The sequence below is a fragment of the Microvirga sp. CF3062 genome (assembly GCF_036314045.1).
Taxonomy (GTDB): domain Bacteria; phylum Pseudomonadota; class Alphaproteobacteria; order Rhizobiales; family Beijerinckiaceae; genus Microvirga.
This window is the reverse complement of the sequence record NZ_JAYGGN010000006.1, coordinates 227,957-343,299: the sequence shown is the minus strand read 5'-3', so window position 1 is coordinate 343,299 and position 115,343 is coordinate 227,957. Positions and strand designations below refer to the sequence as shown.

Below are 115,343 nucleotides of genomic sequence, written 5' to 3'. Positions count from 1 at the left end.
GTCGATATCGCCCGCATGATTGATCACGACGCGGCCGTGGAGCTGTGGGACCGCTATCGTCGCGGCGAGAGCAACGTGTTCACCCGCCGGCTTTACACCCTGCAGGGTCAGCAGACCTTCGACGAGATCCGCCGCAAGTACGGCCGTGACGAGGAGTTCCGGCAAACGGTCGACCGTTACGTGGAAGAGTTCGAGCGCCTGCTCGCCGAGGTCTCCCGTGACGACCGCGACTCCATGCTGACGAAGACCTACCTCACCTCGGAGACTGGCAAGGTCTACACCATGCTGGCCCATGCGAGCGGCCGGTTCGACTGAGCGGGTTCAAGTTCTCGCTGAACATGAAAAACGCGGCCTCTGGGCCGCGTTTTTCGTTGATAAAGAGGCCCTTATAGGGGTTGTCATTCCCGGCCAGAGCGTCAGCACAGGGGAAGGAATCCATAGCACCGAGCGTGTCAGTGGATCCCCTTCCCGGTCCTGTGGACCGCCGGGGACGACACCTCCTCCGTCATGGCCGGGCTTGTCCCGGCCAACCCGATTGTGAGAAGCGCCCACGCCTTTCTGAAACGAGATCACCGGCACAAGGCCGATGATGACGACGGAATGGTCGGTATTCGGTTGAATGGCCCTTAAGCCGGCGCGCGTGGCTCGTCCGTCGCGGCAGTATTTGGATCTTCGCGACGCGGCAGCTGGCTGCCGCTGACCCAGCGCACGATGTCGAGCATGACGACGGAGAGCGCCTCGTCGAGGGCGCGGGCCGCGTTCGGGGCATCGACGGCGCTGGCGGGAACGCTGGCACGGAAGATCCGGCCATTAACGATGCGGCCGTCCCGGTCGCTGACGATCTTCACGGAAATCTCGGCGACCGCCTGGTTATCGGGGGTTGCGATCTCGAAGCGCCGCAGCTCGGACACGAGCTGGACGTCCGCCACTGCGCCGCTGCTTGGGCGCGAGACCCCCCGCAACTGCGAGGAGTTCTCGAAGGTGTTGATGAGGCGCGTCTGGATCAGACGGGGCAGGTTGTCGGCCCACTGCCCTCCTCCGATGAACGACACGGAGCCGCTCGCATCCTTCACCAGGATCTGCTGGGTCGCGAGCTGCTGGAGGGCCGCAGGCTCGTTGACCAGAACCTGAACGCCGGAAGCCCCCCGGATCCGGGACGCAGGAGCGGACAGGTCATAGGTCGCAGGCGCAGGCCCCAATGAGCAGGCGCCTGTCAGGGCAGCCAGCAGCGCCACCGGAGCAAGGCGCCGGAGCATGCAGGCTCGTGCAGTCAGGGGAGTTAACACGGAGGATCCACGCATACTGGTTACTTAACGGCGTCCATTGTACTCAGGGAGGTTCGAACGGCCACCGAAAAGAAACTGCTGTGGATTACGTTCGATGCTGCGCACCGCGCGGCTGATATCGCCAAGGGTTCTGCGGCCTTCCACGGCAAGAGCCTCGTATTCCCGCAGGCCCGAGTCCGTGAAGCGGCCCACACCGGACAGCACCCCCTGGATGCCTTCGGTGCGCTGGTTGAGATCGTCGGCCAATTCCCGCACGGAGACGGCGGCAGCACGGATCTCATCGAAGGCGCCCTTGCCGGCCTCACCGGATGCCGAGCCCAGGAACTTCTCCGCCCCTGCCAGGACACCGTCGATGCGGTCCGCCGACTTGTTCAGCTTCTCGGTGATCGAGCGTGCCTCCTGGATCGCCTTGTCCACATCGGGGCTGCGGCGGCTCAGGGTCTGAGTAAATGTGTCGATATTGTCGACGGTACGCCCCACCTTGGCCGGGTCGACTGCCTGGGCCAGTTCCGCGATCTCACTAACAGCCCTGTCCAGCTTGGGCGCGGTGACATTGAGAGACGCGATCAGGCTCGCGGCATCCCGGAGGGCATTGTTGATGGTCTCGCGGTTTTCGCCGAGAGCCCTGGTGAAGTTGTCCGTATTCTCGACGATCCGGGAGACGCGCTGTCCATCGATGGAGCTCGCCACCTCCTCGACCTTGTCCACGGTACGGCCGACCTTGGCCGGATCGATGGCCTTGGCGATGTTCGAAATGTCGCCCACCGCGCTATCGAGCTTCGGGGCGGTCTCGTTGAGGCGAGCGACGAGGTTGTCGGCGTTGCGCAGGGTGTTCTCGACAGCCTGACGGCTTTCGCCCAGGGCCTGGGTGAAGCCTTCCACGTTCTCGACGATGCGGGTCACGCGCTGCGGATCCACCGCCCGCACGACCGTGTCCACGTTGGTGGCGAGCGTCTCGAGCTTCTCGGCCAGAGGCCCGACCTTCTCGGCCGCCTGCCCCACCTGGGCCAGGAAGCGGTCGATGCCCTCCGCGTTCTCGCCCAGCGCCTGGGAGAAACGCTCCACGTTCTGGATCGTCCGGCTGATAGCGCCCTCGTTGTCGGTCACGACGCGGCCCACCCGCTCCAGCACGTCATCGGCCCGGCGGGCGATGTTGCGGGCGCTCTCGATGAGATCCTGGAAGTCGGAGCGGTCGGCAAAGATCGTCGGCATGGGTTGGCCCGGGCCGGCGACCAGCGGGGGCGCTCCCGCCTCGCCGCCGGTCAGGCCCACATTCGCGACGCCGGTCAGGCCCTGGTATTCCAGGCGGGCACGGGTATCGGCCCTGATCGGCGTGCTGCTGTTGACCGAGGCTATGGCCACCACCCGGCGCGGATCCTCCGGCAGAAGCTCGAGAGTTGTGACATCGCCGACCCGCAGCCCGTTGAAGGACACGCTCGAGCCCTGCGAAAGACCTGAGACAGAACCAGAAAACACGATGCGGATCGTCTGGCGGGCCTGCCCGCGCTCGCCACCGGAGAACCAGTAGACGAATCCGAAGGCGGCCGCGATCACCGCCAGGGTGAAGAGGCCGATCAAGGCGTAATTTGCACGCGTTTCCATCGTTACCCTTGCGCGCCGCCGGTCATGACCGCGCGTGCCCGTTTCCCATGAAAATAAGAGCGAAGCCACGGATGATCCGAGGCCAGCATCGCCTCGATAGGACCCTCCGCGAGAATTTTCCCCTCGCCCAGAGCCGCTATCCGGTCGCAGACCGAGTAAAGGCTGTCCAGGTCATGGGTTACCATGAATACGGTCAGGCCTAAAGTCCGCTGTAACGTCGCAATCAGGTCGTCGAACTCGCCGGCTCCGATGGGATCGAGGCCGGATGTCGGCTCGTCGAGGAAGACGATTTCCGGGTCGAGGGCCAGCGCCCGCGCGAGCGCCGCGCGCTTGATCATGCCGCCGGACAGCTCGGAGGGCAGCTTGTCGGCCGCATCCGGACTTAGGCCCACCATCTCGATCTTGAGCATGGCCAGCTCGTCGAGCAGGCGGTCCGACAGGCGCAGATACTCGCGCATGGGCACCTGGATGTTCTGCTTGACGGTCAGGGCCGAGAAGAGCGCGCCCTGCTGGAACAGCACACCCCAATGGCGCTCTAGCTGCCGACGCTCGTCCGACGACAGATCGTCGAGATTCCGGCCCAATACCTCGATGGTACCCGCCCGCTTGGAGACGAGCCCGAGGATGGCGCGGGTCAGGACCGATTTGCCCTGGCCGGAGCCTCCGACGAAGCCAAGAATCTCCCCGCGATAGACATCGAGATCGAGCCCCTTGAGAATGGTTCGTTCCCCGAAGCCGACCTCCACGCCGCGGACGCGGATAATCACCTCGCGGTTCTTCGTCAGGTCGGGGTGGCGGCGCTCGAGCATCATCTCAGAAATTAATCGCTGCAAAGAACATGGCGAAGAGGCCATCGAGCACGATGACCATGAAAATGGCTTTCACCACCGAGGAGGTCACGTGGCGGCCCAGAGATTCTGCGGAGCCAGCGACCGCCATGCCTTCCAGAGTCGCGATGATCCCGATGACCACCGCCATGAAGGGCGCTTTGATGAGGCCAACCAGGAAGGTGTTCAGGCTCACCGCAGCCCTGAGACGGTCGAGAAAGATATCGGGGCTGATGCCGCCATAGACCCAGGTCGTCAAGCCGCCGCCCACGAGGGCCGCAATGGACGCGATGAAGGTCAGGAGCGGCAGGCCGATGATGAGGGCCAGGATGCGCGGGACGATCAGGACTTCGATGGGGTCGAGTCCCATGACCCGCAGGGCATCGATTTCTTCGCGCATCTTCATGGACCCGATCTCGGCCGTAAACGCCGATCCGGAACGGCCCGCAACCATGATGGAGGTCAGCAGCACGCCCAATTCGCGCAGAACCAGGATTCCGATGAGGTCAATGACGAAGGGGGTCGCACCGAACTTGATCAGCTGGAAGATGCCCTGCTGGGAGACGATGCAGCCGACCAGGAACGAGATCAGCACGATGATGGGCACACCGCGATAGGCGATCTGCTCCAGCTGGTTGATGACCGCAATGCCCCGGAAGCGGCGGGGATGGATGACAACGCGCACCATGCCGGAGATGAGCTCTCCCAGGAAGCCGACGCCGCCGACCAGATCCTTGCCGGCCCCGGCCACGCTCTGGCCCACATCGACGAGGAAATCCACTGAGCGGGCATGCCGGGGCTTCGGTTTGCCCTCGAAGTCGCGGTAGGCTGCCTCCTCCAGGAGGATCTTCTGCTCCGGCGAGGCATTGGCGAAATCAGCCTGACCCTTGGCCGACAGCTCATGGCGGGTCCGGTCGAGGGTCCAGGCGCCGAGGGTGTCGAGCCGCTCGACGCCGCTGAGATCGAAGAGCACAGGGAAGCTGTCGGCCTCCGCCTCGATCTCACCGATGAGAGCCTCCACGCGCTGGGCATGCGGCGCCGTCCAGGGACCGGACAGATGAACCGTCGTCTGCCCGCCTGCACGGTCGATCGTCATGTCCGGCTCTTGAGCCAGGGTGCCCTGCGCCACGATTGTCCCTTCGGCATTGATTCCGCTTGGTGATAGCGTGTCATTGCGCCACAAGTCGAGACGAACTTCATCACGAGAAGCCAAGAGAATGCGTCAGCTCACTGTTTCCATCGACCGTTTCCCCATCGCCGGAAAGTTCACGATAGCCCGAGGCTCCCGCACCGAGGCGGTGGTAGTCACCGCCACGATCACGGAGGGCGGCGCTGTCGGACACGGGGAATGCGTGCCCTACCCGCGCTACGGTGAGACGGTCGAGGGCGTGGCGGCGGCCATCGAGGCCATCCGTCCCCAGATCGAGGCTGGCCTGACTCGTGAAGCCCTCCAGAGTCTGATGCCCGCCGGTGCTGCCCGCAACGCGGTCGACTGCGCCCTCTGGGACCTCGATGCGAAGAGTTCCGGCATCCGCGCCCATGTGACCGCAGGCCTTACCCGCTGGCCGCCGGTGACCACCGCCTACACGATCAGCCTCGACACCCCTGAAGGCATGACCGAGGCCGCCGCAAAGGCTTCTGAGCGGCCGATCCTCAAGGTGAAGTTCGGCGCTCCCGACGGCGACATCGAGCGGATCAGGGCGGTACGCCGGGCAGCCCCCCAGGCGACGCTCATCGCCGACGCCAACGAGGGCTGGACCGAGGCCAATATCGAGCAGCACTTGGCTGCCTGCGCCGAGGCCGGCTATGCCCTCGTGGAGCAGCCCCTGCCCGCCAAGGCGGATGAATTCTTGAGCCGGATCTCGCGTCCCGTACCGATCCTGGCCGATGAGAGCGTGCATGACCGGGCGAGCCTCGACCGGCTGGTGGGGCTATACGATCTTGTGAACATCAAGCTCGACAAGACCGGCGGCCTGACGGAGGCCTTAGCGCTGGCCGATGCGGCAGAAGCCAAGGGCTTTTCCATCATGATCGGCTGCATGGTAGGCACGTCGCTTGCCATGGCGCCGGCCTTGGTGCTTGCACCGCGCTCCCGTTTCGTCGATCTCGACGGCCCGCTCCTGCTGGCCAGGGACCGCGAGCCCGGCCTGCGCTACGAGGGCAGCATCGTCTATCCGCCGGAGCCAGCCCTCTGGGGCTGATGCTTCTGCATCCGGATGACGACCAGCATCAGCAGCACCCCGATGGCGCCCAACGGGGCCATCGCGGCGAACACACCCGCCCCCACTTCGCTGTAGATCATGCCGCTAACCACGGTCGAGACCGCCGTGGTCAGGGCGGCCAGCGATCCGTAGATGCCCTGCGCCCGTCCCCGCGCTTGCATGGGGGCAAGTGCCGTCAGGGCCGCCATGGTGCCGATATGGGTCGCGGCAAACGACAGGGCGTGCATGGCCTGGAGCACGAACATGACCTCGATGCCGGGCTGGAGCGACATGATCGTGAAGCGGATCGCCGCAGCAGCCGAGCCGATCAGGATAAGCCCCACGCCCGATCCGCGCCCCACTGCCCGGCCGAGAAAGATGAAGACCAAGATCTCGGTGATCACACCGGCGGCCCAGAAATAGCCGATGACCTCATCCGAGAAGCCGATGGAACGCCAATAGATGCTGGCGAAGGCATTCAGCGCGCCATGGCTGCCCTGGGTCGCCGCACCCGCAATCAGCACGATCCAGAGGATTGTCGACAGCCTTGGAGAAGGCAGGTCCTTCCTGGGCTCATCCTCGGCCGAGGGTTCGGGGACATCGTGAGGAACCACCATGAGCGTCGCGACGAACCCCAGGGTTGGGATAAGCGTCAGGGATACGATGACGGCATTCGCCCCGAAGGCTCCGACCAGATAGCCGCCCAGGATGTTGGTGATGAAGAAGGCCACCGAGCCGGCACCCCGGATCCGGCCGTAGTTCAAACCGGGATGCTTCTGGACCGCGTTGGTGGAGACGAGGTCGTTGCCTGGAATGATGCAGGATTGCGCAACCGCCACGAGGGCCACGAGGGCGATGATCGCAACGTTGCTGTCGGTAAGCAGGAACAGGGGGAAGCCGATCAGCTGACCCAGATGACTCGCCAGCAGAAGTCGCCCCGCGCCTAACGAGCGATCGGCGAGGCTCAGGAGCGGCGCGGTCGCGAGGATGCGCACGACGATGGGTATGGCGACCACGAACCCGATCAGCGTGGGCGACAGATCCTTGCTCTGCAGCCAGAGCGGGAAGAACGGCAGATACATCCCGTGGCTGGTGAAGCTGGCAGCCTGAAGGGCACCAAGCCGAAGTTCGAGAGCAGTGAGCGGACGCATCGCGGACAGGGTCTTCCGGGGTCGAAAATGGCTTAAACCAACAAGAATACGGTGCAAGACCCCCTCTCTTAAGCGTTAGAGGGGTTGAGCGTGCACCCGCTTTGGACCCATCTGATGGGAGAGTGGAATCAGACCCTGGCGCAGATGGATCCCGGCACCATGCCCGATGAAGAGACAGACGTCACGCTCAGTGACCTGGATTTCGACACCATCGAAGCCGCCGTCATGGAAACAGCCCGCGGCCGCTGGTTCCTGAAGGAATATGCGCGGCGCAACCGCAACGCGGACACGCAGGCCGTGCTGGAATCGCTGGAGCGCCTGAAGGATAAGCCCCTCGACGCCAATACCGTTGCTCCCCTCAAGGCCTACTTGGAAGAGATGGCCGCTGCCATCCGGCAGACCAAGGAGGAGGTGCGATCCTTCCCGAGGATCGAGGCGACCGATTCCAGGGAGGCCCTGTCGGAAGCGGAGCTTCAGGATGCCGCCGAGCAGACCATCCGGCAGATGGTCCGGACGCTGCACTATCTTGAAGGCCGGATCCAGCACATGATCGACCTCTACAAGGTCGAAGTCGAGCGGACGGCCGTGTCGTTGGAAGCCGGCCCTTTCGACGGTGAGACGGGCCAGCAACTCTCCGCTCGTCCTGCTTTCCTGATGTAAGGGCGGCTAACGCTCCGCGTGAGCGGTCTCAATGTTGGAGAAGAACTGCCGGGCGCTCTCGTGCCAGGTGAAGGTCTCGCCATAGGCGCGGCACCTGTCCTTGGGGATGTCGAGCGCTTCGAGGGCAGCCTCCCGCAGATCCTCCTTGAGGATTCCGCATCCGGAGGAGCCGATCACATCAATGGGTCCCGTCACCGGGAACGCCGCGATCGGCAATCCGGAGGCGAGCGCCTCAAGCAGCACGATGCCGAAGGTGTCGGTGAGGCTCGGGAAGACGAACACATCCGCCGAGGCATAGACCCGCGCGAGATCCTCACCCGTCAGCGGACCGAGGAAGCGAACCGCAGGGTATCTCGCCTCCAGCTCGGCGCGTGACGGGCCATCTCCGACAACGACCTTGGTGCCGGGAAGATCGAGGCCAAGGAAAGCCTCCAGGTTCTTCTCCACGGCGACGCGGCCGACATAGAGGAAGACGGGCGCCGCCGCGTCCAAAACCCGTTCTTTGCGCGGCCGGAACAGGGTGGTGTCGACGCCGCGGGTCCAGCGCATGATGTTTCGGAAGCCCCGCCCAGTCAGCTCCCGTTCGAGGGAGGGCGTGCTGACCATCATGGCGCGAGCGCTCTGATGGAAGCGCAGAAGCGCCCTGTAGGACCAGGATTTCGGGATCGGCGTGCGGGCCGCAACGTATTCGGGAAAGCGCGTGTGATAGCTGGTGGTGAAAGCCCGCCCCTGCCGCGAGCAGGCCAGGCGCACGGCAAAACCGATCAGCCCTTCGGTGGCGATGTGGACGTGGGTGGGTTTCACCTCGTCGAGAATGCTGGCGACGGCCCCTGGCCGTGTCAGCGAGAGGCGGATCTCCGGATAGGTCGGCATGGGAAAGGAGCGGAAACGCTCCGGGGTGAGGAAGGCGACTTCGGCGCCAAAGCGCGGCGCCTCCTCGGCCATGTGCTCCAGCGAGCGCACCACGCCGTTGATCTGCGGCCGCCATGCATCGGTGGCGATCAGAACCCGCATCAGGCCGCCCTCTCGCTGACCGTGGGGGCGACGGCGTTCTGTTCCGCGGCCTTCTCCAGCTGGACATCCGTCCACCGGACCAGCTGGAAGGAGCCGTCGTAATGCTCCACCACGGCGGTGCAGGATTCGACCCAATCGCCGGTGTTCACATAAGCCACCCCGAACTGGTCGTGCATGACGGCATGGTGGATATGGCCGCAGATCACCCCGTCGGCCGCATGGCGCTCGGCCTCGGCGGCGAGCAGTTCCTCGAACCGGCTGATGTAGTTGACCGCGTTCTTGACCCTCAGCTTGGCCCAGGACGAAAGGGACCAGTAGGTCAGGCCGAGCCGGCGCCGGACCATGTTGAGATAGGTGTTGATGAAGAGAGCGGCCGTATAGGCGCCGTCCCCGAGGAGCGCCAGCCAGCGGGCATGCCGGACCACGAGATCGAACTGGTCTCCATGGATCACGAGGTAGCGCTTGCCGTCGGCGGCCTCGTGCAGGGCGTAATCCGCCAGCTCGATGCCCCCGAGATTAACGCCGAGATAGTCGCGCAGGAACTCGTCGTGGTTGCCCGGAAGGTAGATAAGGCGGGCTCCCTTCCGGACCTTGCGCAGGAGCTTCTGCACCACGTCGTTGTGGGCCTGCGGCCAATACCAGCCCGCTTTCAGCTTCCACCCGTCGACGATGTCGCCGACGAGATAGATGGTGTCGGCATCGTAGGCCTTGAGGAAGCCGAGCAAGGCCCCTGCCTGGCACCCCCTGGTGCCGAGGTGGAGGTCCGACAGGAACAGCGTTCGCACGCGTATGGGATCTGCATCCTGAGCCATGGCCTCCCCGACGAGTTTGCGGGTTCCAGCCAAACCGGATTCGCATCTCGTCCCCGTGACGGTTTTCCTGCAGATTTGTGACGGTGCGGAAATCCGATTCCAAGGCACCGTGATTTGTCCTAGAGGCTCGGCAAGCGGATCAGAGGGAGACCATCGATGAGCGTGCCTGACCTCATAGGCCTCGTGGGCGTCGTGGCCTATCTGTCGGCCTACGGCCTGCTGCAGCTGGGAATTCTGAAAGCGGAGGACCTGCACTACGCGCTCCTCAATGCACTTGGGGCGCTTCTTATCCTCTATTCGCTGATCTTCGACTTCAATCTGGCGTCTTTCGTGACGCAAGCCGCATGGCTGGTTCTTACCCCTCTAGGCTACATACGCTCGCGAATGAAAGGCCGGACGGTCTGAGCCGGAGCCGAGCCCATGCACTCGGCGCAGGGGCTTTCGACCTGAATGAGGCTTCACGCGGCCGCCTTGCCGTGGTTGTCTGCATCCCCCTCGCCAATGCCTCACCCGTGACGATGCGCCTCCTGTGAAACCTCTCCTAGGGATATCCCTCAAAGTCCTGTCCGCCCTCGTCTTCACGATGATGTCGGCGACTCTCAAGACGATGATGGTCCGCTACCCCATCGGAGAGGTCGTGTTCTTCCGCTCGGCCTTTGCCCTGCTGCCGCTTCTGGTGTGGCTCAAATGGCAGGGGGATCTCATCAACGCGGTCAGGACGAAGAACGTCGTCGGGCATTTCAAGCGCGGCCTCATCGGCACAAGCGGCATGTATCTCGGCTTCGCGGCGCTGTCCTACCTGCCGCTCCACGACGCCATCGCCATCGGCTATGCGTCCCCGCTCATCGTCGTGATCCTGGCGGCACTGCTCCTCAACGAGAAGGTCCGGGCCTATCGCTGGACGGCCGTTGGCGTCGGGTTCGTGGGCGTCCTGATCATGCTCTCGCCTTATCTGAAGCTCGACACCTTCTCCGGGGGCTTGGGAGCCGGGCCGACGCTTGGCGCCCTCTGCGCGCTCGCAGGCGCCTTCTGCTCCGCGGGCGCCATGATCCAGGTGCGCCGTCTGACGGCCAGTGAGAAGACGGGCGCCATCGTGTTCTATTTCTTCATCCTGGCCTCCGCCCTTTCCCTCTGCACGATTGCCTTCGGCTGGCGCATGCCCGATGCCCAGGACTGGGCCCTGTTCGTCGTGGCCGGGATCCTGGGCGGGATCGGGCAGATTCTGATGACCCAGAGCTACCGTTTCGCCGATACCTCCGTTATCGCCCCCTTCGAGTACACCACCATGATCTGGGCGCTTCTGTTCGGCTGGTTCGTGTTCGGGGACCTGCCCACGGCAACCGTGCTAGCCGGCGCCACCATTGTGGCGGCAACGGGCCTGTTCATCGTGTGGCGCGAACACCAGCTCGGACTGCTGCGCACCAAGGAATTCCAGGCTGCACCCCAGCGGCCAGGCGTCTGAGAACGCCCTCAAGGGAAAAGAAAGACCGCAGCCCCGGCGGTGCTTGACCCGCCCTGCCGATTACCCCACAACCGTTTTGAGGAACGAGCGTACGGTTTTTCAGAACAGAGGCAGCGATGGGCGTCGAGGGCAAGGAACGGAGCCGGGAGTTGGAAACGGGCGCGCAGGTTCTGTCCGGCAACATGGGCAAGACGATACAGCGCCTGCGCAAGGCCTACAACCTGTCCCTGTCGGAGCTTGCCGAGCAGTCCGGGGTCGCGAAGTCCATCATCAGCCAGATCGAGCGCAACGAGACCAATCCGACGCTCGCCACCATCTGGCGGCTGAGCCAGGCCCTCGACGTCTCAATCGAGCGGGTTCTCGCGTCCGGGGACGAAGAGCCCTTTATCGAGAAGTCCTCCAAGGCGGACACGCCGATCCTGGTCTCCGAGGACGGCAAGATGCGGCTTGCCATCATCGGCTGGCTCAAGACCATCGAGTGGCTGCAATGGTACGACGTGCAGTCGGATCCCGGCGGAGTGCTCGATTCAGACAGCCATCAGCGCGGCTCGGTGGAATGCCTGTCGGTCCTTGAGGGCGAGTTCGAGGTCGAGGTCGGCGGGGTCATCCAGCAGGCCAAGGCGGGCGAAAGCCTGCGTTACCGCTGCGACCGCCCCCATTCCGTGCGCTGCATCGGCGACAAGCCCGGCCGGGCCACGATGGTCTGCATCCTCAAAGCCGCCGTGATGGATTGAGGCCTGTCCTCAACCCATCCCCAGCTCTTCCACAGCTTACTCAGGCTTCTTGAAGCCCTGCCTCGGCGGCAGGGACAACAGGTACTCAGCCATGGCCTGACGGTCTGCATCAGGCAGTTGGGCCGTGTTGGCCACCACCGCCCCCATCGGCCCGCCGACCGTGTCGAAGTTCGGCGTCTCGCCGGTCTTCAGCAGCGTCGCCACTTCCTCCGGGCTCCAACCGCCGATGCCGCTTGGATGAGGCGTGATGTTGGGAACGATCCCCCTGCCTTCCGGATCAGGACCGCCCGCGAAGCGACGCTCCGCGATGATGGCGCCGGCAGCATTGCGCTCGCTGTGGCACTCGGCACAGTGCCCCGGTCCGTTCACCAGATAGGCTCCCCGGTTGAGGCTCGCCGACTTTGACGAATCCGGCTTGAAAACCTGCCCGTCGAGGAAGGCCAGCTTCCACAGGCCCACGCCGCGGCGGATGTTGAACGGGAATGGCAGTTCGTGATCCCGCACCCGCCCTTCCACGGCAGGCAGCGTCTGCATGAAGGCGAAGAGGTCGGAGAGATCCTCGGCGCTCATGCGCTGATAGGATGTGTAAGGAAAGGCCGGGTAGTAGTGGCGCCCATCCGGGGACACGCCCTCGCGCATGGCGCGAGTGAAATCAGCCGTCGTCCAGGAGCCGATGCCATCCTGCTTGTGGGACGAGATGTTCGGGACATGGAAGGTGCCGAACGGAGACTTCAGGGCATAGCCACCGCCGAGCCGCAGCTTGTCGTCATTATTGGGAACCGCGTGACAGGAGGTACAGCCTCCGGCGAAGAACAGGACGCGACCGTTCTCGACATTCGGGGTCCGGTTGGCATTCGGAGCGGGCGCCTCGGCGCGGATGAGGCGGTAGGCCGATGGCGATGTGAGGGCCACAAAGCCGATCACGCCGAAGATGACCAGGGCAACGAGCCCGATGAGCGCCTTACGCATCGCCTCTTCTCCAAATGAAATAGGCGGCCCAGGGGCCGCCTATGACTCAGCATCGTCCGATCAGGAGGCCTTCTTGCGGAACTCGTTGTGGCAGGTACCGCAGTTCTGGAGCACCTTCGGCATCTCGGTCTTGAAGGAAGCCTCGTCCTTGATCGCCGCCATGGCGGTCTGAGCGTCCTGGCTCATCTTGTTCCCGATGGACTCGAACTTGGCCTTATTCTCCCAGATCGTCGGCAGAGCCTCGGTCTTCTCCGCGTTCTTCGAGCTTTCCGGGAAGAGCGTGACGAATTTCTTGGAATTCTCTGAGAACACCTTCAGGCCGGCCTGAGCTTTGGCGAGGTCGAAGGGCTCCTGGCCGCGCATCATGGCGCCGACGGGACGGGTCTGCGCGCCCATCTCCTTCATCAGAGCCTGACGCTGCTCGACCACATTGCTCTGGGCAATGGCGGCGGTCACTCCGATCGCCAGAAGGCTGGCGACGAACATTGTACGCTTCATCTATATGTTTCCCTCATGGGCACGACAGACGGCTTCCCTACGAACCATCCTCGGCGGGAGGACATTAGCGCATATCTGCTCAAGCTTGCGCACTGTACTTTAGAACACATCTATGTGATCGCCGAGGCATGGAGCCTCACTCCACCGGTTCGCCCGCCGCAGCCCAGTCCTTGAACCCGCCCTTGTAGTGCTCGCGGATGTCGCGACCCGCCGCCTGAGCGGACTCGATGGCCCGGACAGACCGGACACCTGCAGCGCAGGAAAAGACGATTCGCTTGCCCTCGGGCAGAGCAGACGGGTCGAAGGACGAAAGCGGATGCGAGACCGAGCCTGGGATATGGCCTGCGGCGAATTCATGCGGCTCGCGGACGTCAACCAGGAGAAGTGAGCCCTCGCGAAGCCCTTGCTTGATGGCCTCGCGGTCGAGATCGATGACTTGCGACGATTCAGTCATGAAAAGGTCCTCCCTGCGTTCGATGTCTCATACTGGGATCGCAGGGAGAAGCGCAATCAGGCCGATCTCAGGCGAGAGGAGGAATCCGAAGCACCCAGCCCGGCTGAATCATGTCGGGATCCTTGACCGGCGGCGAATTGGCTTTGACGATTTCTGTATGTTTCGCGCCTTTGCCCTTTCCGTAATGCTTCTCGGCGATTTCCCAGAGGGTGTCGCCTTTCTGGACCGTGTACATGGTGGACTGTTCTGTCGGCTTCTCAACCTTCAGACCGCTCGTGTCCACCTCGGCGACCCCGTAGGTGTTACCCAGCGACAGGATCAGCTTTTCCGCCTCCTCCTGGCTCATTGCCTGACCGGACAGCTTTACCTTGTCGCCTTGCACGTCGATGTTGAGCTTGGTGGCATCGAAGCCATGGCCCTCCACTGTCTGTTTGAGCGTATCCGGCGTCGCAGCCTGGGCGCCCCCGCCAAAAAGCTTCGCACCGGCGTCCTTGATGAACTTGAACAGACCCATGTCGTCCTCCTCTCGTTATGCCCGGGTTTGGATAGCCAAGCTGAGACGATGACGCGCAGGACTCCGAACGGTTCCGCTTTAAGCGAGGCTTGAGAACACATCCGCCAGCGAGGGCAGCCGGTCCTTGAGCCGCAGAAGCGCAATCAGTTCGATCTGCACGATGGCGGTGGCGAACTCCTGCTCCGGGTCATGTTCGAGCCGCTCCTCGAAGGCGGTGAGGATCTCGTCCTTGGAGCGCCCCTTCACCGCCATGATGAACGGGAAGCCGAATTTCTCCTTGTAGAGGTCGTTGAGGGCCAGGAAGCGGTCGCGCTCCTCCTCCGTTAGGCTGATCAGCCCTGCGGAGGACTGCTCGCTGCGGGAATCGGCCGTGAGATCGGCGAGCTTGAGGCGCCCGGCGAGATCCGGATGAGCGTTGATCAGCGCCAGCTTCTGCCCGTGACTTGCCCCCGAGAGCACATGCACCATGGCGGCATGAAGCCCCTCGGCCGTATCCTGCCCGGTGGTGAGCCCGGCATCGAAAGCGCGCTCCGCGATCCAGGGTGAGTGCTCGAAGATGTCGCCGAAGGCCTCCACGAAGAGCGCACGGCTCATGGTGCTGGGCTTCAGGCCCGCGAGGCGGTGATGCTGGATCCAGTGGCGCGCGATGTCGATGCGCTTCGCCACCCAGACATCGTCATGGGAAGCCACGTAATCCAGGAAGCGCGCCAGCGCCGCCGCCCGTCCCGGACGGCCGACGAGACGGCAATGGAGGCCGACCGACAGCATCTTCGGCGCGGTCTCGCCCTCCGCGTAGAGCGTGTCGAACGAGTCCTTGAGATAGGCGAAGAACTGATCGCCCGCATTGAACCCCTGCGGGGTCGCAAAGCGCATGTCGTTGGAATCCAGCGTATAGGGCACGATGAGCTGCTGCCGGTCCCCGTGCTGCTCCCAATAGGGCAGCTCGTCGGCATAGGAATCGGCGCTGTAGAGGAAGCCGCCCTCCTCCGCCACGAGACGATTGGTGTGCTCCGAGGTGCGGCCCGTGTACCAGCCGAGCGGCCGTTCGCCCGTCACCTCGGTGTGAATGCGGATCGCCTCCTTCATATGCGCCCGCTCCTCCTCCGTGGAGAAGTCGCGGTAGTCGATCCACTTGAGACCGTGGCTCGCGATCTCCCAGCCGGCCTCCTTCATGGCCGCGACCGCGTCAGGGTTTCGCATGAGGGCGGTGGCGACGCCGTAGACCGTGACCGGCATGCTGCGTTCGGTGAACATCCGCCACAGGCGCCAGAAGCCGGCGCGGGAGCCGTATTCGTAGATCGACTCCATGCTCATGTGGCGCTGGCCAGGCCAGGCTTGCGCGCCGACGATCTCCGACAGGAAGGCCTCGGAGGCGCGGTCTCCGTGGAGGATGTTGTTCTCGCCGCCCTCCTCGTAGTTGATCACGAACTGCACGCAGATCCGGGCCCCGTTCGGCCAGCGTGGATGCGGCGGGTTGCGGCCATAGCCGACGAGGTCGCGGGGATAGGAGGTCGGCATGGTCAGCTTCCTCGATAGGTGGAATAGCTCCAGGGGGAGGCGAGGAGCGGAACGTGGTAATGCCCGTCGGGCTCGACGATGGTGAAGCGGATCGGCACGATGTCCAAGAACGGCGGATCGGCCGTGGCCGTGCCGAGTGCCTTGAAGTAAGCGCCGATCTCGAAGATGAGCTCATAGGTTCCGATGCGGAAGTCTTCGCCGATCATCAGCGGCGCATCCGTGCGCCCATCCGCATTGGTGATGGTGCGCAGGACGGAGCGGCGCTGCTCACCCTCGATGGCGAACAGCTCGATGGCGACGCCGCGCGCGGGCTTGCCGTTGACGGTATCCAGAACGTGGGTGGACAGGCGGCCCATGAAACCTCGCGGATGGAGTAAGGGGCAGATCGAGCCCGGAATTCTTTCGGGCCCGCGCGTTCCGCGTCAAGTCGCATCCATTAATGCCGTTGCGGAAAGGCCGTGTTTCCCGGACAGGGTTCCTGTTGAAAAAGCTGCCGACACGGCCTATCGCAATCCCGACCGCCGCCCTAGGCTAAGCATTCCTTCAATATCCAAGTGACTGCATGATCGACCCGCAAATCTCCGAATGGATCAGCCAGATCATCCGCTGGGTCCATGTGATCACGGCCATCGCCTGGATCGGCTCGTCCTTCTACTTCATTCACCTGGACCTCAGCCTGAAGAAGCGGGAGGGTTTGGCCGAAGGTGTCGGCGGCGAGGCCTGGCAGGTCCATGGCGGCGGGTTCTACAACATGCGCAAGTACCTCGTTGCGCCGCCCGAACTGCCGAAGGAGCTGACCTGGTTCAAGTGGGAGAGCTATTCCACCTGGATCAGCGGCTTCTTTCTCATCGTCTGGGTTTATTATCTCCAGGCCGATCTCTACACCATCGACCCTGCGGTGCGTGCCCTCACGACTTGGCAGGCCGCCGCCATCGGCATCGGTGGCCTTGCCCTGAGCTGGCTCGTCTACGAGGGCCTGTGCCGCTCACCGCTCGGGCAGAACGGCCTCCTGCTGGGCGTCGTGCTCTTCGCCTATATCCTCGTGGCGGCCTTCGCCTTCACCCAGGTGTTCAACGGACGCGCCGCCTTCCTGCACACTGGCGCGATGATCGCCACCTGGATGTCGGCCAGCGTTTTTTTCGTCATCATCCCGAACCAGAAGAAGGTGGTGGCAGCCCTCCTGGCCGGGCAGATTCCCGACCCGAAGCTCGGCAAGGAAGCCAAGCTCCGGTCAACCCACAACAACTACCTGACGCTGCCCGTCATCTTCCTGATGCTGTCGAACCATTATCCCCTGGCGTGGTCGTCCGCCTATTCGGTCGGCATCGTAGGCCTGATCGTCATTGCAGGCGCGGTGATACGGCACTTCTTTAATTCGCAACATGCCGGCAAGGGCTCGCCCTGGTGGACCTGGGGCATCGCCGCAGCCGCCATTGTACTGGCGGTCTGGCTCTCGATCATCGGCAAGCCCGGTAACGCCAACATGGCCCAGGCGCCCTCAGCTGCAACGCCCGAGGTGGTGACGGCCTCCTTCGACGAGGCGGTACTCGCGATCCAGTCCCGCTGCTCCATGTGCCATGCGGCGGAACCTGTCTGGGACGGCATCACGATCGCCCCGAAAGGCGTTCGCCTCGACACGCCCGAGGAGATTGAGCGGCATCGGGAGATGATCCGGGTTCAGAGCGTGCTCACCCATGCCATGCCGCCCAACAACATCACCGAGATGACCCTCGACGAGCGCAGGGCTGTGGCAATCTGGCTGGCGGCACGGGACACCGTCACCCGCTGAACTCCGCATCCTGCGACCAGTAACGATATCGATGGAGAGACCGAGTGACCGAACTCACCCTGGAAGCAGCTCAGACGATCGCCGCCACCGCCCTCAAGACCGCACGGGAGAAATCCTTCAAGCCTCTCGCGGTGGTAGTCTATGACGCCCGTGGAGCCCTCAAGGCCCTCCTCTCGGAGGATGGCACCAGCATCAAGCGGGCTGAGATCGCCATGGGCAAGGCCTATGGCGCCCTGGCGCTCGGCGTCGGCTCGCGCGCGCTGTACAAGATGGCGACCGACCGCCCCTACTTCATCGCGTCGGCCACCCACGCGGTGGGTGGGCAGCTCGTTCCGGTTCCAGGCGGGGTCCTGATCAAGGACGGCCAGGGCCGGATCCTGGGATCGGTGGGCGTTTCCGGCGACACGTCCGACAATGACGAGATCGCCGCCGCGGCCGGGATCGAGGCAGTCGGTCTCATGTTCGATACCGGCGCCTGAGCCATCTCCACAGGCTCAACCCTTTGTTCTGCCAGGAAATCCTTAATTTTTCGGATAGTACTGGACATAAACAGTTGATTGATCAACAAATAGGACAAGGTTACTGCCTTACCGGCTCTGACCGAAACATTCAAAAAACCCTGAGATAATCAGAAAGGGAACGCGTCCAATGTCATCATGGTTGAAACGTACCGCTCTGGCTGCCGCCGCCACGGTAGCTTTTTCGAGCTTCGCGGTCGCGCAAGTGGTCTACCACCGCGGCAATGACGGCGAGCCGGAGACGCTTGACGTCCACAAGACCTCCACGGTCGGTGAGTCCCACGTTCTCCGCGACCTCTATGAAGGTCTCGTGATCAAGGACAACAAGGGCGCAGTGGTGCCCGGAGTCGCCGAAAAGTGGGAAATGGCCGACGACGGCAAGACCTACCGCTTCACCCTGCGCGCCAACGCCAAGTGGTCCAACGGCGACCCACTGAAGGCGTCGGACTTCGTGTTCGCCTATCGTCGGATCATGAACCCGGAAACCGGCGCCAAGTACGCCAACATCCTCTACCCGATCCTGAACGCCGAGAAGGTGAACAAGGGTCAGGCCAAGCCTGAAGAGCTCGGCGTAAAGGCGGTCGACGACCGCACTCTCGAGATCCGCCTCGAGCAGCCCACCCCCTACTTCATCGAGCAGCTGACCCACCAGACGGGTCTGCCCGTTCATCAGGCTTCGGTCGAGAAGTTCGGCAAGGACTATATCAAGCCGGGCAACCTCGTGACCAACGGCGCCTATACGCTGGCCGAGTTCGTGCCGAACTCGCACATCAAGGTGGTGAAGAACCCCAACTTCCATGACGCCGCGAACGTCAAGATCGATCAGGTGATGTTCTACCCGATCTCCGACCTCGCCGCAGCCGTCCGCCGCTTCCAGGCCGGCGAGCTTCACTCCACCCCGGACATCCCGGCCGACCAGGTGAAGGCCCTCAAGGAGCGCTTCGGCAAGCAGGTCGTGATCGGTCCGTATCTCGGCGTGTACGCCCTGCCGATCAACTCCTCGAAGCCGCCGTTCGATGACGTGCGCGTCCGTAAGGCCCTCTCCATGGCAATCGACCGCGAGTTCATCTCGGAGCAGATCTGGGGCGGCACCATGCTGCCGGCCTATTCCTTCATACCTCCGGGCATCGGCAACTACGGCAAGCCTGCCCAGGCCGAGTACGCGACCATGTCGCCGATCGACCGCGAAGATAAGGCGAAGGCCATGCTGAAGGAAGCCGGCTTCGGCCCCGGCGGCAAGCCGCTGAAGGTTGAGATCCGCTACAACACCACGGACAACAACCGCAACACGGTGGTGGCGATCGCCGACCAGTGGAAGGCGCTCGGCGTCGAGACGTCCTTCATCAACACCGACTCCAAGACCCACTTCGCGCATCTTCGCGACGGCGGCGACTTCGACATCGCCCGCTATGGCTGGATCGGCGACTACTCGGATCCGCAGAACTTCCTGTTCCTGCTCGAGAGCGACAACAAGGGCTTCAACATGGGCAAGTGGAAGAATGCCCAGTTTGACGACCTCATGAAGACCAAGGCTGCCAAGGAAGGCGATCTCAAGAAGCGCGCCGAGTACCTGCTGCAGGCCGAGCAGATCTTCATGAAGGAAGAGCCCTGGATCCCGCTGCTCCACTACAGCACGAAGAACCTGATCTCGGACAAGCTCGTCGGCTTCAACCAGAACATCTCTGGCGTGTACCCGAGCCGCTTCCTGTCCCTGAAGCAGTAAGCATCCTCGATCCTGCCGGGCGGTCTCACGGCCGCCCGGCCCACAAACAACACGTCGGCCGCCAAGGCTGCTTCCCTCGCTGAGGGGTTGTTATAGAGCGGAGTCGATATCGTGATCCCCTTCGTTTTCCGCCGTCTTCTCTCGGCGATCCCCACCCTTTTCATCATCATCACGATCTCGTTCTTCCTGATCCGGCTCGCGCCTGGCGGTCCGTTCGACCTGGAGCGTCCGCTCGAGGCCAAGGTCATGGAGAACCTACAGCGGATCTATGGTCTCGACCGGCCGCTCTTCGAGCAGTATCTGAAATATCTCTGGGCCGTCGTGCAGGGCGATTTCGGCCCCTCGTTCATCATGCGCGATTTCAGTGTCGCTGAGCTCTTCGCCAACGGCCTCCCCGTTTCCATCCGGATCGGCGCCTTGGCGCTGGGCTTCGCCATCATCATCGGCGGCACGCTCGGCTCCATCGCGGCGTTTCGCCAGAACAGCATGATCGACTATATGGTGAGCGGCCTCGGCACTTTCGGCCTGACAACCCCCTCCTTCGTAATCGCCCCGGTGCTGCAGATCGTGTTCGGCCTCACCTTAGCACTGTTGCCTGTTGCGGGCTGGGCAGGAGGGGCACCGCGCAATCTGATCCTGCCGGTCATCACCCTCGCACTGCCGCAGATCGCCATCATTGCGCGCATGACCCGCGCCGCCATGATCGAGAATTTGCGCTCGAACCACATCCGCACGCTCCGCTCCCTCGGCCTGCCCTCGTGGGTGATCGTGCGGCATGCACTGCGTGGCGCGGCCCTGCCGGTGGTGTCCTACCTCGGACCAGCTGCTGCAGCACTGCTTACCGGCTCCGTTGTGGTGGAAACCATCTTCGCCCTCCCAGGCGTCGGTCGCTATTTCGTCGAGGCAGCCCTGAACCGCGACTACACCCTCGTGATGGGCACCGTGGTCGTGGTGGCGGTGTTCGTGCTCATCTTCAATCTTATCGTCGACATCCTCTACGCGGTGATCGACCCCCGCGTCCGTTACGACTGAGGCACCACCATGGCTGAAGGCGCCGTCATTTCCGACATCCCTGTTACCGGCCCCGTGACCGGCCGTTCCCTCTGGGCCGATGCGCGGACCCGACTCCTGCGCAACAAGGCCTCCGTGGCCAGCATGATCATCCTGACGCTGATCGCGCTTGCCTGCATTTTCGGGCCGTTTTTCACCGGTCACCCGTTCGATCGGGTGTATCCCGACTATGTGCGCGCGCCGGCAAGCCTGACTGCATATCCTAAGGCGGAGCAGATCATCCCGCAGGCCGAGCGTATTGGCTCACGCGTGAGGGCGAAACCTGAGAACATCGAGATTACCGGCGACGCCGTGCGCATGGCTCTCGTGAGCACGAGCCCGCGGCCCGTCGACGAACGGCTGCTGGCCTATTTCGAGCGCTCGGATCTGTTCGGCACCGCGCAGGTCGTGGAGCGGCAGGACGAGGGGCGCCGCCTTGTGGTCGATGTCCCCATCGAGAAGCAATATTTCTTCTTCGGTACTGAGGCCAATGGGCGAGACCTTCTCACCCGCACCATGAAGGCCGGTCAGGTCTCGCTCGCGATCGGACTCTTGGCGACCCTCGTGGCGATCGTGATCGGCGTCGTCTATGGAGCGACCTCCGGCTATCTCGGAGGGCGCGTCGATCTCGTGATGATGCGCATCGTCGACGTCCTTTACTCGCTGCCATTCATCTTCTTCGTCATCATGCTGGTCGTGTTCTTCGGCCGGAACTTCGTACTGGTGTTCCTGGCCGTGGGCGCCGTCGAGTGGCTCGACATGGCCCGCATCGTCCGTGGACAGACGCTCTCGATCAAGCGGCAGGAGTATGTCCAGGCCGCCGAGGCGCTCGGCGTCGAAACGAAGGGCATCATCCGTCGCCACGTGATCCCCAACACCCTCGGGCCCGTAGTGGTGTACATGACCCTGATGGTGCCGCGCGTGATCCTGCTCGAAAGCTTCCTGTCCTTCCTGGGACTCGGCGTCCAGGAGCCCTATACCAGCCTTGGCGTTCTGATCTCGGAAGGCGCCAAGAGCATCCAGGATTCGACCTGGATGCTGATCTATCCCGCACTGACGCTTGTCGCGATTTTGTTCTGCCTCAACTTCATCGGCGATGGCCTGCGCGATGCTCTCGACCCGAAGGATCGCTGACATGGCCGAACCTGTTCTTACCGTCCGCAACCTCAATGTCCGCTTCCGCACCGGCGACGGCATCCTCCATGCGGTGAAGGACATCGATTTCGACATCAACGCGGGCGAGACCGTCGCCATTGTGGGCGAGTCCGGATCGGGCAAGAGCCAGACCATGATGTCGGTCATGGGCCTTCTCGCCTCGAACGGCTGGGCCGAGGGCTCGGTCAAGTATCGCGGCGAGGAACTGGTGGGCCTTTCTCCCGGCAGGCTCAATCACTATCGCGGCTCCAAGCTCACCATGATCTTCCAGGAGCCGATGACCTCCCTCGATCCGCTCTATCGAATCGGGGATCAACTTGCCCTCCCGCTCACCACCCATGGTGGCATGAGCAAGGACGACGCGCGCAAGCGTGCTATCGAGCTGCTGGAACTCGTTCAAATCCCCGATCCCACCCGCCGCATCGATGCCTATCCCCATGAGCTGTCTGGCGGTCAGCGCCAGCGCGTGATGATCGCCATGGCGCTCGCCAACAACCCGGACGTGCTGATCGCCGACGAACCGACCACGGCCCTCGACGTGACGGTGCAGGCCCGCATCCTCAACCTGCTCGCCGACCTGCAGAAGCGGCTCGGCATGTCGATCGTGTTCATCACGCACGATCTCGGCGTCGTTCGCCGCTTTGCCGACCGCACTTACGTGATGAAGCGCGGCGAGGTCGTCGAAAGCGGAGAGACGGAGGCTCTCTTTGCTGCGCCGAAGCACCCCTATACGCAGATGCTGATCGACGCCGAGCCGACCGGACGCAAGGAGCCTGTTTCGGCAAATGCTCCGGTGGTACTGGAGGCAAAGAATATCGGGGTTCAGTTCAGCCTGGAGAAGAGCTTCTTCGGCAAGACAACGCATGTGCTTCGCGCCGTCGACAATGTCAGCCTAACCGTCCGCGCCGGCGAGACAATTGGCATCGTGGGCGAATCCGGCTCCGGCAAATCGACCCTCGGCCGCGCCATTCTGCGGCTGCAGCCGGCCTCCGGTCTGGTTCGGTTCGAGGATCGCAACCTCATGCCCCTCGATCGCCGCGGCATGCAGCCTCTGAGGCGGCATCTGCAACTGGTCTTCCAGGACCCCTTCGGCTCCCTGTCGCCTCGCATGACCGCAGGCGAGATCGTGACCGAAGGCCTTCTGGTTCATGAACCAGGCATCTCGCGGAAGGAAAGGGATCGGCGCGCCGCCCAGGCCTTCGAGGAGGTGCGTTTGGACCCGGCCTGGCGCAACCGCTTCCCGCACGAGTTCTCCGGAGGGCAGCGCCAGCGCATCGCCATCGCCCGCGCGATCATCCTGCATCCGAAACTCGTCGTTCTCGACGAGCCGACCTCCGCGCTGGATCGCTCCGTGCAGAAGGAAGTGGTGGAACTGCTACGCGACCTCCAGAATGCCCATGGCCTGGCCTACGTCTTCATCAGCCACGATCTTGCCGTCGTGCGCGCCCTCTCGGATGAGATCATTGTCATGAAGAGCGGGAAAGTGGTGGAACGGGGCAACGCCGAGCAGATCTTCGACCGGCCGCGGGAGGAGTATACCCGCGATCTGATCGCCGCCGCCTTCCTTACCGAGCGCGGCATCGTCGAACCCAAGACCGAACCCCTCGCCTCCTGAGACTTGGAACCGGATTGCCGGGCTCGGATTTGATCTTTAGTTTGCCGCATGCTCGTGCGGTGAACCGGTACCCACTTCACCGGATCATGCTCTGGCACCATGGCAAAGCTCGCAGCCTATCGCGCCAAGCGCGACTTCACTAAGACCTCGGAGCCGGCAGGCAAGGCCTCCCGGCGCCGGGGCGCCTCCTTCGTCGTGCAGAAGCACGATGCCTCCCGCCTGCACTATGATTTCCGCCTTGAGCTCGACGGTGTGCTGAAGAGCTGGGCTGTGGCCAAGGGTCCGAGCCTCGTCAAAGGCGAGAAGCGTCTGGCGGTCGAGGTCGAGGACCATCCACTGGACTATGGCGATTTCGAAGGTACCATTCCGGACGGCCAATACGGCGGCGGCACCGTCCTGTTATGGGATCGGGGCACCTGGGAGCCTGAGGGCGATCCTCACGAGGCTTACGAAAAAGGCCGCCTCACCTTCCGCCTCGATGGCGAGAAGCTCAACGGCACATGGCATCTCGTCCGCATGGCGAAACGCCCACGCGAGCGCCAGCCATCCTGGCTGCTGATCAAAGCCGACGATGCGCATGCAAGGACTGAGGACAACCCGGACATTCTCGAGGAGGCGCCGCTCTCGGTGAAGACAGGGCGATCGCTTGAGGAGATTGCCCCTGGACGGGCCGGCAATGGTCCTGCGAAACGGAAAGCCGCCTCGAAGAAGGCCTCGCCGGCCAAGACCGCAAAGCCTGTGAAGCGAGCCTCAAGCAGCAAGGCTGCCAAGAGCACTGACATTGAGGTGGCCGGCGTGCCTCTCACCCATCCAGAGCGCGTTTTGTGGGAGGATCAGGGCCTCACGAAGCAGGAGCTGGCGGAATTCTATCGTGACATCGGCGAGTGGCTTTTGCCGCATCTGGTCGACCGTCCCCTTACTCTCATCCGCTGCCCGGGAGGCACGCAGAAGAAGTGCTTCGTCCAGCGGCATTCCTGGGCCGGCATGAGCGACTTCATCCATCGAACCACGATTCCGGACAACAGCGGCACGCAGGAGGCTCTGACCGTCACCGACATCCAGGGTGTGATCGCCCTCGTGCAGTCGGGCGTCCTGGAGATGCATGTCTGGGGCGCGACGCTTGCCGATCTGGAACGCCCCGACCGTCTCATCTTCGACCTCGACCCGGGAGAAGGCGTGGAGTGGCCGCGCGTGATCGAGGGTGCTCTTGCGGTCCGGAAGAGGCTGAAAGCACTGGGGCTGGAAAGCCTCGTCAAAACCACGGGCGGCAAGGGCCTGCACGTGGTCGTGCCCTTGAGGCCCAAGGCCCCGTGGATGGAGGCGCTGGCCTTCTCGCGCGGCATTGCCGAGACCATGGCGGCCGACGAGCCGGATCGCTACACCACCACATCGGTCAAGCAGGAGCGCGAGGGCCGCATCTTCATCGACTACCTGCGCAACAACCGCGAGGCCTCGGCCGTCGCGCCCTACTCCACCCGCTCGCGACCCGGTGCGCCAGTGGCGACACCGATCACGTGGGACGAGCTCTCACCCGATCTCAGGCCTAACGGCTTCACCGTCGAGAACCTGGGGCGGCGCCTCTCCTCACTCAAGAAGGATCCTTGGGGGAACATAGAAAAGATCGATCAGGTGCTGCCGGAGCAAAGCCCTCGTAAGCGCACGTCGCGCAAACAATAGGATTTAGAAAAACGGATCCTTGATGCCTTCCGCATCGAGTGCCTGCTGCACCGCGGGCCTTGCCAGAACGCGCTCTGCGAGGGCGTTCAGATTCGGCAGGCTGCGCGGCGGCCGCGGCATTCCGCGGCCCCAGCGGATCAGCATGAACAGGAAGAGGTCGGCGGCGGAGAATCGATCTCCGAGAAGCCATGTCTTGTCGCCGAGCTGCTCGGAGATCACGTCGAACATGCGGTTGAGCCGCTCTCCGGCTGCCTGCTTCACAGCCGGTTGGGCAGCCTCGTCGCTTACATGCTCGTGGGGATAGTACCAAGGCATGTACTCCGTCTGCGGCGTGTTCGTCAGGTGGATCATCCACTTGTAGAACTCGGCCCGCTCCCTGGTCCCGAGAGCCGGCGCAAGGCCAGCCTGCGGGAACTTGTCGGCTAGGTAAAGAGCGATCGCGGCCGTCTCGAACAGAACCAGGTCGCCATCGACCAGAACCGGAATGCGCCCGCTGGGATTGAGCTTCAGGTATTCAGGGCTCTTCTGAGCGTTCTGAGCCCTATCCACGAAGCGCAGCTCGAACTCGGCTCCGATCTCGCGCAGCATCATGTGCGGCATAAGGCTGGCATTACCGGGAAAGTAGTAGAGAGTGATCATCGTGAGCCCCTGGAGTTTTTATTGGCTCTGTCTTGGTAGATGGCGCCGGGAGCCGCGTAAAGAGCGGCTGGCCGACGATCCAAATCTTCCTTTCACGGCCTCACGCCCTATGGTCCTGAAGGCAAACGGGAGATGACGATGACGGATCTGGCCAAGACCTTGACTGAGAAGCTGCAGGTCGATCCCGGTGAAAAGGCTCGTCTTCGCGATCGCGACCCACGCGACAAGTCCCTTTTCGGCGACGAACAGGAGACCAAGGCGGGCACGGCATCTCTCGCCAAAGAGATCGATGCCCTGCAGGACCGGCTCTATGCGGAGGGATCCCGGTCCCTTCTCGTGATCCTTCAGGGGACCGATACCTCAGGCAAGGACGGCACCATCCGCAGCGTCTTCAACGCGACGGGCCCCTTAGGCGTCGCGGTTCATGCCTTCGGCCCGCCCACGAAGCTCGAACTGGAGCATGACTACCTCTGGCGCGTGCATACCGTCTGTCCCCGGCGCGGGACGATCGGCATCTTCAACCGCTCCCATTACGAGAATGTCCTGATCGGCAAGGTCAGGAAGTTCGCGCCCGAGGCGGTGATCGAGCAGCGTTACGAGCAGATCAACTTCTTCGAGAAGATGCTGGTCGAGAACGGCACCACGATCCTCAAGTTCATGCTGCACATCTCGAAGGACGAGCAGAAGGAGCGCCTGCAGGCCCGCCTCGACGATCCGACCAAGAATTGGAAGTTCAATCCCGGCGACCTGGAGGACAGGGAGCACTGGGACGATTACCAGGACGCCTACGAGACGATGCTTCATCGCTGCTCGTCTCCATGGGCGCCCTGGCACGTCATCCCGGCCGACCGCAAATGGGCTCGCAACGCCGCCATTGCGAACATCGTCAAGGCAACCCTCGAGGAGATGAACCCGCAATATCCGCAAGTCTCCTGGAGCCCCAAGGATTTCACCGTCCGCTAGAAGGTTCATCCACAAGGCCCAGGGCATTCATCCTTTGTCGTATGCGCCTGTGCCCTTGCCGACGGGGCCGTAAAGCGCGACAATAATCCTTATGAAAAGCATCCTTGTCCCGATTGAAGACCACGGCGTCATCGAGCCCCAGCTGGAGGCTGCCCTGCAGCTCGCCCAACTGTTCGACAGCTATATCGAGGGGATTGCCATCACACCGGATTACCCGGTGGTCCTACCGGTGGACATCGCCATCGGCGTTCCCTCCCCCATCACTCCGGAAAACCGCATCGAGATGGCCCGCGCTTGCCGCGAACGCTTCGAGGCCTTCATGACCGGAAAGCAGATTTCGCGCGCTGCTGCCGGGCTCGCGGGCCTGAGCTCCGGCTGGCGGCAGGACGGGCTGATGGAAGATGCCTTCCTGGGAGCCTATGGGCGGGTCTTCGATCTCATCGTCGTAGGCCGCCCCGATGGATCGAACGGGCAGACCCGCCTGTCCACGGCAGAGGCAGCCCTCTTCGAGACCGGACGTCCTGTCCTGATCGCGCCCGCAACTCCGGCTCGCACCCTTGGCGAGACCGCTGTGATCGCCTGGAACCGAAGCACTGAAACGGCCCGCGCCGTGCTGGGCTCGATGCCGCTGCTCCGGAAGGCCAAGCGGATCGTCGTTCTTGAACTCGACGACTGGGGTGTTCCCGGGCCCTCCGGCTCGGAGCTTGCCCGTCACCTCCGGATGCACGACCTGCCAGTGGAAGCCATCACGGCGGCCGATCCGTCCAACCGCCCCGGCGAAGCGATCCTGAGGGAAGCCGCGGCTCTTGGCTGCGACCTGCTGGTGAAGGGAGCCTATACCCAGAGCCGGCTGCGGCAGATGTTCTTCGGCGGGGCCACCAGCCATATCCTCGGTAACACGACCATGCCCGTCCTGATGGCCCATTGACCGAAAATGTCGCTTGCCACGTTCCAGGATGTCGCCGTCATCCTCGATGATCGCTTCCAGCGTCTGCACATCGGCTCCGCACGCCTGGAGAAGCTGGCGGAGGGATGCCGCTGGGCAGAGGGGCCGGCCTATTTTCCAGCGGGGCGCTACCTGATCTGGAGCGACGTGCCCAACGACCGAATGATGCGTTTCGACGAAACCTCGGGCACCGTCAGCGTCTTTCGCCATTCGTCCGGCTATTCCAACGGCAACACCGTCGACCGCCAGGGCCGCCTCGTCACTTGCGAGCACGGCAACCGGCGCTTGACCCGCACCGAGCATGACGGCTCGATCACAGTGCTCGCCAGCCATCACCAGGGCAAGCGCCTCAATAGCCCCAACGACGTGGTGGTGAAGTCCGATGGCTCGATCTGGTTCACGGATCCAGCCTATGGGATCGATTCCGACTACGAGGGGCACAAGGCCGAGAGCGAAATCGGCGCCTGCCATGTTTATCGCATCGACCCGCACACGGGCGACGTCCGCATGGTCGCGGGCGATTTTGTCCGCCCGAACGGGATCGCCTTCTCGCCGGACGAGAGTCGCCTCTATGTGGCCGACACCGGCGCCACCCATGTGAAGGACGGCCCGCGCCACATCCGGGTCTTCGACGTGGACGACAGCGGAAATCTCTCGGGTGACAGCGTTTTCGCCTCCTGCACGCAGGGCCTGTTCGACGGCTTCAGGCTGGACGAGGCGGGGCGGATATGGACGAGCGCCGGCGACGGCGTGCACTGCTACGAAAGCGACGGCACTTTGATCGGCAAGATCCTTGTGCCCGAGGCGGTCGCCAATGTCGTCTTCGGTGGGCCGAAGCGCAACCGGCTCTACATCTGCGCCACGACGTCGCTTTATGCCGTCATGCTGCCCGTGAATGGGGTGAAGACCTTCTAAAAGATCCACTCACGGAGCTTGTGAATTGCGGTCGCTTCGCTCATGAATGCGGCCCATGTCTCATTCCGGTTCCTCCCCAGCCCACAAGGTTCGGTCAGGCGTCCTTGTCGGCATCGGCCTGATGCTGCTCGGCGTCTTCATGTTCGCCATGAACGATGTCATGGGCAAATGGCTCGTCGCCACCTATTCCGTCGGCCAGGTCCTACTCCTGCGCAGCGTCGCGGCTCTCATGGTCCTCCTGCCCCTCATGCGCCGGCAGAAGGTTCCGTTCGAGATACCGCCGCAGGCCGGCCTGCATGCGGTGCGCGTCACCCTCTCGACCCTGGAGGTTGCCTGCTTCTACTGGGCCGTCACCTATCTGCCGCTCGCGGACGTGATGACCTATTATCTGGCCGGACCGATCTATGTAGCGGCTTTCGCGGCGTTCTGGCTCGGTGAGAAGATCGACAAGCCGCGCATGCTCGCCATCGCCTGCGGCTTCGTTGGCGTCCTGATTGCCCTGCGCCCGTCGACCGCCACCCTGTCCCTGCCTGCGCTCATCGCACTCGCGGGAAGTCTCTTTTACTCGCTTCTCATGATTACGACGCGCAAGTTGCGGGATACCCACGACGCCACCCTGGTGCTCGGCCAGATTCTCGGAGCCCTGATCTTCGGGCTCGTTGCGGCGCCGCTCGCCTGGGTCACGCCTGGTCCACTCGATCTCGCTGGTCTCTTCCTGCTCGGCATCGTGTCCATGGCAGCGCATGTCTGTGTGAACAGATCCCTGAAGATCGCGCCTGCATCCGTGGTTGCTCCCTATCAGTACACCCTCATCGTCTGGGCGATCTTGTTGGGCTATCTGTTCTTTGGCGATGTCGTGGGGTTCTGGACGCTCGTGGGTGCTGCCGTGATCTGCGGCGCAGGGCTGGTCCTTCTGCTGCTCGAGCGCGAGGCAGCCCGGCGCGGACGCGAGGCGAAGGACATCGAGACGCCGGTGCTGCCGGAGGCTTGAGTCCGTCCTGTCGGATCATCCTTTCTGACTAAGGTATGATGCGAGACTCGACCTTGACATGCTGCACTGCAAAGTCATCAATGGCGCAATAACAGAACGGGGAGAACGATGCGCCTAGGACTTAAAATCGCTGCCGCCACGGCAGGAATTTTCTTTGCGTCTTCAGCCTTTGCTCAAGACATCAAGATCGCACTGATTGCTGGCAAGACGGGTCCGCTCGAGGCATACGCCAAGCAGACCGAAGCCGGCTTCATGATGGGCCTCGAGTACCTGACCAAGGGCACGATGGCCATCAACGGCCGCAAGATCAATGTGATCGTCAAGGACGACCAGCTCAAGGCAGACCTCGCCAAGACGCTGCTGGAGCAGTCCTATAACGATGACAAGGTCGATCTCGCCGTGGGCACAACCTCGTCCGCTGCGGCTCTCGCCATGCTCCCGGTCGCTGAGGAGAACGGCAAGGTTCTGATCGTGGAGCCCGCTGTGGCTGACGCGATCACCGGCGAGAAGTGGAACCGCTTCATCTTCCGCACCTCCCGCAATTCGACGCAGGACGCCTATGGCGCAGCGGCTGCCGTGCCGGCCAGCGGTGAGGTGTCGATCGCGACCCTCGCGCAGGATTACGCCTTCGGCAAGGACGGTGTTGCGGCTCTCAAGACTGCACTCGCCGAGATCCGCCCGAACGCGAAGGTCGTGTTCGAGGAATATGCTCCGCAGAACGCCACCGACTTCACCGCCTCCGCCCAGCGCATCTTCGACGCGCTCAAGGACAAGCCGGGCAAGAAGATCATCAACATCATCTGGGCTGGCCAGCATCCGCTGCCGAAGATCGCCGACCTGAAGCCGGAGCGCTTCGGCATCGAGATCGCGCCCGGCGGCAACATCCTGCCCGCCATGCAGATCTACAAGAACTATCCCGGCATGGAAGGCGCGGTGTATTACTACTACGCCTTCCCGAAGAACGCGATGAACGACTGGCTCGTGGCCGAGCATCAGAAGCGCTTCAACTCGCCGCCCGACTTCTTCACTGCCGGTGGCTTTGCCGCGGCGTCTGCTGCCGTCACGGCCATCCAGAAGGCCGGTGGCACCGACACCGAGAAGCTGATTACGGCCATGGAAGGCATGACCTTCGAGACGCCGAAAGGACCGATGACATTCCGAAAGGAAGATCACCAGGCCATGCAGGAGATGTATCACTTCAAGGTCAAGGCCAACGGCAAGGACGCGAACGACCTGCTCGATCTCGTGGCCACCATCCCGGCCGACAAGATGCCCGTCCCGGTCCGGAACAAGCGCTAAAACAGACCTGTGACAGTATCAGCAACAACGACGCCCGCGCTTGAAACGCGCGGGCTTACTATTCGCTTCGGCGGCCATGTCGCCGTCAACGACGTGTCGTGCCGATTCACCCCCGGCACGCTCACGGCGATTGTCGGCCCGAACGGCGCCGGCAAGACCACCTATTTCAACCTGATCTCCGGCCAACTGCGCGCCTCATCGGGTCAGGTGATCGTCGGCGGCGAGGACATTACGGGCCTTACCCCTTCGGCCCGCACCAAACGCGGACTCGGACGCGCCTTTCAGCTGACCAATCTCTTCCCGCAGCTCACCGCGCTGGAGAATGTCCGCCTAGCCGTGCAGAGCCGTGCCGATGCAGGCTGGTCGCTCCTCAAGGTGTGGAACACGCGCCGTGATCTGATCGAGCAGGCGGAGGCGGTCCTTGAGCGCGTGCGCCTGGCAGACAAGCGGCACATCGCACCAAAAGCCCTCTCGCACGGTGACCAGCGCAAGCTTGAGGTAGCACTTCTCATTGCCATGGAGCCCAAGGTCTTCATGTTCGACGAGCCCACAGCCGGCATGAGCGTGGACGAAGTCCCGACCATTCTTGAACTCATCAACGACATCAGGCAGCGCGGGGATGCGACCGTACTCCTCGTGGAGCACAAGATGGACGTGGTGCGCTCGCTCTCGGACCGCATCATCGTGCTGCACAACGGCGCCCTCGTGGCCGACGGCGATCCCGCTGAGGTCATCGCCTCGCCGGTGGTGCAGGAAGCCTATCTCGGCGTGGAGGTCGCCCGTGACTGAGCCTCTGCTGCAGCTTTCCGGTGTGCACACGCATATCGGGCCCTATCACATTCTCCACGGCGTGGACTTCGCCGTTCCGGCCGGCGAACTGACCATGCTGCTCGGCCGTAACGGCGCCGGCAAGACAACGACGCTCCGCACCATCATGGGCCTGTGGCAGGCATCATCCGGTCGCATCCGCTTCGACGGCAGCGATATCACCACCCGGTCGACACCTGACATCGCCCGCGCCGGCATCGCCTATGTGCCGGAAGCCATGGGCATCTTCACCGATCTCACGGTGCGCGAGAACATCGTGCTCGCCGCGCGCAGCGGTCCCGTCGACAAGAGCCGCCTCGACTGGATCCTTGGGCTGTTTCCCGCACTCAAGCGCTTCTGGAACTTGCCTGCCGGCAATCTCTCCGGCGGGCAGAAGCAGATGCTTGCTATCGCCCGTGCCATTTCGGAACCTCGCCGCCTGCTGCTTATCGACGAGCCGACTAAGGGTTTGGCTCCCGTGATGGTGCGCAGCATGATCGAAGCCTTTCGAGCCCTGAAGGCCTCGGGCGAGACGATCCTCCTCGTGGAGCAGAACTTCTACGCGGCCTCGGCGCTCGGCGACAATGTGGTCGTGATGGACGACGGACGCATCGTGCATTCCGGCACCATGAGCGACCTCGTGGCGGACAAAGACATGCAGCAGCGCCTGCTCGGCCTCTCTCTGGATGCTCACCAATGAGTGACATGGCTGCCCAATCTTCGGCTCCGGCCGAACTCCCCCGCGCTAAAACCGACTGGCTGCCGCTGCTGCTCGTGCCGGCCCTCGGCCTTCTGGCGCTGCCCTTCGTCGGCAGTCCCTCGACCTGGGTGACGCTCACGGTCGCCGGGCTTGCCATGGGCATGATGATCTTCCTGATGGCCTCGGGGCTCACCCTCGTGTTCGGCCTCATGGACATCATCAATTTCGGGCATGGCGTTTTCATCTCGCTCGGTGCCTACGCGACCCTGCTCGTTTTGGGTCCCCTGGGCAGCTGGGCGCTGTCGGATTCCATCGGGTTGAACCTAGCCCTCCTGGGGCTGTGCATCCTCGTCGCCATGGCCGTCACGGCCCTGGCCGGAGCCGTCTTCGAGCGGGTGATCGTGCGTCCGGTCTATGGCAGCCATCTGAAGCAGATTCTGGTCACCATGGGCGGCCTGATCGTCACCGAACAGCTCATCCACGCTATCTGGGGCGCATCGCCGATCCCGATCCCGCTGCCGCAATCCCTGCGCGGCGCCTTCGTGCTCGGCGACATCGTGATGGAGCGCTACCGGGTTATCGCGGTCGTGATCGGCCTTGTGGTGTTCCTCGGCATGCAACTGATCCTCAACCGCACCCGAATCGGCTTGCTTATCCGCGCCGGTGTCGAGAACCCAGAGATGGTCGAGGCACTGGGCTACCGCATCCGCCGCCTCTTCGTCAGCGTCTTCATCGCCGGCTCGGCACTCGCCGGCCTTGGGGGCGTCATGTGGGCGTTCTACCGCCAGACGCTCACCGCCGGCATGGGCATGGAGGTGATGGTACTGGTGTTCATCGTCATCATCATCGGCGGCCTCGGCTCAGTCGGGGGCTGTTTCGTGGGCTCCATTCTCGTGGCGCTCGTCGCCAACTATGTCGGCTTCATCGAGCCGAAGCTGGCGCTGATCTCCAACATTCTCGTCATGGCCCTCGTCCTCGTCTGGCGTCCCCAGGGCCTGTTTCCGGTGGCACGCCGATGAGCACATCCCCTGCCCTCCCTCTCGCCTTCGACGAGACCCGCCGGCGCGGCGGGATCCTGACCGGGCTACTGTCGTCCGACCTGCCCCGCTCGCGGGCCCTGAGCTTCATCCTCTTCGCTATCTTCGTGCTTCTGGCCGCGACCCCGTTCCTGTTCTCGGGAAGCCAGCCTGTCGGCACGGCGGCGAAGATCTGCGTGTTCATCGTGCTGGTCGCGAGCTACGACCTGCTGCTCGGCTATTCCGGCATCGTCTCATTCGCCCACACCATGTTCTACGGCATCGGCGGCTACGGCATCGCCATTGCGCTCGAGCGTATCAGCCCGACTTGGAGCTCGGTCGCTATCGGCCTGATAGCGGCTCTCGCCCTCTCGGCTGTTCTGGCAATTGCTATCGGCCTGCTGTCGCTCCGGGTGCGCGCCATCTTCTTCTCGATGATCACCCTGGCGGTCGCGACCGCGGCGGCCGTCCTGGCCTCCCAGCTGTCCGAGATCACCGGCGGCGAGGACGGTCTGTCGTTCCAGCTGCCGCCGGCGCTTCGCCCGGCCTTCCGCCTCTTCTCGGAGCCGGTCTTCGGCACCATGATCAATGGACGGCTGCTCGCCTACTACCTTGTCTTCATCGTCTCTGTCATCGTCTTCCTTGTCCTGCTGCGCATCGTGAACTCGCCCTTCGGCCGGGTGCTTCAGGCAATCCGCGAGAACGAGTTCCGGGCGGAGGCGCTGGGCTACCGGGTCGTTGCATACCGCACGGCAGCTTCCGTCATTTCGGCCCTGGCGGCGACGATCGCCGGCGCGCTGATGGCGCTGTGGCTGCGCTACAACGGGCCCGACACCACCCTGTCCTTCTCGATCATGATCGACATCCTGCTCATGGTCGTGATCGGCGGCATGGGCACCATGTATGGCGCCGTCATCGGGGCGGCCGTGTTCGTGCTGGCCCAGAGCTACCTGCAGGTGCTGATGGGGGCCGGAAGCGCGGCCCTCGCGGGGATCCCGCTCCTGCCCAACCTCATTCATCCGGACCGTTGGCTGCTATGGCTTGGCGCGCTGTTCATCATCAGCGTCTATGCCTTTCCCGGTGGCATCGTCGGCCGCCTGAGGCAAGCCAACCCTAAAGGCTAAGCGGGAAACTTAGCCGGTTTCGAACGTTTTCCTCCTAGGCGGAGGAAGCGCCATGAGTCGTGCCTTTGTTCGTGAAGCTGAAGGCGGGGAAGCCTTTGAGGACCTGCCTGACCGGTCGATCAGCCCTCACCATCTCGTCACACCGGCGGGTCTGGCCCGCATGGACGCGGAAATCGCCTCTCTCGAGAAGCGCTTGGCGGAAGCCCAAAATAGAGACGACAAGGCCGAAGTCCCCAGTCTCTCCCGCGATCTGCGCTATTGGTCGGCACGCAGGGTCTCGGCGGAGGTGGTACCCCCGCCGACTGATACGTCTCATGTCCGCTTTGGGGCCGAAGTCACCTTCGAGCGTGAGGATGGGCGGCGACAGACCTACCGCATCGTCGGTGAGGATGAGGCCGATCCGGCCAAGGGCAGCCTCTCCTACGTCTCGCCCCTTGCCCAAGCTCTCATGGGCAAGGAAATCGGGGATACCGTCACCGTCGGGCAGGGTCAGGCCGAGATCGTCTCGATCACCGTCTGAGATCCGCAAGCCTTAAGCTCAGGCAGGATCCTTGAGCGGCACGACATTGTCAGTTGCACTTGGGACTGCCTCGTCCGCGGGTGCAGAGGACAACATCTTGTCCCGCAGCATGAGGTCGAGCTCCTGCTGGATCTGCAGGAACTCGCTCCATTTGGAGGTCGCGATCAGGGCGCAGATCTCGACCTTCGGCTTCTCCTCATGTCCCTCCCGCAGCCGCGCCTGGACGGAGCCGCGCTCGATCTTCGGGTGATCTGCCACAAGGGCGGCAACGGTCTCGATCTCCTGGCGGATCGCTGCCGTATCCGTGGCCGCCAACCCCATGACTCGGTCATAGGGCATTCGGTCCCGGTTGGTCAGGTTGATGATGTTCATGTTCACGAAAGTGGCATTCGGGATCGTGATCAGGGTCCTGTCCAGACCCCTGATGCGGGTTGAGCGGATCCCGATCTCCTCGACCCGGCCTTCGAGAGTGCCGAACCGGCAGAGGTCGCCCACTCGGACAGGCCGGTCCGCATAGAGGATCAGGCCGCCAATGAAGTTCTCCAGTGTCGGCTTGGCCGCAAGAGCAACCGCCAGGCCGCCGACCCCGAGACCTGCCAGGAGACCAGCCAGCGGAATCCCGAGATGGGAGGCTCCGTAAATGAGGAGAGCGATGGCGACGGCGAGGCCGGCAATGCGGACGGTAGCCCGCGCCAGATGGGCGTCGATGCTCTTCGTCGCAGACAGGTAGAGCCTTCCGGCAACGGCGTTGGAGAAGGCGAGCACTGCCCAGATCATGGCGATATAGGCGATCACCTCAGCGATCTCCTCGACGAGGCTGTTGATCCGGCCCGTCAGGTTGATCTGGTTGTCGCTCATGTAGCGCACGAACAAAGCCGCCACCGCGACAGCACCGGGGACGATCACATTCGTCAGGACCTGCACTGCTCCGCTTTGAGAGGCGGCGGCATTGCGTGCCAGGGAACGCACGGCGAGGACAGCTCCGACGGCGAGGCCTGTGACGAGAAAGAAGGCAATCCACTGCCAGACCGCCTGTCCCTCGATCTCCACTCTCAGAGATGTCGGCAGGGCTTCGATCACGCTGAACCATTTCGGCGGCAGCAGATGGCCAGGCGACTGGCTGAAGAAGTCGTAGAAATCGGCCTGTGCGCCGCTCAGGTTGGGTTTGTTGCGGATCAGGCGATAGAAGCTCTCAAGCCCAAGGACAGTCCCGCTCGAGAACAGGTACTCCCCTGTCCTTGCCCCGTCTGCGATGTGCGCGATCCGAAGGTCCGTTCCGGGGACATTCCAGCTTGCCGGCGGCTTTCCGGCGACTTCGTCGTCACCTGGGATTATACCCGGGTCTGGCAATGGGACACGGTCGAGGATCTCTTTCAGGAGAATGACGGATTCGAGACGCCGATGCTCGAGTTCGACCGGCGGGATATCCCGCAAATCGAGGGTTTGGGCGGCCCTGGCCAGCAGGGCATCGGCTTCCTCGACCTTTCTGGTGACGCTCTCGCTCCAGGACAGGCCCGGTTCGGACCTGCTCTCCCGATAAGCCTCCATGAGCAGGGCCGTCGCCCGCGACGCGTCGGCGCGGAAGCTCTCCAGGGTCGCTCGGGGGCTCGATGTCTGTGCCGGAGAGAGGAAGCCGAGACCGCCGAGCGCCTGCGGCGTCCCGAGAGCCTGCAAGACGATGAACAGAACCAACAGGAGTGCGCCCACCAGCGGGATAGCCATCTCGCGCAGTGCTTGTCGCAGGGAGATCATCATGGCGCTTTCCCGGTCATAGGTATCCAAAGCCCGCCATCCTAGTCCAACAGGCGGGACCTTCCAACCGAGCGCCGGCCTTCATTCCTCCTTGAGACAGAAGTCAGGCTGCTGTCCGATGGGGAACGACGGCGGTTGCCTCGATCTCGATACGGGCGGCTTTTTCCACAAGGCGAACGACCTGGACGAGCGCCATGGCAGGGTAATGGGTGCCGAACACATCCCGATATGCTCGGCCGAGTTCACGCAGATTCGTGAGGTATTCCTCGATGTCGACGACATACCAGGTCAGCCGAACCAGATGCCGTGGCTCGGCCCCTCCCTCTGCCAGGATCGCCCGGATATTTTCGAAGATCTGGCGCGCCTGAGCCACGAAGCCATCGGCAAATGAATAGGTTTCATCCCAGCCGACAACGCCGCCGGTAACCACGATCTTGCCTTCGGCCATCATGCCGTTGGCATAGCCCTTCGGTGTCGGCCAATGCTTCGGGTTGAGGACTTCGGGTTCATCATCAGCCATGGGCAAAGGGGCACCCCCAACAGCAGCTGTCATCGGTTTCCTCCCTCTCAATGCTTGGATTGCTGTGCGTGCATCTTCAGGAGTTCCCGGGCAATCACAATCTTCTGCACTTCGGTCGCTCCCTCGTAGATCCGCAGAGCCCTGATCTCTCGGTAGAGCTCCTCGACCTTCACGCCCTTGGTCACGCCGAGACCGCCGAAGATCTGGACGGCCCGATCGATCACGCGCTGCGCCTCTTCCGTGGCATGCATCTTCGCCATGGCGGCCTCGCGGGTGACGCGCTCCGCACCCTGATCCTTGGTCCACGCTGCGCGGTAGACGAGGAGCGAGGCACTGTCGACACCAGTTGCCATGTCGGCAAGCGAAGCCTGCGTCAACTGCAGTTCACCCAGCGGTGCCCCGAAGAGCTTGCGGGACGATGCGTGCTGAAGCGCCTCATCGAGCGCGCGGCGGGCCAGTCCCAGGGCCGCAGCTCCTACCGTCGAGCGGAAGACATCGAGGGTCGCCATGGCCACCCTGAACCCTTCACCCGGACCTCCGACGCGTTGCGAGAGAGGCACCCGGCAGCCTTCGAACCGGAGGGTCGCGAGGGGATGGGGTGCGATGACATCGATGCGATTCTCGATCATCAGTCCCGGATTCTGCGCATCGACCACATAGGCCGACAGCCCCTTTGCCCCAGGAGCCTCACCGGATCGCGCGAACACCACGTAATGGTCCGCAATGCCACCGTTCGAGATCCAGGTCTTCACGCCATCGAGGCGCACGTGATCCGGCCCGTCGGGCGTTGCGGTCGTGCTCATGGCGGCCACATCCGAGCCCGCTTCCGGTTCGGACAATGCAAAAGCCGCAATCGCTTCGCCGCGAGCAACCGGCGGCAGGTATCTCTCCTTCAACGCTTCAGAGCCGAACAGGGTAATCGGACCCGTGCCGAGCCCCTGCATAGCGAAGGCGAAATCCGCCAAGCCATCCTGATAGGCAAGCGTCTCGCGGGCGAGGCACAGGGTGCGGACGTCGAAGGTTGGAGATAGGCCGCCATAGGCTTGCGGCACAACGGCCTTGAGCCATCCGCCTTCGCCAAGGCTGCGTACAAGATTGCGGCAGGAGGCGTCCACGTCATGGTGCTCGACGAGGGAGTGGACCTCCCGTGCAGTCCAGTCGCGCAAGCCCTCGGCGAATTGCCGATGACGAGCCTCGAAGAAAGGCCAGGAGAGAAAGCTCGCATCGACCACGTCAATCCCCCTTGAAGACCGGCTTTTCCTTGGCTGCGAAGGCGCGGAAGGCACGTGCAAAATCCTCGGTCGTCATGCACAGGGCCTGCGCCACGGCTTCCGCCTCGATAGCCTCCTCGACCGACATGGCCCATTCCATCGCAAGCATGCGCTTCGTCATCGTATTGGCATAGGTCGGTCCGGTGCCGATCATCCGAGCCAGATTGTGTGCCTCGCCCGGGAGTTCGCCGGATTTGACGATGCGGCTGAAGAAGCCCCACCGCTCGCCTTCCTCGGCGCTCATGAAGCGTCCTGTGTAAAGCAGCTCAGAGGCCCGGCCCTGTCCGATGATGCGAGGAAGGATGGCACAGGCTCCCATATCGCAGCCTGCAAGACCCACCTTGTTGAATAGGAACGCCACCTTTGCGCCAGGAGCCGCAAGACGGATGTCGGAAGCCATGGCCACGATGGCGCCTGCGCCCGCGCAGATGCCCTCGACAGCCGCGATGACCGGCTGGGGCGCCGCCCGCATGGCCTTCACCAACTCCCCTGTCATGCGCGTGAAGGCGGTGAGTCCTTTCGTGTCCATTTCGACCAGAGGGCCAATGATCTCGAACACATCGCCACCGGACGAGAAATTCCCACCGGCACCTGCCACGACGATGGCTTTGACCTCCTCGTCTTTGGCGCAGGCATGGAAGAAATCCGCCAACTCGCGATAACTCTCGAAGGTCAGCGGGTTTTTCTTTTCCGGGCGGTTGAGCGTGACCGTCGCAACGGGTCCATCGACAGACAGCAGAAAATGGCGCGGCTCATATGTAGCAAGAGGCAGCGTAACGGAATTGGCAACCTGCATCACTGGCCTTCTCCCTGAATGGCGCGCCGAGCCGAGAGCTTGGTTTTTCCTAAGAGTCGCATAAGGTCGCTACGATCCTTCTCCGTGAGATCACCGAACAGATCGGCAATCCAGAGCTCATGCTCGGCCGCCATAGTGCGAAATTCGCCGCGTCCGCTCTCCGTCAGGCTGATCACCGTCGCCCTGCGATCAGTCAGGGAAGCCGTGCGCAGGATATGGCCGGACGCGACGAGCCTTTCGACAAGGCCAGTGAGATTACCGTTAGAGACCATCATGCGCTTTGAGAGATCGGACAGGGTCATGCCGTCCGGTGCCTTGTCGAGTTGCGCCATCAGGTCGAAGCGGGGCAACGTGACGTCGAACCGCTCGCGCAGGCGGCTGCGCACCTCGCCCTCGATGAGGGTGGTGCAGGTGAGAAGGCGCAGCCAGAGGCGCAGTTCCTCCCGGTGATCCTCCGGCATCTCGACCGCCTTGGTTTCGGCATCGAGCGGAATCGCCTGATCGTCCATCCTAGACTTCTCCCCCGGCCACCGCGATGGCCTGTCCCGTCACGGACCGTGCTTCCTCGCTGCAGAGCCAGAGCACCGCACCGGCCACCTCGAACGGGTCAATCAATCGGCCCTGCGGGTTGTGCTTCACGAGTTCCCCCAAAGCGTCCTCTCGGGTACGGCCCGTTTTGCTCATGATCGTTTCGAGGCTCTGTGCCACGAGATCGGTATCGGTGAAACCCGGACAGACAGCATTCACGGTCACGCCGGTTCTGGCGGTCTCCAGCGCCAGGGCGCGAACGAAGCCGATCACCGCGTGCTTGGCGGCGCAATAGGCGCTCACATAGGGATAGCCTTTCAGGCCTGCCGTGGAGGCGACGGCCACGATGCGCCCGAAGCCCCGCTCCGTCATGGAATGCAGCACGGCTTGAGCGACATTCGTGACCCCAAGCAGGTTTACGTCCAGCATCTGCCGGAAAACCTCCGGGCCGGATTTTATGAAAGGCGCGGAAGCCGCCCCTCCGGCATTGGCAATCATCAGATCGACAGGACCATAGCGCGAAACCGCCTCCTGCACGGCGGCCTGCACTCTTTGCGCATCCGAGACGTCTGCCACGGCAGCCGCGTGAGCATCGCCCTGCATGATAGCCTGCTCAAGCGTTCCGGGCGTGCGCCCGACGATGGTCACAGTCGCACCTGCTTTCACGAGCGATGCTGCGATGGCCCGCCCGATCCCGCGGCCGCCGCCCGTGACCAGCGCATGCCTGCCTTTGAGGGTTGTCATATTCATCTCATTCTGCCGCGAGAGGCTTCTCGCCGGCCTCCATCTTCAGCTCAGCGCGAGTTTTGGGCTTGGCCTTGATCTTCAACTCGTCCAGATCCTGCCGGTCGCGCACGGAGTTGCGGAAGATCTGGTCCCGGCCGGCATGATACTGCGGCGGGCAGTGAATGCCGGCCGCGCCGTACCAAGCCGCAGCCTTCATGGTGAAGAACGGATCGACGAGATGCGGGCGCCCCAATGCGACGAGGTCCGCGCGTCCTGCGGCCAGGATCGTGTTCACCTGATCGGCCGTCGTGATGTTGCCGACGCACATCGTGGCCACGCGCGCTTCGTTGCGCACCTGATCGGAGAACGGCGTCTGGAACATGCGCCCATAGATGGGCCGTGCCTCGCGCACGGTCTGCCCCGTCGAGACATCGACGAGATCGACCCCTTGCTTGGCAAAGGCGCGTGCGACTTCCACCGCCTCGTCTCCCGTGACGCCGCCCTCGGCCCAATCGGTTGCGGAAATGCGCACCGACATGGGCTTGCGCGCAGGCCAGACCTCGCGCATGGCGTCGAAGACTTCCAGGGGATAGCGCAGTCGGCTCTTGAGGGAGCCGCCATACTCGTCCGTGCGCCGGTTGGTCAAAGGCGAGATGAAGCTCGCAAGCAGGTATCCATGAGCGCAGTGGAGTTCGAGCATGTCGAAGCCGGCACGCTCGCCGCGGATGGCTGCCTCGACGAACTGCGCCTTGATGGCGTCGAGTTCCGCCCGCGTTACCTCGCGCGGCACCTGGCTGTCCGGGAAATAGGGAATGGGCGATGCGGAGCAGATGTCCCAGGCGCCCTCCTCCAGCGGCCGGTCGATACCCTCCCACATGAGATTGGTGGCGCCCTTCCGGCCCGCATGACCGAGCTGCAGACAGATCTTCGTCTCCGAGTTTGCATGAACGAAGTCGACGATCCGCTTCCAGGCGGCCTCCTGCTCATCGTTCCATAGCCCGGTGCAGCCGAGGGTGATGCGGGATTCCGGCGAGACGCAGGTCATTTCCGTGAACACGAGCCCTGCACCACCTGTCGCGCGCGCACCGTAATGAACGAGATGGAAATCGTTCGGCACCCCGTCCTTGGCGGAATACATATCCATCGGAGAGACCACCACCCGGTTGGCAACTGTCATCCCCCGCAGCTTGAACGGCTGGAACATGGGCACAGCTGGATTATCGACCGACACGTCGAAGCCCTGCCTATGCACCTGTTTGGCAAAAGTCTGATCGACGGCCGCAACGAAATCGGGGGCCCGCAGGCGCAGGTTGTCATACGTGATCGCCTTGGCGCGGGTCATCACGCCGAACGCGAACTGCACGGGATCGAAGTCCCAGAAACGCGCCACATGCTCGAACCAGACCAGCGACACGTCGGCCGCGTGCTGGGTCTTTTCGACTTCCTCGCGCCGTCCCGCCTCATAGAACGCCAAGGCGCCCTCTACGCTCGGATCGCGGCGGAGGGCTTCAAAGAGGGCTATGGCATCCTCCATGGCGAGCTTCGTGCCTGAGCCGATGGAGAAATGCGCCGAGGCTTTGGCATCGCCGAGCAGCACCTTGTTGCCCATGACCCAGCGCTTGCTGCGGATCATCGGGAAGTTGCGCCAGATCGAGCGGTTGGTGAGGACGCGATGTCCGCCGAGGAACCAGCCGAAAATCTGCTCCATGAGCGCGGCGGATTCCGCCTCGCTCTTGTCCTTCAGCCCGGCCCGCTCGAAGGTCTCCGGGTCGGTCTCGAACACCCAGGTGGAGCGGTTTGCCTCGTACTGGTAGGCATGGGCGATGAAGGGCCCCCACTCCGTCTCCTGGAAGATGAAGGTGAAGGCATCGAGCGGCTTGGTCGATCCCATCCAGGTGAACTTGTTGGGCCGCAGATCCACCTCGGGCTGGAAATGATCCGCATAGCGCTCCCGGAAGCGGCTGTTGATGCCGTCGGCCACCACCACGAGATCCGCATCCGCGAACAGGCCCTCGTCCTCGACATCCGCTTCGTAGCGCAACGCGACGCCGAGTTCCTCCGCCCGGTCTTGCAGGATCAGGAGCAACGTGCGCCGTGAGCAGCCGCAGAACCCATTGCCGCCGATCCGGTGCTCGATTCCCCGGAAATGGATTGCAATGTCGTCCCAGTAGGCGAATTCGCGAACGATCCGCTGATAGCTCGGCAGGTCATATTTTTCAAAATTGTCGAGCGTCGCATCGGAAAAGACGACGCCGAAGCCGAAGGTCTCGTCCGCCCGGTTGCGCTCATAGACCGTAATGTCGTCCTCCGGCCTGAGCTTTTTCAGCAGGATCGCGAAATAGAGCCCCGCCGGGCCGCCGCCGATGATCGCCGTCTTCATTGGGTTCCTACCCGACATTGCCAAGTTATTTTAAGCTTAAAGCAATTATCAATCAACCGGAAAGCCTGCTTTCAGAACTCTCGGTCTCATCAGGCGCTCATCGCCTCATGCGGCTTAGCCACCTCCTGCGCAACGCGGCGCAGTTCGAAGCGTTGGAGTTTGCCGGTCTGAGTCCGCGGCAGGGCATCCACATATTCGATGATGCGAGGATATTTATAAGGAGCGATCTCCGCCTTTACATGATTCTGGAGCGCCTTGGTCATGTCGGAGCTCGGAGTATGGTCGGGGTGCAGAACCACATAGGCCTTCACCACCGTTCCGCGTCCGTCATCGGGCGCGCCCACCACGCCGCATTCTGCCACCGCCGGGTGCGTAAGGAGCGCCGCCTCTACCTCAGGCCCCGCGATGTTGTAGCCTGCCGAGATGATCATGTCGTCGGAGCGCGCTTGGTACCAGAAGTAGCCGTCTTCATCCATGAAGTAGGTGTCGCCTGTAACGTTCCAGCCATCCTGCACGTATTTGCCCTGCCGCTCGTCAGCGAGGTAGCGACATCCGGTCGGCCCACGGACGGCGAGGCGGCCGATGCTGCCGGACGGCAGGTCGCGGCCCTCCTCGTCAATAACCTTGGCCTCGTAGCCGGGGACAGGCTTGCCGGTGGCGCCGGGGCGGATCTCCTCCTCGGTGGCAGCGATGAAGATGTGCAGCATTTCCGTCGCGCCGATACCATCCATCAGCCAAATGCTTGTCGCATCCCTCCACGCCTCGAAGGTGCCCTTCGGCAACGGCTCGCCTGCGGAGACGCATTTTCGCAAGCTCGAGATGTCGTAGCCTTCCAACTTCGACAGCATGGCGCGATAGGCTGTGGGCGCCGTGAAGCAGATCGTGGCCTTGTACTGCATGATCGCCGGGAGGAGATCGTCAGGTCCCGCTTTCTCCAGCAGCACGGTCGAGGCGCCGACCCGCATCGGGAACAGCACGATGCCGCCGAGCCCAAACGTAAAGGCGAGCGGTGGCGAGCCGATGAAGCGGTCGCTCGGCTCGGGCCGCAGTACATTGCGCGAATAGGCGTCGCAGATCGCCAGCATGTCGCGATGGAAATGCATGGTGCCCTTGGGCTCGCCCGTGGTGCCGGAGGTGAAGCCGATCAGACACACATCGTCGGCTGCCGTGTCGGCCGCCTCAAACTCGGATGAAGCCTCGGCGATCATCGCTTCCAGGCTGCCAGAACTCCCTGAACCCCAATAAACAACATGCTGGAGATCAGGCGCCAGGGCCTTGGCGCGCTCCATGTCCTCAGCGAGGCGGTGGTCGCAGAGCGCTATCGTGATCCTGGCCTTGTTCAGCGGATAGGCTATTTCCCGGGCGCGTAGAAGCGGCATGGTGGCGACGACGACGCCGCCGGCTTTCAGCACGGCCAGATAGACCGCCACCATCATCGGATTGTTGGCAGACCGCAGGAGAACCCGGTTGCCTGGAACAAAGCCGAGCCGCTGGACCAGCACGTTGCAGATCCGGTTCACCCGCTCCTGAAGCGCGCGGTAGGTAAGCGTCTCGGCCGGGCTGATGAGGCAGGGCTCGTCGCCCCTGCCCTCCTCGACCCACCGGTCGAGGAATGCCGCAGCGCAGTTCAGTCGCTCGGGGTACTGCAGTTCAGGCCGGGTGAAGAGGAATGTTGGCCACTGGTCCCGAGGCGGAAGGTTGTCTCTCGCGAAGGTATCCACATGTGCCGAGTCCGCCATCGTCCGCACCTCCGTTCGATTGTGGAGCAGGAGAGCAATGCCGCGCGGGCCTGGAGAGCTAGGGCCCTGATGCGCTGAGGGCCGCGAACGCGCGCTCCTCAGGCTCCCTCGTCCCGCTCCTCACGCAGCTGTCATCCCACCGACCTTCCTCTGCGAAACAATCTACTTGAAGAAGGCAGAATTTATTTTAAACTTAAAACAATACTTGGCAATCCCAATTTTAGGGATGCCAGTCCGAGGGCTCCAACAAAGGGAGTGTTCGGCAGAAACGTTTTGCGGCACAGTAGCGCCGCCCCTTCCGTCGAGGCGCCTCACGTCCCGCCGGGAACAATCACGCAAGCACGGCAAACGTGCACAGGGAACAGCCACTCGGGAGACGATGATGAACGCAACAATCAAAACCCTCGGCCTTGCAGCGGCCGTGACCCTGGCCGCAGCACCGGCCATGGCGCAGGAGAAGCTGAAGGTCGGCCTCCTTCTCACCCTTTCCGGCCCCTCGGCCGTGCTCGGTCAGCATGCGCGGGACGGCTTCCAGCTCGCCATGAAGGATCTCGGCGGCAAGCTCGGCGGGCGCGACGTGGAAGTGATCGTCGTCGACGACGAGCTGAAGCCCGATGTGGCCGTGACCAAGGTAAAGGGCCTTATCGAGCGCGACAAGGTTGACTTCGTGGTCGGCCCGATCTTCTCGAACGTGGCCGTCGCCACGCACAAGCCCATCGTCGATTCCAAGACCTTCTACATCAGCGTCAATGCCGGCCCGTCGAACCTCGCCGGCAAGAGCTGCAACCCGTACTTCTTCGCCACTTCCTACCAGAACGACCAGAACCACGAGGTTCTCGGCAAGGTGGCGCAGGATCGCGGCTACAAGAAGGTCTATCTGCTGGCGCCGAACTACCAGGCTGGCAAGGATGCCCTGGCCGGCTTCAAGCGCCACTACAAGGAGGAGATCGTCGAGGAATCCTACACCCCTCTCAACACTCTCGACTTCCAGTCCGAGCTCGCGAAGATCGCCTCCATGCAGCCGGACGCCATCTTCACCTTCATGCCGGGCGGCATGGGCGTGAACCTCGTCAAGCAGTACCGCGCTGCAGGCCTTGCAGACCGCATCCCGTTCCTCTCCGCCTTCACGGTGGATGAGACGAACTTGCCTGCGCAGCAGGATGCCGCCATCGGCATGCTCAGCGGCTCGAACTGGGCTCCGAACATGGACACGCCGGAGAACAAGAAGTTCGTCGCGGCCTTCGAGGCCGCCTACAACGCGGTTCCGGCCTCCTATGCGATGCACTCCTATGATGCGGCTCTCCTGATCGATGCTGCTCTCAAGGCGACGGGCGGAAAGACCGACAATAAGGATGCCCTGCGTGCTGCCATCCAGAAGGCCGAGTTCAAGTCCCTGCGCGGCGACTTCAAATTCGGTACGAACGGCTTCCCGGTCCAGGACTTCTATCTGGTGAAGGCCGCCAAGCGTCCCGACGGCAAGCTGCAGACGGAAGTCGCCGAGAAGGTGTTCGATAACTACACGGACGCCTATGCCAAGGAATGCGCGCCGACGAACTAAGTCCATATGGCCGACGCGGCCTGACCCGGAGCTCTCCGGGTCAGGCCGTCTCTTTCAGTGTAACTTTCATGATGCTCTCACATGGGGCATGCGAGCGGAGACTCGGTTGATGCAGGCCAGCAGTCAGTGACGCGCCGATGACAGCAACCCTCTTTTTCGTCCAGGCTCTGAACGGCCTTCAGTTCGGCCTCATCCTCTTCCTCATCGCCGCCGGCCTAACCCTGGTCTTCGGGGTGATGGACTTCATCAACCTGGCGCACGGCGTGCAATACATGGTCGGAGCCTATCTGGTCGCGGCGTTCAGCGCCTGGACCGGAAGCTTCGGCTGGGCGCTCCTCCTCGCCCTTCCAGCCGCGCTGGCCTTCGGCCTCCTTCTGGAAGTGCTTGTGTTTCGCCACCTTTATGATCGCGATCATCTCGACCAGGTGCTCGCCACCTTCGGCGTGATCCTGTTCCTGAACCAAGGCGTGAAGTTCGTCTGGGGCGCGGCTCCCTTGAGCGTTCCCGTGCCCGAACTGCTCTCAGGCTCGGTGGAGATCGCAAATGGCCTTCTCTATCCAGTCTACCGTCTTGCCATCATTGCGGCCGGTCTCGTGATCGCTGCCCTCCTCTATGTTCTCGTCAACCACACGCGCGTCGGCATGCTGGTGCGCGCAGGTGCCAGCAACGCCGCCATGGTTTCGGCGCTCGGCGTCAACATCCAGCGGCTGTTCATGGTGGTGTTCGGGTTCGGCGCCATGCTGGCGGGCTTTGCCGGAGCGATGGTCGCCCCGATCCTCTCCGTCGAGCCCGGCATGGGCGACAACATCCTCATCCTGGCCTTCGTGGTAATCGTCATCGGCGGCATCGGCTCAATCCGCGGCGCATTCCTGGCCGCGCTCCTGATCGGCCTCGTGGACACGGTCGGCCGCTCCTTTGCTCCGAACCTGCTGCGCCTCGTCCTCGATCCCGCGGCCGCGAGCCAGACCGGACGCGCCATCGCACCGATGCTGATCTACATCTTCATGGCTGCCGTGCTGTTCTTCCGCCCCTCCGGCCTGTTTCCTGTCAAGCGTTGAGGGCGGAGCCATGACCGAGATCGCCGAAACCCAACCCGCCCCCGCCTCGTCTCTCACGACACGGCTCGAGATCATCCCTGTGGTGCTCTTTGCCGCTTTTGCGGCTGCACCTCTGCTAGCCACCTTCTCTGGTGCGGAGGGCTATGTCCTCTCGCTGCTCACGCGGGTGATGATCTTCGGCATCGCCGCCATGGCGCTTGATCTCATCCTCGGCTATGGCGCGCTTGTGAGCTTTGGTCATGCGGCCTTTCTCGGCCTCGGCGGCTATGCGGTCGGCATCCTGGCGAGTCACGGCTTCGAGGATGTCCTTATCCAGATTCCAGTCGCACTCCTTGCCTCGACCGCCTTCGCTTTCGTCACAGGTGCCATCTCCCTGCGGACGAAAGGGGTCTACTTCATCATGATCACTCTCGCCTTCGGACAGATGCTGTACTTCCTCGCCACATCCCTCGCGACCTATGGCGGGGACGACGGCATGACCCTGGCGTCCCGGAGCCTCATCGCAGGGTACGATTGGCTGGAGAACGACTTCACCTTCTACTGGGTCTGCCTGCTCTGCCTGTTCGGAGCCTATGCTCTCTCGCGATCGATCGTTGCCTCGCGGTTTGGTCGCGTTCTGCGCGGAACACGGGAGAATGCCATTCGCATGGAAGCTATCGGTTTCCGCCCCCTCCGCTTTCAGCTTGCGGCCTATGTGATCAGCGGCATGATGGCGGGCCTCGCCGGGTGTCTCCTGGCCAATCAGGCTGAATTCGTCAGCCCGGCTTTCATGACATGGCAGCGCTCGGGCGAGTTGATCTTCATGGTAGTGCTCGGCGGGCTCGGCTCCCTGCATGGCGCGATTATTGGAGCTGCCGCCTTCCTGCTGCTGGAGGAGTTTCTGCCCGAAATCCTGCATACGATGAACTTCTTCCTCAGCGACGAGACGCGGGCGCATCTCGCTGAGAACTGGAAGATGGTGTTCGGCCCCCTGCTCATTCTGATCGTGTTGTTCGTTCGCGGTGGAATCATGGGTCTGCTGCGGAGGCCGCATCATGGCTGAACCGCTGCTTGAACTCCGCAACCTGCGAAAGAACTACGGCGCGCTCGTGGTCACCGACGATGTCAGTCTCTCGGTTCAGCCCGGCGAGTTGCATGCCATTATCGGGCCCAATGGCGCCGGCAAGACAACCCTCATCCACCAGATCTCTGGCATGCTGCCGTCCAATTCAGGCGAGATCCTGTTCGCCGGCGAGGACATCACGCATCTGTCCATGCCGCGGAGGGTCGGTCGCGGGCTGGCGCGCTCGTTCCAAATCACCTCGATCCTGCCCGGCTTCTCCGCCCTGGAGAACGTAGCGCTCGCGGTTCAGGCCCGCTCCGGCTCGAGCCTGCGGTTCTTCGGCAATGCCTCACAGGAGAAGGACCTGAACGTTCCCGCGATGGACTGCCTCGGCGAGGTTGGGCTTGGCGCACGCGCCCACATCTCGGCCGGGCTTCTGTCCCATGGCGAGAAGCGCCAGCTGGAGCTTGCTATCGGCCTTGCAACGGCGCCGAAACTGCTTCTTCTCGACGAGCCCCTGGCCGGAACCGGGCATGACGAATCCCAACGTGTGGTCGAGACTCTGCGCCGCCTGAAGAACCGTCTGACGATCGTTCTCATCGAGCACGATATGGAGGCGGTCTTCTCCCTTGCCGACCATGTTTCGGTTCTGGTCTATGGACGCGTCATCGCCACCGATACGCCGGAGCGCGTTAGAGCCAATCCTGACGTTCGTGCAGCCTATCTCGGCGAAGAGGAGTTGGTTTGATGCTCTCCGTTCGGCAGCTCCAGGCCTCCTATGGCGCCGCCCAGGTTCTGTTCGACATTTCGCTCGACGTCGGCGCTGGCGAGGTGGTGACGCTGCTCGGGCGCAACGGCATGGGCAAGACCACCACCGTGCACTCCATCATGGGGCTCCTGCGCCCGCGCGGCGGTGAAGTGCGCTTCGATGGCGCGGCCGTGACCGGGCTCGCCCCCTATCGCATCGCCCAGACCGGCATCGGCCTCGTGCCGGAGGGCCGCCAGATCTTCCCGACCCTGACGGTCGAGGAGAATCTTGTCGCCACGGCTTCAAACCGAACCGGTTCCGGCCGCTGGACGCTCGATGCCGTGTACGACCTGTTCCCCCGCCTGAAGGAGCGCCGGAGCAATCTCGGGACGCAGCTATCCGGCGGGGAGCAGCAGATGCTCGCCATCGGCCGCGCGCTGATGACGAACCCGAAGCTGCTCATTCTGGACGAGGCGACGGAAGGATTGGCACCGCTCATCCGCACCGAGATCTGGACCTGCCTCAAGCGTCTCAAAAGCGAGCGCCAATCAATCCTGGTCATCGATAAGAACGTGAGCGTGCTGGCGACCTTCGCTGATCGCCACGTAATCATCGAGAAGGGCCGCTCGGTCTGGACGGGGACCAGTGAGGAACTCATGGGAGATCCGACCCTGAGGGATCGGTATCTGCACGTCTAAGGACGATCACCATGGCATTCGAGACCCTCCACTATGAGGCCGAGTACAACAATCGAGCGCGTGTGCCGGATCATCCCGTTCACATCGCCGGCTGGCAGCGGGATGCTGCCGCCTATCGGGAAGTGGCGCGCTGTGAGTTGGATCTTGCCTATGGGCCTGACGAGCGGCACCGGATGGATCTCTTCCATCCGGAGAACGGTGAGAGCAGCGGTCCCGTCGTATTGTTTATCCATGGTGGCTACTGGCAGGCCTTCGACAAATCGTCTTCCAGCCATCTCGCTCGGGGTGCCAATATGCGCGGGCTGACGGTGGCGGTGCCGAGCTACACTCTCGCGCCCGCAGCCACCCTCGCCGACATCATCGCTGGGATTGAAGCCGCAGCCGACTACATCATGCAGCGGACAGGCCGCCCCATCGTCGCCACGGGTCATTCGGCCGGCGGACATTTGGCCGCCTGCCTCATGGCGAGACCTGTGCCGCAGCAGCGCTCCATCCGAGCCGCCATGCCGATCTCCGGTCTCTTCGATCTCCCGCCTCTCATAGGGACCTCGATCAACAAGACCCTCGGCCTTACGGTCGAGGAAGCGCACCGTTTGAGCCCACTTGAATGGACACCGCCGAAATCCGGGAAGCTTGTCGCTGTTGTCGGCGGAGCGGAAAGCAGCGAGTTCCTGCGCCAGTCCCGCGCTATCGTCGATGCATGGAACCAGGCCGGGGTGACGACCCGCTATCACGAAGTGCCAAGCGCGCACCATTTCGACGTGATCGCCGGTCTTGGAGATCCGGCAGACCCGCTCGTTGATATCGTGGCCGAACTAACGGCTGAGGCCTGACGTTTCAACGCTCCGGATTCAGCCTCGCTTCCTGCGGGAGATCACCTGCGCGACTGGCAGATCCGCAACAGGCTCACTGGTCCTCTCCCCCGAAGCCGTGATCCAGGCGCGGCCTGATTGCCGCGCATAAAACACATGGCCCGTCCTCTCAGGCGAGAGGACGGACGAGGTGAGGTTGTCGAGGACGTATTGTCCCTGGGCCGTCGACACCAGAAGCACGGCATGGGCTTCGCCCTGCGCGGTAGCACCAACTGAAATCGAGAGCGCCGATGCAGGCCAGCCGCGCTCGATCAGCATCTTGCGCTTCAGCATCGCGAAGTCTTCGCAATCGCCCATGCCGCTGGTCGGAAGCGCCCACACATCCTCTCGGCCATATTGCTCAAGATCCGAGACCTCACGGATGGTGCTGTTCACATGGCTGTTGATCTGCTGCAGCTGCGACATCCGCTCGACAGTCAAAGCGAACGAGCCGCCGGGCTTCGCCTGCGCAGAGGCGGCCGGCAGAATCATAAGACCCGCAGCCAAGCCGAGCGCAGCCCTCCGTGCGATGGAAATCATTGAATATGCCCCCTGTGCCACTTGTCGGCTTCGACCGAAGCTGTAGATCCGCTCCGGCTCTATTTTGTCTTGCTGACCAATAAATCTGTCTTGTGAGACAACATTGAGGCAGCTTGGCCGTTCGACTCAGGGGCTTTCCATGCGCTTGCCTGTAGCTCTGGTGCTCATCATGCTGACGAGCTGGGCCAATCCCGCTTGGTCATCCGATGAGGCTTGGCAGGCCTTGCGGCAGGGAGGCACGGTGGCCCTGTTTCGGCACGCACGTGCACCAGGAACGGGAGACCCGGCCAATTTTCGGCTGGACGATTGCTCGACACAGCGGAATCTCTCCGAGGAAGGACGGCGACAGGCACAACGCATCGGGGATCAGTTCAGAACCCGGCAGGTGCCAGTGGAGCATGTACTGTCAAGCCGCTGGTGTCGTGCACTGGACACGGCTCGCCTGGCCTTCGGCGGCATGACGAAGCCGTCGCCTCCACTGGACTCGTTTTTCTCGGGACGCGATCAGGAACCTGCCCAGACACAGGCCGTGCGGCGGATCATAGAAGGCTGGCGCTCGACCGGCGTTCTGGTGCTCGTGACCCATCAGGTCAACATTACGGCATTGACCGGCATTTTCCCGAGCGAAGGTGAAATGCTCGTGCTCAGGCCACGGGCGGGTGCCGGGTTTGATATCGTTGGAAGAATAGGCCTTTAGGATCTAGTCTTCGCCCCTGAGCTGGTCGACGACGCCCTGGCTCATGTAGGGATGGCCCGCTTCGTTCAGAGCCCGGTCCAGAGCCTCGATCGCGACAAGGATCTTCGTGAGTTCCTCCGCCATTTCGACGGACGGAAGCGGTGCCTCAGACAGTTGCCTTGCCATTTCCCTGCGACGCTTCACGAGGCTCTCCCGTGCAGCATTCAACTCACTGATCTCTTCCGAGGTCATAGGCTCCTCACGCTGAAAGACATTTCCAAGGATAAGTCTTGCGGGCGCGATCCGTTCGCGGATGAACGGATCGCCATCGCCTGTCTCACTGTTCGAGCCGGGCCAGAAGGTCAAGAATATGCCTCTCCCTTTCGCCGGCCTGATCCTCCGAGACCGCGAGGACAAGCCGCTCCCCGCCCCAGCGAAGCACTCCTTGGGCATCTGCAATCGCATCCTGCACAGGCAGTTTCTCCGCAGCTCCCGGCCTGAAGCTAAGGGCAATTGCTTGAGGCCCTGCATCAATGCGGGCAATACCTAACCGCCGGCAGATCTGCTTCATACCCTTGAGGCGCAAAAGATTTCCCAAAGCTTCCGGGAGTGACCCAAAGCGATCCTCAATTTCCTCCTCTAGATCCTCGATGGACTCAGAGGTATCTATGCGCGCAATGCGGGCGTAGAGGTTGATCCGCACCTCGGCCTCGTGAACGTACTCGGCCGGAATGGAGCCTGCCAGGCCGATATTGAGTTCAGGGGTCCAATCGTCCGCGTAGGTCTCCTCACGGAGTGCGCGCTTGAGCAGGTGCTGGTACAAATCCGCTCCGATGAGCTTGATGTGCCCCGCCTGCTCCTCGCCCAGAAGCGCGCCGGCTCCACGCTGATCGAGATCCTGCGCGCTGATGGCGAATCCGGCTCCAAGCCGGTCGAGAGCCTCCAGCGTGCGCAGGCGCTTCTCCGTCGCTTTCGGCAGCTCCTGCCCTGGCTCCGTCAGCAGATAGGTGGTGCCACGGATGCGACCGCGTCCCACGCGCCCACGAAGCTGGTGGAGCTGCGACAGGCCGAAGCGATCCGCCCGCCATACCAGCATGGTATTGGCACGAGGAACATCGAGGCCGCTCTCGATGATGTTGGTAGCAAGCAGGATGTCGCCTTCACCATCCGCGAAGCGCACCATCACGTCGTCCGTCTCGGCCGGCGGCATTTGTCCATGCGCAACAAAGACCCTTAACTCAGGCACGATCTTCGCAAGCTTCTCCCGCATCGGCTCAATGTCCTCCACACGGGAGCAGACCACAAAGCTCTGCCCGCGACGGCGACGTTCGCGCATGAGAGCCTGCCGAACGGTCGCAGGATCGAAATCCGTCAGGAAGGTCCGAATAGGCTGGCGCCGGGCCGGAGGCGTCGCGATGATGCTCAGTTCCTGCAAACCTACCAGGGCCGATTGCAATGTGCGTGGAATGGGCGTTGCGGTCAGCGTCAGCACATGCCCGCGTGAGGCCATCGCCCGGAGCTTCGATTTATGAGAAGCACCGAATCTCTGCTCCTCGTCGATGATGACAAGACCAAGATCCTTGAAGGCTACGCCCTTGGCAGCCAGGGCATGCGTGCCGATTACGATCCGCACGGACCCATCGGCTAATCCCTTCCTCACGGCACGCGCCTCGGACGCCGTCACTAGGCGCGACAGATGCGCGACTTCGATGCCGAGGCCTGCAAAGCGCCTCTGGAAGCTGCGCACGTGTTGACGCGCCAGTACCGTTGTAGGCGCGATCACAGCGACCTGCTTGCCCGATAACGCTGTGGCTGCCGCGGCACGCAGGGCAACTTCGGTCTTGCCGAACCCGACATCTCCGCAAACTAACCGGTCCATGGGATGTCCCGAGGCCAAGTCTTCGAGGACGTCCCCAATGGCACGCAGCTGATCCGGTGTCTCGGAGAAGGGAAAGCGTGCCACGAAACGTTCGTACTCGCGTCCTGGAGGGACGAGCGGATCCAGCTTCACGGCTTCACGAGCTTTGACCAGCTTGCTCAGACGTTCGGCTGTTTCCCGTGCCTCGGCCTCGATGGCGGCCAGCTTCGCGGCCCACGCATCGCTCTTCAGCTTGTCGAGTTGCAGCGCCTCGGACATGCGACCATATCGCCACACACGCTCCATATCCGTTGCAGGGATCATGAGGGTCGTGTCGCCCGCATAGGTCAGCCGGATGGTGTCGCTCGCTCCCTGATCGCCCGCGCTGATGGTTTCGGTTCCCTCGAGAAGCCCGAGCCCATGATCGACGTGGATGACCGCATCGCCGATCTGAAACTGCATGTCAGTGAACTGATGGGCAGCAGACCTGATCTCTTGACCAAGGGCGCTCGACGCGCGGCTCCCCAGAACATCGGAGGCCGTTATGACAGCAATCCCATGACGGTCGTCGACGAACCCGCTTCTGATATCAGCCTGAAGGGTGAACGATCCCTTTGGCGGCCCGGCGACGGCGTCGCTCCAACGCTCGATCATAGTTGGGCTGAGTTGCAGGGATGCAACCCGTCGTCTCATGCGGTTTAGGTATTCCTTCGTGGCAGCCACGAGAACGAGTTTGCGATTGCTGCGCTGCTGTGCCTCGATGAAACTTGCAAGCGCACGCGCAGGCTTTGCTGCAGCGGCAAAGCGCGGAACAGCGCTCTGTTTCGCCTCTTCCTCTGATGCGGCATGGATGAGAGTAAGGCGGCGCTCACATAGAATTTTTTGCCACTCGTCATCTCTGATGAACAGCCGCTCGGGAGCTACAGCAGAACCACTGCCGCCTCCCTCAGCCCGCAACGACATGCGGCTTTCGTAGGCATCGGCAACCTGCTCCATGACCAGTCGGCGCCGTTCCTCCGCTCCGGAGGCTATCACAATGGGAGCCTCTGACCAGTAATCGAAAATCGTTTCGAGAGATGCGTAATGCTCCGGCAGCCGATGCTCCATTCCATCGAGGCGTTCCGACATGGAACCATCGTCCGCTCTCTCGAGCAGGACTTCGGAAGCGGGATCGAGAAGAAGTCTTTCGATCTCCGCCTCAGTCCGTTGCGAAACGGGATCGTAGGAGCGGATGGCGAGGATGGTTTGCCCGTCGTGCTCGATCCGATAGGGCAAGGGGCTGCTTGCCGGAAAGATATCGATCACCTGTCCGCGGATGGCGGCCTCGCCTGGCTCATCCACCCTCTCATCCAGGATGTATCCTGCACGCAGGAGGTAGAATTCCAGATCATCCTGCGAGGAGGCTTCGCCTGTCTTCAGATGGAAGCAGGCCCGATTCCAGATGCTTCGCGGCGGCACACGCTGCATGATGGCGGCGCTGCTCGCGATCAGCAGCCGCGCGCCTTTCGCCGGCTCGCTCATACGCCGCAGGACGGACATGCGCCGCCCCATAGCGTCGCGCGAGGGCGAGGTATTGTCATAGGGAAGACAATCCCATGGCGGCAAGAGACAAACGTCCAGATCCGGAGCCAGACTATTCAAGGCCTGAGCCATCTGTTCGGCTCGGTTCTCACCTTCCGACAGGTAGATGAGCTGCCCCTGATCCGCCTCGGAAACCTGCTCGATCAGGCGAACTGCATGAAGCCCGATGGATGGCGGCAAGGTGAGATCGATCCGCCGGATGTCCTGGGAGGGGGCAGGCTTCACGTGCATGAAGGAACTCGTACGGCGAGAGGGCTGAGGCGGGGACAACGCACGGGCACTAGGGCCAGTTGCAGACCGCTCTGCTCTCGCCTGGAGCAGCATTTTGTAAACCATCCTCGGCCATAGTTCCCCTATGACCTATCGGAATGCGACACGTCTCACTGTCAGCCTAAGCCTGATCCTTCTTTCGTGCTCAACATTGAGCAGTTTGAACGACGCGTGGGCGGCCCCCGAACCTGTGCCCGCGACCGTCCCAGCTCGTCAGCTGTCGAGCCCGGCTGCGCCCTTGACGGAGCCTGGACTGCGACAGAAAGCTGCAGTTCCGCCGGTCGCCAAGCTCGGCCCGCCGGCATCTCCACCAAAGGTTCCGCTGGCGACGATTTCACAGGATGCCCGCCCGACCCTGGATGCCAACACCTTCATCAACACGATGCGAGCTGCTTGGACCTACAAGAGCATTGCCGAAGCCGGAGGCTGGCCCTCGCTCCCTGACGGGACAGTCATGAAAGCTGGCGACAAGGGCCCGCTCGTTCCTGTTCTCCGGCAACGTCTCACGGCCGAAGGAGACCTTTCTTCAGAACTCGCGAGCGGCACCATTTTCGACGCTGCCCTCACCGCTGCGGTCAAGCGGTTCCAGGCACGGCACGGCCTCCCGGAGTCAGGTGCCGTACGAGCAAGGACATTGGAGGCGCTCAACGTTTCGGCGGCAACGCGCCATCGCCAGCTCACCGCATCCGCACAGCGGCTGGCGGGTTCCACCTTCTCCTTCGGCGACCGGTATGTGGTGGTCAACATTCCTTCGGCCGCTGTCGAGGCTGTCGAGCAGGGCCAAGTCGTCCGGCGTTACGTCGCTATCGTCGGCAAGGTCGACAGACCCTCGCCCAGTGTCGAAACTCGCGTCACGGCGGTCAACCTCAATCCGACCTGGACGGTGCCGGTCTCGCTGATCAAGAAGGATATCATTCCCCATGTTCGCAAGGATCCGGATTACCTGCAGAAAATGAAGATCCGCATCCTGGATGCGAAAGGACAGGAGGTCGACCCGAAGGCGATTGACTGGTCGACGCAGAACGCCGTCAACTACACTCTTCGGCAGGATCCGGGCGCAATCAATTCGCTTGGTCAGATCCGCATCGACATGCCGAACAAGCATGCGGTCTATATGCACGACACGCCCAAGAAGCAGCTTTTCGCGCAGGACATCCGCTTCCATTCCTCGGGCTGCGTTCGTGTTGCCGATGTGGGTGACTTTGCCGAGTGGCTGTTGCGCGGCACGAACGGCCCTTCAGGTCCATGGACGAAAGCAGGCATTGATACAGCGATCGTCAGCACGGCGCGTCAGGATATCCGACTCGACAGACCCGTTCCGGTCGCGTGGGTTTATCTGACGGGGTACGCAACGGCCGATGGCACAGTCCATTTCCGGAACGATGTGTATGGACTCGATATGCCGAGAAACGAGCCTGCTCCTGAACCGGAGGCTGTCGACGTGCCGGCGACTGCATCCATTAAAACCAAACGCCTGTGAGATCCTCGAAGCGCAAGGAACCTAATTTCTCACAAGCTCTTTCTGCGCAACAGTCGCCCGGACGATGGCACGTTCATGCGGGCCTTGCGCCATTCGAATACAACATCCTGAAGCCTGTCGATGGCCGCCATGGCTTGGGCACGTGAAGCCGCGATCACGGCAGGATCGCGCAAAGCAAAACGATCTGTGTCTTGAGCAAGCCGCCTGCAGCGGTCCTCTACGAGACGCCTCGCCTCATGCAGGCGTGGATACGGAGTTCCGGCGTCTGTCATCTCATCACAGAAGCGTAGAACATCGCGCGCGAGATTCTCACCTGAATACAGGCCCGAATAGTTATCGATCATGCTGCGGATGTAACCGATCGAATAACGAATTTCTTGTCTTAATACCGTGTCGCTGCTCATCGCGCTTCCCCGGACATGGAGTTGCATTCCTGCCTGCATGGGCGATGAAGTGGGTTATGCCCCACCGATCTCTAAAAAGGTGTTAGCCCGGCTTTCCGGTCTGGCGTTCAGAAGGCGTGCCAACCGGCGGCAACACGGGCTGAGGGCTGCGCTCCGTCATAGTGAGTTGGGAGAACAAGATTTTTTCAAGGATGGGACCTGCAACGATCCCGGCAACAAACGCAAATGCCGCTACGATCAAGCCTATCCGGCCGCAAAGACTCAGCACATCTCTCAATGCCATAGACCCGCCTCCCGCTTGCTTAGTTGGGTAAAGCTTAGGAGACGACGCGCGGGCCGCCAATAGACTAAAGCATAGGATCCCGCGAACACCGGATGCAGATGCTTGAGCAATTCGTTCGAACATCCGGCAACCAAAGCGGTTTCAGTCTCGGGATCCTTGCGAAAAAAATTTCAGACCGGATACGAACCGGGCCGCTGCTAGCGATATTTGAAACATTATACCGAACAATTCTCTTGCAGATTCGGCCCGGCGATTCTGATAGGCCTGCTTAACCACACAGTGGATGTGAAGCATCATTGCCTTGGCTGATCCGTTGAACAATTCAGCCTTGTTGGACTTGATCATGGATTGAACGAGATTGCCAGGATGCCCTACTCGCCTTCCTTTTCGGCTTCAAAGCATCACGAGGCACTTGGTCCCTCCTTCTACGATGCTGTCGAACCGGCAAGCTTTCCGCGGCACATTCTGCGCTATCGCAACCAGCGCTGGGCAGCGCGTGTTGGTCTCGACACTCTGACCGATCAGGAATGGGTCGACCATTTTGGCCATTTCAACCCATTGCCTGGCAGCTTCGAGACACCGCTGGCCCTGCGCTATCACGGTCACCAGTTCCGAACCTACAATCCCCATCTCGGCGACGGGCGCGGCTTTCTCTTCGCTCAGCTTAAGGACGCTGAAGACGGACGGCTTCTCGACCTTGCAACCAAGGGAAGCGGTCAGACCCCGTGGTCGCGCCATGCGGATGGCAGGCTCACGCTCAAGGGCGGGGTGCGGGAGATCCTGGCAACCGAGATGCTGGAGGCACTCGGCGTCGAGACCTCCAAAACCTTCAGCCTGATCGAGACGGGCGAGGAACTCGACAGAGGCGATGAACCGTCCCCGACCCGGTCATCTGTCCTGGTTCGCCTCAGCCATTCCCACATCCGCATCGGAACGTTCCAGCGCTTTCTCTACCTCAACGAAGCCGACAATCTCCGCAAGCTTCTCGACCATTCCGTTCGAACCTACTTACCCGAGGCTTGGCGCGACGAGGAGTCTGCCCGTGCGGCCGCTTTTCTCGAGCAGGTCTGCCGACGCGTTGCCCGCATGGGGGCGCGATGGATGGCCGCAGGTTTCGTGCATGGTGTGCTCAACACCGACAACATCAATGTCACCGGAGAGAGCTTCGATTACGGACCCTGGCGCTTTCTGCCTCATTACGATCCGGGCTTCACGGCTGCCTATTTCGACGAGACCGGCCTCTATGCCTTCGGAAGGCAGCCCGACGCGCTGCTCTGGAACCTCTATCGTTTGGCGGAGTGCCTGCTTCCCCTGGCTCCGCAGGATTTGCTTGAGCAGGCGCTCGCCTGTTTCGAGCCCGCACTCCACCGCGAGTTCGCGCACGCGATCCTGCGCCGTCTCGGGCTCCAGTCCAGAGGCTACGAGCATGACGGGGCTTTGGCCAAGGCCCTCTGGACCTTCCTTCATGAGACCCGCGCCCCGTTCGAGCAGACGTTTTTCGACTGGTATGGAGGCCTCCTAAGCAGCCAACGTGCAGAGAAGAGCAGTTCGGCAGGCTTCTATGCGCATGAGTCCTTCCAGGCTTTCAGGACCGTCCTTAGCGACTTTTCGCCCTCGCTTGGCAGCAATCACAAGCATCCTTACTTCGAGCGGCCGACGCCCTGCACCATGCTGATCGATGACGTGGAGGCAATCTGGGCTCCCATTGCCGCTGAAGACGACTGGTCGCTCTTCAGTGCCAAGCTTGATGACGTCCGCACCATGGCAGCGGCCTACCGGGCCGAGTGATCCTTCCAGAATATTATCCTTCAATCTTGAGCCTACTCTTTATGGCCAAGCTACAATTACGCATAACTTATCTATATCAGCACCAATCAGAGCCATTTAAGCCTAGCATACCGTAGAGCGCAGGAAAGTTCCCCTTCTGGAGAGGTTAGAATTTTATCAGACCTCAGGAACGTTATCCATATACATGCGTCTATTAGCCAAGCAGGCTGTCTTTTAGGCAGCTACACATCAAAATCGGCTAACTCTGTAGGTGAACACATGAAGTGCTCGCACGCTATTGCTTTGTCTGGCGCAGCCCTCTTCCTCGCTATCGGCTCCCCGGCCTCTGCCCAGAGCTTTGGGCCTGGACCGCAATGCATCCCGGCTGTCGCCAATCCATCCATGTACGGCAACTGCCGGCTTCAGATCGTACAGGGTCAGGAAGTCTGCCGTTGCGCCATCCGTCCTCAGGCCCTGCGCAGAATGGATGATCGTACCAGTGAACGGAATCAGACCGATGCTGTGACCGGCTCGATCGGCCGCAACCCGGCCGCCGCTCCCGGCGGTGTTAATGACGGACGTGGCCCTGGTCGCGGCGGTGCTGTTGCGGATCGCGGCAATTCGGGAAATGGCGGCACCGGCAGCAATGGCGGCGCCGGCAGCAATGGCGGCACGGGCAGCAATGGCGGCACGGGCAGCAATGGCGGCACGGGTGATGACGGCGGCACCGGCGGAAACGGTGGCACTGGCGGTAACGGCGGCACTGGTGGTAACGGCGGCACGGGCGGAAACGGTGGTTCCGGCGGCAATGGCGGCACGGGTGGCAACGGCGGTTCCGGCAACGGAAATGGCGGCCACGGCGGTGGCAATGGCAACAACGGCCACGGCAATGACCCTGACGGAAACGACTCGTCGAACCCAGGCAACTCCAACAATGGTGACGGCACCGATGCAGACGGACCTGCCGGCAACGGTGGTGGAAACGGCAACGGGAACGGCGGTGGCAAAGGAAACGGCAATGGCAACAACGGCCACGGCAATGATCCTGACGGAAACGACTCGTCCAACCCGGGCGGCTCGAACAACGGCGACGGCACCGATGCAGATGGCCCGGCCGGCGGCGGCAATGGCGGCGGCAACGGAAATGGCCGCGGCGGTAAGGACTAAAGCCGTCTAGCGACTAAAGCACAGAGCCCGTGGCTGCCTTCGCAGCCACGGGCTTTTTCTGTTGGACCAGTGTCACCAGGAAACGTTGGGTGAACGACGTTTCTGAGGCAGGAATGGAAGAGCTAGGCCAGAGCTGCCTCACAGGCACGCTCATATACATCCTGATACCGGGAAGCCGAACGGTCCCAACCGTGGGGCCTGTTCATCGCGGCCCGGCGCATGGTCAGGAGACGGGATCTCGAGCGGAACGTGTCGAGTCCCCGCCTGATCGCGTCCTTGAACCGGTTCAGTGAGGGCTCGCCGAACAGGAACCCGGTGACACCGTCCTCGATCGTATCGGCTAGCCCACCAGTCTTATGCGCGATGGGCAACGAGCCGAAACGCTGCGCATACATCTGGCTGAGGCCGCAGGGCTCGAACCGGGAGGGCATGAGCAGAAAATCGCTGCCCGCATACATGCGACGGGCATCGCCTTCATCATAGCCGATTTTGACGCCGACGGAGCCAGGATGGCGGCTCGACAGGGCTTGCAGCTCGGACTCGAAGCGAGCCTCGCCCTGACCGATGACCGCAATCTGGCCTCCTTGGGAAACGATGGTTTCCGCCGCCGAGATGGCGAGGTCGACGCCTTTCTGATGCACGAGGCGCGACACCACGGCAAAGAGCGGCCCGGAGGATACATCGAGTCCGAAGCTCCTGCGCACATTGTTGGCGTTGGCGCGCTTGCCTCTGAAGTTCTCGGCAGAAAATCGGCTGACGAGGTAAGGATCAGTGCTCGGGTCCCAGCTTGCATCGATGCCGTTGATGATGCCGTCGAGACGCCCTTCCTCGGCGCGGGTCCTGAGAAGACCATCGAGACCGCAACCGAACTCCGGCTGTGTGATCTCATCGGCGTAGGTGGAGCTTACGGTCGTGATATGCGACGAATAATAGATGCCTGCCTTCAGGAACGAAAGCTTGCCGTAAAACTCAACGCCGTTGATCTGAAATGCAGCATCCGGAATGCCCAGGTGCGCCAAGCGATTACGGTCGAAATTTCCCTGATAGGCGAGATTGTGAATCGTCAGGATCGTCGGAATGCGCTGCCCGCGCCAGGCGAGATAGGCGGATGTGAGCCCTGAAGGCCAGTCATTGAGGTGCAGGAGATCGGCGCGCCATAAAGAATCGCCATTGCCGCAGGCGATATCGGCCGCTGCCAACCCAAGACGTGCAAAGCGAACGTCGTTGTCGGTCCAGTCATTCCCGAAGCTGTCAACATAAGGCGATCCGTCACGGTCATACAGTTCCGGGCACAGGAGCACGTAAACCGTCAGGCCGTCCTGGGTCGTTCCGCGCCCAAGGCCGCAGGCCGGAATGCCGAACGAAGCCGGCAGACGGGCAATCTCTTCCACATCGCCGATCTGCGACAGAACCTGACGGTAGCCTGGAATGAGAATTCGCACATCATAGTGGTGGCGAAGCGCGCGCGGCAAAGCTGCAGACACCTCACCAAGGCCACCAGCCTTTATGTAGTCGGCGATCTCAGATGTGACGAAGAGAATTGACTGACGGCGCTTGATGGAAACGGAAGCTTGGGAGCCGCTTAGAAGTTCGGCATGCGCCAAGGTCGAGACACCTGAAACGGTGTCCAGTTGAGATGAGTCCAGCATGTTAGCTCAGAGGCGCGATCCCCATCGACTCCCCGCGCCATAGGCAGTCGGGCTTTTAACTCACTGACCCCAGTTCTGGTTCCACAGGATTTTTGGAAAATTTCTGACTACCCTTTCAGCCAGCTTGGCTGGACAATGTTGCTCATTTCCCGGCTTGAAGATTCAGCTTGGCTGTTTTTTCTGCTGCCCCGGAACATTGCTCTGCAATGTTCGTTCGCAAGTGCCTCCCCATGCTTTCCGGAGTTCAGATGCGGCGCGTTCACTCCATGCCCTTTGGGGCTGAGATAACTCCCGACGGTATTCGCTTCGCCCTGTGGGCGCCCACCGCCCAGGATGTGCGTCTCGTGCTCGATAGTGCCGAGCTTCCAATGACCGTGAATGACGACGGCTGGTATCGCCTTGTGTCGCAGGAGGCCCAAGTAGGCAGCCGCTACGGTTATAAAATCAACGGCAATCTTGTAGTGCCCGATCCGGCGTCCCGGTTTCAGCCCGATGACGTTCACGGGCTGAGCCTCGTCGTCGATCCCGGAGCATATCAATGGTCGGACACCTCCTGGACAGGAAGGCCATGGGAGGAAACCGTCCTTTACGAGGTCCATGTAGGCACAGCGACAGCGGAGGGCGCCTATGCAGGCCTTATTGCCAAGCTTGAGGATCTGCGCGATCTTGGCATCACGGCTATCGAACTCATGCCTATCGGTGAGTTTCCGGGCCGGAGGAACTGGGGTTATGACGGCGTCCTGCCCTACGCGCCGGATGCGGCCTATGGCGGCCCCGACGACCTGAAGCGTCTCGTCGAACGCGCGCACGCGCACGGTATCATGGTCTTCCTCGATGTGGTCTACAATCACTTTGGACCTTCAGGAAACTATCTTCACGCCTATGCTAAGACCTTCTTCACGGAGCGCCATCCGACGCCCTGGGGAGCAGGCATCAACGTGGATGGAGAAGGCAGCCGCCACGTGCGCGACTTCTTCTTCCACAATGCGCTCTACTGGCTGGAGGAATTTCATATCGATGGCCTTCGCTTCGATGCCGTCCATGCCATCGTGGATGACGGCAAGCCGCATTTCATCGAAGATCTGGCAAACAGAATTCGTGAAGCCATTCCTGACCGGCACGTTCATCTCGTGCTCGAGAATGAAGCCAACCAGGCGCGCTGGCTCGGGCGCGATGCTGACGGACAACCGAAGCTCCACACGGCGCAATGGGCTGATGACATCCACAATTCATGGCATGCCCTCCTGACCGGAGAGAACGAAGGCTATTACGAGGATTATGCCAACCGACCGCTCGAGCATCTCGGACGGGCGCTGGCAGAAGGTTTCGCCTATCAGGGCGATCCGTCTCCGCATAAGGATGGCGTTGTGCGCGGCGAGCCCTCGGGGCATCTCACTCCGGCGGCCTTCGTGTCCTTCCTCCAGAACCACGATCAGGTGGGCAATCGCGCCTTCGGCGAACGCCTGTCGCATCTGATCCCGCCCGAGCGCCTGGCTCTCGCGCAAGGCGTCTTTCTCCTGTCGCCGCACATCCCGCTGATCTTCATGGGCGAGGAATGGGCCGCGTCGACGCCGTTCCAGTTCTTCGTCGATTTCGAGGGCGAACCGGATCTGGCCAAGGCCGTGCGCGAAGGACGACGCGGCGAGTTCAAGCGCTTCAAGGCCTTTGCGGATCCGGAAATGTCGCAGCGCATTCCCGACCCAACGGATCGCGCGACCTTCGAGCGATCCAGGATCGATTGGTCGGAGACTGCGCGACCACCCCATCAAGAGGTTCTCGCCCGGACCCGTCACCTGCTTAACTTGAGGCAAGCGGAGATCGTGCCTCTCCTGAAGAGTCAGTATCGCGGCTCGGATTATACGATCTCACTCGAGAAAGCTCTCGACGTGACGTGGACCTTTTCAGCCGGCACGCTCCGCCTGCTGGCGAATTTTGGCGACGGGATTGTGAGCGGGACTACCAATGAAAATATGCGCGCACTCTGGTCGAGTGAAGGGGCAGAGATTACGGATGAGAGCCTTCAGCTTCCGCCGTGGTCGGCCATCATCATGAAGGGGCCATCCGCATGAGCAAGCTGGACGCTCTGCTGGAGCGGATGGCCGCGCTCGTCGGCATTTCCCAGGAATACAGCGATGCCTTCGGCAAAAGAGTCGAGACGAGTTCCGAAACCCGCAAAGCCCTGCTCGCCGCTCTCGGGCTCGACGTCGCATCGGCGAAGGGCGCGCAGGAGAGTCTCGAACGACTGGAGCGGCTGAAGGCAGGCCCGGTGCCTGCGGTCATGACTGTGGAAGCCGGAGCGCCTGCGAAGATCAAGCTGCGCAGCGCTGCCGGAGCCTCGGCGTGGAATCTGACCGAGGAGGACGGGACCAGCCACGAGGGCCGGCTCACCAAAGCCAGCCGCACGCTTGATCTCCCTTCCCTCCCCATGGGCTACCACCAACTTCGGCTAGGCGACCTGGAGGCGACCATCATCGCCGCCCCTCGGAGGTGCTGGGAGCCCGAGGCCCTGAAGGGCGACGCAAGGCTTTGGGGGCTGACCGCACAGGTCTATTCCCTGCGCTCGGAGCGTGACCTCGGGATCGGCGACTACTCGGACGTGGCTCTTACCGCAGAGAGCGTCGGCCTTTTCGGCGGAGCGTTCCTGGGTCTCAGCCCAGTTCATGCGCTGTTCGCAGCCGACCGCTCCAAGATCTCCCCCTATTCGCCATCCTCACGCCTGTTCCTCGAGTCTCTCTACATCGACCCGACAATTGTCGATGGTTTCGCCGAGAGCAGCGCGCAGCAGTTGCTTCAGGGTACGGACGTGCAGCAGCGTCTCACCAAGATGCGTAACGCTCAGCTCATCGATTATGCGGAAGTATGGGCCATCAAGCGCCCCGTTCTCAACGCTCTCTGGTCCTGGTTCCAGATCTCTGGCGACAACACAGCCTTTGAGACGTTCCGCCGTGAGGGCGGCGAAGCCCTGGAGGCGCACGCCACCTTCGAGGCGCTCTCGGAGCATTTCCGAGCGCAAGGGCGCTTCTGGTCCGGTGAGTGGCCCGAAGCCTTCCGATCGGTACATTCGGACGAGGTCAGTCGCTTCCGATTGCAAGAAGCGGAACGTGTCGCCTTCCACGCATGGCTGCAATGGCTCGCCGACCGGCAGTTGGGCCAAGCGGCCGAACGGGCCCGCGCTGCCGGACTTCCCATCGGGCTCTATCGCGACCTCGCCGTCGGATCGGATGGCGGCGGATCCGAGATCTGGTCGACGCCGGAGCGTTATGCTCCCGGGCTGTCCATCGGCGCGCCGCCCGATCCGCTCGGGCCACAGGGACAAGACTGGGGCCTGCCGCCCTTCAACCCGCTCACCCTCGAGGAGCAGGGGCTGGCCGCCTTCCGCGATCTCGTCACGGCGAACATGCGCCATGCCGGCGCGATCCGCATCGATCACGCCTTCCAGCTTCAGCGCCTCTTCCTGATCCCGTCCGGCGCTCCCGCGTCGCAGGGGGCCTACGTCGATTACCCGTTCGAGGCTATGCTGGCGGTGCTGCGCATCGAGAGCCACCGTGCCCGCTGCCTCGTGATCGCGGAAGATCTCGGCACGGCACCGGAAGGCTTTTCCGATGCCATCATGGAATCGGGTGTCCTCAGCTACCGAGTCCTGCCCTTCGAGCGGGATGGATCCGCCTTCAAGAAGCCGGATCAATATCCCCGCCCGGCCCTCGCGGTGATCACCACCCACGACCTGCCGACCTTCACCGGTTGGTGGCGCGGCCTCGATGTCGACCTGCGCCAGACGCTCGGCATTTTCGACCCGAAGACTTCCGACCGCGAGCGTGCCGCGCGCAAGACTGACAAGAGCCACTTCGCTGAGGCGCTCGCGGCGGAAGAGCTCCTGGCTTCAACGCATGTGCCGGAAGAACCGCCTCTGGAGGCAACCATCCGCTATCTCGCCCGCACCTCGTCCGTGCTCACGGCCGTGCAGATCGAGGATGCATCCGGCGAGCTGAACCAGCCCAATATGCCCGGCATGGATGTCGGCCATCCCAACTGGCGCCGCAGGCTGTCGAACACTATCGAGGATATCGCCTCCCCCGGCAGCCTGATGGCAAGGCTCGCCGTGGCTCTCGCCGAAGAGGGGCGGGACGTGCGCGCCCGCAAGAGCATCCTCGCCGCGCCGCCGCCCCGCGCCACCTACCGCCTGCAGTTTCACAAGGACTTCACGTTCGACGATGCCGTGAAGATCGTGCCTTATCTGGCGAAACTCGGCATCAGCCATGTCTATTCCTCGCCCATTCAGGCCGCCGCCCCTGGATCCACGCACGGCTATGACATCGTCGATCATTCCGTGATCAATCCGGAACTCGGCGGCGAAGACGGGTTCCGCCGCTTCTCTGAGGCCTTGAGCGAGCACGGCCTCAAGCTCGTGCTCGACATCGTGCCGAACCACATGGGTGTCGGCGGCCAGTCCAACGGCTGGTGGCTCTCTGTGCTGGAATGGGGGCGCCTCTCCCCCGTTGCCGACGCTTTCGACATCGACTGGGAGCGTCCCGGAGCCGACGGCAAGCTGATCATACCGTCCCTGGGCAGTCTCTATGGCGATGTTCTCGAACGAGGCGAGCTGCAGCTGAAATTCGACCCTGAGGATGGCTCCTTCAGCGTGTGGCATTGGGAGCATCGCTTCCCGGTTTGTCCGACGACCTATCCCGAGATCCTGGACCGTGCGCTGGCGTCGCTGAGCAATCCCGCCAAGGCCGGGATGTTGCGGAGCCTGACCGAGCGCCTGCGAGCGATGGGACAGCAGGCTGCTGGCGAGAATGCTTCCTCCCTTCCGCAAGAGGCGGAGGGGCTGAAGCATGATCTCGCACAGGCGGCTGCAGCTTCCCCGGATCTGAGGAGGGCCATCGACAGGGCCATCGCCACCATCAACGGAAGTCCGGACGATCTGGGGAGCTTCGATGCCCTGCACCGCCTCCTGGAGGCGCAAACCTACCGCCTCGCCTTCTGGCGGGTGGCATCGAGCGATATCAACTACCGCCGGTTCTTCGACATCAACACCCTGGCCGGCATTCGCGTCGAGATCCCGCAGATCTTCGAGAAGGCCCACGAGCTGATCCTCCGTCTCGTGAACGAAGGTCTGGTTCACGGCCTTAGGATCGACCACATCGATGGCCTCGCCGATCCGGAGGGCTATGCTCGCACCCTTCAGGAAAAGGTCGGTCCGGGTTTCTATGTGGTGGTCGAGAAGATTCTCGAGCCCGGCGAAGAGCTGCGCCCCTGGCCCGTTGCCGGAACATCGGGATACGACACGCTCAATCTGATCGACGGCGTGCTGGTAGACACGCGGTCAGGAGAAGCCTTCGAGCGGATCTACCGCGAGGCATCAGGCCTTCAGGGCTCCTATGAGGATCTCCTTAGGCAGGCCAAGGTCGAGATCACCGAGAAGAACTTCGCCAGCGAACTCGAGGCCTTGGTCTCCGACATCAAGGCTGTCGCCGATGCCAGCCGCCGCACACGCGACTACACGACGTTTGCCCTGCGCCAAGCGCTGGTGGATATCGTTGCCGCCTTCCCTGTCTATCGCAGCTATCTGAAGGACGGCGAGCCCGCCGCCGAGGACGTGCGTCTGATCGAGGAGACGATCGAGGCCGCCAAGACCTCCAGCACCCTCCCTGATACGACCGTGCATGACTTCATCGCCTCTATGCTTCTCGGGCGGATGCCGTCCGGCGGCCCTGACGACGTACGCCGTTTCCGCCGCCGTTTCCAGCAGCTCACCGGTCCCATCATGGCCAAAAGCCTGGAGGACACGCTCTTCTATCGCTATGGGCGCCTGATCGCCTTGAACGAGGTCGGCGGCGACCCCGGACATTTCGGCCTGGCGCCGGACGCCTTTCATCAGGCGAACGTTAACCGTGCCCGGAACTGGCCTCATGCCATGATCGCCACCGCCACGCACGACACCAAGCGCGGCGAGGATGCGCGCGCCCGTCTTCTAGCTCTCTCCGAGTTGCCTGAAGAATGGGCGGCCGTCCTCGGTCTTTGGAAGGAGCTGGCATCCTCTCACCTGTCGGAGATCGGCGGTGTTCCTGCGCCGGATGCCAACGATCAGGTGATCCTGCTCCAGGCCCTCCTCGGTGCGTGGCCCCTGGAGCTTCTGGAGAAGGCTGATCGCAAGAATCTGACGTCGTTCCACGAACGGATGGAGGGCTACCTCACCAAAGCGCTCCGTGAAGCCAAGCGGCACACAAGCTGGGTTGCTCCGAATAAAGCTTATGAGGACGCGGCTCTTGCGCTCCTGAAAGCCGTGCTCGCCCCGAAGAGCCCTTTCCTGGAACGCTTCGGCGGCTTGGTCCGGCGCCTCTCCACGTTGGGCATGTTGAACGGGTTGACCCGCACGGTTCTCAAGCTGACGCTGCCCGGGGTGCCCGACATTTATCAAGGCACGGAATTCTGGGATTTCTCGCTAGTCGATCCAGACAACCGGCGTCCGGTGGACTACACGGCCCGCGCAAAGGCTCTGGAGAAGAGCGACGCCCTCACGTCTCTGATGAGCAACTGGACTGACGGGCGGATCAAGCAGCGGATCATCGCTGCCATGCTGCGCGACAGGATCCAATCACCGATGCTCTATGCAGAAGGCGACTATCGGGCGCTGGAAGTCGAAGGTATTCATGCGGACCATCTTCTGGCCTATGTCAGACGACACGGCACCGATGCTCTTGCCATCGTCGTTCCACGGCTGTGGGCAGGCTTGATGAAGAGCAATGCCCCATCCGCCGATGCCGCAATCTGGGGCACCACAAGCATCGAGCTAACCCAAGGCACCTGGCTGAATGTGATAACAGGAGACGAGATCCTCATTGATCGAAATCGGACAAAAGTCTCCGATCTGATGAAGGAAATTCCCTTTGCCGTCCTCAAGCTGAGGCCCTCTGAAAGTGATGCATGATCGATAGGGAATCCGCCTCCCATATCATCGGGTCTCTTGCTCCCTCACTTTCTCGATCCAGCCTCTTACAACGCTTACTCTCATGCTCGACGGTATGGATGATGGATCAAACTTATAGTTCAGCTTGGCGGGGACTTCCTGCAAGCTTGCGCGTTGATGAAAACAGGCATGTCGCCTCGCTTGGCTTCCGAGATTCCCAATGAATGACAAAGTCGATATCCGTGAGCAATCGTCGGCTCAGATCGTGGCACCGAACGTGCGGCGCACCTCCCGCGTCCGGGAAGGACTTCCTTATCCCCTCGGAGCCACATGGGATGGGCTGGGCGTCAACTTTGCGATCTTCTCCGCGAATGCCACGAAGGTCGAGCTTTGCCTGTTCGACGAGGATGGCCAGCGGGAAATCGAGCGGGTCGAGCTTCCGGAATATACCGACGAGGTCTGGCATGGCTACCTGCCGGATGCGCGGCCTGGGACGACTTACGGCTACCGCGTCCACGGCCCCTATGAGCCCACGGCCGGCCATCGCTTCAATCCCAACAAGCTCCTGCTCGATCCCTATGCCAAACAGCTCATCGGCGACTTGAAGTGGAATCCCGCCCTGTTCGGATACACGTTGGGCTCGCCCGATGCCGATCTATCGTTCGACAAACGTGACAGCGCACGGTTCATGCCGAAATGCCGGGTCGTCGAGTCAGCTTTCACGTGGGCACGGGCGCGCCGGCCACAGATTCCCTGGGAGCGGTCCATCATCTATGAGACCCATCTGCGTGGCTTCACCATGCAGCATCCGGCAGTACCGAAGGAGTTTCGTGGAACGTTCTCTGGGCTCATGCAGCATGAGGTCATTGAGTACATCAAGAATCTCGGCGTCACAGCCGTCGAACTGCTGCCGATCCATGCTTTCGTGGACGACAGCTATCTGGTCGAGAAGAATCTGAAGAACTACTGGGGCTACAACTCGATCAGCTTCTTCGCACCGCAGCCGCGATACCTTGCAACGCCCTTCATCAACGAAGTGAAGGAGATGGTGAGCCATCTCCACGATGCCGGGATCGAGGTGATCCTGGACGTGGTCTACAACCACACGGCCGAAGGCAATGAGTTGGGGCCGACCCTGTCCTTCAGGGGTATCGACAATGCCTCCTATTACCGGCTCGCGCCCGATCAGCGCTACTACATCAACGATACGGGCACCGGAAACACGGTGAACCTCAGCCACTCCCGTGTGCTCCAGATGGTCACGGACTCCCTTCGCTACTGGGCGCAGGAAGTCCAGATCGATGGCTTCCGCTTCGATCTCGCAACGATCCTGGGCCGCGAGCCGCATGGCTTCGAGGAGGATGGCCGCTTCCTCGATACCTGCCGCCAGGATCCCGCGCTCAGCCAGGTCAAGCTGATCGCCGAACCGTGGGATTGCGGACCAGGCGGCTATCAGGTCGGACGCTTCTCGCCCGGCTGGGCCGAGTGGAACGACCGCTATCGCGACACGGTGCGTGCCTATTGGAAGGGAGATGAGGGAAAACTGCCGGAGCTCGCGGCCCGCCTCACCGCTTCGGCGGATATCTTCAACAAGCGCGGGCGGCGGCCCTGGGCGTCTGTGAACTTCGTCACCGCCCATGACGGCTTCACTCTGAACGATCTCGTCTCCTACAATGACAAGCACAACGAAGAGAACGGTGAGGACAACAAGGACGGCCACGATCACAACCTGTCCTTCAACTATGGCGTCGAAGGTCCGACGGACGACTCCGAGATCCGCTCGCTGCGATCGCGCCAGATCCGCAACATGATGGCTACCCTGCTCTTCTCGCAAGGAACTCCCATGCTGCTGGCCGGCGATGAATTCGCCCGCACCCAGCAGGGCAACAACAACGCCTATTGCCAGGACAACGAGGTGTCGTGGGTCGATTGGGAAGGAATCGACGAAGATGGAGTCGAACTGCTCGAGTTTACCCGCAAACTGATCCAGCTGCGTCAGAACCTGCCAATCCTGCGGCGCGTGCGTTTCCTCTCGGGCGTTTATAACGAAGAACTCGACGTCAAGGACGTGACGTGGCTCACGCCCTCAGGCGACGAGATGACGCCCGAAAACTGGGAGGATCCCAACGCCCGCTGCATCAGCATTCTGCTCGATGGTCGTGCGCAGCCGACCGGCATCCGCAGGCGGGGTACGGACGTGACCCTCCTGATGATTATGAATGCCCATAATGATGTAGTGAAATGCACCTTGCCGGAGGTAGTCGGCGGCGAGGCGTGGATGTGTCACATCGATACCAACCAGCCGGATCTGGACACTCCAGCGGAGTTCAGCTTCGGCAAGATCTACACGGTCACGGCCCATTCCATGCTGCTGTTCCAGCTGAAACCTACCAAGCAGCCGAAGCCTGAAAAAAGGAGGAGCGCCTGATACGGCGCTCTTACGGCTGGTCTCATTATCAGTCGGAGGAGCGGCAGAGGTCAGGCCTAGAGCATTTTCCGGCGAAGTGGATCCGGTTCGCCATCAAAAATGCGGCAACCCAAAGAAGAGAGATGATTTCACGCAAGTGGAAGCAGCTCTAGTGCCGGAATTCGGCAGGTTCGTATCGCCTCTCGACTTCAACCGGACCTTCGGCCATCAGAGCTGAAGGCTCAGGTCACGAACTCTTCTCAAGTTATCTTGGTTGTCCGCCTGCGTTTCGGCGCGGCAGGAGCAGCGCTCGTCTCTTCCTTTGGACTTTGAGCAGTACTGCGCTTTTTACGGGTCTTCGGAGCGGCTGGAGGAGCCTCATCGGCCGTCATGCTGGTCATGCCTAAAGGGGCAGGATCAATGAGCGATGGAGGTTGGATACCAGATCCTTCACTGCTTTGGCCGAGGATTTCCTGCTCGGCCTGATACCAATATTCGTCAGCCCGATCAGGGAGAGTCCCGTTCCGCATCCAGAGCTCGTAAGCCCGCTCACGAATATTGTTTTCAAGTTCCTTGTCCATGGTTGCCCTTCAGTCTTGATGTCATGCCCCAACCGGATGAAGCGCAAAAGCGGACCAGCCTGCCGCGATTGGAGCGCTCACCGTGCGAACTGTGTAAATTATTAGGCGCTTCTCCGGATTGGCAACGGTAAGGGAATGAATCTGCTGCAAGTACCTGCTCAGAAATCGAACCTGCTCCGATGAAATTTCAGGCGCTTTCAGAAGTCTTAGGCGCCTTGAAGCGGATGACCCTGTAAACATACCAAACAACCAAACCCGCAAAGACAACGTTCGAGACGGGGTTCAGCCATTCCGAGACCATTTCGTACTGGCTCTCGAGAAGGTACCCGGCACCTGCGAGCAGAACCGTCCAGAGGGCCGTTCCCAGAGAGCTCCACAGCAGGAAGGTGGAAATCGGGATACAATTCACTCCGGCCGGGACGGAGATCAGGGAACGGATCGCCGGGATCAGACGTCCGAGGAACAAGGCGAGCGCCTGATGGCGGGAGAAGAAGGCTCTGGCCTGATCGATCTCGTCGGGATGCAGGGTCAACCATCGACCATGCTTGGCGGCAAACCGTTTCAGCCGCTTCGGGCCGATCCAGCGGCCGATCAGAAACCAGAAATAGGCGCCAGCGAGCGAACCGATTGTCCCCGCAATGATGACTCCCGTGAAGCTGAGCGTCCCCTTGGCGGCGGAAAAGCCCGCCAAGGGCATGATGACCTCCGATGGGATCGGCGGGAAAACGTTCTCCAGCAGCATGAGCAGAGCAATGCCGATATATCCGGCCTTGTCGATGAGGCTGACGATCCAATCAAACACGCTGTACCCCAATTGTGAAGTGATCCGGAAATCTCCGATACAGGCTCGATCCGCAAGCCCCATCGCTCTGGGCAACGATTTTGGAGCGCTCTGTTTCCACCGGAACCTTGGCCTCGGTTCCTGAGTTGGCACAGGACTGCGTTTAGGATCTTAGTCGCGTGCAGCTTCTGGAAGAAACGACGGGCCGGCATGAATTTCAGCTCGCTCAGGCAGCCGTTCGGCTGCCGGGAGGCTCGCTCCTGCGCCCAGGGCAGAATTGCTGGCGCGTCGACCGGGCTGATCGTGCATCGATCCTGATTGACGGCGCTCCTTACTTCGCTTGCCTGGAAGCGGCCCTGCGCCGTGCCCAACGCTCCATTCTCATCATCGGCTGGGATTTCGACGGCAGCATCCGTCTGCGCCCGGACGTAAGCGCCGAGGAATCACCCCCGCTCGGCCCGTTGCTCCGCTCTCTGGTCGAAGCCAAGCCGGACCTGGAAATCAGGGTTCTGGTGTGGAGCATCGCCGTCGTGCATGCCCCCGGCGCTCCCGGTCCGCTGATCTTCGGTGCCGAGTGGCAGGACCATCCCCGCCTTCAGGTCAAGCTGGACACCCATCACCCGCTTTATGCGGCCCACCACCAAAAGATAGTCTGCATCGACGATGCACTGGCCTTCGTCGGCGGCATGGACCTGACGGTTGAGCGTTGGGACACCCATCGTCATGCTTGCGACGATCCGTTCCGCCTGAAGGATGACGGGAATATCTACGAGCCGGTCCACGATCTGCAGATGGCCGTAGACGGCGAGGCTGCCCGATCCGTCGCCGAGGTGGGCTATGGCCGCTGGAAGCTTGCGACGGGCGAGGAGCTAAGCCCGGCCCCACCGGAGCGAGCAACCCCTTGGCCGGAGGACCTTGGCGCCGAATTCGTCAATATGCCGGTCGCCATCGCCCGAACCTATCCGGCCTGGGGAGACCAGCCTGCCACTCAGGAGGCGGCTGCCCTGACCCAGGATGCGCTCTCCGCTGCCAGGAAGAGCATCTACATCGAAGCGCAATACATGACGTCTCCCCGTATTGGGGACGTTCTCGAACAGCGCTTGGCTGATCCCGACGGGCCGGAGATCGTCGTGATTCAGACGCATGAATCCCATGGCTGGGCCGAGGAGTTGGTCATGGGCACGAACCGGGACAGGCTGATCCGGCGTCTGCGTAAATGCGATCACTACGATCGCCTGCGTGTCTATTACCCGGTCATTCCCAATGGCGCAGGCGGGGAATGCCAGGTGCTCATCCACTCAAAGCTCATTATCGTCGACGACGTGTTTCTGCGCATCGGCTCCTCGAACCTGAACAACCGCTCCATGGGACTCGACAGCGAGTGCGACCTCGCCATCGAGGCAACGACCGAGGAAGAGTGTCGCACGATAGCCTTCCTGAGGCACCGGCTCCTTGCCGAGCATTTGGAGACGCAGCCTGAGATCTTCGCCGAGGTTCTGGAAGGAGCAGGAGGCTCCGTCATCCGGGCCATCGACCAACTCAACACAAGAGAGCGCGGCTTGCGCGTTTTCGGGGCCATGGCAGATGAGGGGCCGGATGCACCGGCACCGGGAACCAGCCTTCTAGACCCTTTGGAGCCTTTCGAGCCGCTTTCCCTCTTCCGCCGCCGAAGGACTGATATCTAGGCCTTCACGGCACCGGGAGCGTCTCTCTCATAGCCGGAACCCCGCCCTCGCAAGACCAATTCGGTTGCGGCAAACAGAATGCCACCTAGGACAAGCGGCGCGAGGAAGTAGACGAACCGGAATACCAGCAGCGGCCCGATCAAGTCGCTCTGTGGCAGGAGATACATGACAACGCTCTCGATCACGCCAAGCCCGCCGGGCACATGGCTGACCAGCGCCGTCGCATTCGCGATCACATAGACGGATGCCACACCCAGATATGCCACGTCTGCCACGGCGGCGAGAGCCTGGTGAAGACAGGCAGCCACAAAGGCGAAGTTGATGGATCCGATCAGAACCTGTCCAACGGCGAGCCGGAAGGCCGGGATCTCAAGCGACCACCGCCGAATCCGTAAAGGCTTGCGTACGAAAACCGACAGGAGCAGATAGATCGCCGGTATGGCAAGACAGCCCAGGCCGAGAGCAATGATGACGGGAAGGGTCAGTCCTGTAATTTCCACGGCTAGCCCGGAACGCAGGAGCAGGGCTGCTCCGCCCAGCGTCAGCAGGCCAAGCCCTACGGTAACCCCGCAGAAGACGATAACCTTCGCCACCTCGCCTGCCGCGAGCCCCCAGCGGCTGTAAAAGCGATAGCGCACCGCACCGCTGCTCAGGGCAGCTAATCCTATGTTGTGGCCGAGGGAGAGGGCCGTGAAGGAGGCGAGAGCCGCCTTCGGATAGGGCAGCGGCCGGCCGACATAGTGCAGGGCCAGATAGTCGAAGAAGGTCAGGGACACATAGCTTGCCGCAGCAAAACCTGCAGCACCCAGGAGCCTCGGAACCGGAACGGCGATAACGGCGGCTATCAACTCGTCCAGGCTGTAGCGGCTGAGCGTGCGGTAAAGCAGGAAAGCCGCCAGACCGATGGCCGCCGCAGCAATCAGGTACTTCCAGTTCCGCATCCCCTCTCCTCACCTGCTTCGTAGCCGCATCGGCAAACGGCTCCGCTCTATAAAGCTTAACGCAGACGTAGAGCCTGCGATCCGTCAGACAGGCTCCGTGATATCGCTCACTCGTGGACGTGGGCCATGCTGGTCTGATGCGTCTTTCCGCCAATGACATGGAACTCGACGAGAAGCGGGAGATGATCCGAGGCGACGCGCGCGGGAGGCGTTCGTACAGCCTCAACCCGCTGCACGGCGATCCCGCGACTGACGAAGACGTGGTCGATGCGCAGCATCGGCAAGCGTGACGGGAAGGTGGCCTTGGGCTTGGGGAGCCTCGCCAGCGCCTGTGCATCCCAAAGATGCGCAGTGATGCGCTGATAGGCGCGCGATCGCGGCGTGGCGTTAAGGTCCCCAAGCAAGATCACTGGTTCCCGGCAGGACTGATGGCCAAGCCAGTGCGGGCCCAGCAGGGCATTCACCTGGGCAAGCCGCTCGTGGCGGCGCAGGCCCAGATGGGTATTGATGATCTGGACATCGGCCCCTCCGATGTTGACCGAAGCCCATAGAGCTCCTCTCGGCTCAAGGCGCGGCTTTGCGGCCAAGCCCGGAAGAGCCTCCGCCTTGACGAGCTTTGAGGGTCTGTGGGTCAGGATCGCGTTGCCATACTCCTCTTCAAGTACCCGCATGCTGGCATGGAAATGCACATGCATTCCGAGCGCCTGGGCGATCGCATGAGCCTGGTCAACGCCCCCCGTCCGGATCCGACCCACGTCGAGTTCCTGCAGCGCTACAACGTCAGGTTCGTAGGCTGCAATCACATCGGCGACGCGCGTAATGGACAGCCGTCCATCCGTGCCAAGGCAGCGGTGCACGTTGTAGGTCAGGATTCGCGGCACTTCGCCCCCTCTTGGCAGACCTCCGGAGAGAGCGCACGGCTCACCAGCTGGTTCCTATGCAGATGGAACAAGAACTCCCATCTAAGGGACCTGGATCCATACAAGCTCGGCTTTTTGATGAACTTGAGCGTCGGACATCACCAAAGATGCCAAGCGGTTTTTACAGCTCAACCTGGGGCTGGAGGGATGAGATTCAGAAAAGGAACGGGGACCGTGCGTACATCCGGCACCGGTCCCCGCCTCCTCGACCAGCCGCAGTTGCAACCGGATTCCGCCATCATAGACCAGACGCGGGAGTCAGGGTCAGAGCATAGGAGGTAGGAGGCCTCACCCGGTCGAGGGCCGGATGTCCGAAAGGGTGCCGGAGACCGCGCCCATGGAAGCATACCTATGCGAGAAAAAAAGATTTCCGCCCCTGCCCCGGCGCGCTATGGCATGCCCATGGAAGGCAGTTGGAGCCGATATGTCCGAGATGTTCTCTCTTCAGAAAGACAAGATCCGCGTTCTCCTGCTCGAGGGAGTGAATCAGAGTGCAGTCGATCTGATCAAGGCGGCGGGCTATACCAACCTGACCTACCTCAAGACTGCGCTCGACGAGGACGCGCTCATCGAAGCCCTTCAGGGAATCCACCTCCTGGGCATCCGCTCCCGCACCCAGCTGGCGAGCAGAGTTTTGAAAGCAGTCAATCGTCTGATTGCCGTCGGCTGCTTTAGTGTCGGGACGAACCAGGTCGATCTGGAGGCCGCCCGGCAGGCCGGCATTCCCATCTTCAACGCTCCGTTCTCCAACACCAGGAGCGTGGCCGAATTGGTGATCGGGGAAATCGTCATGCTCCTGCGGCGCACCTTCCCCAAATCCACCGCTGCCCATGAGGGCCATTGGGATAAATCTGCGACAGACAGCCACGAGGTGCGGGGTAAGACGCTCGGCATCGTCGGTTATGGCAATATCGGCTCGCAGCTCTCCTATCTGGCGGAAGCCATGGGCATGCGCGTCATCTTCTTCGATCAGACCGACAAGCTCCGCCACGGCAATACGGAGCCTGCCGACAGCCTACATGCCCTGCTGAGCCAGAGCGACATCGTCAGCCTGCATGTGCCGGAAACCCCGGCAACGCATGGAATGATCGGCAAAGCCGAAATCGCCGCGATGAAGAAGGGAGCCTATCTCATCAACAACAGCCGCGGCACAGTGGTCGATCTCGACGCCTTGGCCGAGGGTTTGCGCATCGGTCACCTGCGAGGCGCTGCCGTCGATGTATTTCCCGTAGAACCTGCATCGAACAAAGAGCCTTTCGTCACACCGCTGCAGGGTCTCGACAACGTTATTCTGACACCTCATATCGGTGGGTCGACGGAGGAGGCGCAGGAGCGTATCGGTGCCGAGGTCGCTAAGAAGCTGATGGATTATTCCGACGTGGGCGCGACTGTCGGGGCCGTAAATTTCCCCCAGGTGCAGCTGCCATCCCGGCCCACGGGAACCCGCTATATTCATGTGCACAGAAACGTGCCCGGGATGCTCGGGCGCCTGAACAATGCCTTCTCCCAGCGCGGCCTCAACATCACGGCCCAGCACCTGCAGACAGATGGCGAGATCGGCTATGTGGTGATCGAGGTGGAAGGTCAGCCTGAGCAGAGTCGCGAGACGCTGCAGGAGATCCGGGCTCTGGAAGGGACCATTCGTGCTCGGTTGCTTTATGCCCGTGGGTAGTGGGTAGTCGGCACCCGGAGACGCGGGAAGTTTGAAGCCGGAGATAACCTTCATGAAGCATTCGTGCTCAAGGCATGATACCGTCGCTTGTGCCCTCTCTCGCATGGAGGGAATGATGTGCTCTCCTGATAGAAAGCAGGAACGTGATTGCCGGTATTCAGGTGAAGTTACGTCATTTCATGCAGCAGGCAGTGAGCAAGCTCGCCCGCACAACCGGGTTTCCCCGTATCGTTGCAGATAAAACAGAACCTGTGCTCGGAGAGCCTTTTTTCTCGAAGGCGGATCCTAAGCCGGCTGGAGCCGATCAGGCGTTATTCTCATCTCCAGAGATACGTCAATCCCTCAAGCCTCCATTGGTCGACGATCAAGGCAATCCTCGCCCGTCCATCCATGCCCAGTTGGAACGCTTCAGCGACATGAACACCTCCGTAGATACCCTGGCCGAGCAGATGCTGACTCTCGTCGAGATCGTCTCGGCTCAGGAGAGAGACATCAAAGCGCTCAAGGAGCAATGTCGCGTTCTGGAAGAGCATGATCAGGCGATTGCGGTGGCATTCTCGACCTTCTTTCACGTTCTCTCTGCAGGTCGCGTCGCAAAACTGAGTGAGATTGCCACCATCTTGCACCACATCATCGAGGTCGCTGAACAGGAAGGGCGTCCAGCTGCATCCATCAAGTTCCTTCAGGACTTGGCCGGCATGCTCCCTGAGGAACATCGCTGATCCCGTTCTCGCCTCTTATTGCGTGGGATTGTATGCCTGAAAATACTGAGAAAGGATGCCGGATTTAAGCATCTATTAACCCTGATGTTTCAAAGTTTATAAACTGCCGCAATGGTGCCGCCGTGCATGCGTGTCTGAGCACTGGGTCCATCACCCTGCTGTCTTTGACCGCCGGCAGGCCAAAGGCGAAGGAAGCTGGTGATGTCGACGGACAGGGCAGGAGCGACGATCGAGACAGCGATTGCACGGCATGTCGCCACCATCTTCGAACACGACAGACAAGAAACGACTGTCGGGCAGATCCGCCGCCGCATCACGGACGATTTCGAGACGACCGAACTGCAAACCGGGCAGGACAACAAGCCTCCGGCGCTCGTCGCCCTGCACCGCCGGATCCTCAAAGCCTTCGCACCCGTTGATAGAGCTTACGATACCCCTGATCGAGTTTCGGATCTCACGGAACTCAGAGGAAGGCTTGAACGTCAGCGCAGCTGCCAGCAGGTGAATGGGCAGAAGTATCTGCTCGATTATGCCAAGAGTCAGCTCCTCATGGAGCGGCAGCAGCTTTTCCTGAAGAACGAATTCACCGAAGGGTTTGGACGCATCGAAGCCTGGGTCTTGTCGATTGCGTTTCTCACCCTAGTACTAATGAACGTTGTCAGTATTCTTTGGGCGCTGCCTCTGCTGACGTTGAGCATCGGCAGAGCCTGGCATCTCGACAGGCAATGCAAGCGCCGTCTCGGAAAAATTGCGGAGATCGACTCCTTGATCGAGCGCATCGAGCATGCCCCTTGAGGGGCAGCATCACGAACGGTCGAGAACGGCCGACGCGATTGCGATATCCTGAACGGCAAGCCCCGAGAACGTCGACACCGTCACCTGTTCAGCTACCGTTCGTCCCTTGACCGTTCCGGAAACAATTTCACCGATCTCGACGATATGGTTCATGGCTGCGTCATTGGCCTGATAGGCGTGCCAGAGCTCTCCCCTTGACCGCCCCTGCGCTCGGCTGTCCGTCACGACGAGATCAGCGTGCCTGATGATGAACGGATCCAACTCCTGCTTGTCGGCACTGTCAGCGCCGATAGCCGTGATATGGGTGCCGGGCTGAATGTCGGACCATTGCAAAAGTGGCTCCGGGCTCGCCGTCGCGGTGACGATCAGGCGGCAGCGGGATGCGACCTCAGCCGGCGAACGCGCAGCTTCGACGAGGAAGCCCTTGTCCTGCATCGTGCGGGTATAAGCATCTACCCTGTCGGGATTGCGCCCCCACAACACGATGTTCCGACATGTGCGGACAGCTTGAAGCAGCTGAATTTGCAGCTCCGCCTGGATGCCGGTCCCGATCACACCAACAGTCTCGATCTCCTCACGCGCAAGGTACTTCGCCGCGACGGCTCCCGCCGCTGCCGTGCGCAGATCCGTCAGGCGCCCGCGATCATTGAGCACGGCTGCCAGTTCTCCCGTATCTTTCTTGAATACGAGCAAGAGGCCGTCGCTGCTGCTCAAGCCCCGTTCGGGATTGTTCCAGAAGCCTGATGCGATCTTGACCACATAGGTATTACCAGACTTCAGGTAGCCATACTTGATGTGGACCTCGCCCGGCGGGTCCTCGAACAGGAGTTCGCCAGGCGGTGGAACCACAGCCTCGCCTTGAGAGAAGGCTTCGAAGGCCTGTTCCATCAGGCGCACGAGGTCGATCCCCTTCAACCTCTGCTCGATCTGCGATGGATTGAGAAAGGTGATCGGACCTGCGGCAGCCATGACCCTCACCCTTGGTCGTTCAGAACAGAGAAGATCTTGTCACGGTCGAAGTTTGCTCCGCAGAGCACGACGACATTCCTCTGACCTCTGCAGCGGTCTGCCACTTTAAGGAACCCGGCCAAGGCGAGAGCCGCCGCGCCCTCCACGATCTGGTTCTCCTTGAATGCCAGATCCCGGAGAGCACCCGCGATCTCGCCTTCCGTGCAAGTGACGACCTCATCGACGACCGAGACGGCGAGCGGCAGGGTAATGCTGTCCTCATCCATGCCTCCAGCGACGCCGTCCGCAAGCGTATCGTGGTGCTCGGTCTCGACAACACGTCCGGCCGTCATGGCTGCCGCAAGAGCCGCCGAATTCTGGGCCGCCACGCCATAGACTCGCGTCCCAGGACTGAAGCTCTTGAGCACGGCTCCGATACCGCTGATCAGCCCGCCGCCGCCCATGGCGATGAAAACGTTGTCGATCCTCTCCGACTGCTCGAGCAGTTCAAGCCCGATGGTCCCCTGCCCGGCCACGATCTCGGGGTCGTTGTAGGGAGACACATAAACGAGACCGTGAGTTGCCGCCTCTTCCTGTGCGTGAAGCTCCGCTAGTCCACTCTCCGCGCCATGCAGAATGACGTTCACGTTGAACGAACGGATGCGGTCGAGCTTGGCCTGGGCTACGGTTTCAGGCAGCACGACGGTGAGTGCCTGACCAATGGATGCTGCGGCTTGTGCCGAAGCAATGCCGTGGTTGCCGGACGAAGCCGTGATGACTTCGCGGTCGATGCCCAGAGACGTCATCTTGCTTGCAGCGCCACGGATCTTGAAGGAGCCGGTGAGCTGGAAATTCTCGGCCTTGAAGGAGAGCGACGAGCCGGCTTCCCGTCCGATCTGCCTCGACGGGAGCAAGGGCGTCTGGTAGATATGGCTGCGGATGCGCTGGCGTGCCTGCATCGACCCGGCGGCAGCCTCGAGAACGATGCTGATCATGGTGTCTCTCTGTCTGGCAGCTGCCGGGGATTCGACTGGCCTCTCATCAAGGCCGCTCTTTCCGAAAGCCTTGCCAGGATTGTGGCAGAGCATTCGATCATCCTGGCGAACTGGTCGATGATGATGTTTTCGTCAGGCGAGTGGAGCATGGCTCCGTGGTGGGTGAGGCCGAGGCCGACGATCTCCGCGCCTAGTTGTTCGACGAAGGGATGGGCCGTGCCCGAAGCCGGTGAGCTCGGCTGCACGATGGCCGGCTGCCCGAAATGCACCTCCAGAGCCTCTTTCACATCCTGAATGAACCAGTGATCGGTCGCAGAGCGGACCGGCTTCACATTGGCATCATGAACGATGAGCTCAATGTCCTCGAACCCATGCCTGTCGAGATGTGCACGCAGAAGCGTCACGATACGCTGCGGATCCTGATCGGGCACGAGGCGGAAATCGATCTTGACTGAGCCCTCCGCCGGCAGAACAGTCTTTGCGCCCTCGCCTGCATAGCCGCCGGAGAAGCCGTTGACATTCATGCATGGCTCGAAATTGACGGCACGGTAGAAGTTCGCGGCATCGACCCCATCGAGAAGCCGCTCTGCGCCCGTTGCTTCCATCAGGCTATCGAGCGAGTAAGGAGGAGCCGCGGCCAACTCCCCGTCGCTGAGGGAAGGCTGTCGGACGGCATCATAGAAACCTTCGACCAAGATGCATCCTGACTTGTCGCGGAGAGACGCCGTTGCGGCTGCAAGCCTCCACAGCGGGTTATCGAAGACGGCGCCGAGGCTCGAATGCAGATCCGCTCTTGCGGTTCTGGCGCGCAGTTCAATGGCCATCACGCCCTTAAAGCCGCAGAGGATGATCGGGCGCCCGCTCGCGTCGATCTCGCCATATTCCCACCAGCAGACATCGACGGCCTCACCCACGAAGCGTCGTTTCAGGAAAGCTTCGAGTGACGGACTGCCGATCTCCTCCTCGCCATCGACGAGCCAGATAAGCCTGAACGGCAAGGGGCCAGGATTCTGCTCCCGGAATAAACGCCAGCCTGCGAGACGGCTGATGAACTCACCTTTGTCGTCGGCAACGCCACGCCCATACCAGCGACCATCCCGCTCGGACATCTCGAAGGGAGGAGAGTGCCACAGCGGCACCGGGTCTTCGGGCTGCACGTCGTAATGGTTGTAGATCATGACCGTTAGAGGGCCGCTGCCGATCTCGCCCACCACGAACGGACCCACCTCACCCGGTTGGATCTCCGTATCGAAGCCTGCCTCGACCAGCAGATCGCGAACGGCCTCGGCACACTCGACGAGCTTCTCGCCGCGCGCGCTGACGGATGGAATGGCCACGAGGCGGCGAAGCTCCTCGCTTGCTTTCAGCAGATGATCGTGCGGCAGCATCGCCTTGAACTCACGTCAAGCCAAGCCGCGGCGGGCAAGGAAGCTGTCGAGGCGGGCGAGCCCCTCCACGAGGTGTTCGGACTTCACACCAATGCCGATCCGAATGTGGTTCTCGATTCCGAACCAGCTTCCGGCCACGACGAAGACACTTTCCTCTTCGCGAAACGCATTGGAGAACGTTTCCGAGGGCATGTCGAAGTCATAATGCAGGAAAGCCATGCCGCCGGCCGCGGGACGCTGCCAAGACCAGCGGTTCCGTTTCTCGATCCAGCTTTGGACGATATCCGCATTCTCGCGCAGCAGAGCCCGTCCCCGTGCCAGGATGCGCTCCCGGTTCTCCGACGCCATCACGGCGGCGCCGACGATCTGACTGAGGATCCCGCTGCCGATGGTGGTGTAATCCTGCCGCTTGGCAGCCTCCTCGACGACCTCTTCAGGCCCGACGATCCAGCCGAGGCGCAACCCCGGACAGGCGAACGATTTCGACAGGCTGCTGGTGACGATGACGCGGTCGTAGCGTCCATAGAAGGTTTCCGTCTCCGCACCGTCGATCTCGCCGCCGCGATAGATCTCGTCGACCATAAGCCAGGCTCCTGCCTTGCGTGCGGTCTCCAGCAGAACCTCGCGGCTGCGGGGCGAGAGAACGGCACCCGTCGGATTGCCGGGGTTGGTGACGGCGATCAGCTTGACGCCTCCGTTGACTGCCTGCGCGAGCGCATCCTGATCGATCTGCCATCCCCGATCCGGCAGGAGGTGCAGACGCTGAACATTCATGCCGAGAGCCCGTCCGAGGCCATCGACCTGCATGAAGTTGGGAACCGCGAAGAGAACCTTGTCGCCTTGATCCACCATGGCCATCAGGGCGATCATCGTTGCTTCCGAGGAGCCGTTGGTCACCAGCACGTTGGAGGCCGATGCGCCAGGATACCAGCTTGCGATCGCGGACCGCAGATCCGGCTGTCCATCCGTCCAGCCATAGCCGAGCGGCAGGCGCAGGAGCGCCTGCGCGGCATCCGCCGGCATGATCTCCTCGATGGTGCAGGGATGCACGCCGCTTTCGGTCAGATTGATCTCGACGCCGTTCTCGAAGAGCGTCTGATTCCGTTCCATGAGAAAGGTATCGAACTGCACGATTGCTCCAATGCGGGAATGACAGCGCTCCAGCGCTGAATGAACGCAGACCATGGCAGGAGTCATTTTGAACCGTCAAGTCCAATTTGGACTTTCTTGTCCAAGTCCATGATGCTACAGAGCCGCAATATCTCGCTCAGCCTTACGGGGATCCCATGAAAATCGAAGAGTTCACGCTGGAGCGCATTCAGTCGCTGTATGAGAACACGGTCGAGTACAACCTGTCCGACAGCGGGGTGCATCCTTATTCCCTGCGTGAACTCCTGACGCCTGAGCAACAGGCACAACTGCTCGATGTGGAGCTGGGCTACGGCTGGACGAACGGGCGGATCGAGCTGCGTCAGGCTGTCGCCAGATTGTACACCGAGCGTACGGCAGACGAGGTGATCGTCACCAATGGTTCGGCCGAGGCGAACTTCCTGCTTGTGATGTCGCTGCTCGAACCGGGCGACGAACTCGTCGTCTTCGTTCCGAACTACCTGCAGATCTGGGGGTGGGCCCGGGCCATCGGCGTAACCGTCAAGGAGGTTCTTCTCCGGGAGGAGCTGGGATGGACGCCCGATCTCGACGACGTTCGTAAGGCCGTATCGGCCCGCACGAAGATGATGACGATCTGCAACCCGAACAACCCGACAGGCAGCGTCCTGTCGCGAGAGACGATGGACGGGCTCGTGGCGATTGCCCGCGAACATGGGATCTACCTGCACGCGGATGAGGTCTACAAGGGAGCGGAGCTGGAGCAGGACGAGCCTCCGAGCTTCGCGGATCTCTACGAGAAGGCCATCATCACCAGCGGTCTCTCGAAGGCGATGGCGCTCCCGGGCCTGCGCATCGGCTGGCTCGTCGGACCCGCGCAGGAGATTTACGCCTCGTGGCAGCGCAAGGACTACACCTCGATTACGACCGGCGCCGTCAGCGAGTTCGTGGCCGAGATCGTTGTGGAGCCTGCAAAGCGGCAGGAGATCCTGTCCCGCAGCAAGCGCATCCTGCGCGAGAATCTCGCCCTCCTGCAGCGCTGGGTCGACGAGAACAACGACCTGTTCTCGTTCGTGCCGCCCAAAGCCGGTGGCATGGCGTTCCTCCGCTATGCCGTGTCCATGAACTCGACGGAGCTGGTGCATCGCCTGCGCGAGGAGCGCGGCATCATGCTGTTGCCGGGCGATGTCTATGGCATGGATCATTACATCCGGGTCGGCATCGGCGCCCCTGCCCATCATCTGGAGGCCGGTCTTCAGCGCCTTGCGGCCTTCGTTCGCGCGGAACTCACATGACACAGGCGCAGAAGGCGTCTCCGAAAACAGACCTTGCGCTGGAGCTGGCGGCCTACGCTCCGGTATGCGACGCTATTGCCCTGCTCTTCCAGCCCTATGCGGAAGTGGTGCTGCACGATCTTTTGACGGAGACGGTCGTCCATCTGTCGAATCCGTTCTCCAAGCGGGAACTCGGCGAACCGTCTCTCCTGCATGAGATCGATTTCAAGCCGTCGGACGTCATCATCGGCCCTTACGAGAAGGTGAACTGGGACGGGCGGCGCATCAAGTCGGTCAGCGCCGTTCTTCGTGCAGGCTCCAAGGGCATCGGTATTCTCTGCATCAACGTCGATGTGTCACATTTCCATGCGGTGATGCAGACGCTGGCAGCTCTTGTGGCAGTTCCCCACTCTGCCGAGAAGCCGGCGTCCCTGTTCAAGGAGGATTGGCACGAGCGCATCAACGAATACATCCAGAGCTGGACCCATGAACGCGGGCTCTCCATTGCTGAGATGACGCGCCTGCAGAAGCAGCAGCTCGTCGCCGATCTGGCCGGCGACGGTGCCTTCGGCGGGCGCAATGCGGCGGCCTACATCTCTCGAATCCTCGGCCTTGGCCGTGCCACCGTCTACAACTATCTTCGCAAGAAGGATCAGGCCTGAGGAGGAAGGAGCGCGTCACGCACGGCCCGCCAACTCGTCTCGTCGGGCCCGCTGATAAGGCCGCCGCTCCGATTGGCCGGACGGTAGGGAGAACCGTCGAAATGTGCCGTGTAGCCGCCAGCTTCGCGATGGATCAACCAGCCGGCCGCATGATCCCAGGGCATGACACTGGATGAGAACGAGAAGTGCAGATGACCTGCGGCGATCAGCTGATAAGTATGCGCCGAACACCGGAGATCGGCCGCCATGGCGACCTTCGGTAGGTTGCCCGTCACCACGGGCCGCAGGCTTTCGGGAAGATAGCGCCAGGAGACATTGCCTGCCATCTCGGCGAGTGGAACGGCGGATGCAACACGCAGAGGAGCTGTGCTGCCGTCAGGGCGTTGGATCCAAGCCCCCTCTCCGCGAACGGCCATGGCCCAATCGTCCGAGATCGGATCTAGGATCACCCCGCAGACGACCTCCCCCTTCACCACCACGGCCGCCATGACGCCGAACAGTGGGAGCCCGGATGCAAAATTGAGCGTGCCGTCGACGGGATCGAGGATGAAGGCGAGGTCAGCCTTGTCCAAGTCATCGAGCAGCCGAGGATTGTGGCTCACACCCTCCTCTCCGACCACGAGGGCTGCCGGGAACAGACGCTGAAGCTCCGCCTCGATCATCCGCTCGGCTGCCTCATCCGCATCCGTGACAAGGTCGAGATGCGAGGACTTGGTCCGGATGGCACCAGCGGAAAGATTCCGAAATCGTGGCAGGATCTCCGCCTGAGCCGCAGATCTGAGAAGTTCTGCGACGGTCATGGCGTCGGATCGGGAGAAATTCATGAGACTGCTCACCTAAATCATCTCGAGCGGACGCTTGCGTTTCGGCACCGGGAACTCGGCATCGATGGCTGCCAAGTCCTGCGGAGTCAACCGGATCTCCAGCGCCTTATGATTCTCCCGCACATGCTCGACGCTGGACGCCTTCGGGATAGCAATCGCCCCTGACCTGTTCAGCAGCCAGGCCAGAGCAATCTGGAACGGGCTTGCCTCATATGCCTCCGCGATGACCTGTAGCGCACCACCTCCGGGAAGCCTTCCCTGCTCGATCGGGCTGTAGGCCATCAACGGCATGTGGCGAGCCTCCATCCAGGGAATGAGGTCGAACTCGGGGCCACGGCGCGTCACATTGTAGAGAACTTGGTTGGTGGCACAGCTCTCTCCCGCCGGCACGCCAAGCAGTTCTTCCATGTCGTCCGCGTCGAAGTTGCTGACGCCCCAGTGGCGGATCTTGCCGGACCGGCGAAGCTCCTCGAAGCCGGCAACCGTCTCCTCCAGCGGAATACTTCCACGCCAATGCAGGAGGTAGAGATCGAGCCGATCCGTCTTCAACCGCCGAAGGCTGCGCTCGCAGGCCTCTATCACGCCCTGCCGGCTCGCGTTGTGAGGGTAAACCTTGCTGACGAGGAATATACGCTCCCGCTCTCCAGCCAGAGCCTCAGCCACCAGTTCCTCGGCGGCTCCCTCACCGTACATCTCGGCAGTGTCGATGAGGGTCATTCCGAGTTCCACCCCGAGGCGCAGAGCCTCAATCTCCCCTGCCCGGCGGGCGGCTCTCTCGGCCATTTGCCAAGTGCCTTGTCCGAGTGCGGGAATGCTTTCACCGTTCGGCAGGGTGGCAGTCGGGTTCATCGTCAGCTCTCCTTGGGCAATCGCCCTCACAACCCAATCTGGAAGCTGCCCTCACTCAGGCAAGTCAGCGATTTCCGAGGATGTTTTCAGAGGACAGGTGCTATTGCAGACGGGGGGTCTTCATGAAGCGGCCTCGATCCGCCGATCTGACCGTCACATCGAACCTGTCGCCCTCCCGCTCAAGGGTGAGGGGAACATCAACACCGGCCGGACCGAGCGCCCAGATAGCCCGGTAGAACTCCGCCAGAGAGGTCACGCTCTGGTCGCCGACTGCATGGATCTGATCACCGGCTCGCAAGCCGGCCCGCTGTGCCGGGGCATCTCCTGCAAGGCCGATGATCGTGAGTTCGTCGTCCTCCGCCTCCGCGACATAGAACCCGAGCCAGGGCCGCGGCTCGCGTTTGACTCGGCCGGAGGTCAGGAGATCATCGAGGATGGGCTTCAAGAGATCGATGGGCACGCTCATGTTGAGGGGCACGACGGTTCCGCCGGAGGCCTGGTGCTGGAGTTGGAGGGAGCCGATGCCCATGAGATCCCCGCGTGGACCGATCAACGCCGTTCCGCCCCAGTTGGGGTGAGCCGGCGCGGTGAAGATGGCACCGTCGATCAGGTACTCCCAATAACCTGCGAATTCCTGGCAGGCGACCACCTGGGCCGCCAAGGAGTGGATCTGGCCTCCGCTTCCCCCTACGACGACCTGCTCTCCCGGCTTAAGGCGCCTGGAGTCCCCAAGGGCCAGGACAGGCACGCCAAGAGGCTCGAGCGCCTGCACCAGGCCGAAGCCGCTCTCGTAGTCGTAGGCGATCACATGTGCCTGCACGACCCGCCCCCGGTTGGTGGTGAGCCAGACCTCTTCGGCTTCGGCGATGAGATATCCGATCGTCACGACGAGGCCGTCATCCCGGATGACCGCGCCCTGCCCCGCCCTCTCCACCCCGAGGGTCTCGGCGGTAAAAGCATCCTCGGGAACACGCGCTCGCAGGGAAACCACGGCCGACAAGGCGTTCTTCAGATCGTAATCGAGAAGCCTCGGATCGGGCTGGAATTCAGGAGGGATTTCCCATTCGTCGGGTGGCTGCATCAAAAACTCCCCGGTCTCTCCGCCGAGAGCCTGCACCCTTTCAACATGGCAGGAAAAACCATCCCTTCAACAGCCCTCCCCTTTTTGACGCACAAAAAGCCGTGTTCTCAGGGCAAGTTGAATCAAGACCAGGACGTTGGCTCGATCTCGGAACGAGAGGCTTGGTCGTGTCTCAAGGAGGGAGAGCTAGGATCGCCTTATGCGGTCTCCAGGACCCTGACCGGAGATGCCTCCAGGTCGACCCGTTGCACCAGATCTTGGCGCCTCTCCAGCATGCTCAGGGCTTGTCTGGCATAGAGCCGAAACTCATGTTTTAGGCTTCGGGAGGCATCCTCCCAAGCTCCCGCCTCATGCCGAGCGATAAAAAACGCTCGGGCAATATGCTCGATCTCAAGATCCACCTGGTCCACCCTTGCCCCCACGGAGAAACCATTGCGTCTCTCACGGCACACGGAACGATGCCGCTGCGTCAACCGCCAAGGTGTCTGATTTGCGAAGGTGTGTCTGTATCAAAAAGGACACGACCTGGGAGCTTTGAAGAAGATAAGGAATGCAGCCGCCCGTCGACGCGTTTATGCTGCCTGGGCCTTTTCGAGAAAGTGGTCGATATCCTGCCTCAGCCGCTGCAATTGCTGATCCAGAGTCTGCTTGGCATTCGATACCTGGTAAGCCGCCGACGCGGCGGAAGCCGTCGACCCTGACAGAGCCTCGATGCTGTGCACCACCGCACGGGTATGATCGGTCGTCTGGTTGACGTTCACGGCAATCTCCGATGTGACGGCAGCCTGCTCCTCAACCGCAGCAGCGATTGCCGTGGCTATGCCGCTTAAGTCATCCATGATGCGCCCGATGTCGTCGATATCGATGACGCTTTGCCGGGTTGCCTCCTGAATGGCGCCGATGCGGGAGCCGATCTCCGTCGTGGCCTTGGCAGTCTGGTTCGCCAGGGTCTTGACCTCCTGGGCCACCACAGCAAATCCCTTGCCCATCTCTCCAGCTCGGGCCGCCTCAATAGTGGCATTGAGTGCAAGCAGGTTGGTTTGAGCGGCAATCCTCTCGATCAGATCGACCACATCTCCGATTTGCCTAGCCTGCTCGGCCAGTCCAGTGACGGTGTCTTTCGTCCGCCGGGAACTCTGCAAGGCGTGCCGTGCGACGTCGGCGGAGCGGCTGGCCTGCTGCCCGATCTCGCGAACGGATGAGGCAAGCTGTTCCGTGGCCGCTGCACCGGACTGCATATTGGATGCACTCTGCTCTGCGGCACCTGTCACTTGAGTTGCAAGGCTGCTGGCATTGGTCGTGGCAGCATCGAGAGCGGCTGCACTTTCAGAAAGAGCTTCACTCGCCAAGCCTGAAATCTGCAGGCTTTCATGAACTGCACTGGAGAAGGAGGCAACAGCCTGCGCCAGCATCTCGCCCTTTTTCTGCCGCTCCTGAACGAAGGCGTCCTGATACACGGAGATCGCGAAATCCATATCCAGCATGACTGCCCGGTTCACGACGGAAAGCTTGCGGGCCAGCAAGGCCCCGTTGAAGCGATGCTTTCTCGAGAGAGAGGTGACAAGCTCGTTCAGGACGAACGCATAGCCTCCGATATACCATCGAGGCTCCAGGCCGATCTTGTTGTGAATCAAACCAATACGGCGAATGCCATCCACATAGGCATCATCGAAGCTACCGCTGAACAGGCGCCCCCAATGTTGCAGCTGAGCCGATACGAGGCGTGATTGCTGCGCTCCAATCATCTTGGAAAGCTGCGGCTGCCGGTGCATGTGTTCATAGAACCGTTCAAGGATCCCAGGCAGAACAGGATGAATATCCTGCCAGACCGAACGCAATTCCTGACGAACGCCGTCATCGATACCGATAAATATGAGCCGGTCTGCAATCGCTTTATCGTTGTGCAATGCAAGTACTCCAAATCAATGAGAGAACCTCTAGCCATTCAGGCTTGGTTGGAGCTTGCAAACACCTACTGGCTTAATTCCCGGATACTCGGAGTATTGTGCTTTGCAGCTCCTCCTGCCCGAGCTGCAACCAAGGTCGGAATGGCGCGTTGATCTAAGCAGTTGTGGGGCTACATGATGATCAATAGCGCAACAGAATATCTCTATTCGTCAGAAGCAAACAAGGTTGCACCGCGGCACCGCCGCAACACCCCCTCGCTTCCGGCTAACATTCAGGACCATTTGGGCCAGATGTTGAGAGCAGAATACTATGAGCGTGGAGACAAGCCGCGCTTCCTGGGGGACCCTGCACTTCCGCTTGAGTTCGATCCCTATCTTCAGCGCCTCGATCAGAAAGAGAGAGCTCTGAGAGCCTCGATGATCGGCGAGCAGGGAAAGCAGGCCGTGGCTGCTGCTCTTTTGAGGCTTGACGCTTAATACGCTGATAGATGACGGGCAACTCACCGCAGGAATATTTTCTGAGCTTTGGACCCCGAACTCCTCTATTGCAGTCGGATGCAGGATCTCCGAACTGGTCGCGGAACTCTTTTCATGAGTGAGCACTTCAAAGGGCATGAGAGCCACTAGCGGCAGAGCTGTTCTGAGACAGGCGTTCAGGCATCTGGAACATGAGGTGCCTGGCAAAGTTGCGCGAGTACTCCGAAATCTTCGCCACCCCGACGCCAAGTGGATCAGGTTGCCCGTTGGCGTTCTTCTCGTTTTTGGGGGAATTTTCTCGATCCTGCCCGTCTTAGGGTTATGGATGCTACCTCTGGGCCTGCTGCTAATGGCCTATGACATCCCCTTCCTGCGCAAGCCCGTCGGTCGCTTTACGATCTGGGCCATTCAGAAATGGGCTGCTCTCAGACAGCGCTTCTTTCCAGAGCACCCTCACCGCTAGCAGGATCCGCAAAGACGCTTCGCGTCGAAGCGCTATTAGTCCGGCAGAACGCCTCCGAGTTCGTCCTCGATATAGATCGAGATGATCTCCTCGAAACTTCCCTCTGCCTGAAAACCCAGACTCTTGGCCCTTCGGGCGTCGAAGCGCCTGGGCCAACCCTCGACAAAGCGTACGATGTTCGGATCGATCTCATGGCGGATCCAGGCGACGCAACGTTCGCCGGCGATCCGCCTGAGCGCATCGACCTGCTCCGCAACCGTCACCGACACGCTCGGCATTGTCAAATTACGACGAGGCCCAACTTGCGAGAGGTCAAGGGTTGCCGCGTGGATGAGGAAATTGACGGCAGATCGCGGAGAGGCATGGGAATGCCGCACATCCATCGGCACCGGCAGGATAGCCTCCTGCCCGTTCAAAGGCTCACGAATAATCCCTGAGAAGAACCCTGAAGCGGCCTTGTTGGGCTTGCCGGGGCGCACGCAGATGGTCGGCAGTCGGATCCCGATCCCATCAAAGAACCCGCGCCGTGAGTAGTCGGCCAGCAGCAGTTCGCCGATGGCCTTTTGTGCGCCGTAGCTCGTGAGAGGCGTCAGGAAGAACTCGTCCCCGATTGCCTCCGGGAACGGCGCCCCAAACACGGCGATGGATGACGTAAAGACCAGCCGTGGCCGATACCCGTCTCCGATCTGGCGGATGGCATCGAAGAGGAACCGGGTGCCATCCAGATTGATCCGGTACCCCTTGTCCAGATCGGACTCGGCTTCGCCGGAAACGATCGCGGCCAAATGGAAGATGACATCCGGGCGAGTTGCCACCAGGCGCTCTGCCTCCCCTGGAATGGAGAAATCAGATGTCAGGGTGTCGATTGCAAACGTCGCCTCAGGCCGCTCTGGTGCGACCACGTCATGCAGGACAAGGCGGGTAATCTCATGTCCGCCGAGATGCCGCTCCTTCACTAGGCGCTCGACGAGCTTGCGGCCGACCATTCCAGCGGCTCCGAGAATGAGGATCTGCATTGGTCAAAATCCCTTCTTCAGAAAAGCCGCAGCCGGCTGTCAGAATTCCAAACGGAATGGAAAAACGTATGTGGCGCCGCTGCCGAGCGGCGCCACTCCTTCCAAGAGTAGGAGAGTTACTTCCCCCGAACCTTCGTCAGTTCGTCCTGCATCATCTTCACGGTCTCCGGACCGATGGTGGTAGCATGCTTCTCCCAGACGCTCTTCGCCTGTTCGCGCATGCGATCAGCTTCCTGTGCATTCAGCTCGTTGACCACGGTACCCTCACCCTTGATCTTGTTGAGCGAGGCTTGCGACAGCTCGCGGGAGACCTTGCGCTGCTCATCACGGGCCACAACGGCGCAATCGCGCAAAGCCGCCTGCTCGTCCTTGGACAACCCATCCCACAGCTTCTTGGAATAGAGAACAAGGAACGGTGTATAGGCATGGCGGGTCACTGACAGATACTTTTGCACCTCGTAGAATTTAGAGGTGTCGATCGTCACGAAGGGATTTTCCTGACCGTCGATGGCCTTGGTCTCCAGGGCTGTGAACACTTCACCGAAAGCCATCGGGACGGCATTGGCTCCCAGGGTCTTGAAGGTATCGAGGAACACGTTGTTCTGCATGACGCGAACCTTGAGTCCCTTGAAGTCCTCCCACTTCTCGACCGGGCGGCGCGAGTTGGTAAGGTTGCGGAACCCGTTCTCCCAATAGGCTAAATTGACGAGTCCGACGGACTCGAGCTTCGCATCGATTTGCTTTCCGAAGTTGCCATCGAGAACTGCATCGGCCTCTTTCTCGTTGGCGAACAGGAACGGCAGGTCGAACACCCCAAGGTCCGGCAGGATGCCGATCAGTGGCGAGCTCGAGGTAACGACCATCTCCTGCGTGCCGGAGCGAAGAGCCTGGGTAGCCTGCAGATCGCCGCCGAGGGCATTGCCCCAGAAGCCCTGAACCTTCAGCTTTCCGCCTGACTTGTCAGTAAGGCAAGCCTTGAACTTATCGACCCCTTTACCGTTGGGGTGGTCCTCGTTCACACCATTGGAAAGACGAATGTTGCGCTCGGTGAACTGGGCATAGGCCGGAACAGCCGCAAGGATTGTCGCCGCAACGCCTGCAGCAAGAGTGAATTTGAATGCTTTCATGGTTGTTTCCTCTCTCTTTGTTAAACTTTAAGCGACTTATCGCCCCCGCAGCCAAGCAAGGGGTACTGTCACCAGCTCAGGAACTACGATGAGCAGGACAAGCACGATGAGTTGCGCGATCAGGAACGGGTTGACGCCTCGGATCACGGCTCCCATCGGAACACGGGCAACGCCGCTCACGACGTTCAGCACAATCCCGACCGGAGGCGTGATCAATCCGATCGCATTGTTGATGATGAACAGAACGCCGAAATAGACCGGGTCGATGCCTGCCTGCTTGACGATCGGCATCAGAACCGGTGTCAGGATCAGAACAGTCGGGGAGAAATCCAGTGCCGTTCCGACGATGACGACAAGGAACATCATGGCGAACATGAGGAGCGTCTTGTTGCCCATCAGAGGCTCGATGAGTCCACTGATCTCACCCGGAATGTTGGCTTGAGTGATCAGCCAGGCGGACACGAGTGCCGCTGCCACGAGGAACATCACCACGGCGGTCGTTTTGGCTGCCGTGAGAAACACCCCGTATAGCATCGAGGGCTTCAGCTCACGATAGACGAACATGCCAATCAAAAGAGCATAGACGGCGGCGAGAACTGCCGCCTCTGTCGGCGTGACGATGCCCCACTTGATTCCGCCTAGGATCATAACCGGCATCAGGAGCGCATAGAACCCGTCCACAAATGCCTTCCCGCGCTCCCGCATGGTGGTGCGCGGGAAGGTCTTCATCTTGTCTTTTCTGCTGACGATTGCCCACGCCACGACCAGCGAAATACCCATCATCAAGCCAGGCACGACACCGGCAAGAAATAGCTGCGAGATCGAGACATTGGCCGCAACGCCAAAGATGATGAACCCGATGGAGGGCGGGATCACGGGAGCGATGATTCCCCCGGCTGCAATGAGGCCGGCGGCGCGTGGGATATTGTAGCCCGCATCTCGCATCATCGGGATAAGAATAGCCGCGAGAGCCGCCGTGTCTGCTGCGGCGGAGCCCGACAGGGCTGCAAGAATCAGGGCGGCCACAATTGTGACATAGCCCAACCCGCCATGAACATGGCCCAGGCACGCCAGCGCGAAGTTGACGATGCGCTTCGATAGGCCTCCGACATTCATCAACTCCCCGGCCAGGAGAAAGAACGGAACCGCCAGAAGCTGGAAATTGTCTGCTCCGATGATCATGTTCTGCGCCACGATCTGGCTGTCGAAGTTGCCAAGCCAGAGCATCAGTGCCAGCGCGCAGACGATGAGCGCAAAGGCAATCGGCATTCCCAGGGCCATGGCTCCCAGGAGCGACGTGAGGAATACGACAATCGTCACTCGAGGTGCCCTCTCAGAGTATGGGCTTCATCGTCACTGTAGTCTCCCGCGAAAGCCCGCAGTTCCTGATCGCTCAGGCGCCCGCTGACGACCCTCAGGATGCGCAGGGCAGCCATGAGACCGAGACCGATGCTTGCGAAGAAGCCGACGCCATAGACCCAGAGCATCGAGATTTCTGTGATCGGAGCGTAATTGGTGGCGTTGATTTCCGCCTGCTGCCAAGTCCCCCAGAAGAAGACGACGCAGCACCCGATCACGAAAAGGTCTGACAGAACCATGCAGATCTTACGGCCCCGATCACCCAGCCGGGATACCAGGGTTTCGACACCCAGGTGGGCGTTCTGCCGCCCCACCACGACGGCTCCGATGAAGGTCAGCCAGACGAAGAAGTAGCGGGAGAGTTCCTCGGATACGTCGATCCCGGTATCAAAGAGGTAGCGCAGGACGACATTGCCGAACACCATGAAGACCATGGCGGCGAGCAGGAGGACCAAGAGCCCCTCCAGACCCTTGAAGAAGTAGGATACAGCCCTGTTCACCGTTACTCCCTGTCTCCGGTTCCTGCCCACATAATTCTGTTCGCCTCCGGCGACTGTTCAAGGTCGTTCACGGGCAAAGTTTTACTGATCTAAGGCCCAGTCTCAGAGAGTGTCAATTCGGTGTGGAACAGGCTTGAAGCGCCGGATGCTGGAACAGGAGCAGGCTTTTGGGAAGCGTTCTAATGTTTCGAATTATACTTATGAATACCCATGTTCATCGCATTTTGGTGGATATCGCACCTCGCTCGCCAGAGGCCAGGTCACTTACTGTAACTGTTGTTGTCTGTTGTCTTTCATGCCCAGATAGGCTGTAGCCATGGCGAGAGCTCAATGAAGATCACTGGCGTTGAAACCATTCGCCTCCAGGAATTCGCGAATATCATTTGGGTCCGTCTTCACACCGATGAAGGTCTGATCGGTCTGGGCGAAACCTTCATGGGGGCCGCTGCCGTGGAGGCTTACATTCATGAGTCCGCTGCAGCCAAGCTGATCGGGCGCGATCCTCTCCAGATCGAGGCCATCAACCGCGATCTTCAGAACTATCTCGGCTGGAGGTCGGCCGGGGTGGAAACACGGGGCAACTCAGCTGTCGACATTGCCCTGTGGGATCTGTTCGGCAAGGCTCACGGCAAGCCTATCTGCGACATGCTTGGCGGGCGTTCACGGGATAGGATCCGAGTCTACAACACCTGCGCCGGGTACAGGTATATTCGCGACAGCCGTGCGCAAAAGGTGGCGAACTGGGGCGTCGGCAGCGCCGAGGGGGCTTACGAAGATCTTGAGGCGTTCCTGCACAACGCCGATGATCTGGCGCACTCGCTGCTGGAACAGGGCATCACCGGCATGAAGATATGGCCGTTCGATTTGGCGGCAGAGCGCAGCCACGGCTATGACATATCCCCTGCCGAACTCAAGGTAGCTCTTGAGCCTTTCGCCAAGATCCGAAAGGCCGTTGGCGACAAGATGGACATCATGGTCGAGTTCCACTCCCTGTGGAGCCTTCCGATGGCCAAGAAACTTGCCGCAGCTCTCACCGAGTTCGACACCTATTGGCACGAGGATCCATTCCGCCTCGACAATATCGGCGACCTCAAGGAATATGCCCGGCACTCGAAGGCATGGATTTGCGCATCAGAGACCCTTTCCTACACTCACGCTTTTCGGGAATATCTCGAAACCGGTGTCGCCGGCGTCGTCATGCTCGACCTGTCCTGGTGCGGCGGCCTCACCGAGGCGCGCAAGATTGCGGCTCTCGCTGAGGCATGGCATGTGCCGGTTGCACCGCATGACTGCACAGGGCCGGTCGTTTACGCGGCCTCCTGCCACTTCTCCCTGCATGCGGGGAATGCCTTGATCCAGGAAAGTGTCCGGGCGTTCTACACGGGCTGGTATACTGAGTTGGTGACGGAACTGCCCACCGTCACGAACGGAGAGGTCACGCTCAACATGAAGCCAGGCTTAGGCCTGGAGTTGCTGCCGGACCTCTGCAGCCGGGCTGATGCAATCGTCAGAATTTCCGATGGCTCATAGTTGAGCCTTGAACGAGCATTTGAATACATGGAATGCCATGAGCGAACTGATTGATGCCCTAAAAGCCGCCCTCGGATCTCAGGTTAAGACAGGATCCGATATCCCTTTGCGCAATTGTGCCGACGCCAGCGGCCTTCCGCCCACACCTCCCAAAGCTTTGGTCCTGCCGCAGACGACCGAGGATGTCACTACCGCTCTGCGGATCTGCCACGAGCATGGTCACCCGGTTGTCACTCAAGGTGGCCTGACAGGACTGGCAGGCGGCGCGCATCCCCAGACAGGAGAAATCGCCCTATCGCTTGAGCGCATGAACGGCATCGAAGAAATCGATGCCGCCAGCGCAACGCTCACGGCTCTTGCCGGCACACCGCTCGCGACCGTGCAGCAAGCCGCCGATGAGGCCGGCTATCTCTGCGGGATCGATCTCGGGGCGCGAGGCACTTGCACGATCGGTGGCAATGCCGCCACCAATGCGGGCGGCAACCAGGTGCTGCGCTATGGCATGGCCCGCCGCAACATCCTTGGCCTGGAAGTTGTTCTCGCGGATGGCACCGTCATCCGCTCGCTCAACAAGATGCTGAAAAACAACGCTGGCTATGACTGGACGCAGTTGTTCATCGGGAGCGAAGGAACTCTCGGCATTATCACCCGGGTCGTAATCGGATTGCACCCGAAGCCCCAAGGCCTTCAGACCGCTCTCTGCGCCGTTGAGAGCTTTGAGGATGGCCTGCTTGTGCTGCGCCAGTTCCAGCAGGCGCATCCGGGGCGGCTGCTCGTGTTCGAGGCGATGTGGCGCGAGTTCATGACCGTCGCCACCCAGGTCTGCGGTCTCCCGAACGCCTTCGAGGCGGAGCATGACATCACGCTCCTGATCGAGGCGGATATGGGAGAGGACCCGGCGGGAACGGAGTTGTTCTCGTTGGTCCTGAGCGACCTCTATGAGCAGGGCCTGATCAAGGACGCTTTGGTCGCACAATCGCGCACCGATCGGAACCGGTTCTGGGCCTACCGGGAAACGCCGTATGAATACGGCCGCTTCCTGCCCGAGGAGATCCGTTTCGATGTCAGTGTTCCGCTCGACCGGATGACAGAGGCGGTCGCGCATCTTCGTGAGGAAATGCCTAAGGGTTGGCCAGAGGCCATCTGGGTGGTCTTCGGACATGTTGCAGACAGCAATATCCATATCAATGTGGCCATTCAGGATATGACTGACGAGACCAAGAAGGATGTTCAGGGGCTTGTGTATGGTCTCGTCTCACAGCTTGGAGGTTCAGTATCGGCCGAGCATGGCATCGGACGCATCAAGCGGCCCTACCTCCCGTTGAGCCGGTCAGAACCTGAACTCGCCCTGATGGCCAAGATGAAGCAGACCCTCGACCCTGCCGGCATTCTCAATCCTGGCCGTGTGCTTTAAGCGCAGCCGGCGGTTTCAAGGCAAATGACGATGAACGTTGCAAATCTCTTTGACCTCTCAGGGCGTATTGCACTTGTGACGGGATCAAGCGCCGGGATCGGCTTCGCCCTCGCTCAAGGATTGGGCAGAGCCGGGGCAAAGGTCGTTCTCAATGGCCGCGAACCGGGCAAGCTTGCACTCGCTGCCGAACGGCTCCACCTAGAAGGTCTATCGGCGCACGAGATGGTCTTCGATGTCACCGACAGCAGCGCCGTCAAGGCAGCCATCGAGCGGATCGAGCATGAGATCGGCCCTATCGACATCCTGATCAACAATGCCGGCATGCAGTTTCGCGCTCCCCTCGAAGACTATCCGGAAGATGCGTGGCATGCCTTGATGAAGACGAATGTCGACAGCGTCTTCCATGTCGGCCAAGCCGTTGCAAAACGCATGATCCCGCGTGGATGGGGCAAGATCATCAACATCTGCTCGGTCCAGAGCGAACTCGGGCGCCCCTCCATTGCCCCCTACACGGCCACCAAAGGAGCGGTGAAGATGCTCACCAAAGGCATGGCTATCGACTGGGGAAAGCACGGACTTCAGGTCAACGGCCTCGGCCCTGGGTATTTCAAGACGGAGCTCAATCGGGCTCTCGTAGAGGACAAGGCTTTCTCCGATTGGCTGATCGGCCGCACCCCCTCACGCCGCTGGGGCGAGTTGGAAGACCTCGTCGGCGCGGCAATCTTCCTCGCCTCAGACGCTTCGAACTTCGTCAATGGGCAGATCATCTATGTGGATGGAGGGGTGACAGCCTCGCTCTGAGATATCTCAGCCGGAATAAACCGGCTTCAGCATTCGGGATTTCTTCCCACTTCTGGCATCGGTCATGGCAAGGCGAAACTCACCTTTAACGTTTGACCCATAAATGGTCATTGGCGGTTGCGTTCTCGTTGCAGGATGGTTAGCAACTGCCCCTGTGATTTGCCAGACAAGCTACTTGGGAGGTTTCTGATGCCCCACGGAGCGTACTGCGTTGCGTTCAAGCATAATCGCTGGACCGTCTCACATTTCGGAAGAGATCTGGGATCGTTCTATTTTCGTGCCAAGGCTTTGAAATTCGCAGTCGAGTCGGCATGCTGGTCGGCTGTGTCGAGCTGCCCTACTGTATTCGTTCTTGATCGTACCGGTGACTTCTATACCGCTTGGCAAGGTGACAGAGACACGCTCACCGCAACTCTGTAAATATTCAACCAACGCTTGATGCCGCAGTGAGATCTCGTTCTTCTGAAAACTGAAGATCGATGAGAGGTCATGCCACCGCGACTGCCTGTCGTGAAGGAATATTCTCCAACTCAACAGCCTCTGGCAGCTTCATCAAAGCTTGGATCTTCTCCGCGAGATCCGTTGCGCGATAAGGCTTATAGAGGAGGTTGAGGTCGTTGAGCGTCTCCTCCCCATCGAAATAGCCGGTCGTCAAAAGGACCTGAATCTCAGGATGCTCACTTTGAACAAGGCGAGCAAGGTCGATGCCACTCAGCTCTCCGGGCATTCGCACATCGGAGAGCACAAGGGATATATCCTTTTTCTTCTTCAAGATCTGAGCAGCTTCGTCGCCGTTCTCGGCCTCGTGTACCATAAATCCGAGAGAGTGAAGCGTTGATGTAGCGACTTGGCGGACAGCAGGATTGTCTTCGACCACCAAAACGGTTCGGCCTTCCCCAAAGGGCGTAGCGATGCTTGCGTTTCTATCAGAAATGTCTTCGGCATCTTCATGAGACCGGGGAAGGAAGATGCGGATCGTCGTCCCGACATTCTGCTCGCTCTCCACCTCTACCCGGCCATGGCACTGCTGAACGAAGCCATAAACCATGCTGAGACCGAGGCCAGTGCCCTTGCCGCTTTCCTTTGTGGTGAAGAACGGCTCGAAGACTTTTGCAAGAACTTCAGGCGGCATTCCGATGCCAGTATCCTGAACGGCAATTGCCACATAATCACCGCTTGGGAGGGGCTTTCCCTCCTCCATAACTTGGTTTGAAATGGTGATTGTCAGATCGCCGCCGTCTGGCATCGCGTCGCGGGCATTCACAGCAAGATTCAGCAGTGCCGCCTCGAACTGGGCTCGATCGACCTGGATCGGCCAGATCCTCTCATCTGACTGAACGCTGGCACGAATGTTTTCACCAAGTGTCCTGCGCATGAGTTCCAAGAGACTCGGCATCAGGCTCATCACGTCGATGGTCGACACCTGCAGCGCCTGACGACGGGAGAATGTCAGGAGTCGATAGGTGAGATCTGCGCAATGCTGCGCACTCTCCATAGCCATTCGAACCCGGCGCTCCGCCTTCTCATTGCCCTGAATGGACTTCTTGAGAAGGTCGAGATTGCCGATGACGACACTCAGCATATTGTTGAAGTCATGAGCAATGCCGCCCGTGAGGCGTCCGACAGCCTCGAGCTTGCTAGCATGGAGCAGGTTCTGCTCCATCTGCTTGCGCTCTGTGATATCGAACCACATTCCGAAGAATTCGCGCGGACGACCTTCGTCGTCCCGCATGAGAACTGTCTGATCGAGAAAATTTCGTTCAACACCATCTGAGCACAGCCAGCGATACTCGAGGCTGACAGATCCTTCTTCCTCCAAGCGCTTGAGCTCATTCAAGACTCTATCACGATCCTCGTCATTGATCCGGGAGGACCAGAAATCTGAACACTCGAGGAAGGCCTCTGGGAGGAAGCCTGTAATCCGCTCGACGCTTTCGTTGGTGAAATGAAGCTGCCGGTGGTCTTCCTGAACAGAAGCCGTATAGAGCGCGATTGGCAGCGACTGCAGAACGATTGCCTGATGCTCCTCGCGCCTCCGTAGGGCCTGCTCGGCCTTCAGCTTCTCGCTGCGGACCCGCAGGTTCTCCATAAGCAGATGCCGCTCCTGCTCTGCCTGACGGCGGATCTCCTCCGTCTTACGATACAGGTCGACGAAGATATCCACCTTCGACTTGAGGATTATGGGCTCGATAGGCTTGAAGACGTAGTCGACCGCACCTGCAGAATACCCCTTGAAGACATGCATGTCGTCTTTGTTGAAGGCCGTCAGGAACAGGATCGGCACCCGCGATGACCGAGGCCTGTTTCGGATGAGGCTGGCAACCTCATAGCCATCCATGCGGGGCATCTGCACATCAAGGAGAATGGCCGCAAAGTCGCTCTGGAGAACCTGACGCAAGGCGGATTCGCCTGAATCGGCGGTGACGATCTCCACACCAGGAGATCGCAATACTTCCTCGACGGCGATCAGATTCCTGGGGTCGTCGTCAACCACCAGAATCTTAGCCAGAATAGGATCCGCCAAAGGGCGAGCCGAGACCAGATGAAACTCATCTGCCCCCAGGCCTGCATCCACCTGCCCCGAGTCTTCGATCATGAGTTCAACCCGACCCCTGCCGCGCCATTGGGAGCATTCCTTCCTTCAGGGATATAGGTGCTCCGGCTCAGTTGAACGCGCAGGACAGCGAGAAGCTGATCGATATCCACAGGTTTCGACACATAATCCGTCGCGCCTGCTTCGAGACATTTCTCACGATCGCCTTTCATGGCCTTAGCGGTTACGGCGACAAGCGGCAGATCATGATATCGAGGGATGTTCCGGATCTCTCGCATCGTTTCGTAGCCATCCATTTCCGGCATCATGATATCAACCAACGCAAGATCGATATCCGGATTGGCCTGAAGCTTCTCGATGCCTTCCAGGCCGTTCTCGGCAAAGATGACAGATAACCCATGTTGCTCAAGCGCGCTCGTCAGGGAGAAGATGTTGCGCATGTCATCATCGATGATGAGCACCTTGTGGCCATCGAACGACCCGTCGGCGCGATGTTCGACGATAATGTGCTTGTCCTCCGGAAGGGCGCTGATCGCACGGTGGAGGAACAACGCAGTGTCGTTGAGGAGTTGCTCCGATGAGCCCTCGCCTTTGACGACGATTGTCGCGGCGATGCTCTGCAATCGACGCTCTTCCTCCCTGGTTAGGTCCTGGCCTGTGTAGATGACGATCGGCAGTTCCTCACCACCCTGTGTCTTGCGAATGCGCTCGATAAGCTCGGCACCAGGCAGATCCGGCAGACCGAGGTCTACGATGGCACAATCGAACGGCCTCACCTGAATGACTTCCAGAGCACCTTCAGCCGTTCCCACCGCGGTGACGTCGACCTGCTCGCTCTTCATGAGTTCAGACAAGCTCATACGTTGATTGTCGTCATCCTCGACGAGGAGAAGCTTCTTCACCGGCCGGTCAATGAACTCCTTTGTGCGGTTGAGCGCTCCCATGAGAGCCTCGCGGTCGACAGGCTTCTCGAGGAAGCCGAAGGCACCGGCCCTGAGGCCACGCTTCTTCTGATCATCGACCGAGATCACATGAATGGGAACGTGTCTCGTCCTAGGGTCATGTTTCAAGAGGTCGAGGAGCGCCCATCCATCCATGTCGGGCAGGCCGATATCAAGGGTGATCGCATGCGGCTTGTAGCGATGAGCCAAGGCAAGCGCCGAAGCGCCATCCATGGCGATGAGGCCTTTGAAGCCCTCCTCCCGCGCGAGTTCCAGCAGCACCGACGCAAACATCGCATCATCCTCAATGATGAGCACGATGCGGTCCCCTATCGTGATCGCATGTCGATCATCGAGGGACGCTGAAAGTGCCATTGCCGCAGAAGGCTGTCGGATCATCGTGCCGGAGGCATCCTCAGAAGGCGTGTAGGATCCCGCTCCATCGCCACTCAGTCGCGCTGCAGATGCCGCGCTAAGCGCTCCATGACTTGAGGGGGGCTCCACTGGAACAAAGAGTGTGAAGGTGGATCCGCTTCCTGGCGCGCTCGACACGACGATCTCGCCGCCGAGGAGCCGCGCGATCTCACGGCTGATCGACAGGCCAAGACCGGTTCCACCATACTTTCGGCTTGTGGTGCCGTCCGCCTGCTGGAAGGCCTCGAAGATAATCCGCTGCTTCTCCTCCGGGATGCCGATGCCGGTATCCGTAACAGACATAGCGATCCACTGGCTCCCGGCCCGTAGCGGCGATCCCTCGGCGGATCCGATCTGCAGCGTCACGCCTCCACGTTCCGTAAACTTGAAAGCATTCGACAACAGGTTGCGCAGCACCTGCTGCAGGCGCTTCGAATCCGTTCTAATGGCCAGCGGGAGCTTCGGGTCGACCTCAACCTGGAAATTGAGTTTTCTTTCCTCCGCCACTTGGCGGAAAGTCCTATCCATGTTCTCGACGAGATCCTTGAAAGCGACGTTGGAGACTTCAAGACTGACCGTCCCGGATTCGATCTTTGACAGGTCCAGGATGTCATTGATGAGTGACAGAAGATCGGAGCCGGCCGCATGGATCGTTTTGGCAAATTCCTTCTGCTTGTCTGTGAGATTGCCTTCGGAGTTGTCGGTAAGAAGCTTCGAAAGAATCAGGAGAGAGTTGAGAGGCGTCCTCAACTCATGGCTCATATTGGCCAGGAACTGCGACTTGTAGCGCGAGGTCAGTGAGAGCTGCTCGGCCTTCTCCTCAAGTGCAGTCTTGGCAATGGAGACCTCCTGGTTCTTTGTCTCCACCTCCCTCTTCTGGATCTCAAGCAGGCGCGCCTTATCCTCAAGCTCTTCGTTGGTCTTCTGGAGCACGTCCTGCTGCTGCCGCAGAAGCTCCTCAGATTGGCGCAGCGTGGCTGCCTGCTGCTCGAGACGGTCGTTAGTGTTTCGCAACTCCTCCTGCTGGCTCTGAAGCTCGGTGGTGAGAAGCTGGGACTGCTTCAGGAGACCTTCCGTGCGCATGTTGGCCGCGATCGTATTAAGAACGATACCGATCGATTCCGTCAGCTGATCAAGGAAGGACTGATGGGTTTCGGAGAAGCGGTTGAATGAAGCCAGCTCGATCACCGCCTTCACTTCCTGCTCGAACAGAACCGGCAGGACGATGATATTGAGCGGCGCGGCCTCCCCAAGTGCAGAACCGATCTTAATGTAGTCATTCGGTGCATTGGTAAGAAGAATGCGCTTCTTCTCGTAAGCCACTTGTCCGACAAGACCCTCCCGCAGGCGGAAGCGGTTTCCAAGATGCTTGCGCTCAGTGAAGGCATAGGAGGCAACGAGCTCCAGGGCCGGCTCGTCGCCACGGTTCTCGACCGTGTAGAAGACGCCCTGCTGTGCATTCACGAGCGGCGCAATCTCCGACAAGATCATGTTCGAGACAGTGGCAAGGTCGCGCTCACCTTGCAGCATGCGGGTGAATTTGGCGAGATTGGTCTTCAGCCAATCCTGCTCCGCATTCTTGAGCGTCGTATCGCGCAAGTTGCGGATCATCTCGTTGATGTTGTCCTTGAGTGCTGCAAGCTCGCCGAGGGCCTCCGCGGTGATCGATCGGGTCAGGTCGCCGCGCGTCACGGCCGTAGCGACTTCCGCGATGGCTCGCACCTGGTTGGTCAGATTGGCGGCAAGTTGGTTCACGTTGTCGGTCAGATCGCGCCAGAGACCCGACACGCCTTCCACGCGCGCCTGGCCACCGAGCTTGCCTTCGGTACCCACCTCTTTCGCCACGCGGGTCACCTCGGACGCGAAGGAGTTGAGCTGATCCACCATGGTGTTGATGGTGTTCTTCAGCTCCAGCATCTCACCCTTCACATCGACGGTGATCTTCTTCGACAGGTTCCCGTTCGCGACCGCCGTGGTGACATCCGCGATGTTACGCACCTGGCCGGTCAGGTTCGCCGCCATCATGTTCACGTTGTCGGTGAGATCCTTCCAGGTGCCGCCTACACCGCGGACCTGCGCTTGGCCACCAAGCTTGCCTTCGGTACCCACCTCGCGCGCCACACGCGTCACCTCGGAGGCGAAGGAGTTGAGCTGATCCACCATGGTGTTGATGGTATTCTTCAGCTCGAGCATCTCACCCTTGACGTCGACGGTGATCTTCTTCGACAGATCGCCATTCGCCACCGCGGTCGTCACATCGGCGATGTTACGCACCTGGCCGGTGAGATTGGCGGCCATCATGTTCACGTTGTCGGTGAGATCCTTCCAGGTGCCGGCCACGCCCTTCACCTGCGCCTGCCCCCCGAGCTTGCCCTCGGAGCCCACCTCGCGGGCCACACGCGTCACCTCGGAGGCGAAGGAGTTGAGCTGATCCACCATGGTGTTGATGGTCGACTTCAGCTCCAGCATCTCGCCTTCGACCACGACAGTGATCTTCTTCGAAAGGTCACCTGTCGCAACCGCAGTCACGACCTCGGCGATGCCGCGCACCTGACCCGTGAGGTTCGCGGCCATGAGGTTCACGTTGTCGGTCAAGCCCTTCCAGACGCCGCCGACGCCTTTCACCTGTGCCTGACCGCCGAGCTTACCCTCGGAGCCCACTTCCTTAGCCACGCGGGTCACCTCGGAGGCGAAGGAGTTGAGCTGGTCCACCATGGTGTTGATGGTGTTCTTCAGCTCCAAGAGCTCGCCGCGCACATCGACGGTAATCTTCTTCGACAGATCGCCATTCGCCACCGCGGTCGTCACATCGGCGATGTTACGCACCTGACCGGTGAGGTTCGCCGCCATCATGTTCACGTTATCGGTGAGGCCCTTCCAGACGCCGCCGACGCCTTCCACGCGGGCTTGGCCGCCCAGTTTACCCTCCGTACCCACTTCCTTCGCGACGCGCGTCACTTCCGAGGCGAAGGAGTTGAGCTGGTCCACCATGGTGTTGATGGTGTTCTTCAGCTCCAACAGCTCACCACGAACATCAACGGTGATCTTCTTCGATAGGTCGCCGTTCGCTACTGCAGTCGTGACGTCTGCGATGTTACGCACCTGACCGGTGAGGTTCGCCGCCATCATGTTCACGTTGTCGGTCAGGTCCTTCCAGGTGCCGCCGACACCCTTCACCTGCGCCTGGCCGCCGAGCTTGCCTTCCGTGCCCACCTCGCGCGCCACACGCGTCACCTCGGAGGCGAAGGAGTTGAGCTGATCCACCATGGTGTTGATGGTATTCTTCAGCTCGAGCATCTCACCCTTGACGTCGACCGTGATCTTCTTCGACAGGTCGCCGTTCGCGACCGCGGTCGTGACATCGGCGATGTTACGCACCTGACCGGTGAGATTCGCCGCCATCATATTCACGTTGTCAGTCAGATCACGCCACAGGCCGGCGGCGCCGGGCACGAGGGCCTGTCCGCCCAGCTTGCCTTCGATACCCACCTCGCGCGCCACGTTCGTCACCTGATCGGCGAAGGTGGCCAGCGTATCGATCATGCCGTTGATGGTATCCGCCAGAGCCGCAATCTCGCCCTTGGCATCCACGGTCAGCTTGCGCGTGAGATTACCCACGGCAACGGCTGTCACGACCTCGGCGATGCCGCGCACTTGGCCGGTCAAGTTCGCGGCCATCATGTTCACGTTGTCGGTGAGATCCTTCCACGTGCCGCCGACACCCTTCACCTGCGCCTGGCCACCGAGCTTGCCTTCGGTACCCACCTCTTTCGCGACGCGCGTCACCTCGGAGGCAAAGGAGTTGAGCTGATCCACCATGGTGTTGATGGTGTTCTTGAGCTCCAGCATCTCGCCTTTCACGTCGACGGTGATCTTCTTCGACAGGTTGCCGTTCGCGACTGCCGTGGTGACTTCCGCGATGTTACGCACCTGGCCGGTCAAGTTCGCGGCCATCATGTTCACGTTGTCGGTCAGGTCCTTCCAGGTGCCGGCCACGCCCTTCACCTGGGCTTGGCCGCCGAGCTTGCCTTCCGTGCCCACCTCTTTTGCGACGCGGGTCACTTCGGAAGCAAACGAGCTCAGCTGGCCCACCATGGTGTTGACCACCTTGCCGATGCGCAGGAACTCGCCGCGCAGGGGCCGGCCTTCAATCTCAAGCTGCATGCTCTGGCTGAGATCGCCTTTGGCCACTGCGCCGATCACGCGGGCCACTTCGGTTGTCGGCTGGACAAGGTCACCGATCATGGAGTTGACCGAGTCGATGCACTCGCTCCAGCAGCCGGTTGCGGCTGCCAAACGTCCGCGCTCGCCGATCCGCCCTTCCTTGCCGACCACTTTGGCCACCCGGTCCAGTTCCTGGGCAAGGCCTTTGTTCAGGTCGGCGATATCGTTGAAGGCCTCGGCGATCTCGCCATCGATCCCAGTCAAATCAGAGGGCAGGCGCACGGAGAAGTCGCCTCTCCGGAATGCGCGCAATGTTTTGAGCAGCAGCTTGGGATCAAGCTGCGAAATGGCGGTTTCGACTTGTGACATAAGGCCCCCTGTTACGCTGTTCCAGGCCAACTCGCACCTGGATCCCCATATGCCGACGTCCCAAAAGCTACTTTGTTCGTCTTCAGATGGAATTCGACCCGGCGTAACGCTTTTCAAGGGATCAGAGTTCCGAGAGATTAGAAAAATTTTAGTCTCTGCAAGTTGAAACAAAGTCTCAATTGCATGGCTTCAACGCCGGCTCTCAAGACCATTGCTCTGGGTCATAGGTTGCGCTCTCATGGTGACTGCCGCTTCGGAACGTCGGCGCGGTCAACGACACCAAATTCTAGGGAGCCGCCATGCCATTCTCTTCCTCCACACGCCGGCGCATGCTTGGTCTTCTGCTTGGAGCCGGAGCCTGCCTGACCTCGGGAGCCACGCTTGCCCAGCCGGCAACGTATCCGACGCGACCGATCCGCGTCATCGTGCCGTTCACGCCGGGCGGCACCACGGACATCTTCGCCCGGCTCGTGGGCGAAAAGCTGTCCCAGTCCTTAGGTCAGCAATTCGTCATCGAGAACCGCGGGGGCGCCGGTGGAAACATCGGGGCGGATGCGGTCGCGAAGGCAGAGCCGGACGGGTACATGCTGGTCATGGGCACGGTCGGCACACATGCAATTAATCCAAGCCTCTACGCCAAGATGCCCTATGACGCGCTGACCGATTTCGCCCCGGTCGCCTATGTGGCCGGCGTGCCGAACCTGATGGTGGTCAGCCCCAAGAAGGTCAAGGCTACCACCGTGCAGGAATTCATCGCCGAGGCAAAGGCGACTCCCGGTAAATTCACCATGGCCTCATCAGGTAACGGCACCTCAATCCATCTCTCCGGCGAACTCTTCAAGCAGATGACGGGCGTCGAGATGCCTCACGTGCCCTATCGCGGCAGCGGACCGGCGGTTAACGATCTGATCGGCGGACAGGTGGACGTGATGTTCGACAACCTGCCCTCCTCGATTGAGCATGTGCGCGGCGGGAACCTGCGGGCGCTGGCGGTCACGTCGTCGAAACGCTCCCCGGCTCTTCCCGACATGCCGACGCTTGCCGAAGCAGGCCTCCCCCATTTCGAGGCCACGAGCTGGTTCGCTCTGTTCGCACCAAAGGGGACGCCCCCTGACATCACCAACAAGCTGAATCAGGAAGTTCGCAAGGCTCTCGAAACGCCGGAGTTGCAGAAGCGCTTTGCTGATCTCGGCGGCGAGATCCAGCCCATGAGTCCGGATGAGCTCATGACTTATGTCAGGGCCGAGCACGAAAAATGGGCGAAAGTCGTTAAAGCATCAGGCGCGAAAGTCGATTGATAGGGGTGTAGCGTGGGAGCTGCAGGATCGCAGCTCCCACCGGTCCATCACCGGCCCGACAGCTTTAATACTCCCATTCAAACCCGAGCCCGACGGACGTGCCGCCTTCGGCATTCACTTCGCCTTGGGCCTTGAGCCGCCGCGTCAGGTCGACATCCACTGTGACGCCGCTTTCGTCCGGCCGGGCGCCGGCTCTCACGCCCACGCGGACATTGTCGCTGATATAGCGGGATACACCCACTCCAGGCCCACCACTGGCACCGACCGTGATGTCGAGGCTGTCGACGCCAAGCGAACGACGCAGGCGCTCAAACGCATCGTTCCCGGAGCCGCCGGAGAGCTGCCCCACGGCCTGCGCAAGCTGCAGAGCCTGCCCGGCAGAGAGGCCACCTGACGGCCTCTGGAACAGGATGCGGGAGAGCACCTCGTCCTGTGGCAGGTCGGGGCTGGAGCTGAACGCAAATTCAGGGCTTGAGGCCGGCCCCGTCACCGCGATGCGCGCCGTCACGTCCCCGGCCTGGGTCTCGGCCAGGAAATCGAGTGACGGCGTGAGGTCGCCGGTGAAGTCCAGTCGGCCGCGCACGAGGTCGATCCTCTGCCCCAGGAGATCGAAGCGCCCGCGGCGCAGTTCGAAGGCACCGATGGCGATGGGATCTTGGGTTGTGCCCTGAAGCCTCAGGTCGCCGCCGAGCTCCGCATTGATCCCCCGCCCCCGAACAAAGATGCGGTTCTGCGCCGTCAGCGTCAGATCGAGCTCGGCCCTGAACGGCGTGCCCCTGGCCGAGGCGGATTGCCGCCGCTGCGCCAGGGCGAGCCGCGCCGCAGCGGCTGGCGTGGGCCGCACGTGCTTCGTTCCAGGCAGCGGCCGCAAGGTCGTCGGCAGGCGGTCCGGCACCGAGACATTCATCGTGATGATGTTGATGCGTCCTGCCGCACGCGGCCGGCTGGTCAGTGGCCCGGAGAGAGTCAGATCGAGGTCGGCGCTCGCCTCGACGGTTTCGTTGGATACGAGCTGGGCCCGGCTGCCCGTGATCCGGATCTCGCCGGGAAAGCCCGCAGCCGGATCGATGGTCACTTGCCCTCGGGCCGCAAGAGAGCCGCCATTCGGCGTCTGTGCGGTGAGGCTCTCGATGACGAGCACCTGTCCACGGGCGGCAAGCCGCCCGGCAATGCCGTTCAGCTGGATACCCTGAAGCGCATCGGAGAAGCTGCCGTTGGCAATCGTGACACTCCCCTGGATGCGGGGATCGGCCGTCGTTCCGGCGATGGAGAGATCCAGATTGGCCGCGCCGGTGAGGCGCTGGCCGGAGGCAGAGAGGATCGTGTTCGCAATGGCAAGGTCGGTGCGGCCAGAAACCCTGAGCGCAAGCTCATCGGCCGGCGCAATCGGAACGCTGCCGGACACCTGGAAGGTGCCGGCGCGCCCAGCAGAGACCCGCGCATCGACGCCGATGCGCTGATCGGCCAATCGGCCTTGGACTTCGATGCCGAGCGGCGGCAGCCCTGCCTGACGAGTCTGCGCGGTCGCAAGACCGGACAGGGTGAGGCGGTAGGTTCCGCTTGGATCGCTCGTGGTTCCAGTGATCGCGGCACTGCCGTTGACCGTGCCGGCAAGACCAAGGTTCGGCACGACGATCTCGGCCGTCTGGAGTGGAAGGTTGCGGATATCGACGGTGAGATCGAGCCTATCCCCAACGGTGCCGGACAAGGCAACGCGTCCCTGATCCGCCGCGATCACGACATTGGACAGGGTGACAGAGCCATCCTGCAGCGCAATGGTCGCCGGCTGAGCCAGGGCCAGACGCCTGCCGCCGCGGCGCGCCGTGAACGAGGCCAATTCGATCCGCGTCGCATCGCCTGGCACGACGCGCCCCTGCGCATCGAGATTGAATCCCTGTCCCGTCGCCGACGCCGTAAAGCGCGAGGCATCAGGCGTGCCTTCAGCCACGAAGCGCACATCCCGGTAGGTCTGGCCGCCGGCCGTCAACGCGGCTGCGGAGACGGAGCCATCGATCATCGGACTACGGTACAGATCCTGAACCGTGAGCCTCGTGTCGAAATCCCGCACGGAAATGTCGGAGACCGTAAAGCGCGCCCCCCGTGCGGTGACCTGCGCGTCCTGCCCGCCGCCCCGCGCGCTGAGCGACACGACAGCATCGAGAGCTCCATCGAGCTTTGTGAGCACGAGTGGGGAGAGATCGTCAAAATTGCTGCCGGCCAGTGAAATTTCACCCTGCGCCAGCTGATCGGGACCCAGGCGAAGATTTCCGTTGAGGGCCACCGAGCCGATGTCGAGATCGAGCCGGTCGAGCAGCCAGCCTCCTTCCGGCGGCTTAGCCAGATGAAGAGAACCCGTGGCAGGCTTGTCGTCGACCCTCCCATCCAGGGTGAGAGCCGCGTCGAGTGCGCCTGTCACATCGCGGGCATTGAGGTTGAGGGCAAGGCGCGGGACGGAGCGGCCAAGCGCCCGCACATCCGTGAGCGTCGCGGTGCCGGTCACATCCGGCCGTTCCAGGGAGCCCGTCAGACGTGCCGCAAGATTCGCACGCCCCGCGGTGACGCGCTCGTTCACATGCCTCAGCTCGTCGATGGTGACATCGAGACCGAGGTTCGCGGCTGATTGCGTGGCCTGCCCGTCCACGCGGGCATCGAGATGGGCGCCGTCGATGCGGAAGTCATCGAAGGCGAAACCATTCGGGATGCGCCGCAGGGTGCCTGCGGCAGTGACTGAGCGACCCAAGAGACTGTCGAGAGCTGGTGCTCCGGTCGAAAGCTCGCGGAGGCGTGCATCGACAGCTGCCGCCATGTCGTAGCGCCGCGGGTTACCGGTCAGCCGCGCGTTAAGGTCCGCCGAGCCCCGCAAGGTCCGTCCAGCAATGCCGGAGAAAGGCGCAAGCGCCGGAATGTTCGCATCCAGTGTGCCGTCGAGGACCGTCGGCCCGACGCGCCCGGTGAAGCTTGCTCGCGCGGTGGATGTCTCGATGCGCGCGGTCTCGACGCTGGCAATTCCCTCAAGGTCAAAGGAGCCGCGGGAGTTCACCGCAAGGGTGGTTCCGATCGCCCGCGCCAGCGCCTGGTCGGCAGGACGGATTCCGCTGGCATTGGCATCGATCGCGAAGGAGAAGCGGTTCGGGGGAGAGACACCCTCCACCGGGTTCATGGTCACGCGGGCGTTGAGCGCATCGAGGGAGCCTTCCGGCAGCTTGACTTCAGCGGCATCCAGAGTGCCGTTGACCCGCGGTGCGGTGAGCGGGCCCTGCACGGTGCCGTCGAAGTTAAGCCGGGCGATCTCCGCAGCGCCGGCGCGGGTTCTGGTGCCATCCGTCGGCACGGAGCGGGCATTCAGCCGGATGTCGAGAACCTGACCGGAGCTGATCGTTCCGTTCATGTCGAAGCGGGCGACATTCGACGTGATCTGAACCGGCTGGAAACGGATACCGCCGTCATCGGCGACGTTCACATTGCCGACGAGTTGCGTGGTACCGCTGAAAATTGGGGCGACCGGCGCCGGCAACAGCCCTTCGATGCGGGCTGCAAGGTCCACGTTCAAGTCATAAGCCGCGTTCGTGCGCCGCACCGTCGTCGTGCCCGCCGCTCCGATCGTCGGACCCGCAGAGAAATCGAGCCGCGCCGCGAAGTCGCTCAAAGGTCCCTGCCCTGCAATCTTCAGATCCACAGGTGGAAGTCCTGGGAGTTCCAGAAGCCGGGCCGCGATACCGCCTGCGGGCTCCTGGTGAGTGAGGTCGAGCGCAAGACGGTTCGACTGCGGCACGTAGTTGAGATCGATCGACAACTGCCCGGGAGCATCGAGGCGCTGCGTCGCGAAGGTCAGATCAAGCCCTTCCGACGGATTTCCGATCTGGGCGGAGCCTGCCGCCGAAAGCCGCGCCTCGGTGCCCAGCACCGGTTCGCCGAGCACCAGCTCCTGCAGGGCAAAGCGGTCGACGATAACCCGGACCGGCAGCTCAGGCAGGATCGGCTCGTCGGAAACCGGCGCGTCCTCCTCGGCTGGCAGCGGCCGGCGCTGGATCTGGAGACGGCCGATGGTGAGTTCATCGACCTGGAGCTGCCCGCGCAGGAGCGCCGTCCGGCTCCAGACCAGATTGGCGCGGTCGAGAGTGAGCCACACGCCGTCTCTGTCAGCGATGCGCACGTCGCGGATGACGGCATTCGAGGAGAGTGCGCCCTCGACGCTGCCGATGCTGACCCGCGTGGTCGGTGTGGAGAGGAGACGCGAAATCAGGCTGGCCAGAACACCCTGATCGCTCTGCGCCTGGCTCGGGCGAGAGATGACGAGCCAGGAAACGAGGAACGTCACCGCGAGGAGGATCGTCAATAGGGCGAAGGAGCGGATTGGCTTTTTCATCAGAAGGCCTGCCCGATTCCGACATAGATGGCGTAGGAGGGATCTCCCCGTTCCGGATTGACCGGGATCGCGACATCCAGGCGGATGGGGCCGATCCCGGTGTAGTAGCGAAGACCCAGGCCGGCACCGATGCGGATGCGCTCGTCAAAATCCGGATAGCTCGACTCGAAAGCCGTACCGGCATCGACAAAGGGCACGATGCCGATCGTGTCGGTAATCTTGATGCGCGCCTCGAGGGATGCCTCCAGCAGGCTCCGGCCGCCGATGGGCTCGCCCTGAAAGGTCGGGCCGAGAGTCCTGTAGGTATAACCCCGCACAGAGCCGCCGCCGCCTGCAAAGAAGCGCCTGTTGGCAGGGATTTCGTCGAGATCCGCCCCGACGATGGAGCCGAGCCCGAGGCGCGCGGCCAATACGTAGCGGGATTCCTCGTCCAGCGAGTAATAGGCCGATGCAGTTCCCCGCGCGATGGTGATCGGAACCGAGGATCCGAGGAATTCCGGGTAAGGCGTCACCGAAGCGATCAACCTGATGCCCTCGGTAGGATTGAGAGGACTGTCGGTAGAATCGTAGCTGAGGGAGACAGGCAGTCCGACGAGGGTGTAGTCGATCTGTCCGAGAACGTCCGAGGTCTGTCCCCGCTCGTACTCGATTCCGCCCTGGATCGAGAACGTCTCGCTGAAGCGGTGGCGGATCGCTGCAGTCGCGTTGACGAGGCGGCTGGTATAGCCTTCCGTGCGGTCCCGCTCCACGAGGGCGTCGACGAGCAGGTCGTTGCGGGATCCCCAGAGGGCAGGCTTCAGGAAGCTCGCGCGGAAACGGCCGCCGAGATCGCTCCAATCGAAATTCTCGTCCCTGTCCGGCTGGCCACCATCCTCGGTCAGGTAGAAGAGATTGCCCTCAAACCTCAGCCGCTCGGCGCCGCCGAACAGGTTGCGGTGCGCCCAGTAGGCCCTGAGCGCCGGTCCATCCGTCGTCGAATACTGAGCCGACGCCCCGATGATGCGCAGCGGACGCTCGGTCAGTTCCACGAAGAGCGGCAGGTTCCCATAGGCATCGAGGGTCTCCGCTTCGCGGATCCGCACGGACGACAGCGCTTCGATCTGGGAGATCGACTTGCGCATCGAGGCCAATTCCGCGGGCGAGTAAGGGTCGCCCGGCTCGGTGTATATGAAGGAGCGCACCACGGCTGGATCGACGTTTTCGGCCCCCTGGATCGTGATGGGGCCGATGCCCGCGCGGGGGCCCGGATTGACCGCGAGGCTCACATCCATCACTTGCGCGGGGTGGAACACCACGGGCTCGCGCCGCTCCACCTTGGCGAAGAGTCGGGACTCGGCGCGAAAGTGATCGACGATGCGCGCTTCAGCGGCCAGGATGTCGGCAGAGCGCGCAGGGTCTCCCGGCTTGATCTGCACGGTCCGTGGCGGAAGTTCCCCCGGCGGGAAAGGCTGCCCGGTCCTTGCATCCAGAACGGCAACATCCCGAAGAGCGAACTGAGGCCCGGGATCCGCGATGATCTGAACGGGTACGAGGGCCCGTGCGCGATATCCCGCCACCGCGCGCGTCGCAGCCTCGGTGCGTGACGACTGAAGCATCAGCGGAACGCCGGC

Annotated in this window: 94 protein-coding genes (2 of these 94 running past the window's edge); 47 read left to right on the top strand and 47 right to left on the bottom strand. The window is 61.6% G+C overall.

All coding sequences use genetic code 11. The features are described 5' to 3' along the window. Positions 1–315, top strand: partial view of a hypothetical protein gene (locus tag VB618_RS13445; RefSeq protein ID WP_329797179.1) — the 3' portion only. Its footprint begins 4,431 nt before the window's first position; only the last 315 of its 4,746 coding nucleotides appear in the window; its start codon lies beyond the left edge, outside the window; its stop codon occupies positions 313–315. A gap of 311 nt (positions 316–626) precedes the next feature. Here VB618_RS13445 and VB618_RS13440 read toward each other — a convergent pair whose 3' ends face one another. From VB618_RS13440 to VB618_RS13425, 4 genes are read right to left on the bottom strand one after another with little or no spacing between them, the layout of a single operon-like run. Then, a complete protein-coding gene (locus VB618_RS13440) occupies positions 627–1,256 on the bottom strand; it encodes an ABC-type transport auxiliary lipoprotein family protein (protein WP_329797178.1) in 630 nt (209 codons plus the stop codon). A gap of 54 nt (positions 1,257–1,310) precedes the next feature. Continuing rightward, positions 1,311–2,888 carry an MlaD family protein gene (locus VB618_RS13435; RefSeq protein WP_329797177.1) on the bottom strand — a complete coding sequence of 526 codons (1,578 nt, stop codon included), beginning with the start codon at positions 2,886–2,888 and terminating at the stop codon, positions 1,311–1,313. 2 nt (positions 2,889–2,890) lie between these two features. Beyond that, entirely contained in the window at positions 2,891–3,697 is an 807-nt protein-coding gene (locus VB618_RS13430; RefSeq protein WP_329797211.1) for an ABC transporter ATP-binding protein, read from the bottom strand. A gap of 4 nt (positions 3,698–3,701) precedes the next feature. Beyond that, positions 3,702–4,811 (bottom strand): ABC transporter permease, encoded by a 1,110-nt coding sequence (locus VB618_RS13425; protein ID WP_329797176.1) that lies wholly within the window; start codon positions 4,809–4,811, stop codon positions 3,702–3,704. A 121-nt stretch (positions 4,812–4,932) separates the two neighbouring features. Between VB618_RS13425 and dgcA the strand changes: the two genes are divergently transcribed. Continuing rightward, positions 4,933–5,916 (top strand): N-acetyl-D-Glu racemase DgcA, encoded by a 984-nt coding sequence (gene dgcA / locus VB618_RS13420; RefSeq protein ID WP_329797175.1) that lies wholly within the window; start codon positions 4,933–4,935, stop codon positions 5,914–5,916. Here the strand turns inward: dgcA and VB618_RS13415 are convergent. Then, entirely contained in the window at positions 5,886–7,067 is a 1,182-nt protein-coding gene (locus tag VB618_RS13415) for an MFS transporter (protein ID WP_329797174.1), read from the bottom strand. The two genes, dgcA and VB618_RS13415, sit on opposite strands and share 31 nt — an antisense overlap. 114 nt (positions 7,068–7,181) lie before the next feature. Here VB618_RS13415 and VB618_RS13410 point away from each other — a divergent pair, with 114 nt between their 5' ends. Next, positions 7,182–7,727, top strand: coding sequence for a hypothetical protein (locus tag VB618_RS13410; RefSeq protein WP_329797173.1), 546 nt, complete (start codon positions 7,182–7,184; stop codon positions 7,725–7,727). A 6-nt stretch (positions 7,728–7,733) separates the two neighbouring features. Here the strand turns inward: VB618_RS13410 and VB618_RS13405 are convergent, their stop codons facing one another. Both VB618_RS13405 and VB618_RS13400 read right to left on the bottom strand, forming a co-directional pair. Continuing rightward, positions 7,734–8,741: a glycosyltransferase family 4 protein gene (locus VB618_RS13405; RefSeq protein ID WP_329797172.1), complete on the bottom strand. Its 1,008-nt coding sequence runs from the start codon at positions 8,739–8,741 to the stop codon at positions 7,734–7,736. Continuing rightward, positions 8,741–9,553, bottom strand: a complete 813-nt coding sequence (locus tag VB618_RS13400) for a UDP-2,3-diacylglucosamine diphosphatase (RefSeq protein WP_329797171.1) — start codon at positions 9,551–9,553, stop codon at positions 8,741–8,743. Before VB618_RS13400 ends, VB618_RS13405 begins: the two co-directional genes overlap by 1 nt. A gap of 156 nt (positions 9,554–9,709) precedes the next feature. Here VB618_RS13400 and VB618_RS13395 point away from each other — a divergent pair, with 156 nt between their 5' ends. The 3 genes from VB618_RS13395 to VB618_RS13385 all read left to right on the top strand — a co-directional run bounded on the left by VB618_RS13395 (position 9,710) and on the right by VB618_RS13385 (position 11,749). Beyond that, a complete protein-coding gene (locus tag VB618_RS13395; protein WP_329797170.1) occupies positions 9,710–9,958 on the top strand; it encodes a CBU_0592 family membrane protein in 249 nt (82 codons plus the stop codon). 124 nt (positions 9,959–10,082) lie between these two features. Continuing rightward, a complete protein-coding gene (locus VB618_RS13390; protein WP_329797169.1) occupies positions 10,083–11,015 on the top strand; it encodes a DMT family transporter in 933 nt (310 codons plus the stop codon). A gap of 116 nt (positions 11,016–11,131) precedes the next feature. Further along, positions 11,132–11,749 carry a helix-turn-helix domain-containing protein gene (locus tag VB618_RS13385; RefSeq protein ID WP_329797168.1) on the top strand — a complete coding sequence of 206 codons (618 nt, stop codon included), beginning with the start codon at positions 11,132–11,134 and terminating at the stop codon, positions 11,747–11,749. Positions 11,750–11,785: 36 nt separating this feature from the next. Here VB618_RS13385 and VB618_RS13380 read toward each other — a convergent pair whose 3' ends face one another. From VB618_RS13380 to uraH, 6 genes are all read right to left on the bottom strand, one after another. After that, complete coding sequence (locus tag VB618_RS13380; RefSeq protein WP_329797167.1) at positions 11,786–12,718, bottom strand: c-type cytochrome; 933 nt, start codon at positions 12,716–12,718, stop codon at positions 11,786–11,788. 60 nt (positions 12,719–12,778) lie between these two features. Continuing rightward, positions 12,779–13,216, bottom strand: a complete 438-nt coding sequence (locus VB618_RS13375) for a c-type cytochrome (protein ID WP_329797166.1) — start codon at positions 13,214–13,216, stop codon at positions 12,779–12,781. 136 nt (positions 13,217–13,352) lie between these two features. Further along, positions 13,353–13,670, bottom strand: coding sequence for a rhodanese-like domain-containing protein (locus tag VB618_RS13370; protein WP_329797165.1), 318 nt, complete (start codon positions 13,668–13,670; stop codon positions 13,353–13,355). A gap of 67 nt (positions 13,671–13,737) precedes the next feature. Continuing rightward, the gene (gene lysM, locus VB618_RS13365) at positions 13,738–14,184 is read right to left on the bottom strand and encodes a peptidoglycan-binding protein LysM (protein WP_329797164.1); all 447 of its coding nucleotides are present in this window, start codon (positions 14,182–14,184) and stop codon (positions 13,738–13,740) included. Between the two features lie 78 nt (positions 14,185–14,262). Beyond that, complete coding sequence (puuE, locus tag VB618_RS13360; RefSeq protein WP_329797163.1) at positions 14,263–15,702, bottom strand: allantoinase PuuE; 1,440 nt, start codon at positions 15,700–15,702, stop codon at positions 14,263–14,265. 2 nt (positions 15,703–15,704) lie between these two features. Next, positions 15,705–16,058 carry a hydroxyisourate hydrolase gene (uraH, locus tag VB618_RS13355; protein ID WP_329797162.1) on the bottom strand — a complete coding sequence of 118 codons (354 nt, stop codon included), beginning with the start codon at positions 16,056–16,058 and terminating at the stop codon, positions 15,705–15,707. Positions 16,059–16,264: 206 nt separating this feature from the next. Between uraH and VB618_RS13350 the strand changes: the two genes are divergently transcribed. The 7 genes from VB618_RS13350 to ligD all read left to right on the top strand — a co-directional run bounded on the left by VB618_RS13350 (position 16,265) and on the right by ligD (position 25,229). Next, a complete protein-coding gene (locus tag VB618_RS13350; protein ID WP_329797161.1) occupies positions 16,265–17,491 on the top strand; it encodes a urate hydroxylase PuuD in 1,227 nt (408 codons plus the stop codon). A 44-nt stretch (positions 17,492–17,535) separates the two neighbouring features. After that, complete coding sequence (locus VB618_RS13345) at positions 17,536–17,970, top strand: GlcG/HbpS family heme-binding protein (protein ID WP_329797160.1); 435 nt, start codon at positions 17,536–17,538, stop codon at positions 17,968–17,970. A gap of 169 nt (positions 17,971–18,139) precedes the next feature. Next, positions 18,140–19,732, top strand: coding sequence for a peptide ABC transporter substrate-binding protein (locus VB618_RS13340; RefSeq protein ID WP_329797159.1), 1,593 nt, complete (start codon positions 18,140–18,142; stop codon positions 19,730–19,732). A 111-nt stretch (positions 19,733–19,843) separates the two neighbouring features. After that, a complete protein-coding gene (locus tag VB618_RS13335; RefSeq protein WP_329797158.1) occupies positions 19,844–20,764 on the top strand; it encodes an ABC transporter permease subunit in 921 nt (306 codons plus the stop codon). 9 nt (positions 20,765–20,773) lie between these two features. Next, positions 20,774–21,916 (top strand): ABC transporter permease subunit, encoded by a 1,143-nt coding sequence (locus tag VB618_RS13330; protein ID WP_329797157.1) that lies wholly within the window; start codon positions 20,774–20,776, stop codon positions 21,914–21,916. 1 nt (position 21,917) lies between these two features. After that, positions 21,918–23,552, top strand: a complete 1,635-nt coding sequence (locus VB618_RS13325; protein WP_329797156.1) for an ABC transporter ATP-binding protein — start codon at positions 21,918–21,920, stop codon at positions 23,550–23,552. A 99-nt stretch (positions 23,553–23,651) separates the two neighbouring features. Beyond that, a complete protein-coding gene (gene ligD / locus VB618_RS13320; RefSeq protein ID WP_329797155.1) occupies positions 23,652–25,229 on the top strand; it encodes a non-homologous end-joining DNA ligase in 1,578 nt (525 codons plus the stop codon). A gap of 3 nt (positions 25,230–25,232) precedes the next feature. On the opposite strand, the gene VB618_RS13315 is transcribed toward ligD, so the two are convergent. Then, a complete protein-coding gene (locus VB618_RS13315; RefSeq protein WP_329797154.1) occupies positions 25,233–25,868 on the bottom strand; it encodes a glutathione S-transferase family protein in 636 nt (211 codons plus the stop codon). Positions 25,869–26,006: 138 nt separating this feature from the next. On the opposite strand from VB618_RS13315, the gene VB618_RS13310 reads away from it, so the two are divergent. From VB618_RS13310 to greA, 10 genes are all read left to right on the top strand, one after another. Further along, on the top strand, positions 26,007–26,831 hold the full coding sequence (locus tag VB618_RS13310) for a polyphosphate kinase 2 family protein (RefSeq protein WP_329797153.1): 825 nt from the start codon (positions 26,007–26,009) through the stop codon (positions 26,829–26,831). 91 nt (positions 26,832–26,922) lie between these two features. Next, positions 26,923–27,759, top strand: a complete 837-nt coding sequence (locus tag VB618_RS13305) for a universal stress protein (protein ID WP_329797152.1) — start codon at positions 26,923–26,925, stop codon at positions 27,757–27,759. A 6-nt stretch (positions 27,760–27,765) separates the two neighbouring features. Next, the gene (locus VB618_RS13300; protein WP_329797151.1) at positions 27,766–28,692 is read left to right on the top strand and encodes an SMP-30/gluconolactonase/LRE family protein; all 927 of its coding nucleotides are present in this window, start codon (positions 27,766–27,768) and stop codon (positions 28,690–28,692) included. A 55-nt stretch (positions 28,693–28,747) separates the two neighbouring features. Then, positions 28,748–29,683 (top strand): DMT family transporter, encoded by a 936-nt coding sequence (locus VB618_RS13295; RefSeq protein WP_329797150.1) that lies wholly within the window; start codon positions 28,748–28,750, stop codon positions 29,681–29,683. 108 nt (positions 29,684–29,791) lie between these two features. Further along, on the top strand, positions 29,792–30,982 hold the full coding sequence (locus VB618_RS13290) for a substrate-binding domain-containing protein (RefSeq protein WP_329797149.1): 1,191 nt from the start codon (positions 29,792–29,794) through the stop codon (positions 30,980–30,982). Positions 30,983–30,991: 9 nt separating this feature from the next. Next, a complete protein-coding gene (locus VB618_RS13285; RefSeq protein WP_329797148.1) occupies positions 30,992–31,771 on the top strand; it encodes an ABC transporter ATP-binding protein in 780 nt (259 codons plus the stop codon). After that, positions 31,764–32,489 carry an ABC transporter ATP-binding protein gene (locus tag VB618_RS13280; RefSeq protein WP_329797147.1) on the top strand — a complete coding sequence of 242 codons (726 nt, stop codon included), beginning with the start codon at positions 31,764–31,766 and terminating at the stop codon, positions 32,487–32,489. The genes VB618_RS13285 and VB618_RS13280 overlap by 8 nt, the downstream gene beginning before the upstream one ends. Next, positions 32,486–33,508, top strand: coding sequence for a branched-chain amino acid ABC transporter permease (locus VB618_RS13275; RefSeq protein ID WP_329797146.1), 1,023 nt, complete (start codon positions 32,486–32,488; stop codon positions 33,506–33,508). The genes VB618_RS13280 and VB618_RS13275 overlap by 4 nt, the downstream gene beginning before the upstream one ends. Then, a complete protein-coding gene (locus tag VB618_RS13270; protein ID WP_329797145.1) occupies positions 33,505–34,629 on the top strand; it encodes a branched-chain amino acid ABC transporter permease in 1,125 nt (374 codons plus the stop codon). The genes VB618_RS13275 and VB618_RS13270 overlap by 4 nt, the downstream gene beginning before the upstream one ends. Before the next feature lie 52 nt (positions 34,630–34,681). Beyond that, positions 34,682–35,149, top strand: a complete 468-nt coding sequence (greA, locus tag VB618_RS13265; protein ID WP_329797144.1) for a transcription elongation factor GreA — start codon at positions 34,682–34,684, stop codon at positions 35,147–35,149. A gap of 18 nt (positions 35,150–35,167) precedes the next feature. On the opposite strand, the gene VB618_RS13260 is transcribed toward greA, so the two are convergent. The 8 genes from VB618_RS13260 to VB618_RS13225 all read right to left on the bottom strand — a co-directional run bounded on the left by VB618_RS13260 (position 35,168) and on the right by VB618_RS13225 (position 44,861). After that, complete coding sequence (locus VB618_RS13260) at positions 35,168–36,904, bottom strand: mechanosensitive ion channel family protein (RefSeq protein WP_329797143.1); 1,737 nt, start codon at positions 36,902–36,904, stop codon at positions 35,168–35,170. A 100-nt stretch (positions 36,905–37,004) separates the two neighbouring features. After that, the gene (locus VB618_RS13255) at positions 37,005–37,454 is read right to left on the bottom strand and encodes a RidA family protein (RefSeq protein WP_442931777.1); all 450 of its coding nucleotides are present in this window, start codon (positions 37,452–37,454) and stop codon (positions 37,005–37,007) included. 14 nt (positions 37,455–37,468) lie between these two features. After that, positions 37,469–38,653: an acyl-CoA dehydrogenase family protein gene (locus VB618_RS13250; RefSeq protein ID WP_329797141.1), complete on the bottom strand. Its 1,185-nt coding sequence runs from the start codon at positions 38,651–38,653 to the stop codon at positions 37,469–37,471. A 1-nt stretch (position 38,654) separates the two neighbouring features. Further along, on the bottom strand, positions 38,655–39,488 hold the full coding sequence (locus VB618_RS13245) for an enoyl-CoA hydratase family protein (protein WP_442931782.1): 834 nt from the start codon (positions 39,486–39,488) through the stop codon (positions 38,655–38,657). Beyond that, positions 39,488–39,997: a MarR family winged helix-turn-helix transcriptional regulator gene (locus tag VB618_RS13240; RefSeq protein WP_329797139.1), complete on the bottom strand. Its 510-nt coding sequence runs from the start codon at positions 39,995–39,997 to the stop codon at positions 39,488–39,490. The genes VB618_RS13245 and VB618_RS13240 overlap by 1 nt, the downstream gene beginning before the upstream one ends. Position 39,998: 1 nt before the next feature. Next, positions 39,999–40,766, bottom strand: coding sequence for an SDR family NAD(P)-dependent oxidoreductase (locus VB618_RS13235; protein WP_442931776.1), 768 nt, complete (start codon positions 40,764–40,766; stop codon positions 39,999–40,001). 1 nt (position 40,767) lies between these two features. Then, positions 40,768–43,122: a bifunctional salicylyl-CoA 5-hydroxylase/oxidoreductase gene (locus tag VB618_RS13230; protein WP_329797137.1), complete on the bottom strand. Its 2,355-nt coding sequence runs from the start codon at positions 43,120–43,122 to the stop codon at positions 40,768–40,770. A gap of 89 nt (positions 43,123–43,211) precedes the next feature. Then, positions 43,212–44,861, bottom strand: coding sequence for a benzoate-CoA ligase family protein (locus VB618_RS13225; protein ID WP_329797136.1), 1,650 nt, complete (start codon positions 44,859–44,861; stop codon positions 43,212–43,214). Positions 44,862–45,243: 382 nt separating this feature from the next. Here VB618_RS13225 and VB618_RS13220 point away from each other — a divergent pair, with 382 nt between their 5' ends. From VB618_RS13220 to VB618_RS13195, 6 genes are all read left to right on the top strand, one after another. Next, the gene (locus tag VB618_RS13220; RefSeq protein WP_329797135.1) at positions 45,244–46,419 is read left to right on the top strand and encodes an ABC transporter substrate-binding protein; all 1,176 of its coding nucleotides are present in this window, start codon (positions 45,244–45,246) and stop codon (positions 46,417–46,419) included. Positions 46,420–46,556: 137 nt separating this feature from the next. Beyond that, positions 46,557–47,477, top strand: coding sequence for a branched-chain amino acid ABC transporter permease (locus VB618_RS13215; protein WP_329797134.1), 921 nt, complete (start codon positions 46,557–46,559; stop codon positions 47,475–47,477). A gap of 10 nt (positions 47,478–47,487) precedes the next feature. After that, positions 47,488–48,519, top strand: a complete 1,032-nt coding sequence (locus VB618_RS13210; protein WP_329797133.1) for a branched-chain amino acid ABC transporter permease — start codon at positions 47,488–47,490, stop codon at positions 48,517–48,519. Beyond that, positions 48,512–49,267, top strand: a complete 756-nt coding sequence (locus VB618_RS13205) for an ABC transporter ATP-binding protein (protein WP_329797132.1) — start codon at positions 48,512–48,514, stop codon at positions 49,265–49,267. The genes VB618_RS13210 and VB618_RS13205 overlap by 8 nt, the downstream gene beginning before the upstream one ends. Beyond that, positions 49,267–49,965 (top strand): ABC transporter ATP-binding protein, encoded by a 699-nt coding sequence (locus VB618_RS13200; protein ID WP_329797131.1) that lies wholly within the window; start codon positions 49,267–49,269, stop codon positions 49,963–49,965. The genes VB618_RS13205 and VB618_RS13200 overlap by 1 nt, the downstream gene beginning before the upstream one ends. Before the next feature lie 11 nt (positions 49,966–49,976). Further along, a complete protein-coding gene (locus tag VB618_RS13195; RefSeq protein WP_329797130.1) occupies positions 49,977–50,798 on the top strand; it encodes an alpha/beta hydrolase in 822 nt (273 codons plus the stop codon). Between the two features lie 18 nt (positions 50,799–50,816). Here the strand turns inward: VB618_RS13195 and VB618_RS13190 are convergent, their stop codons facing one another. After that, positions 50,817–51,356 carry a transglutaminase-like cysteine peptidase gene (locus tag VB618_RS13190; protein ID WP_329797129.1) on the bottom strand — a complete coding sequence of 180 codons (540 nt, stop codon included), beginning with the start codon at positions 51,354–51,356 and terminating at the stop codon, positions 50,817–50,819. Positions 51,357–51,495: 139 nt separating this feature from the next. Here VB618_RS13190 and VB618_RS13185 point away from each other — a divergent pair, with 139 nt between their 5' ends. Beyond that, entirely contained in the window at positions 51,496–52,053 is a 558-nt protein-coding gene (locus VB618_RS13185) for a histidine phosphatase family protein (RefSeq protein WP_329797128.1), read from the top strand. Between the two features lie 3 nt (positions 52,054–52,056). On the opposite strand, the gene VB618_RS13180 is transcribed toward VB618_RS13185, so the two are convergent. Together VB618_RS13180 and mfd are read right to left on the bottom strand one after the other, a co-directional pair. After that, positions 52,057–52,398 carry a hypothetical protein gene (locus tag VB618_RS13180; protein ID WP_329797127.1) on the bottom strand — a complete coding sequence of 114 codons (342 nt, stop codon included), beginning with the start codon at positions 52,396–52,398 and terminating at the stop codon, positions 52,057–52,059. After that, complete coding sequence (gene mfd / locus VB618_RS13175) at positions 52,370–55,702, bottom strand: transcription-repair coupling factor (RefSeq protein ID WP_329797126.1); 3,333 nt, start codon at positions 55,700–55,702, stop codon at positions 52,370–52,372. Before mfd ends, VB618_RS13180 begins: the two co-directional genes overlap by 29 nt. Positions 55,703–55,979: 277 nt before the next feature. Between mfd and VB618_RS13170 the strand changes: the two genes are divergently transcribed. After that, positions 55,980–57,221 (top strand): L,D-transpeptidase family protein, encoded by a 1,242-nt coding sequence (locus VB618_RS13170; protein WP_442931775.1) that lies wholly within the window; start codon positions 55,980–55,982, stop codon positions 57,219–57,221. Between the two features lie 29 nt (positions 57,222–57,250). Here the strand turns inward: VB618_RS13170 and VB618_RS13165 are convergent, their stop codons facing one another. Continuing rightward, positions 57,251–57,625 (bottom strand): hypothetical protein, encoded by a 375-nt coding sequence (locus VB618_RS13165; RefSeq protein WP_329797124.1) that lies wholly within the window; start codon positions 57,623–57,625, stop codon positions 57,251–57,253. A 649-nt stretch (positions 57,626–58,274) separates the two neighbouring features. Here VB618_RS13165 and VB618_RS13160 point away from each other — a divergent pair. After that, on the top strand, positions 58,275–59,696 hold the full coding sequence (locus VB618_RS13160) for a protein adenylyltransferase SelO (protein WP_329797122.1): 1,422 nt from the start codon (positions 58,275–58,277) through the stop codon (positions 59,694–59,696). Between the two features lie 258 nt (positions 59,697–59,954). Further along, positions 59,955–60,842: a hypothetical protein gene (locus VB618_RS13155; RefSeq protein ID WP_329797121.1), complete on the top strand. Its 888-nt coding sequence runs from the start codon at positions 59,955–59,957 to the stop codon at positions 60,840–60,842. 122 nt (positions 60,843–60,964) lie between these two features. On the opposite strand, the gene glgA is transcribed toward VB618_RS13155, so the two are convergent. Further along, complete coding sequence (gene glgA / locus VB618_RS13150) at positions 60,965–62,491, bottom strand: glycogen synthase GlgA (RefSeq protein ID WP_329797120.1); 1,527 nt, start codon at positions 62,489–62,491, stop codon at positions 60,965–60,967. 248 nt (positions 62,492–62,739) lie between these two features. On the opposite strand from glgA, the gene treZ reads away from it, so the two are divergent. From treZ to glgX, 3 genes are all read left to right on the top strand, one after another. Continuing rightward, the gene (treZ, locus tag VB618_RS13145; protein ID WP_329797119.1) at positions 62,740–64,560 is read left to right on the top strand and encodes a malto-oligosyltrehalose trehalohydrolase; all 1,821 of its coding nucleotides are present in this window, start codon (positions 62,740–62,742) and stop codon (positions 64,558–64,560) included. After that, positions 64,557–69,422 (top strand): malto-oligosyltrehalose synthase, encoded by a 4,866-nt coding sequence (locus tag VB618_RS13140; protein WP_329797118.1) that lies wholly within the window; start codon positions 64,557–64,559, stop codon positions 69,420–69,422. The genes treZ and VB618_RS13140 overlap by 4 nt, the downstream gene beginning before the upstream one ends. Before the next feature lie 199 nt (positions 69,423–69,621). Further along, on the top strand, positions 69,622–71,829 hold the full coding sequence (gene glgX / locus VB618_RS13135; protein ID WP_329797117.1) for a glycogen debranching protein GlgX: 2,208 nt from the start codon (positions 69,622–69,624) through the stop codon (positions 71,827–71,829). Between the two features lie 239 nt (positions 71,830–72,068). On the opposite strand, the gene VB618_RS13130 is transcribed toward glgX, so the two are convergent. Both VB618_RS13130 and VB618_RS13125 read right to left on the bottom strand, forming a co-directional pair. Continuing rightward, positions 72,069–72,389 carry a DUF2934 domain-containing protein gene (locus tag VB618_RS13130; RefSeq protein WP_329797116.1) on the bottom strand — a complete coding sequence of 107 codons (321 nt, stop codon included), beginning with the start codon at positions 72,387–72,389 and terminating at the stop codon, positions 72,069–72,071. A gap of 187 nt (positions 72,390–72,576) precedes the next feature. After that, positions 72,577–73,191, bottom strand: coding sequence for a DedA family protein (locus tag VB618_RS13125; protein WP_329797114.1), 615 nt, complete (start codon positions 73,189–73,191; stop codon positions 72,577–72,579). Positions 73,192–73,349: 158 nt separating this feature from the next. Between VB618_RS13125 and VB618_RS13120 the strand changes: the two genes are divergently transcribed. Next, on the top strand, positions 73,350–74,855 hold the full coding sequence (locus VB618_RS13120; protein WP_329797113.1) for a phospholipase D-like domain-containing protein: 1,506 nt from the start codon (positions 73,350–73,352) through the stop codon (positions 74,853–74,855). On the opposite strand, the gene VB618_RS13115 is transcribed toward VB618_RS13120, so the two are convergent. Both VB618_RS13115 and VB618_RS13110 read right to left on the bottom strand, forming a co-directional pair. Continuing rightward, a complete protein-coding gene (locus VB618_RS13115) occupies positions 74,852–75,796 on the bottom strand; it encodes a lysylphosphatidylglycerol synthase domain-containing protein (RefSeq protein WP_329797112.1) in 945 nt (314 codons plus the stop codon). The two genes, VB618_RS13120 and VB618_RS13115, sit on opposite strands and share 4 nt — an antisense overlap. Before the next feature lie 107 nt (positions 75,797–75,903). Beyond that, on the bottom strand, positions 75,904–76,677 hold the full coding sequence (locus VB618_RS13110) for an endonuclease/exonuclease/phosphatase family protein (RefSeq protein WP_329797111.1): 774 nt from the start codon (positions 76,675–76,677) through the stop codon (positions 75,904–75,906). A 463-nt stretch (positions 76,678–77,140) separates the two neighbouring features. On the opposite strand from VB618_RS13110, the gene serA reads away from it, so the two are divergent. From serA to VB618_RS13095, 3 genes are all read left to right on the top strand, one after another. After that, positions 77,141–78,388 carry a phosphoglycerate dehydrogenase gene (gene serA, locus VB618_RS13105; protein ID WP_329797110.1) on the top strand — a complete coding sequence of 416 codons (1,248 nt, stop codon included), beginning with the start codon at positions 77,141–77,143 and terminating at the stop codon, positions 78,386–78,388. A gap of 143 nt (positions 78,389–78,531) precedes the next feature. After that, complete coding sequence (locus VB618_RS13100) at positions 78,532–79,110, top strand: hypothetical protein (protein ID WP_329797109.1); 579 nt, start codon at positions 78,532–78,534, stop codon at positions 79,108–79,110. A 201-nt stretch (positions 79,111–79,311) separates the two neighbouring features. After that, positions 79,312–79,905 carry a hypothetical protein gene (locus tag VB618_RS13095; RefSeq protein ID WP_329797108.1) on the top strand — a complete coding sequence of 198 codons (594 nt, stop codon included), beginning with the start codon at positions 79,312–79,314 and terminating at the stop codon, positions 79,903–79,905. 9 nt (positions 79,906–79,914) lie between these two features. On the opposite strand, the gene VB618_RS13090 is transcribed toward VB618_RS13095, so the two are convergent. Genes VB618_RS13090 through VB618_RS13075 form a run of 4 tightly spaced genes read right to left on the bottom strand, consistent with a single transcriptional unit; the run spans position 79,915 to position 84,367 of the window. After that, positions 79,915–80,874: an ornithine cyclodeaminase family protein gene (locus VB618_RS13090; protein ID WP_329797107.1), complete on the bottom strand. Its 960-nt coding sequence runs from the start codon at positions 80,872–80,874 to the stop codon at positions 79,915–79,917. 5 nt (positions 80,875–80,879) lie between these two features. Next, positions 80,880–81,848, bottom strand: a complete 969-nt coding sequence (locus tag VB618_RS13085) for a pyridoxal-phosphate dependent enzyme (RefSeq protein ID WP_329797106.1) — start codon at positions 81,846–81,848, stop codon at positions 80,880–80,882. After that, complete coding sequence (locus VB618_RS13080; protein WP_329797105.1) at positions 81,845–83,236, bottom strand: M20/M25/M40 family metallo-hydrolase; 1,392 nt, start codon at positions 83,234–83,236, stop codon at positions 81,845–81,847. The genes VB618_RS13085 and VB618_RS13080 overlap by 4 nt, the downstream gene beginning before the upstream one ends. 15 nt (positions 83,237–83,251) lie before the next feature. After that, the gene (locus VB618_RS13075; protein WP_329797104.1) at positions 83,252–84,367 is read right to left on the bottom strand and encodes an aminotransferase class I/II-fold pyridoxal phosphate-dependent enzyme; all 1,116 of its coding nucleotides are present in this window, start codon (positions 84,365–84,367) and stop codon (positions 83,252–83,254) included. Positions 84,368–84,522: 155 nt separating this feature from the next. Between VB618_RS13075 and VB618_RS13070 the strand changes: the two genes are divergently transcribed. Further along, on the top strand, positions 84,523–85,638 hold the full coding sequence (locus tag VB618_RS13070; RefSeq protein ID WP_329797103.1) for an aminotransferase class I/II-fold pyridoxal phosphate-dependent enzyme: 1,116 nt from the start codon (positions 84,523–84,525) through the stop codon (positions 85,636–85,638). Then, complete coding sequence (locus tag VB618_RS13065; protein WP_329797101.1) at positions 85,635–86,279, top strand: helix-turn-helix transcriptional regulator; 645 nt, start codon at positions 85,635–85,637, stop codon at positions 86,277–86,279. Before VB618_RS13070 ends, VB618_RS13065 begins: the two co-directional genes overlap by 4 nt. Here the strand turns inward: VB618_RS13065 and VB618_RS13060 are convergent. The 4 genes from VB618_RS13060 to VB618_RS13045 all read right to left on the bottom strand — a co-directional run bounded on the left by VB618_RS13060 (position 86,270) and on the right by VB618_RS13045 (position 90,940). Next, positions 86,270–87,103: an inositol monophosphatase family protein gene (locus tag VB618_RS13060; RefSeq protein WP_329797100.1), complete on the bottom strand. Its 834-nt coding sequence runs from the start codon at positions 87,101–87,103 to the stop codon at positions 86,270–86,272. The two genes, VB618_RS13065 and VB618_RS13060, sit on opposite strands and share 10 nt — an antisense overlap. 12 nt (positions 87,104–87,115) lie before the next feature. Further along, entirely contained in the window at positions 87,116–87,952 is an 837-nt protein-coding gene (locus VB618_RS13055) for an aldo/keto reductase (RefSeq protein ID WP_329797099.1), read from the bottom strand. Positions 87,953–88,052: 100 nt separating this feature from the next. Continuing rightward, positions 88,053–89,033 (bottom strand): S1C family serine protease, encoded by a 981-nt coding sequence (locus VB618_RS13050; RefSeq protein ID WP_329797098.1) that lies wholly within the window; start codon positions 89,031–89,033, stop codon positions 88,053–88,055. 572 nt (positions 89,034–89,605) lie between these two features. Beyond that, positions 89,606–90,940 (bottom strand): globin-coupled sensor protein, encoded by a 1,335-nt coding sequence (locus tag VB618_RS13045; protein ID WP_329797097.1) that lies wholly within the window; start codon positions 90,938–90,940, stop codon positions 89,606–89,608. Between the two features lie 174 nt (positions 90,941–91,114). On the opposite strand from VB618_RS13045, the gene VB618_RS13040 reads away from it, so the two are divergent. Then, positions 91,115–91,417, top strand: coding sequence for a hypothetical protein (locus VB618_RS13040; protein ID WP_329797096.1), 303 nt, complete (start codon positions 91,115–91,117; stop codon positions 91,415–91,417). 498 nt (positions 91,418–91,915) lie between these two features. Here the strand turns inward: VB618_RS13040 and denD are convergent, their stop codons facing one another. From denD to VB618_RS13020, 4 genes are all read right to left on the bottom strand, one after another. Further along, positions 91,916–92,896: a D-erythronate dehydrogenase gene (gene denD, locus VB618_RS13035; protein ID WP_329797095.1), complete on the bottom strand. Its 981-nt coding sequence runs from the start codon at positions 92,894–92,896 to the stop codon at positions 91,916–91,918. Positions 92,897–93,012: 116 nt separating this feature from the next. Beyond that, positions 93,013–94,023, bottom strand: a complete 1,011-nt coding sequence (locus VB618_RS13030) for a TRAP transporter substrate-binding protein (RefSeq protein WP_329797094.1) — start codon at positions 94,021–94,023, stop codon at positions 93,013–93,015. A 36-nt stretch (positions 94,024–94,059) separates the two neighbouring features. Continuing rightward, a complete protein-coding gene (locus VB618_RS13025; RefSeq protein ID WP_329797093.1) occupies positions 94,060–95,343 on the bottom strand; it encodes a TRAP transporter large permease subunit in 1,284 nt (427 codons plus the stop codon). Continuing rightward, the gene (locus tag VB618_RS13020) at positions 95,340–95,882 is read right to left on the bottom strand and encodes a TRAP transporter small permease (protein ID WP_329797092.1); all 543 of its coding nucleotides are present in this window, start codon (positions 95,880–95,882) and stop codon (positions 95,340–95,342) included. The genes VB618_RS13025 and VB618_RS13020 overlap by 4 nt, the downstream gene beginning before the upstream one ends. Before the next feature lie 330 nt (positions 95,883–96,212). Between VB618_RS13020 and VB618_RS13015 the strand changes: the two genes are divergently transcribed. The 3 genes from VB618_RS13015 to VB618_RS13005 are packed head-to-tail and all read left to right on the top strand — an operon-like array spanning position 96,213 to position 99,627. Next, positions 96,213–97,412, top strand: coding sequence for a mandelate racemase/muconate lactonizing enzyme family protein (locus VB618_RS13015; protein WP_329797091.1), 1,200 nt, complete (start codon positions 96,213–96,215; stop codon positions 97,410–97,412). Between the two features lie 37 nt (positions 97,413–97,449). Then, the gene (locus tag VB618_RS13010) at positions 97,450–98,826 is read left to right on the top strand and encodes an FAD-binding oxidoreductase (protein WP_329797090.1); all 1,377 of its coding nucleotides are present in this window, start codon (positions 97,450–97,452) and stop codon (positions 98,824–98,826) included. 30 nt (positions 98,827–98,856) lie between these two features. Then, the gene (locus VB618_RS13005; protein ID WP_329797089.1) at positions 98,857–99,627 is read left to right on the top strand and encodes an SDR family oxidoreductase; all 771 of its coding nucleotides are present in this window, start codon (positions 98,857–98,859) and stop codon (positions 99,625–99,627) included. 487 nt (positions 99,628–100,114) lie between these two features. Here VB618_RS13005 and VB618_RS13000 read toward each other — a convergent pair whose 3' ends face one another. Further along, positions 100,115–102,223, bottom strand: a complete 2,109-nt coding sequence (locus VB618_RS13000; protein WP_329797088.1) for a response regulator — start codon at positions 102,221–102,223, stop codon at positions 100,115–100,117. Then, positions 102,220–108,069, bottom strand: a complete 5,850-nt coding sequence (locus VB618_RS12995) for a HAMP domain-containing protein (protein WP_329797087.1) — start codon at positions 108,067–108,069, stop codon at positions 102,220–102,222. Before VB618_RS12995 ends, VB618_RS13000 begins: the two co-directional genes overlap by 4 nt. A gap of 299 nt (positions 108,070–108,368) precedes the next feature. On the opposite strand from VB618_RS12995, the gene VB618_RS12990 reads away from it, so the two are divergent. Then, positions 108,369–109,367, top strand: a complete 999-nt coding sequence (locus VB618_RS12990; RefSeq protein ID WP_329797086.1) for a Bug family tripartite tricarboxylate transporter substrate binding protein — start codon at positions 108,369–108,371, stop codon at positions 109,365–109,367. 64 nt (positions 109,368–109,431) lie between these two features. Here the strand turns inward: VB618_RS12990 and VB618_RS12985 are convergent, their stop codons facing one another. Next, on the bottom strand, positions 109,432–113,733 hold the full coding sequence (locus VB618_RS12985; RefSeq protein ID WP_329797085.1) for a translocation/assembly module TamB domain-containing protein: 4,302 nt from the start codon (positions 113,731–113,733) through the stop codon (positions 109,432–109,434). After that, on the bottom strand, positions 113,733–115,343 hold the 3' portion of the coding sequence (locus tag VB618_RS12980) for an autotransporter assembly complex protein TamA (RefSeq protein ID WP_329797084.1). It continues 315 nt past the right edge of the window; the window shows 1,611 of its 1,926 coding nt (coding positions 316–1,926); its start codon lies beyond the right edge, outside the window; it ends in the stop codon at positions 113,733–113,735. The genes VB618_RS12985 and VB618_RS12980 overlap by 1 nt, the downstream gene beginning before the upstream one ends.

Bases quoted from the DNA above. Each gene is read 5' to 3' on its own strand.
- VB618_RS13440 (WP_329797178.1), bottom strand. From the start codon at position 1,256: ATGCTCCGGCGCCTTGCTCCGGTGGCGCTGCTGGCTGCCCTGACAGGC.
- VB618_RS13435 (WP_329797177.1), bottom strand. From the start codon at position 2,888: ATGGAAACGCGTGCAAATTACGCCTTGATCGGCCTCTTCACCCTGGCG.
- VB618_RS13430 (WP_329797211.1), bottom strand. From the start codon at position 3,697: ATGCTCGAGCGCCGCCACCCCGACCTGACGAAGAACCGCGAGGTGATT.
- VB618_RS13425 (WP_329797176.1), bottom strand. From the start codon at position 4,811: ATGACGATCGACCGTGCAGGCGGGCAGACGACGGTTCATCTGTCCGGT.
- dgcA (WP_329797175.1), top strand. From the start codon at position 4,933: ATGCGTCAGCTCACTGTTTCCATCGACCGTTTCCCCATCGCCGGAAAG.
- VB618_RS13415 (WP_329797174.1), bottom strand. From the start codon at position 7,067: ATGCGTCCGCTCACTGCTCTCGAACTTCGGCTTGGTGCCCTTCAGGCT.
- VB618_RS13410 (WP_329797173.1), top strand. From the start codon at position 7,182: ATGGGAGAGTGGAATCAGACCCTGGCGCAGATGGATCCCGGCACCATG.
- VB618_RS13405 (WP_329797172.1), bottom strand. From the start codon at position 8,741: ATGCGGGTTCTGATCGCCACCGATGCATGGCGGCCGCAGATCAACGGC.
- VB618_RS13400 (WP_329797171.1), bottom strand. From the start codon at position 9,553: ATGGCTCAGGATGCAGATCCCATACGCGTGCGAACGCTGTTCCTGTCG.
- VB618_RS13395 (WP_329797170.1), top strand. From the start codon at position 9,710: ATGAGCGTGCCTGACCTCATAGGCCTCGTGGGCGTCGTGGCCTATCTG.
- VB618_RS13385 (WP_329797168.1), top strand. From the start codon at position 11,132: ATGGGCGTCGAGGGCAAGGAACGGAGCCGGGAGTTGGAAACGGGCGCG.
- VB618_RS13380 (WP_329797167.1), bottom strand. From the start codon at position 12,718: ATGCGTAAGGCGCTCATCGGGCTCGTTGCCCTGGTCATCTTCGGCGTG.
- VB618_RS13375 (WP_329797166.1), bottom strand. From the start codon at position 13,216: ATGAAGCGTACAATGTTCGTCGCCAGCCTTCTGGCGATCGGAGTGACC.
- VB618_RS13370 (WP_329797165.1), bottom strand. From the start codon at position 13,670: ATGACTGAATCGTCGCAAGTCATCGATCTCGACCGCGAGGCCATCAAG.
- lysM (WP_329797164.1), bottom strand. From the start codon at position 14,184: ATGGGTCTGTTCAAGTTCATCAAGGACGCCGGTGCGAAGCTTTTTGGC.
- puuE (WP_329797163.1), bottom strand. From the start codon at position 15,702: ATGCCGACCTCCTATCCCCGCGACCTCGTCGGCTATGGCCGCAACCCG.
- uraH (WP_329797162.1), bottom strand. From the start codon at position 16,058: ATGGGCCGCCTGTCCACCCACGTTCTGGATACCGTCAACGGCAAGCCC.
- VB618_RS13350 (WP_329797161.1), top strand. From the start codon at position 16,265: ATGATCGACCCGCAAATCTCCGAATGGATCAGCCAGATCATCCGCTGG.
- VB618_RS13340 (WP_329797159.1), top strand. From the start codon at position 18,140: ATGTCATCATGGTTGAAACGTACCGCTCTGGCTGCCGCCGCCACGGTA.
- VB618_RS13330 (WP_329797157.1), top strand. From the start codon at position 20,774: ATGGCTGAAGGCGCCGTCATTTCCGACATCCCTGTTACCGGCCCCGTG.
- VB618_RS13325 (WP_329797156.1), top strand. From the start codon at position 21,918: ATGGCCGAACCTGTTCTTACCGTCCGCAACCTCAATGTCCGCTTCCGC.
- ligD (WP_329797155.1), top strand. From the start codon at position 23,652: ATGGCAAAGCTCGCAGCCTATCGCGCCAAGCGCGACTTCACTAAGACC.
- VB618_RS13315 (WP_329797154.1), bottom strand. From the start codon at position 25,868: ATGATCACTCTCTACTACTTTCCCGGTAATGCCAGCCTTATGCCGCAC.
- VB618_RS13310 (WP_329797153.1), top strand. From the start codon at position 26,007: ATGACGGATCTGGCCAAGACCTTGACTGAGAAGCTGCAGGTCGATCCC.
- VB618_RS13305 (WP_329797152.1), top strand. From the start codon at position 26,923: ATGAAAAGCATCCTTGTCCCGATTGAAGACCACGGCGTCATCGAGCCC.
- VB618_RS13300 (WP_329797151.1), top strand. From the start codon at position 27,766: ATGTCGCTTGCCACGTTCCAGGATGTCGCCGTCATCCTCGATGATCGC.
- VB618_RS13295 (WP_329797150.1), top strand. From the start codon at position 28,748: ATGTCTCATTCCGGTTCCTCCCCAGCCCACAAGGTTCGGTCAGGCGTC.
- VB618_RS13290 (WP_329797149.1), top strand. From the start codon at position 29,792: ATGCGCCTAGGACTTAAAATCGCTGCCGCCACGGCAGGAATTTTCTTT.
- VB618_RS13275 (WP_329797146.1), top strand. From the start codon at position 32,486: ATGAGTGACATGGCTGCCCAATCTTCGGCTCCGGCCGAACTCCCCCGC.
- VB618_RS13270 (WP_329797145.1), top strand. From the start codon at position 33,505: ATGAGCACATCCCCTGCCCTCCCTCTCGCCTTCGACGAGACCCGCCGG.
- greA (WP_329797144.1), top strand. From the start codon at position 34,682: ATGAGTCGTGCCTTTGTTCGTGAAGCTGAAGGCGGGGAAGCCTTTGAG.
- VB618_RS13260 (WP_329797143.1), bottom strand. From the start codon at position 36,904: ATGATGATCTCCCTGCGACAAGCACTGCGCGAGATGGCTATCCCGCTG.
- VB618_RS13255 (WP_442931777.1), bottom strand. From the start codon at position 37,454: ATGACAGCTGCTGTTGGGGGTGCCCCTTTGCCCATGGCTGATGATGAA.
- VB618_RS13245 (WP_442931782.1), bottom strand. From the start codon at position 39,488: ATGCAGGTTGCCAATTCCGTTACGCTGCCTCTTGCTACATATGAGCCG.
- VB618_RS13240 (WP_329797139.1), bottom strand. From the start codon at position 39,997: ATGGACGATCAGGCGATTCCGCTCGATGCCGAAACCAAGGCGGTCGAG.
- VB618_RS13235 (WP_442931776.1), bottom strand. From the start codon at position 40,766: ATGAATATGACAACCCTCAAAGGCAGGCATGCGCTGGTCACGGGCGGC.
- VB618_RS13230 (WP_329797137.1), bottom strand. From the start codon at position 43,122: ATGAAGACGGCGATCATCGGCGGCGGCCCGGCGGGGCTCTATTTCGCG.
- VB618_RS13225 (WP_329797136.1), bottom strand. From the start codon at position 44,861: ATGGCGGACTCGGCACATGTGGATACCTTCGCGAGAGACAACCTTCCG.
- VB618_RS13220 (WP_329797135.1), top strand. From the start codon at position 45,244: ATGAACGCAACAATCAAAACCCTCGGCCTTGCAGCGGCCGTGACCCTG.
- VB618_RS13215 (WP_329797134.1), top strand. From the start codon at position 46,557: ATGACAGCAACCCTCTTTTTCGTCCAGGCTCTGAACGGCCTTCAGTTC.
- VB618_RS13210 (WP_329797133.1), top strand. From the start codon at position 47,488: ATGACCGAGATCGCCGAAACCCAACCCGCCCCCGCCTCGTCTCTCACG.
- VB618_RS13205 (WP_329797132.1), top strand. From the start codon at position 48,512: ATGGCTGAACCGCTGCTTGAACTCCGCAACCTGCGAAAGAACTACGGC.
- VB618_RS13200 (WP_329797131.1), top strand. From the start codon at position 49,267: ATGCTCTCCGTTCGGCAGCTCCAGGCCTCCTATGGCGCCGCCCAGGTT.
- VB618_RS13195 (WP_329797130.1), top strand. From the start codon at position 49,977: ATGGCATTCGAGACCCTCCACTATGAGGCCGAGTACAACAATCGAGCG.
- VB618_RS13190 (WP_329797129.1), bottom strand. From the start codon at position 51,356: ATGATTTCCATCGCACGGAGGGCTGCGCTCGGCTTGGCTGCGGGTCTT.
- VB618_RS13185 (WP_329797128.1), top strand. From the start codon at position 51,496: ATGCGCTTGCCTGTAGCTCTGGTGCTCATCATGCTGACGAGCTGGGCC.
- mfd (WP_329797126.1), bottom strand. From the start codon at position 55,702: ATGCACGTGAAGCCTGCCCCCTCCCAGGACATCCGGCGGATCGATCTC.
- VB618_RS13165 (WP_329797124.1), bottom strand. From the start codon at position 57,625: ATGAGCAGCGACACGGTATTAAGACAAGAAATTCGTTATTCGATCGGT.
- VB618_RS13160 (WP_329797122.1), top strand. From the start codon at position 58,275: ATGCCCTACTCGCCTTCCTTTTCGGCTTCAAAGCATCACGAGGCACTT.
- VB618_RS13155 (WP_329797121.1), top strand. From the start codon at position 59,955: ATGAAGTGCTCGCACGCTATTGCTTTGTCTGGCGCAGCCCTCTTCCTC.
- glgA (WP_329797120.1), bottom strand. From the start codon at position 62,491: ATGCTGGACTCATCTCAACTGGACACCGTTTCAGGTGTCTCGACCTTG.
- treZ (WP_329797119.1), top strand. From the start codon at position 62,740: ATGCGGCGCGTTCACTCCATGCCCTTTGGGGCTGAGATAACTCCCGAC.
- VB618_RS13140 (WP_329797118.1), top strand. From the start codon at position 64,557: ATGAGCAAGCTGGACGCTCTGCTGGAGCGGATGGCCGCGCTCGTCGGC.
- glgX (WP_329797117.1), top strand. From the start codon at position 69,622: ATGAATGACAAAGTCGATATCCGTGAGCAATCGTCGGCTCAGATCGTG.
- VB618_RS13130 (WP_329797116.1), bottom strand. From the start codon at position 72,389: ATGGACAAGGAACTTGAAAACAATATTCGTGAGCGGGCTTACGAGCTC.
- VB618_RS13115 (WP_329797112.1), bottom strand. From the start codon at position 75,796: ATGCGGAACTGGAAGTACCTGATTGCTGCGGCGGCCATCGGTCTGGCG.
- serA (WP_329797110.1), top strand. From the start codon at position 77,141: ATGTCCGAGATGTTCTCTCTTCAGAAAGACAAGATCCGCGTTCTCCTG.
- VB618_RS13095 (WP_329797108.1), top strand. From the start codon at position 79,312: ATGTCGACGGACAGGGCAGGAGCGACGATCGAGACAGCGATTGCACGG.
- VB618_RS13090 (WP_329797107.1), bottom strand. From the start codon at position 80,874: ATGGCTGCCGCAGGTCCGATCACCTTTCTCAATCCATCGCAGATCGAG.
- VB618_RS13085 (WP_329797106.1), bottom strand. From the start codon at position 81,848: ATGATCAGCATCGTTCTCGAGGCTGCCGCCGGGTCGATGCAGGCACGC.
- VB618_RS13080 (WP_329797105.1), bottom strand. From the start codon at position 83,236: ATGCTGCCGCACGATCATCTGCTGAAAGCAAGCGAGGAGCTTCGCCGC.
- VB618_RS13070 (WP_329797103.1), top strand. From the start codon at position 84,523: ATGAAAATCGAAGAGTTCACGCTGGAGCGCATTCAGTCGCTGTATGAG.
- VB618_RS13065 (WP_329797101.1), top strand. From the start codon at position 85,635: ATGACACAGGCGCAGAAGGCGTCTCCGAAAACAGACCTTGCGCTGGAG.
- VB618_RS13060 (WP_329797100.1), bottom strand. From the start codon at position 87,103: ATGAATTTCTCCCGATCCGACGCCATGACCGTCGCAGAACTTCTCAGA.
- VB618_RS13055 (WP_329797099.1), bottom strand. From the start codon at position 87,952: ATGAACCCGACTGCCACCCTGCCGAACGGTGAAAGCATTCCCGCACTC.
- VB618_RS13050 (WP_329797098.1), bottom strand. From the start codon at position 89,033: ATGCAGCCACCCGACGAATGGGAAATCCCTCCTGAATTCCAGCCCGAT.
- VB618_RS13040 (WP_329797096.1), top strand. From the start codon at position 91,115: ATGATGATCAATAGCGCAACAGAATATCTCTATTCGTCAGAAGCAAAC.
- denD (WP_329797095.1), bottom strand. From the start codon at position 92,896: ATGCAGATCCTCATTCTCGGAGCCGCTGGAATGGTCGGCCGCAAGCTC.
- VB618_RS13030 (WP_329797094.1), bottom strand. From the start codon at position 94,023: ATGAAAGCATTCAAATTCACTCTTGCTGCAGGCGTTGCGGCGACAATC.
- VB618_RS13015 (WP_329797091.1), top strand. From the start codon at position 96,213: ATGAAGATCACTGGCGTTGAAACCATTCGCCTCCAGGAATTCGCGAAT.
- VB618_RS13010 (WP_329797090.1), top strand. From the start codon at position 97,450: ATGAGCGAACTGATTGATGCCCTAAAAGCCGCCCTCGGATCTCAGGTT.
- VB618_RS13005 (WP_329797089.1), top strand. From the start codon at position 98,857: ATGAACGTTGCAAATCTCTTTGACCTCTCAGGGCGTATTGCACTTGTG.
- VB618_RS13000 (WP_329797088.1), bottom strand. From the start codon at position 102,223: ATGATCGAAGACTCGGGGCAGGTGGATGCAGGCCTGGGGGCAGATGAG.
- VB618_RS12995 (WP_329797087.1), bottom strand. From the start codon at position 108,069: ATGTCACAAGTCGAAACCGCCATTTCGCAGCTTGATCCCAAGCTGCTG.
- VB618_RS12990 (WP_329797086.1), top strand. From the start codon at position 108,369: ATGCCATTCTCTTCCTCCACACGCCGGCGCATGCTTGGTCTTCTGCTT.
- VB618_RS12985 (WP_329797085.1), bottom strand. From the start codon at position 113,733: ATGAAAAAGCCAATCCGCTCCTTCGCCCTATTGACGATCCTCCTCGCG.